Origin of the sequence: Pantoea sp. JV6, from assembly GCF_025910055.1 — a bacterium.
GTDB lineage: Bacteria > Pseudomonadota > Gammaproteobacteria > Enterobacterales > Enterobacteriaceae > Pantoea > Pantoea agglomerans.
The window spans coordinates 1-114073 of the sequence record NZ_JAPCIM010000014.1; the positions used below are offsets into that span (position 1 = coordinate 1).

Annotated in this window: 106 protein-coding genes and 1 riboswitch (1 of these 107 cut by a window edge); of the genes, 42 read left to right on the forward strand and 64 right to left on the reverse strand. The window is 56.2% G+C overall.

Going from position 1 to position 114073, the window contains the following annotated elements:
• Positions 1-70 precede the first annotated feature (70 nt).
• The 3 genes from OK412_RS16150 to OK412_RS16160 all read right to left on the reverse strand — a co-directional run bounded on the left by OK412_RS16150 (position 71) and on the right by OK412_RS16160 (position 3344).
• Positions 71-1240, reverse strand: a complete 1170-nt coding sequence (locus tag OK412_RS16150; protein ID WP_264353358.1) for a Gfo/Idh/MocA family protein — start codon at positions 1238-1240, stop codon at positions 71-73.
• Positions 1241-1250: 10 nt separating this feature from the next.
• Complete coding sequence (locus OK412_RS16155) at positions 1251-2168, reverse strand: sugar phosphate isomerase/epimerase (RefSeq protein WP_264353359.1); 918 nt, start codon at positions 2166-2168, stop codon at positions 1251-1253.
• A 150-nt stretch (positions 2169-2318) separates the two neighbouring features.
• Entirely contained in the window at positions 2319-3344 is a 1026-nt protein-coding gene (locus OK412_RS16160) for a LacI family DNA-binding transcriptional regulator (RefSeq protein WP_010672023.1), read from the reverse strand.
• Between the two features lie 330 nt (positions 3345-3674).
• On the opposite strand from OK412_RS16160, the gene OK412_RS16165 reads away from it, so the two are divergent.
• From OK412_RS16165 to OK412_RS16180, 4 genes are all read left to right on the forward strand, one after another.
• Entirely contained in the window at positions 3675-4718 is a 1044-nt protein-coding gene (locus tag OK412_RS16165) for a Gfo/Idh/MocA family protein (RefSeq protein WP_250488966.1), read from the forward strand.
• An 18-nt stretch (positions 4719-4736) separates the two neighbouring features.
• Positions 4737-5615, forward strand: a complete 879-nt coding sequence (locus OK412_RS16170) for a sugar phosphate isomerase/epimerase family protein (RefSeq protein ID WP_010252025.1) — start codon at positions 4737-4739, stop codon at positions 5613-5615.
• A gap of 218 nt (positions 5616-5833) precedes the next feature.
• Entirely contained in the window at positions 5834-6697 is an 864-nt protein-coding gene (gene yghU, locus OK412_RS16175) for a glutathione-dependent disulfide-bond oxidoreductase (RefSeq protein ID WP_010252027.1), read from the forward strand.
• Positions 6698-6707: 10 nt separating this feature from the next.
• Positions 6708-7001: a DUF1330 domain-containing protein gene (locus OK412_RS16180; protein WP_010252030.1), complete on the forward strand. Its 294-nt coding sequence runs from the start codon at positions 6708-6710 to the stop codon at positions 6999-7001.
• Between the two features lie 30 nt (positions 7002-7031).
• On the opposite strand, the gene OK412_RS16185 is transcribed toward OK412_RS16180, so the two are convergent.
• Positions 7032-8126, reverse strand: a complete 1095-nt coding sequence (locus OK412_RS16185; protein WP_264353360.1) for a YncE family protein — start codon at positions 8124-8126, stop codon at positions 7032-7034.
• A gap of 201 nt (positions 8127-8327) precedes the next feature.
• Complete coding sequence (locus OK412_RS16190; RefSeq protein WP_264353361.1) at positions 8328-9266, reverse strand: LysR family transcriptional regulator; 939 nt, start codon at positions 9264-9266, stop codon at positions 8328-8330.
• A gap of 64 nt (positions 9267-9330) precedes the next feature.
• Here OK412_RS16190 and OK412_RS16195 point away from each other — a divergent pair, with 64 nt between their 5' ends.
• On the forward strand, positions 9331-10401 hold the full coding sequence (locus OK412_RS16195; protein WP_033787519.1) for a tartrate dehydrogenase: 1071 nt from the start codon (positions 9331-9333) through the stop codon (positions 10399-10401).
• 1 nt (position 10402) lies between these two features.
• On the opposite strand, the gene OK412_RS16200 is transcribed toward OK412_RS16195, so the two are convergent.
• The 4 genes from OK412_RS16200 to OK412_RS16215 form a co-directional block, all read right to left on the reverse strand.
• Complete coding sequence (locus tag OK412_RS16200) at positions 10403-11734, reverse strand: glycoside hydrolase family 28 protein (protein ID WP_061703665.1); 1332 nt, start codon at positions 11732-11734, stop codon at positions 10403-10405.
• Positions 11735-11837: 103 nt separating this feature from the next.
• On the reverse strand, positions 11838-12653 hold the full coding sequence (locus OK412_RS16205; RefSeq protein ID WP_264353362.1) for a carbohydrate ABC transporter permease: 816 nt from the start codon (positions 12651-12653) through the stop codon (positions 11838-11840).
• Positions 12653-13525, reverse strand: coding sequence for a carbohydrate ABC transporter permease (locus OK412_RS16210; RefSeq protein ID WP_264353363.1), 873 nt, complete (start codon positions 13523-13525; stop codon positions 12653-12655). Before OK412_RS16210 ends, OK412_RS16205 begins: the two co-directional genes overlap by 1 nt.
• A gap of 57 nt (positions 13526-13582) precedes the next feature.
• Entirely contained in the window at positions 13583-14914 is a 1332-nt protein-coding gene (locus OK412_RS16215; RefSeq protein WP_010252044.1) for an extracellular solute-binding protein, read from the reverse strand.
• Positions 14915-15464: 550 nt separating this feature from the next.
• Here OK412_RS16215 and OK412_RS16220 point away from each other — a divergent pair.
• Both OK412_RS16220 and OK412_RS16225 read left to right on the forward strand, forming a co-directional pair.
• Positions 15465-16064: a GNAT family N-acetyltransferase gene (locus tag OK412_RS16220; RefSeq protein WP_022625246.1), complete on the forward strand. Its 600-nt coding sequence runs from the start codon at positions 15465-15467 to the stop codon at positions 16062-16064.
• A gap of 12 nt (positions 16065-16076) precedes the next feature.
• Complete coding sequence (locus OK412_RS16225; RefSeq protein ID WP_033787522.1) at positions 16077-17168, forward strand: ABC transporter ATP-binding protein; 1092 nt, start codon at positions 16077-16079, stop codon at positions 17166-17168.
• A gap of 57 nt (positions 17169-17225) precedes the next feature.
• Here OK412_RS16225 and OK412_RS16230 read toward each other — a convergent pair whose 3' ends face one another.
• Positions 17226-18344: an ROK family transcriptional regulator gene (locus tag OK412_RS16230; protein ID WP_022625245.1), complete on the reverse strand. Its 1119-nt coding sequence runs from the start codon at positions 18342-18344 to the stop codon at positions 17226-17228.
• A 40-nt stretch (positions 18345-18384) separates the two neighbouring features.
• The gene (locus OK412_RS16235; protein WP_033759586.1) at positions 18385-19269 is read right to left on the reverse strand and encodes a BadF/BadG/BcrA/BcrD ATPase family protein; all 885 of its coding nucleotides are present in this window, start codon (positions 19267-19269) and stop codon (positions 18385-18387) included.
• 270 nt (positions 19270-19539) lie between these two features.
• On the opposite strand from OK412_RS16235, the gene OK412_RS16240 reads away from it, so the two are divergent.
• Together OK412_RS16240 and OK412_RS16245 are read left to right on the forward strand one after the other, a co-directional pair.
• A complete protein-coding gene (locus OK412_RS16240; protein ID WP_010252054.1) occupies positions 19540-20697 on the forward strand; it encodes a Gfo/Idh/MocA family protein in 1158 nt (385 codons plus the stop codon).
• A 215-nt stretch (positions 20698-20912) separates the two neighbouring features.
• Positions 20913-21122 (forward strand): hypothetical protein, encoded by a 210-nt coding sequence (locus OK412_RS16245; RefSeq protein ID WP_124889615.1) that lies wholly within the window; start codon positions 20913-20915, stop codon positions 21120-21122.
• Between the two features lie 315 nt (positions 21123-21437).
• Here OK412_RS16245 and OK412_RS16250 read toward each other — a convergent pair whose 3' ends face one another.
• The gene (locus tag OK412_RS16250; RefSeq protein ID WP_010252060.1) at positions 21438-22679 is read right to left on the reverse strand and encodes an MFS transporter; all 1242 of its coding nucleotides are present in this window, start codon (positions 22677-22679) and stop codon (positions 21438-21440) included.
• 400 nt (positions 22680-23079) lie between these two features.
• Between OK412_RS16250 and OK412_RS16255 the strand changes: the two genes are divergently transcribed.
• Positions 23080-23679: a hypothetical protein gene (locus OK412_RS16255; RefSeq protein WP_029519503.1), complete on the forward strand. Its 600-nt coding sequence runs from the start codon at positions 23080-23082 to the stop codon at positions 23677-23679.
• Between the two features lie 275 nt (positions 23680-23954).
• The gene (locus OK412_RS16260; RefSeq protein WP_010252065.1) at positions 23955-26345 is read left to right on the forward strand and encodes a glucose/quinate/shikimate family membrane-bound PQQ-dependent dehydrogenase; all 2391 of its coding nucleotides are present in this window, start codon (positions 23955-23957) and stop codon (positions 26343-26345) included.
• 55 nt (positions 26346-26400) lie between these two features.
• On the opposite strand, the gene OK412_RS16265 is transcribed toward OK412_RS16260, so the two are convergent.
• From OK412_RS16265 to OK412_RS16280, 4 genes are all read right to left on the reverse strand, one after another.
• Positions 26401-27606, reverse strand: a complete 1206-nt coding sequence (locus OK412_RS16265) for an MFS transporter (RefSeq protein WP_010252067.1) — start codon at positions 27604-27606, stop codon at positions 26401-26403.
• Positions 27607-27716: 110 nt separating this feature from the next.
• Positions 27717-28613, reverse strand: a complete 897-nt coding sequence (locus tag OK412_RS16270) for a LysR family transcriptional regulator (RefSeq protein WP_010252069.1) — start codon at positions 28611-28613, stop codon at positions 27717-27719.
• Positions 28614-28783: 170 nt separating this feature from the next.
• Complete coding sequence (locus OK412_RS16275; RefSeq protein WP_009092546.1) at positions 28784-29152, reverse strand: helix-turn-helix domain-containing protein; 369 nt, start codon at positions 29150-29152, stop codon at positions 28784-28786.
• Positions 29153-29393: 241 nt separating this feature from the next.
• The gene (locus OK412_RS16280; RefSeq protein ID WP_010252074.1) at positions 29394-29660 is read right to left on the reverse strand and encodes a hypothetical protein; all 267 of its coding nucleotides are present in this window, start codon (positions 29658-29660) and stop codon (positions 29394-29396) included.
• A gap of 671 nt (positions 29661-30331) precedes the next feature.
• Between OK412_RS16280 and OK412_RS16285 the strand changes: the two genes are divergently transcribed.
• The 3 genes from OK412_RS16285 to OK412_RS16295 all read left to right on the forward strand — a co-directional run bounded on the left by OK412_RS16285 (position 30332) and on the right by OK412_RS16295 (position 33489).
• Complete coding sequence (locus OK412_RS16285) at positions 30332-30991, forward strand: response regulator (protein ID WP_010252086.1); 660 nt, start codon at positions 30332-30334, stop codon at positions 30989-30991.
• Positions 30988-32343, forward strand: coding sequence for a sensor histidine kinase (locus tag OK412_RS16290; RefSeq protein WP_022625242.1), 1356 nt, complete (start codon positions 30988-30990; stop codon positions 32341-32343). Before OK412_RS16285 ends, OK412_RS16290 begins: the two co-directional genes overlap by 4 nt.
• A gap of 279 nt (positions 32344-32622) precedes the next feature.
• Positions 32623-33489 (forward strand): nucleoside-specific channel-forming protein Tsx, encoded by an 867-nt coding sequence (locus tag OK412_RS16295; protein ID WP_052271192.1) that lies wholly within the window; start codon positions 32623-32625, stop codon positions 33487-33489.
• 96 nt (positions 33490-33585) lie between these two features.
• Here the strand turns inward: OK412_RS16295 and yjdN are convergent, their stop codons facing one another.
• Together yjdN and OK412_RS16305 are read right to left on the reverse strand one after the other, a co-directional pair.
• Positions 33586-34023 carry a VOC family metalloprotein YjdN gene (gene yjdN / locus OK412_RS16300; protein ID WP_022625240.1) on the reverse strand — a complete coding sequence of 146 codons (438 nt, stop codon included), beginning with the start codon at positions 34021-34023 and terminating at the stop codon, positions 33586-33588.
• 75 nt (positions 34024-34098) lie between these two features.
• Complete coding sequence (locus OK412_RS16305; protein WP_010672035.1) at positions 34099-34995, reverse strand: LysR family transcriptional regulator; 897 nt, start codon at positions 34993-34995, stop codon at positions 34099-34101.
• A 114-nt stretch (positions 34996-35109) separates the two neighbouring features.
• On the opposite strand from OK412_RS16305, the gene OK412_RS16310 reads away from it, so the two are divergent.
• The 3 genes from OK412_RS16310 to abgT all read left to right on the forward strand — a co-directional run bounded on the left by OK412_RS16310 (position 35110) and on the right by abgT (position 39541).
• Positions 35110-36423, forward strand: coding sequence for an amidohydrolase (locus OK412_RS16310; RefSeq protein WP_033787530.1), 1314 nt, complete (start codon positions 35110-35112; stop codon positions 36421-36423).
• Entirely contained in the window at positions 36420-37862 is a 1443-nt protein-coding gene (locus OK412_RS16315; protein WP_264353364.1) for a M20 family metallopeptidase, read from the forward strand. The genes OK412_RS16310 and OK412_RS16315 overlap by 4 nt, the downstream gene beginning before the upstream one ends.
• Before the next feature lie 161 nt (positions 37863-38023).
• Positions 38024-39541, forward strand: coding sequence for a p-aminobenzoyl-glutamate transporter (gene abgT, locus OK412_RS16320; RefSeq protein ID WP_010672038.1), 1518 nt, complete (start codon positions 38024-38026; stop codon positions 39539-39541).
• 76 nt (positions 39542-39617) lie between these two features.
• Here abgT and nadS read toward each other — a convergent pair whose 3' ends face one another.
• Both nadS and OK412_RS16330 read right to left on the reverse strand, forming a co-directional pair.
• The gene (nadS, locus tag OK412_RS16325) at positions 39618-39902 is read right to left on the reverse strand and encodes a NadS family protein (protein ID WP_122459456.1); all 285 of its coding nucleotides are present in this window, start codon (positions 39900-39902) and stop codon (positions 39618-39620) included.
• A 34-nt stretch (positions 39903-39936) separates the two neighbouring features.
• Entirely contained in the window at positions 39937-40236 is a 300-nt protein-coding gene (locus OK412_RS16330; RefSeq protein ID WP_264353365.1) for a type II toxin-antitoxin system RelE/ParE family toxin, read from the reverse strand.
• Between the two features lie 374 nt (positions 40237-40610).
• Here OK412_RS16330 and OK412_RS16335 point away from each other — a divergent pair, with 374 nt between their 5' ends.
• A complete protein-coding gene (locus OK412_RS16335) occupies positions 40611-42020 on the forward strand; it encodes an MFS transporter (protein WP_061061385.1) in 1410 nt (469 codons plus the stop codon).
• Positions 42021-42066: 46 nt separating this feature from the next.
• Here the strand turns inward: OK412_RS16335 and OK412_RS16340 are convergent, their stop codons facing one another.
• Genes OK412_RS16340 through OK412_RS16350 form a run of 3 tightly spaced genes read right to left on the reverse strand, consistent with a single transcriptional unit; the run spans position 42067 to position 45909 of the window.
• Positions 42067-43377, reverse strand: coding sequence for a c-type cytochrome (locus tag OK412_RS16340; RefSeq protein ID WP_033780611.1), 1311 nt, complete (start codon positions 43375-43377; stop codon positions 42067-42069).
• Positions 43378-43387: 10 nt separating this feature from the next.
• Positions 43388-45172 (reverse strand): GMC family oxidoreductase, encoded by a 1785-nt coding sequence (locus OK412_RS16345; protein WP_010672042.1) that lies wholly within the window; start codon positions 45170-45172, stop codon positions 43388-43390.
• Positions 45173-45174: 2 nt separating this feature from the next.
• Positions 45175-45909 (reverse strand): gluconate 2-dehydrogenase subunit 3 family protein, encoded by a 735-nt coding sequence (locus tag OK412_RS16350; protein WP_010672043.1) that lies wholly within the window; start codon positions 45907-45909, stop codon positions 45175-45177.
• Between the two features lie 276 nt (positions 45910-46185).
• On the opposite strand from OK412_RS16350, the gene sbmA reads away from it, so the two are divergent.
• Entirely contained in the window at positions 46186-47430 is a 1245-nt protein-coding gene (sbmA, locus tag OK412_RS16355; protein WP_264353366.1) for a peptide antibiotic transporter SbmA, read from the forward strand.
• Positions 47431-47477: 47 nt separating this feature from the next.
• On the opposite strand, the gene OK412_RS16360 is transcribed toward sbmA, so the two are convergent.
• The 5 genes from OK412_RS16360 to OK412_RS16380 all read right to left on the reverse strand — a co-directional run bounded on the left by OK412_RS16360 (position 47478) and on the right by OK412_RS16380 (position 51198).
• Positions 47478-47777, reverse strand: coding sequence for a helix-turn-helix domain-containing protein (locus tag OK412_RS16360; RefSeq protein WP_064690602.1), 300 nt, complete (start codon positions 47775-47777; stop codon positions 47478-47480).
• The gene (locus OK412_RS16365) at positions 47770-48123 is read right to left on the reverse strand and encodes a type II toxin-antitoxin system RelE/ParE family toxin (protein ID WP_022625232.1); all 354 of its coding nucleotides are present in this window, start codon (positions 48121-48123) and stop codon (positions 47770-47772) included. Before OK412_RS16365 ends, OK412_RS16360 begins: the two co-directional genes overlap by 8 nt.
• Positions 48124-48333: 210 nt before the next feature.
• The gene (locus OK412_RS16370; RefSeq protein ID WP_010672046.1) at positions 48334-49386 is read right to left on the reverse strand and encodes a YncE family protein; all 1053 of its coding nucleotides are present in this window, start codon (positions 49384-49386) and stop codon (positions 48334-48336) included.
• 202 nt (positions 49387-49588) lie between these two features.
• Positions 49589-49798 carry a DUF1471 domain-containing protein gene (locus OK412_RS16375; protein ID WP_009092571.1) on the reverse strand — a complete coding sequence of 70 codons (210 nt, stop codon included), beginning with the start codon at positions 49796-49798 and terminating at the stop codon, positions 49589-49591.
• Between the two features lie 212 nt (positions 49799-50010).
• The gene (locus tag OK412_RS16380; protein WP_010252123.1) at positions 50011-51198 is read right to left on the reverse strand and encodes an MFS transporter; all 1188 of its coding nucleotides are present in this window, start codon (positions 51196-51198) and stop codon (positions 50011-50013) included.
• A 105-nt stretch (positions 51199-51303) separates the two neighbouring features.
• Between OK412_RS16380 and OK412_RS16385 the strand changes: the two genes are divergently transcribed.
• Positions 51304-52269, forward strand: coding sequence for an AraC family transcriptional regulator (locus OK412_RS16385; protein WP_010252125.1), 966 nt, complete (start codon positions 51304-51306; stop codon positions 52267-52269).
• 22 nt (positions 52270-52291) lie between these two features.
• Here OK412_RS16385 and OK412_RS16390 read toward each other — a convergent pair whose 3' ends face one another.
• From OK412_RS16390 to murQ, 3 genes are all read right to left on the reverse strand, one after another.
• Positions 52292-53836 (reverse strand): PAS domain-containing methyl-accepting chemotaxis protein, encoded by a 1545-nt coding sequence (locus OK412_RS16390; protein WP_010252127.1) that lies wholly within the window; start codon positions 53834-53836, stop codon positions 52292-52294.
• Positions 53837-54064: 228 nt separating this feature from the next.
• Positions 54065-55519 carry a PTS N-acetylmuramic acid transporter subunit IIBC gene (gene murP, locus OK412_RS16395; protein ID WP_264353367.1) on the reverse strand — a complete coding sequence of 485 codons (1455 nt, stop codon included), beginning with the start codon at positions 55517-55519 and terminating at the stop codon, positions 54065-54067.
• On the reverse strand, positions 55519-56430 hold the full coding sequence (gene murQ / locus OK412_RS16400) for an N-acetylmuramic acid 6-phosphate etherase (protein ID WP_264353368.1): 912 nt from the start codon (positions 56428-56430) through the stop codon (positions 55519-55521). The genes murP and murQ overlap by 1 nt, the downstream gene beginning before the upstream one ends.
• A gap of 637 nt (positions 56431-57067) precedes the next feature.
• Between murQ and OK412_RS16405 the strand changes: the two genes are divergently transcribed.
• Complete coding sequence (locus OK412_RS16405) at positions 57068-57772, forward strand: hypothetical protein (RefSeq protein WP_033759543.1); 705 nt, start codon at positions 57068-57070, stop codon at positions 57770-57772.
• Positions 57769-58191, forward strand: a complete 423-nt coding sequence (locus OK412_RS16410) for a hypothetical protein (protein WP_050679826.1) — start codon at positions 57769-57771, stop codon at positions 58189-58191. The genes OK412_RS16405 and OK412_RS16410 overlap by 4 nt, the downstream gene beginning before the upstream one ends.
• A 102-nt stretch (positions 58192-58293) precedes the next feature.
• Here the strand turns inward: OK412_RS16410 and gltP are convergent, their stop codons facing one another.
• A complete protein-coding gene (gene gltP, locus OK412_RS16415) occupies positions 58294-59595 on the reverse strand; it encodes a glutamate/aspartate:proton symporter GltP (protein ID WP_010252141.1) in 1302 nt (433 codons plus the stop codon).
• 584 nt (positions 59596-60179) lie between these two features.
• Between gltP and acs the strand changes: the two genes are divergently transcribed.
• The 3 genes from acs (at position 60180) to OK412_RS16430 (ending at position 64257) form a co-directional block, all read left to right on the forward strand.
• Positions 60180-62135, forward strand: coding sequence for an acetate--CoA ligase (gene acs, locus OK412_RS16420; protein ID WP_010252142.1), 1956 nt, complete (start codon positions 60180-60182; stop codon positions 62133-62135).
• 140 nt (positions 62136-62275) lie between these two features.
• Positions 62276-62605: a DUF485 domain-containing protein gene (locus OK412_RS16425; RefSeq protein ID WP_010252143.1), complete on the forward strand. Its 330-nt coding sequence runs from the start codon at positions 62276-62278 to the stop codon at positions 62603-62605.
• Positions 62602-64257 carry a cation acetate symporter gene (locus OK412_RS16430; RefSeq protein ID WP_033769450.1) on the forward strand — a complete coding sequence of 552 codons (1656 nt, stop codon included), beginning with the start codon at positions 62602-62604 and terminating at the stop codon, positions 64255-64257. The genes OK412_RS16425 and OK412_RS16430 overlap by 4 nt, the downstream gene beginning before the upstream one ends.
• A gap of 82 nt (positions 64258-64339) precedes the next feature.
• Here the strand turns inward: OK412_RS16430 and OK412_RS16435 are convergent, their stop codons facing one another.
• From OK412_RS16435 to OK412_RS16445, 3 genes are all read right to left on the reverse strand, one after another.
• On the reverse strand, positions 64340-64885 hold the full coding sequence (locus tag OK412_RS16435; RefSeq protein ID WP_010252147.1) for a YfaZ family outer membrane protein: 546 nt from the start codon (positions 64883-64885) through the stop codon (positions 64340-64342).
• A gap of 136 nt (positions 64886-65021) precedes the next feature.
• The gene (locus tag OK412_RS16440; RefSeq protein WP_010252149.1) at positions 65022-65717 is read right to left on the reverse strand and encodes an LrgB family protein; all 696 of its coding nucleotides are present in this window, start codon (positions 65715-65717) and stop codon (positions 65022-65024) included.
• Positions 65710-66135, reverse strand: coding sequence for a CidA/LrgA family protein (locus tag OK412_RS16445; protein ID WP_010672051.1), 426 nt, complete (start codon positions 66133-66135; stop codon positions 65710-65712). The genes OK412_RS16440 and OK412_RS16445 overlap by 8 nt, the downstream gene beginning before the upstream one ends.
• Positions 66136-66238: 103 nt before the next feature.
• Here OK412_RS16445 and OK412_RS16450 point away from each other — a divergent pair, with 103 nt between their 5' ends.
• A complete protein-coding gene (locus OK412_RS16450; protein ID WP_010252153.1) occupies positions 66239-67141 on the forward strand; it encodes a LysR family transcriptional regulator in 903 nt (300 codons plus the stop codon).
• Positions 67142-67185: 44 nt separating this feature from the next.
• Here the strand turns inward: OK412_RS16450 and OK412_RS16455 are convergent, their stop codons facing one another.
• The 4 genes from OK412_RS16455 to soxR all read right to left on the reverse strand — a co-directional run bounded on the left by OK412_RS16455 (position 67186) and on the right by soxR (position 71879).
• Complete coding sequence (locus OK412_RS16455; RefSeq protein WP_010252155.1) at positions 67186-68835, reverse strand: Na+/H+ antiporter; 1650 nt, start codon at positions 68833-68835, stop codon at positions 67186-67188.
• Between the two features lie 145 nt (positions 68836-68980).
• On the reverse strand, positions 68981-70330 hold the full coding sequence (locus OK412_RS16460; RefSeq protein WP_022625223.1) for an NCS2 family permease: 1350 nt from the start codon (positions 70328-70330) through the stop codon (positions 68981-68983).
• 358 nt (positions 70331-70688) lie between these two features.
• On the reverse strand, positions 70689-71354 hold the full coding sequence (locus tag OK412_RS16465; RefSeq protein WP_264353373.1) for a glutathione S-transferase family protein: 666 nt from the start codon (positions 71352-71354) through the stop codon (positions 70689-70691).
• Positions 71355-71393: 39 nt separating this feature from the next.
• Positions 71394-71879 carry a redox-sensitive transcriptional activator SoxR gene (gene soxR, locus OK412_RS16470; RefSeq protein ID WP_010252161.1) on the reverse strand — a complete coding sequence of 162 codons (486 nt, stop codon included), beginning with the start codon at positions 71877-71879 and terminating at the stop codon, positions 71394-71396.
• A 100-nt stretch (positions 71880-71979) separates the two neighbouring features.
• On the opposite strand from soxR, the gene soxS reads away from it, so the two are divergent.
• Positions 71980-72405: a superoxide response transcriptional regulator SoxS gene (gene soxS / locus OK412_RS16475; protein WP_010252163.1), complete on the forward strand. Its 426-nt coding sequence runs from the start codon at positions 71980-71982 to the stop codon at positions 72403-72405.
• Positions 72406-72655: 250 nt separating this feature from the next.
• Positions 72656-72937 carry a YjcB family protein gene (locus OK412_RS16480; RefSeq protein WP_010252166.1) on the forward strand — a complete coding sequence of 94 codons (282 nt, stop codon included), beginning with the start codon at positions 72656-72658 and terminating at the stop codon, positions 72935-72937.
• A gap of 54 nt (positions 72938-72991) precedes the next feature.
• On the opposite strand, the gene OK412_RS16485 is transcribed toward OK412_RS16480, so the two are convergent.
• Both OK412_RS16485 and OK412_RS16490 read right to left on the reverse strand, forming a co-directional pair.
• Positions 72992-73942: an ATP-grasp fold amidoligase family protein gene (locus OK412_RS16485; protein ID WP_010252168.1), complete on the reverse strand. Its 951-nt coding sequence runs from the start codon at positions 73940-73942 to the stop codon at positions 72992-72994.
• Positions 73943-73950: 8 nt separating this feature from the next.
• Positions 73951-75207, reverse strand: a complete 1257-nt coding sequence (locus tag OK412_RS16490) for an oligosaccharide flippase family protein (protein ID WP_010252170.1) — start codon at positions 75205-75207, stop codon at positions 73951-73953.
• Between the two features lie 525 nt (positions 75208-75732).
• Here OK412_RS16490 and OK412_RS16495 point away from each other — a divergent pair.
• Positions 75733-76128 carry a transposase gene (locus OK412_RS16495; RefSeq protein WP_003855733.1) on the forward strand — a complete coding sequence of 132 codons (396 nt, stop codon included), beginning with the start codon at positions 75733-75735 and terminating at the stop codon, positions 76126-76128.
• Positions 76129-77052: 924 nt separating this feature from the next.
• Here the strand turns inward: OK412_RS16495 and OK412_RS16500 are convergent.
• Positions 77053-78012: a DMT family transporter gene (locus OK412_RS16500; protein WP_033769445.1), complete on the reverse strand. Its 960-nt coding sequence runs from the start codon at positions 78010-78012 to the stop codon at positions 77053-77055.
• A gap of 77 nt (positions 78013-78089) precedes the next feature.
• On the reverse strand, positions 78090-78917 hold the full coding sequence (locus OK412_RS16505) for an AraC family transcriptional regulator (protein WP_010252176.1): 828 nt from the start codon (positions 78915-78917) through the stop codon (positions 78090-78092).
• 120 nt (positions 78918-79037) lie between these two features.
• Here OK412_RS16505 and OK412_RS16510 point away from each other — a divergent pair, with 120 nt between their 5' ends.
• The gene (locus OK412_RS16510; protein WP_033770839.1) at positions 79038-79559 is read left to right on the forward strand and encodes an isochorismatase family protein; all 522 of its coding nucleotides are present in this window, start codon (positions 79038-79040) and stop codon (positions 79557-79559) included.
• 70 nt (positions 79560-79629) lie between these two features.
• Here OK412_RS16510 and ssb1 read toward each other — a convergent pair whose 3' ends face one another.
• Positions 79630-80193: a single-stranded DNA-binding protein SSB1 gene (gene ssb1 / locus OK412_RS16515; protein WP_010252180.1), complete on the reverse strand. Its 564-nt coding sequence runs from the start codon at positions 80191-80193 to the stop codon at positions 79630-79632.
• Between the two features lie 224 nt (positions 80194-80417).
• Between ssb1 and uvrA the strand changes: the two genes are divergently transcribed.
• A complete protein-coding gene (gene uvrA, locus OK412_RS16520) occupies positions 80418-83246 on the forward strand; it encodes an excinuclease ABC subunit UvrA (protein ID WP_010252182.1) in 2829 nt (942 codons plus the stop codon).
• A gap of 233 nt (positions 83247-83479) precedes the next feature.
• The gene (locus OK412_RS16525) at positions 83480-84544 is read left to right on the forward strand and encodes an NAD(P)-dependent alcohol dehydrogenase (RefSeq protein WP_010252184.1); all 1065 of its coding nucleotides are present in this window, start codon (positions 83480-83482) and stop codon (positions 84542-84544) included.
• Positions 84545-84596: 52 nt separating this feature from the next.
• Here OK412_RS16525 and OK412_RS16530 read toward each other — a convergent pair whose 3' ends face one another.
• The 6 genes from OK412_RS16530 to dnaB form a co-directional block, all read right to left on the reverse strand.
• Positions 84597-84920 carry an MmcQ/YjbR family DNA-binding protein gene (locus OK412_RS16530; RefSeq protein WP_010252186.1) on the reverse strand — a complete coding sequence of 108 codons (324 nt, stop codon included), beginning with the start codon at positions 84918-84920 and terminating at the stop codon, positions 84597-84599.
• Positions 84920-85339, reverse strand: a complete 420-nt coding sequence (locus OK412_RS16535) for a secondary thiamine-phosphate synthase enzyme YjbQ (RefSeq protein WP_010252188.1) — start codon at positions 85337-85339, stop codon at positions 84920-84922. Before OK412_RS16535 ends, OK412_RS16530 begins: the two co-directional genes overlap by 1 nt.
• Positions 85340-85460: 121 nt before the next feature.
• Positions 85461-86654 carry an aromatic amino acid transaminase gene (locus tag OK412_RS16540; protein WP_264353374.1) on the reverse strand — a complete coding sequence of 398 codons (1194 nt, stop codon included), beginning with the start codon at positions 86652-86654 and terminating at the stop codon, positions 85461-85463.
• A 40-nt stretch (positions 86655-86694) separates the two neighbouring features.
• Positions 86695-87309, reverse strand: a complete 615-nt coding sequence (locus OK412_RS16545; RefSeq protein WP_003855751.1) for a YitT family protein — start codon at positions 87307-87309, stop codon at positions 86695-86697.
• Between the two features lie 240 nt (positions 87310-87549).
• A complete protein-coding gene (locus tag OK412_RS16550) occupies positions 87550-88029 on the reverse strand; it encodes an Lrp/AsnC family transcriptional regulator (protein ID WP_010252196.1) in 480 nt (159 codons plus the stop codon).
• A gap of 129 nt (positions 88030-88158) precedes the next feature.
• Positions 88159-89565 carry a replicative DNA helicase gene (gene dnaB / locus OK412_RS16555; RefSeq protein WP_010252197.1) on the reverse strand — a complete coding sequence of 469 codons (1407 nt, stop codon included), beginning with the start codon at positions 89563-89565 and terminating at the stop codon, positions 88159-88161.
• 96 nt (positions 89566-89661) lie between these two features.
• Between dnaB and OK412_RS16560 the strand changes: the two genes are divergently transcribed.
• Complete coding sequence (locus OK412_RS16560; RefSeq protein ID WP_033770836.1) at positions 89662-90645, forward strand: quinone oxidoreductase; 984 nt, start codon at positions 89662-89664, stop codon at positions 90643-90645.
• A 210-nt stretch (positions 90646-90855) separates the two neighbouring features.
• Here OK412_RS16560 and pspG read toward each other — a convergent pair whose 3' ends face one another.
• From pspG to OK412_RS16575, 3 genes are all read right to left on the reverse strand, one after another.
• Complete coding sequence (pspG, locus tag OK412_RS16565) at positions 90856-91122, reverse strand: envelope stress response protein PspG (protein ID WP_010252199.1); 267 nt, start codon at positions 91120-91122, stop codon at positions 90856-90858.
• A 179-nt stretch (positions 91123-91301) separates the two neighbouring features.
• Positions 91302-92294 carry a tRNA dihydrouridine(20/20a) synthase DusA gene (dusA, locus tag OK412_RS16570; protein ID WP_264353369.1) on the reverse strand — a complete coding sequence of 331 codons (993 nt, stop codon included), beginning with the start codon at positions 92292-92294 and terminating at the stop codon, positions 91302-91304.
• Between the two features lie 107 nt (positions 92295-92401).
• Positions 92402-93652 carry a conjugal transfer protein TraF gene (locus tag OK412_RS16575; protein WP_187505741.1) on the reverse strand — a complete coding sequence of 417 codons (1251 nt, stop codon included), beginning with the start codon at positions 93650-93652 and terminating at the stop codon, positions 92402-92404.
• Between the two features lie 450 nt (positions 93653-94102).
• Here OK412_RS16575 and zur point away from each other — a divergent pair, with 450 nt between their 5' ends.
• Positions 94103-94624, forward strand: a complete 522-nt coding sequence (gene zur / locus OK412_RS16580; RefSeq protein WP_010252202.1) for a zinc uptake transcriptional repressor Zur — start codon at positions 94103-94105, stop codon at positions 94622-94624.
• A gap of 73 nt (positions 94625-94697) precedes the next feature.
• On the opposite strand, the gene OK412_RS16585 is transcribed toward zur, so the two are convergent.
• From OK412_RS16585 to OK412_RS16600, 4 genes are all read right to left on the reverse strand, one after another.
• Positions 94698-94910, reverse strand: a complete 213-nt coding sequence (locus tag OK412_RS16585) for a CsbD family protein (RefSeq protein ID WP_010672212.1) — start codon at positions 94908-94910, stop codon at positions 94698-94700.
• A gap of 167 nt (positions 94911-95077) precedes the next feature.
• Complete coding sequence (gene dinF, locus OK412_RS16590) at positions 95078-96400, reverse strand: MATE family efflux transporter DinF (RefSeq protein WP_187492510.1); 1323 nt, start codon at positions 96398-96400, stop codon at positions 95078-95080.
• A gap of 100 nt (positions 96401-96500) precedes the next feature.
• Positions 96501-97115: a transcriptional repressor LexA gene (lexA, locus tag OK412_RS16595; protein WP_010252231.1), complete on the reverse strand. Its 615-nt coding sequence runs from the start codon at positions 97113-97115 to the stop codon at positions 96501-96503.
• 105 nt (positions 97116-97220) lie between these two features.
• A complete protein-coding gene (locus OK412_RS16600) occupies positions 97221-97589 on the reverse strand; it encodes a diacylglycerol kinase (RefSeq protein ID WP_010252234.1) in 369 nt (122 codons plus the stop codon).
• A gap of 128 nt (positions 97590-97717) precedes the next feature.
• On the opposite strand from OK412_RS16600, the gene plsB reads away from it, so the two are divergent.
• Entirely contained in the window at positions 97718-100141 is a 2424-nt protein-coding gene (plsB, locus tag OK412_RS16605) for a glycerol-3-phosphate 1-O-acyltransferase PlsB (RefSeq protein ID WP_031591803.1), read from the forward strand.
• Positions 100142-100204: 63 nt separating this feature from the next.
• On the opposite strand, the gene ubiA is transcribed toward plsB, so the two are convergent.
• The 4 genes from ubiA to OK412_RS16625 all read right to left on the reverse strand — a co-directional run bounded on the left by ubiA (position 100205) and on the right by OK412_RS16625 (position 102888).
• Positions 100205-101089 carry a 4-hydroxybenzoate octaprenyltransferase gene (gene ubiA / locus OK412_RS16610; protein ID WP_022625214.1) on the reverse strand — a complete coding sequence of 295 codons (885 nt, stop codon included), beginning with the start codon at positions 101087-101089 and terminating at the stop codon, positions 100205-100207.
• A gap of 10 nt (positions 101090-101099) precedes the next feature.
• Positions 101100-101612: a chorismate lyase gene (ubiC, locus tag OK412_RS16615; protein ID WP_010252243.1), complete on the reverse strand. Its 513-nt coding sequence runs from the start codon at positions 101610-101612 to the stop codon at positions 101100-101102.
• Between the two features lie 86 nt (positions 101613-101698).
• Complete coding sequence (gene psiE / locus OK412_RS16620) at positions 101699-102109, reverse strand: phosphate-starvation-inducible protein PsiE (protein WP_031591808.1); 411 nt, start codon at positions 102107-102109, stop codon at positions 101699-101701.
• Between the two features lie 71 nt (positions 102110-102180).
• Positions 102181-102888: a UTRA domain-containing protein gene (locus tag OK412_RS16625; protein WP_264353371.1), complete on the reverse strand. Its 708-nt coding sequence runs from the start codon at positions 102886-102888 to the stop codon at positions 102181-102183.
• 206 nt (positions 102889-103094) lie between these two features.
• On the opposite strand from OK412_RS16625, the gene OK412_RS16630 reads away from it, so the two are divergent.
• The 6 genes from OK412_RS16630 (at position 103095) to OK412_RS16655 (ending at position 109357) form a co-directional block, all read left to right on the forward strand.
• Positions 103095-104156 carry an ABC transporter substrate-binding protein gene (locus OK412_RS16630; RefSeq protein ID WP_010252250.1) on the forward strand — a complete coding sequence of 354 codons (1062 nt, stop codon included), beginning with the start codon at positions 103095-103097 and terminating at the stop codon, positions 104154-104156.
• A 20-nt stretch (positions 104157-104176) separates the two neighbouring features.
• Positions 104177-104989 (forward strand): alkaline phosphatase family protein, encoded by an 813-nt coding sequence (locus tag OK412_RS16635; RefSeq protein ID WP_045140868.1) that lies wholly within the window; start codon positions 104177-104179, stop codon positions 104987-104989.
• Positions 104986-105831 carry an ABC transporter permease gene (locus OK412_RS16640; RefSeq protein WP_010252254.1) on the forward strand — a complete coding sequence of 282 codons (846 nt, stop codon included), beginning with the start codon at positions 104986-104988 and terminating at the stop codon, positions 105829-105831. Before OK412_RS16635 ends, OK412_RS16640 begins: the two co-directional genes overlap by 4 nt.
• Before the next feature lie 11 nt (positions 105832-105842).
• On the forward strand, positions 105843-106628 hold the full coding sequence (locus OK412_RS16645) for an ABC transporter permease (protein ID WP_010672205.1): 786 nt from the start codon (positions 105843-105845) through the stop codon (positions 106626-106628).
• Positions 106629-106630: 2 nt separating this feature from the next.
• Positions 106631-107623, forward strand: a complete 993-nt coding sequence (locus tag OK412_RS16650) for an ABC transporter ATP-binding protein (RefSeq protein WP_010252646.1) — start codon at positions 106631-106633, stop codon at positions 107621-107623.
• A gap of 108 nt (positions 107624-107731) precedes the next feature.
• Entirely contained in the window at positions 107732-109357 is a 1626-nt protein-coding gene (locus OK412_RS16655; protein WP_010672204.1) for a Na/Pi cotransporter family protein, read from the forward strand.
• Positions 109358-109452: 95 nt separating this feature from the next.
• On the opposite strand, the gene panS is transcribed toward OK412_RS16655, so the two are convergent.
• The 3 genes from panS to lysC form a co-directional block, all read right to left on the reverse strand.
• Positions 109453-110370 carry a ketopantoate/pantoate/pantothenate transporter PanS gene (panS, locus tag OK412_RS16660; RefSeq protein WP_022625209.1) on the reverse strand — a complete coding sequence of 306 codons (918 nt, stop codon included), beginning with the start codon at positions 110368-110370 and terminating at the stop codon, positions 109453-109455.
• Between the two features lie 183 nt (positions 110371-110553).
• Positions 110554-111246 (reverse strand): aquaporin Z, encoded by a 693-nt coding sequence (gene aqpZ, locus OK412_RS16665; RefSeq protein ID WP_010672203.1) that lies wholly within the window; start codon positions 111244-111246, stop codon positions 110554-110556.
• A gap of 240 nt (positions 111247-111486) precedes the next feature.
• On the reverse strand, positions 111487-112839 hold the full coding sequence (gene lysC / locus OK412_RS16670; protein ID WP_022625207.1) for a lysine-sensitive aspartokinase 3: 1353 nt from the start codon (positions 112837-112839) through the stop codon (positions 111487-111489).
• Positions 112840-112952: 113 nt separating this feature from the next.
• A riboswitch (Lysine riboswitch) is annotated at positions 112953-113145 on the reverse strand.
• A 391-nt stretch (positions 113146-113536) separates the two neighbouring features.
• Here lysC and pgi point away from each other — a divergent pair.
• Positions 113537-114073: the 5' portion of a glucose-6-phosphate isomerase gene (gene pgi, locus OK412_RS16675; protein WP_022625205.1), read on the forward strand. Its footprint extends 1110 nt past the window's final position; 537 of the gene's 1647 nt are visible here — the first part of the coding sequence; it begins with the start codon at positions 113537-113539; its stop codon lies off the right edge, out of view.

Consider the following 114073-nt stretch of genomic DNA (forward strand, 5'->3'; position numbering starts at 1 on the left):
TGCTTTTGTGGAGCGAACCCGTTATCGAAGGTTCGATACACTCGCCACATCCTGTGGCTCGCCCTCTGCTTCAGCACGCCACCCACACTGCACCGGCATCCGCCGATTTCACGCACTGCGCGACCCAGCGCACGCCCATTAATCCGGCATGCACGTCGGGATACCAGAAATCCTGCAGGAAGTCGGTGTCACGGCGATCGGTGGCATCCATCGCCAGTGCGAAGCGACGATAAAGATTGGACCAGGCTTCAAATAACCCCTCGGTATGCCCTCCGCCAATGCGGTCCTCTTCCAGCGCGCGCGGATTAAGATAGCCCATGCCGCGCTCCAGAATGCGCACTGGCTCGCCCTGCACTTCATAGCGCAACTGGTTCGGCTGCTCATCCCACCACTCCAGACTGGCTTTCGATCCGACGACCCGAATCTTCTGCCCGTGCATCGATCCGGCATTCACCGCCGACGCCCATAACGTGCCGACCGCGCCGTTGTCATACTCCATCATCACAAAGGCGTTATCCTCAAGCGGCGCACGCGACGCGACAAAGCTCTGACGCGAACAGAGCAGACGTGTCACTTTCAGCTGTGGCAACATCGTTTCTGCGATAAACAACGGATGCGTCGCCAGGTCGCCTAACACGTAACTCGGGCCGACAAAGCGCGGATCGACCCGCCAGCGGGTGCTTTCACTCTGCAACTCCACCGCCTCATTATGGAAGCCGTGGGCAAACTGCATGTTAACGATGCGGATCTCACCCAGAGCCCCTTCAGCGATCATCTCCCTGGCCTGATGAACCAGCTGATGCCCGGCGTAACCGTAGGTGACGCCAACAACCTTCTGCTTCTCCCGGCTCAGCTGCTCCAGCTCATCCGCCTCTTCGACCGTAAAACAGAGGGGCTTCTCGCACACCACATGCAGCCCGGCATTAAGCGCCGCGCGGCAAATGGCGAAATGAGTATTATTAGGCGTGGCGACAGACACCGCCTCAATGCCATCTTCACGCGCGGCTTCCCCGGCGAACAGGCTGGCATAATCGGGATAACAGCGCTCCGGTGCCACACCCAGCGCCTGACCAAACTCACGCCCGCGTGCGGCATCAATATCAAACGCCCCCGCCAGCAGCACAAAGTTTCCGTCACGCTGTGCCGCAGAGCGATGGATATAGCCAATCTGGCTGGTGCCGCCGCCGCCGATCATGCCCCAGCGCAGCGAGCGATTAGCCGCTTTTTTACCGTTAATCATGCTGTTGTCCTCAGAATCCTGTTGATCGGAGATAGTCCAGGCTGGCTTTAACATCCCGCAGACTGGTGTCGGCATGGCGCGGATCACGCTCCTGTTCGATGGTGATCCAGCCCTGATAGTTACGCTCAGTCAGCAGCGTGCGCACCGCCGGATAGTCAATTGCGCCCTGCCCCAGCGGACACATCACCCCCTGCGCGCAGGCAGTGAAAAAGTCGAGTCCGTGAGAGAGGGCGTCTCGCCAGACCCGCTGGTTAACGTCTTTGAAGTGGAGGTAATCGATGCTGCTCCAGTACTGTTGCAGCGAAGCGACCGGATCCATCCCGGCGTAATAGAGATGGCCGGTATCCAGGCATAAACCAGCCACCTGATGCGGAATATCACTGACCAGCCGCGCAAGCTCATCGGCAAACTCAATGCAGCCGCCCGCATGCGGATGGATCACCGGTCGCACGCCATACTCCTGCCAGGCAATCTCACTGAGAATGGTGATGTGTCGCATCATGCGCTGCCAGTCGTCAGCGGAGAGCCGTGGCGCTTTTTCTGACTGACCGGCATATTTCGCCCGCTCCGGATTCCCGAAGTCGATGATCACCAGATAAGGCGCGCTGGCGCCGGGCGTTCTGGCGGCGGCTGGTACGCTGGCCAGCGTACGGCACAGGTTGTGGGTCAGCGTCACCAGTTCAGGGAAATGCGCTTCACTGACCAAATCATCAAAAATCGTACCCGCCACCAGCGAAAGCTGATGCGCATTAAGCTGCCGGGTCAGTTCGGCTGCATCCGCTGGCAGATAGCCCCAAGGGCCAAGTTCGATACTGGGATAGCCAGCCAGAGCGGCTTCAGTCAGGACTTTCTGCCACGGCGGCAGCCAGGGATTAGCGGGATCGTCCACGCCCCAGCTACAGGGCGCATTAGCAATGTGAAAGGTCATGATATCTGCCTGTGCAGTGAGAACTGCTGGCAGTATCAAATGAAAATTTCATCTCAGACAACAATGAAAGTTTCATTTTTTGATAGAGATCGCGTTTAAATATTTCTTTATATGATAGCTTTCTATCAAATGTCCGCTAACCTGCTCTTTCTACAGGTTTTCACGCGTCACGATTTCAAAGGGTACGGTCACCTGCGCAAAATGGTCGCGCTGTTCCATCCGGCTGTTGAGGCAGGTGGCGATCACCGCCGCAGCCATGGCATCAATACGATGGCGCAACATCAGCGTAATGGTGCCATCAATCAGCGCCAGCTCATCGCCGGGCAGCGGACCGTGGCACAGCAGATCGATCTGTCTGCGCCCGCTGTCACGCAGCGCCCGCACCACACCCTCGATGCCGCCGCATGGCGCATAAATCATCACCAGATCATCATGGGTGTCCAGCAACTGCCGGGTCGCCTGATAGCCCCCTTCACCCGACTCATGCGTTTTTAACGGTTCCAGTACCCGCTGACTGATGCCTGACTCGCGCAGGTAGGAGCGGAAACTGATCTCGCTGCTCTCCTGGCAGGTAAAGCGGTGATCGCCCAGCAGCACCCCAACGCATCCCGGCTGACGCAGCAGATGCTGTGCCATCCAGGCCGCCGTACGTCCCGCTTTCTGATTATCAATGCCGATAAACCCCGCATGCTCACAGGGCGAGAAATCAGAAAACAGCGCGTAAACCCGTACGCCCAGTCGTGACACATCCTGAATCGCGTGACGAATCAGCGGATGATCCAGCGCCACCAGCGCAATCACATCACTGCGCTGTGCCAGCAGACGCAGCGAGTGCGCCACCGCCTCCACTTCATGAATATCATGCCAGCAGAATTCAGGTTCGCTGCCCTGTGGCTGCTGCGCCTTCAGCTGCTGTTTCAGCACCTCGCCTAGCTGCTGATAAAACGAATAACGGGCAGGCAGCAGGATAAAGCTCACGCGAACTGTTGCCGCAGCGAGCGGCGATGTTGTCCGGATGTGTGCCTGCGTCAGGTGATAGCCCAGCTCGCGGGCCGCAGCCAGCACTTTCTGCTCGGTCACGCTGCGCACCGGCGCGCGTCCATTCAGCACCCGATCCACGGTGGCCACGCCCACGCCCGCCGCCTGCGCAATAGCGGTCATCGTCACTTTTGACATCATCCTTCTCCCTGCTTCTGCTCTCTGTAGCGCTGGCTGACGGCTACGCCTATATATTCTGTTGTCTGAGACATCAACACTCTATCGCGGCACAGCCATTTCCTCTCATTTATTTGATAGAAAGTCAGCGTTAATCTTGATCGTCCTCGCAAAATGAAACATTCATTTCTTTCTGCATTCTCTTTAAAACGCCCATTTGCTAAAACGGATAAAAATCCTGCGCCGATCGGGTTGATGGGATCACATCATTAAAAGGTTAGAGCGACGACGGCGGGCTTTCTATAGTGGAGCCCTGAGCAGCACCTGCCTGCACGTATAAAAGGAAAAGTTATGTTCCCTTCAACGCTTCCGGTTCCACGCCTGACCGCGGCCAGCCAGGTACCACAGTTGCGCTGGGGCATTATCGGGCCGGGCTGGATCGCCGACCATTTTGCCCATGCACTGCGCCAGCATACCCATCAGCAGCTCACGGCGGTGGCTGCGCGTGACCCGGCAAAAGCGCAGGCCTTTGCCGACAAATGGTCAATCAGCCATGCCACGGGCAGTATCGACGTGCTGCTGGCGCGGGAGGATGTTGATGCGGTCTATATCGCTACGCCCCACAACCACCATTTTCCCGATGGTCTGCGCGCCATTGCCGCCGGAAAGCATCTGCTGATTGAAAAGCCGCTGGCGCTGAATGCTCAGCAGGCGACACAGCTTAAACAGGCCGCCGCTGCCGCGAACCTGCTCTGTATGGAGGCGATGTGGTGCAACTTCACACCGAAATATGACGTTATCCGTCAGCTGCTTGTGGATGGCGTGCTCGGCGATGTTCACACCCTGATTGCCGATCATGGCGAGTTTTTCACCCCGGACCACCGCATCTTCAACGCCGATCTGGCGGGCGGCCCGATGCTGGATCTGGGCAGCTATCTGGTGGCGCTTAGCGTGTTTGTTGGCGGCGGTGCGCCTGACACGATCGTCGCCCGGGGCCAGCCCGTCCCGGATGGGCGTGTAAACGGTCAGACGTCGATGCTGTTTACCCATCAGCACGGCATGCATTCGGTGCTGAATACCACCCTGTTCAGCAACACGCCAGGCGGCGCGGTGATCGCCGGACGCGAGGCCACGCTGGAACTGGCGGGCCAGTTCTATGCGCCCGGTAACTTCACCCTGACCTCCAGCGATCGGCGTCATCGCCTGCAGTGGCAGGAGCCTGCCAGCCGCTATGAACAGCTCTGTCATGAAATTAACCATTTCGCCTGGTGTATCGGTCAGAACCGGATCGATTCACCCATCCATTCGCTTGACCAGGCGATTACCACCCTGGCCGCGATGGACAACGTCAGGCAGCAGATTGGCGTGACCTTCAATGAAGAACAGCAACCTTAATGTGCCCGGAGCAGAAAGATGAAAATCGCTTTTGATGTGGATGTGATTAAAGATTTAGGCATCACCCGTATGGTTCATCAGGTGGCCGACTGGGGATACAAATATATCGAACAGTCGCCGCATCCGCAGATCAACCCGTTTTATAAGCATCCTAAAGCCAGCCGTGAAATCATCACCGAGTATAAGAATGCGTTAAACGCCACCGGGCTGGAGATCTCCTCGTTTATCGTGGTCTATCGCTGGTCCGGCCCGGATGAGCTGCGTCGTCAGGCGGCGGTGAAGAACTGGAAGCGGATGATCGAGATCGCGGTTGAGATGGGTGTGCAGGTGATCAACACCGAACTCTCCGGCACGCCTAACGAGCCGGAAATCTGTGAAGAGATGTTCTATCGCTCCATGGAAGAGCTGCTGCCAATCATCGAACGTGAAGGCATCCGCGTCGAAATCCAGGCCCATCCGTGGGATTTCTGCGAAGAGAACAACGAAACTGTGGATATCGTGAAGTCGTTCCGCAGCGATAATGTGAAGTATATCTACAGCGCGCCACACACTTTCTTTTATGACAAAGGCAAAGGTGATGTGAAACCGATGCTGGAGTATGCCGGTGACGATCTGTCACACATGCTGATCGCCGACACCATGAACCATACAAAACACTGTCGCTACATCGTTAACCCGCCAGGGGTGGATGCCACCATTCACCAGCATGTCGGCGTGGGCGAAGGCGAAGTGGACTTCGACACCCTGTTTAAAACGCTGCGCGACACCGGCTTTGCCACCCGCAGTTATAAAGTCGGCGGTGAACCGATCATCGCGGCGTCTCTGTTTGGCTACCCGGAAAAGATGAAGGTTCAGGCGGTAGAAACCCGCGAACTGATTGAGCGTGAACTGCTGTAACCCTGCCTGCCGTGCAGTCGCTGCTGACTGCACGGCCACCTCCGCTCAGGATAACGAACCACCTGCCTGACACACTTTTATTCACTTTTCTCCAGTGCCGCTGCCCGCCTGACATCAGCCCCCTGCAGCACGGCCTTGCGCAGCCAGCAGAGTTAAACCCCCTTCGCAGCACCTGCTACACTCCAGACCAATACCACACCATAAGGCGAACTTTCATTATGTCGGAAAATGCATATCAGCCCGCAAAAGTCTGGACCTGGGACCCTGAAGCCAAAGGTAACGGCGCTAAAACTAATCGTCCGTTCGCTGGTCCCACCCATGAAAAAGCGTTGCCGGTCGGCAAGCATCCTTTACAGCTCTATTCGCTTGGCACGCCTAACGGCCAGAAGGTGACCATCCTGCTGGAAGAGCTGCTGGCGCTTAACGTCAACGATGCGGAATATGATGCCTGGCTGATCCGTATCGGCGAAGGCGATCAGTTCTCCAGCGGTTTTGTCGACGTAAACCCGAACTCGAAAATCCCGGCGCTGAGCGACCACTCGGCAACGCCGCCGATTCGGGTATTTGAATCGGGCAACATCCTGCTCTATCTGGCGGAGAAGTATGGCTACTTCCTGCCGAAAGATATCGCTGGCCGCACCGAAACCCTGAACTGGCTCTTCTGGTTACAGGGCTCAGCGCCTTACCTGGGCGGTGGTTTCGGTCATTTCTATCACTACGCGCCAGAAAAAATTGAGTACGCCATTAACCGCTTCACGCTGGAAGCGAAGCGTCAGCTCGACGTGCTGGATCGTCAGCTGGCAGATAACCGCTATCTGGCCGGTGATGACTACACCATCGCTGATATCGCCACCTGGCCGTGGTACGGCAACATGGTGCTGAATGATCAGTATGGCGGTGCCGAATTCCTGGATGTGCAGTCCTATAAAAATGTAGTGCGCTGGGCGAAAGAGATCGCGCTGCGACCTGCTGTAATTCGTGGCCGTAAGGTCAATCGTGTCATGGGCGACCCGGCCGATCAGCTGCACGAGCGTCATGATGCCGCTGACTTCGATACCAAAACCCAGGATAAAAAAGCTTAAGGAGAGACCTGTGAGTGCATATGTTGTATTTATTCGTGATAACACCCTGAACCAGGACGAAATGGCGATCTATGCCGAGAAAGCGGGCGAGGCTCGCGGCGATCATCAGATCAATCCTCTCGCCTTTTATGGCGAACTTGAAACGCTGGAAGGGCAGGAAGCGGAAGGCGTGGTGATTCTGGAATTCGCGAGCCGCGAAGCCGCACATGCCTGGTATGACAGCCCGGAATATCAGGCTGCCAAAGCGCACCGTCTGAAAGGCGCGAACTATCGCGTGGTGCTGGTAGAAGGTGTGGCTAAGTAAAGATGCAGGCGGCAGCGATGCCGCCTTTTCTTATTGCAGTGTGATACGCGCCACGCCATCCAGCCCCTGACTGCTGTGATCGTCATTGAAGCCCTGCTTCAGGGTGACGAACAGGGTCTGCCCGTCCGGTGAGACCAGCAGACTGTTGGGGTGGCTATTAAATGACCAGCTGTTTTTCACCTCATAGGTGGTGCCATCCAGCTGCAGCACCTTCTTCGATTCGCGCTGGCTGATATAAATCTCATTGCGCTTGCCATTAAACTTAATCCCCAGTGAGTCGCCCAGATTCAGACGCTTAATGACCTTGCCGCTGCGCTCATCAAACACCAGCGTATTTTTCGCTTTTGAATTATCCGTAACAAACAGGCGACCGGTTGCCGGATCCTCGGCCATATTCAGGAACAGATACTCCTGCCCGTCACCCGCCGTCAGGCGCTGCTCGATTTTGTTATTGCGCGGATTGATCACCAGGATTTCCCCGCTGCCGTTCGCCGCATAAATCCGGTCGCTGACCGGCGAGAAGATGATGCCTGTGACCCACTTCCCGGCATTTTTTATCCGGGTTTTCAGCGTCAGGGTTTTGGCATCAACCACCCAGATCACGCCCGGATCGCCCACGCCGCCGACATAGAGCAGCCCGTCATGCAGAAAGATTTCACGCGTGCCATAGGGCATGCCTTTCTCGTTTTTCTCGTCAAACATCAGGCGCTTCAGCACCTTACCGTTATCAGGATCGATCTTAGAGATACCGCCATCCAGCGTGTTGGTGGCGTAGAGTGCGCTGCCGTCAGGCGCGCTGATCAGACCAAAGTTTTTCAGGTCGAAGTGTCCCGCGCCGGTGCTCTGCAGCGTGGAAGCATCAAGACGGTAGATCATGCCGCCGCTGATATCTTTAAATCCCTGCGCGCTGGCGACATAGAGGGCATTTTTTGCTGGCAGATAGGCCATCTCATACAAACCTTCACCCAGCTCGCGCTGAATCAGGTTATCCGGGCTGGAGGGCTGCATCACCACCGGCGCGCTGACATCCACTTTTTTCGCCGGCATCTGGCACGCCGTCAGGCTGAAGGTGGTCACCATCGCCAGTGTAAGTGCCGCTGTACGCGGACTGAACAACGCTTTCATACTTAACTCCCCTATCTGCCTGCTGCTCCCGGCTGGCCACAACGCAGAGGACAGGCTGGAAATAAAAAGAATAAGAATCATACGCAGCCGCTAAAACGCTGTAAACGCAGCGGCACGCTGACGCAACCGAATCAGCTTAATGCGGTATGTTTATTGTCCGCAGGCGTCTGGCCGCGCCAGAAACTGCCTTTAAAAGCCTGGCTAATCAACCGATTGCAGATTGCTCTGCAGAAACGCCACAAATGCGGTAATACGCGCCGGAAGCTGACGCTGCGCCTGCCAGACCGCAAAAATATCGCCATCCGGTGCCTGCCAGTCGGGTAACACCGGCAGCAGTTCGCCCGTCGCCAGACTGTGCTGCGCGTCCCACCAGGAACGCAGCAAGATGCCATGCCCATCCATCGCCAGTCGCATCGCCACTTCGCCATCGTTGGTGATAAGACTGCCGCGCACTTTCTGAGTGATGCTCTGTTCGCCGCTGGTCAGTCGCCACAGGGTAAAATCGCTGTCGTGCTGGCGCAGTAAAATGCAGTTGTGTTGTGCCAGATCGCGCACTGTCTCCGGCAGACCGTGCCGGGCGGCATAGGCGGGTGAGCAGCAGAGAATGCGCGGATTGGTACGCAGTTTGCGCGCCACCAGCCGTGAGTCGGGCGGTTCCCCGACGCGGATATCAATATCCATGTGGGCATCAAGAAAATTAAGTGGCTGGCTGCTGAGCTGCAGCGACAGCGAGAGTTCCGGGTGCAGCGCGGCAAAAGCCGAGACGCAGGGCGCAATATGCCGACGGCCAAAGCCAAATGAGGCGTTGATGTTAAGTGTGCCGCGCAGCTGGGCGGTCTCGCCGCTGACCGCCTCTTCCAGCGCCGCCAGCTGATCCAGCAACGGACGCGCACCCGCCAGATATCGGCGCCCTTCCGGCGTCAGCTCCAGTCGTCGCGTGGTGCGGCGCAGGAGTTGCACACCAAGCCGCTGTTCCAGCTGGCTCAGACGTTTGCTGACCGCCGCCAGCGACAATCCCAGTTCGCGCGCCGCCGCAGTCAGGCTATCCAGCGCAGCCAGGCGAACAAAGAAGGCTAAATCATCGGTGGAGGTGCGGGATTCTCTACTTTTATTCAACACTGGATTGCCTTTCAGGCTCATTATTTCCCCGGAAGCGACAGTTATACTGCGTACACAATTCGAACATCAACCGGAAAGGTACCCTGTGACTGACAAAATTCACTCTGTTGCCGTGATCCCTGGCGACGGCATCGGCAAAGAAGTGATGCCGGAAGGCGTCCGTGTAATGAATGCGGCCGCAGAGAAATTTAACATTCCGCTGCGCTGGGAGTGGTTCGATTACGCCAGTGCCGACTACTGGCAGCAGCATGGCAAAATGTTGCCTGACGACTGGTTTCCACAGCTGAAAGCCTTTGATGCGATCTATTTTGGCGCAGTCGGCTGGCCCGATGTGGTGCCCGACCACGTTTCACTGTGGGGCTCGCTGCTGCAGTTCCGCCGGGAGTTCGATCAATATGTGAATCTGCGTCCGGTGCGACTGATGCCAGGCGTCAAAGCGCCGCTGGCGAACCGTCAGCCCGGCGATATCGACTTCTATGTGGTACGCGAAAACACGGAGGGTGAATACTCCAGCGTCGGCGGCACCATGTTCCCCGGCACCGAACGTGAAGTGGTGATTCAGGAGACGGTGATGACGCGCACCGGCGTCGATCGCATCCTGAAGTTTGCCTATCAGCTGGCGCAGAGTCGGCCGAAGAAACACCTGACCTCCGCCACCAAATCGAACGGCATTGCCATCACCATGCCCTACTGGGATAGCCGCGTTGAAGCCATGGCCGGTCAGTTCCCCGATGTTCGCGTCGATAAGTATCACATCGATATTCTCACCGCTAACTTCGTGCTGCATCCGGACTGGTTTGATGTGGTGGTCGCCAGCAATCTGTTTGGCGATATCCTCTCCGATCTCGGCCCGGCCTGTACCGGCACTATCGGCATCGCCCCTTCGGCCAATATCAACCCGGAAGGCCTGTTCCCCAGCCTGTTTGAACCGGTTCACGGTTCTGCGCCCGATATCGCCGGTAAAGGTGTCGCCAATCCCATCGGACAGATCTGGTGTGGCGCGATGATGCTGGAGCACCTCGGCTACAAAGCGGCAGGTGATGCGGTGTTAGACGCGATTGAACGCACGCTGGCAGCGGGTGAGCACCTGACGCGCGATCTCGGCGGCAGCGCCAGCACCGAACAGCTCGGTATGGCCATCGCCGCCGCGCTGTGATTTAGTCCGGCAACTGCACCACGCACTCGGGGTGCCAGCCTGGCGGTAACGGTTCCGGCCGTATTATCGCCAGGCTGTGCAGTTGCAGGTTCTCCACCCCGCGTGCGAACAGGCCCGGCAGCCCGCCGGGATAGCGCTCTACGCCAAAAGCTTCGCCGGTTTTCGGGTCAAGTTTGTAGGCGTTATCCAGCCCCATGCCGGTCGGGGAGTCCGGGTTACAGGGCGGCCGTACGTCATAGTGTCCCTGTGCAACCGGTGCCACGGTCTGCCGCATCTGCAGCTGGCTGATGACCACATCGCGTATCCAGCCCGGTTCTGCCGCATGCAGGTTAATCGCCCCTTCCGCCACGCCCGTAACGTTACTGAACTGCACCTGCTCTACGATGCCTGGCGTAATGGCGGGATCGCGACTGCGCACCGAAATATGCAGCGGATCGGCTTTTCCCCAGTGACAGGGCGGCGCATGGTGACAGGCAAAAGTCAGATTACTGAACAGCAGACGCCGCATCGCGCCACCGTCACGCGACAGAATGCCGATGCCACGGTTGGAATCAAAAATGGTGCAGCCGGTCACCGTGACATCTTCCACATCATCCCAGGTTTCAGTGCCGATTTTAAAGGCGCAGCTGTAGCTACGCAGCAGGCAGTTGGTGATCATAATCTGCCGCGCCGGACGCCGCAGCGCGGCCGGTTTATGGGTGGTTTTGATGCAGATGGCATCATCGGCGGCACTGAGATAGCTGTTGCTGACAAACACCGCTTCGCAGCTGTCGATATCGAGCGCATCGGTATTCGGCATGGTCATGGCATTGTCGATGGTGAGGTGGTCGATATGCACATGGCGACAGCTCACCAGATGCACCGTCCACATCGGCGCCTGCACGATGGTAAAGGCGGTCAGCGTTACCTGCTCGCAATCTTCAAACACAATGATCCGCGGCCGGTCCGCACGCGGCAGGCGATAGCCCTGCTCGTCACGCTCAGCGGCAAACCAGGCTTCACCGTCACCGTCTATACGGCCGGTGCCGCTGATGGTGATATTGCGCTGGCCCAGCGCATAGAGCAGCACATTGTGGGACTTCTCAGCACAGCTCAGCGCCTGTACCGCCTGGTAATCAGCCAGCCGCTGACTGGCGATCAGCACCGCGCCCGCTTCAAGATGGAGTTCAAAATCAGAGGGCAGATTCAGGCAGCCGCTGCGATAACGCCCGGCAGGCAGGGTCAGACGGCCACCGCCCGCCGCCGCAATCTGATCCATAGCGCGTTGCAGCACGGCCGTGTCCGGGGTTTCGCCATCGGCGACAGGGTGAAAATCAGCAAGGGAAAGGTGCATCATGCGTCTCCCGCAGGATTGAGGAGGAGGAATTGCAGCACGATACGGCGCGGCAAACCTTTGTCTGGCCGCCAGTGCGCCGTTTCGTGCGGGCTATCACAGATTACTTCACGGCCCCTTCGGTGACGCCGCTGATGAACTTGCGCTGGAAAATCAGGAACACCACGATCAGCGGCATAATCACAATCATCGCGCCCGCCATCAGCACCGGAATGTCGATGGTGTTTTTGTTCTGGAAAAACATCATGCCAATTGGCAGTGTGCGTAACTCATCCTTGTTGACCAGAATCAGCGGGATCAGGAACTCATTCCAGGTCCAGATAAACAGCAGCAGCCCCAGCGTTGAGAGGGTCGGCCAGATAGCGGGCACCAGAATGCCCCACAGAATTTTGACCCGCGATGCCCCATCCATTACCGCCGCTTCCACCAGTTCTTTCGGCACCTGCTGGAAAGCACTGGCGATCATCAGCGTAGTAAAGGGCAGCGACAGGGCGATTTGCGGCAGGATCAGCGCCAGATAGGTGTTGGTCAGCCCCATCCAGCGCAGCTCGTGATAGAGCGGAATGATAAAGGCTTCACTCGGCAACACCATCCCCAGCGCCAGCATCGCTCCGATGACTTTTTTACCAGGGATTTTCAGCCACGCGAAACCGAACCCGGCCAGAATGCCCAGCAGCACGCTGAACAGCACCACCGGAATCACCACCAGCACCGAATTGAGAAAGTAGACGTTGAAGTGTCCCTGTTGCCACGCGGTCAGGTAGTTTTTGAAATTCAGCGAGGCGGGCAGCGTGAAGACCCCCTGAAACAGCTCCATCTGGGTTTTGAACGACGTCATCAGCGCCATCAGGAACGGCAGAATCGTCATCAGCGCCACGATCCAGATCAGCGTGCGTGAAATCACCGGCGTGCTTCGCATCAGTAACGCTCCTTTAAGGCCACATGGATCAGATAGTTAATCCCTAAAACAATGACCATGCTGAACACCGCCACCGACGAGGCGTAGCCAAAGTAGTGCAGATCAAAGCCCTGCTTATACATAAAGATGTTGGTCACCATGGTGGAGGTGCCCGGGCCGCCCTGCGTCATCACATAGACCAGGTCAAAGGCTTTCAGGCTGGCGATCACCGTCAGCAGCAGGGCAATCCGCAGCTCGGGTCGCAGGCCTGGCAGCGTAATGCGCATAAACTTCTGGCGACGCGACGAGCCATCGAGATCGGCCGCTTCCAGCAGTGAGGGATCCATGCGCTGCAGGCCCGCCATAAACAGCACCAGACAAAAGCCGAAGAAGTACCAGGTGGCGACCAGACCCACGGCGGGCAGCGCCCAGGTAAAATCACCCAGCCAGGAGAGTGCCAGCTGGGGCAATCCTATTGCGCGTAATATCTGGTCGATCGGACCAAACGCCGGGTTATAGAGCCAGCGCCACACCACGCCCAGCACCGCCATCGGCATGATGTAGGGCAGGAAAAAGAGAATGCGCAGCACGCTGCGTTCGCTGTTGTTGCGCGTGTCATACAGAAAGCTGCAGAGCAGCAGGCCGACGCCAATCGGCAACAGGGTATAGAACAGCATCAGGATGGCGTTATTGCCCAGTGCAATCCAGAACACCGGATCGCTGAACATCCGCAGATAGTTGCTGACGCCGCTAAACACCGGCAGCGAGGTGCCGTCCCATTCGGTAAAACTGATGCCCAGCGAGGCCAGTAGCGGGAACAGCAGAAACACCGCATAGACCAGCACCGCAGGCAGAACATAGAGAAAATTACGCCAGCCACTTAAATTCAACATAACTCTACTCGTGGTTCAGAACGAGGCTCAGGCCCGGCTGTTCGCCGGGCCTCCGGCTTAATGCTTCAGTGTTTTCAGGTAACGCTGATAGTTGTTATCAAAATTAACTACCATCTGATCGGGTGTCTGACGGCCTGCCAGCAGCAGTTGAACGTTCTGATTCAGCTCGGCGTTCATGGTGGGTGTCGCCCAGTCCACGTAGTGACCTAAACCGTCGTAATCATTGAGCGTCAGCCAGACCTGATACGCCTCGGCCAGTAGCGGATTGTCCGCTGGCATTTTCGCCGCTTTGTTGGTGCTGGCAGGCAGGAAGCCCACCTTCAGCCAGCGGTTCGCCATGGCATCAGAGACCATATAGTTGATGAACTTCGCCGCACCTTCCTGCTGGTCTTTGCCTTTGGCAGTGCTGGTGATGGAGAACGCCAGATCGGTACCGCCCACCATCAGCGGTTGCTTCACGCCTTCACCGGCAGGCATCGCGGCAAAGTGAATATCTTTGTTGTCTTTAAACTGGCCGAGATACCAGGTGCCGCTGACCAGGAACGCAGCCTGGCCGTTCTGGAACAGCGTCGCCGCATCGTCGTGACCGATGCCCTGGAAGCCAGGGAAGAAGTACCCTTTGTCGGTCCAGCTCTTCATCATAGAGGCGGCATTGACCAGCTTGCTGTCTTTGAAGGTGCCGCCCACATCGTAAATCAGATTATCCAGCGTCTTGCGGTCGTGGCTCTCAATCTGCGCCTGCCACAGCGTGCTGAGCAGCTGCTGGCCCATGTTGCCATCCAGCAGACCGAGCATCATCGGTGCGGTGCCCTGCTGCTTCAGTTTCGCCATCGCGCTTTCCAGCTCAGCCAGCGTTTTCGGCACGGCAATGCCCGCTTTATCCAGCAGCGCTTTGTTGTAATAGAGCCCGACCATCTCGCCCAGGCTGGCGACGCCGTAGAGTTTGCCGCTGCCGAACTCGCCGCTGTCTGACCAGCGGTTACGTTTCAGAATCGAGTCCGGGAAGCGTGTGGTCCAGCCGTTGCTGGCGGCGTAGCTGTCGAGCGGCAGCAGCAGCTTATCTTTAACCAGCGAGCCCATATCACCGCCGCCCTGGTTGACCTGAGCGATCTGCGGGCCATCACCGGCGGTCAGCGCCAGCTTCAGGGGAATACGGGTATCTTCAAAGGAGTGAACCGAGCGGTTAATCACAATGCCGGGATTCTGCTGGGAAAACTCTTTAATCCCTTCATCCACCGCGGCAGTCTGCTCCGGGTAGTTGTAGATATCCCACTCATTCAGGGTAACGGCGGCGTGGGCGGCATGCGAGACGCTGCCCGCCAGCAGGCCCGCTGCCAGCAGCCGACCCACATTGCGAATTCGGAACGAACGAACGGAGGAAACAGACATTATGCTCACCTTCTTCAGACCAGGATCGGCATCCTTTCATCTCACCGCCTGACATCCTGCAGGCTGCAGCCGCACACAAACGCACTCACTCATACTTACTTTAATAAAAAAATAAAGTCAAACAGCCTGCGCGGGGAATTGCAACGCTGTGAGCACGCGCAAATAAACAGCGACATGGCGTGAAATTCAGCACACTGCGCTGGCATTTACGCGATTAACCGTGGCGGTGCGTCGCCAGCTACTTTTTCTGCAGCAGGAGATGCCAGTGCAATCATTGCAAAATAACGTCCTGATAAAACATACGAAAATCCTATCACGCTCACACTTTTCCCCTTTCACTGGCCGTGAATCTGCTGCCAGCCGCCACGATCCGGGCGTGTTGGCGATCACAGTTGTGCATCCCGATGCCGGTAAACATTGCCGAAGCGCCCGTGTTAGTGAGATAAGGTAATTATTCTATCTTGAAAACTAAGTCCACTTTCATTAACGTAACTTTTATCTGCGGATCTGTTCAATCCCTGACCGATTCATTCACTCACGAGAATTCACCATGGCGAATCAAGGTGTCATTCGTCCGGCCACCCCGGCGGACTACCCGGCGCTCTACCGCATCTGCCTGGAAACAGCCGATGCAGGTGGCGATGCCCGCGCGCTCTATTCCGATCCTGACTATCCCGGCCAGCGTTTTGCTGTGCCTTATGCGCGTTTCGCGCCTGACTTTGCTTTTGTGCTGGAGCGGGACGGTGAGGTGCAGGGTTATGTGGTCGCCGCGCCCGATACCCGCGCGTTTGAAGCGCAGCTACAGACCGAATGGTGGCCGCAGCTGCAGGAGAAATATCGTGATCGCAGCGCCAGCGCGCCGCTCGACAGCAAAGTGCTCGACGCAATACGCCATCCTGACCAGGCCGCTGACACGCTGGTGACGCAGTGGCCCGCTCATCTGCATATCAACCTGCTGCCGGCGGCACAGAAAGGCGGCTGGGGTCGCCGGATGATTGAGCATGAGCTGGCGGCGCTGCGCGCTGCCGGTGTCAGCGGTGTCCATCTTGGCGTCAGCCTGCAGAATGAGCAGGTCTGTGCCTTTTATCAGCGCATGGGGTTCACCCCAATCCTGCGCAGCAATGCCATCTACATGGGCCAGTTACTCTGAGTGAGGTAGCCGATGACCAGCCTGCGCTTGCAGAATGTGAAGAAGTCTTATGAACACGTTAATGTCATTCATGGCATCGATCTGACGATCAACAGCGGCGAATTTGTGGTGTTTGTCGGGCCATCCGGCTGCGGCAAATCGACGCTGCTGCGGATGATCGCCGGGCTGGAGGAGATCAGCAGCGGTCAGTTGCTGATTGAGGAGCAGGACATGACGCAGCAGCCCGCCACCGAGCGCGGCATTGCTATGGTGTTTCAGTCTTATGCGCTCTACCCCAACATGACGGTGCGCGGCAACCTGGCCTATCCGCTGGAGGTAATGAAGAAGTCTAAGGCGGAGATCAATGAGGCGATTGCCCGGACGGCCGCCCGCCTGCATCTCACCGAACTGCTCGACCGCCTGCCGCGCGCGCTCTCTGGCGGACAGCGGCAGCGCGTGGCGATTGGCCGGGCAATTATCCGTCATCCGCGTATCTTCCTGTTCGATGAGCCGCTCTCTAACCTCGATGCCGAGCTGCGTTTGCAGATGCGGATTGAGATTGCGCGGCTGCACGCCTCGCTCGGCAATACCATGATTTATGTCACCCACGATCAGCTGGAAGCGATGACGCTGGCTGACCGCATCGTCGTGCTGCGTCAGGGCCGCATTGAGCAGGTCGGCGCACCGCTGACGCTCTATCACGACCCGGATAACCTGTTTGTCGCCGGCTTTATCGGCTCGCCAAAAATGAACTTCCTGCGGGCGGAAATCAGCGCCACGGGCAAGGGTGAAGTGCAGCTGCGGGTGCCGGAACTGAAGATTGAGGGGCTGGTGCTGAAAATCGCCGCCGACTGCCGCGAGGGGCAAACCGTGACGCTGGGAATTCGTCCCGAGCATTTCCAGCCTGCCGCGCAGACGCCGGAGGCATTGCGCTTTCACGGCGAGCTGGCCTATGGCGAAATGCTGGGCCACACCAACTACCTCTACCTGGATATCGGGCGTGAAGAGATGCTGGTGGTGGAAGAGCGCGAAGCAACCACGCGCGATCTGGGAACGCAGGTTGAACTGGGCTTTTCTGCTGCGCACTGCCTGCTGTTTGATGAACAGGGGATGCGCCTGCGCTAAGGGAAGCGCGGAAACAAAAACGGGCGCCGTGGCGCCCGTTTTTATTGGAGGGATAACTCAGGTGACCGGCTCTTCATCGGCCTGCGCCGCCAGCAGATCAAGCAGCCGGTTGACGGCAAAACCCGCCGCGCCCAGCGCCCACATGCGGTTCGATTCAGTCAGGAACTGCAGCGGCGTCATGTGCGGCGTCAGTTTAAGCCGGTAGGCCTGGAAGCTCTGGGTAATGTGATCGAGCAGAATGCGTGACGCCATGTGCGGCTCCATCGCCAGATAAACCACATCCGGATCGTAAGCCACCGACAGGTTCGCCAGTGAAATTCCCAGCTCGCGTCCTGCCTCTTCCAGCACCGCCAGCACCTCGGGCGTTGGCCGCTGATCCAGCGCCTGCAACGTGAGGCCTTCCACCGGCTCCTGGTCAGCAAGCCGTTGCAGAATGGCGCGCGATGAGGCGACATCTTCCAGCAGACGCAGTGAGCCGTCGCCCACCAGCCCGTTGCCAATCTCTCCCGCCTTGCCGTGACGACCGCGGTAGAGCTGACGATTCAGAATGATGCCCGCCCCGATCCCTTTGCCATAGGTGGCGATCACCGCCGACTGCGCGTTGCCGAGCTGACCAAATACCAGCGCCGCCATTGCCATGGCGTTGGCGTCATTCTCGATAAACACCGGCAGCGAGAAACGCTCTTCCAGCAGGCGCGCAATCGGGACGTTGTCCCAGTCGAGCACTTTGGAGCGGATACAGTAGCCGTTTTCGGCATCGACCAATCCCGACAAGGCCAGGCCAATGGCGCCCACCCGCTTCTCCTCAACGCCGCGCAGGAATTTCGCCAGTGCATCGCCGAGCTGGCGCGGTGTCAGCGTGCCTTTCGGCATCTGCTGTTCGCCCAGCAGATTGCCGCTGAGATCGGTCATGACGATCAGGTTGCGTTCTGCATTGAGCTGAATGCCAATCACGCTGGCGCGATCGGGATTGAGCCCAAGCAGCGTTTTTGGCCGCCCCATCGACACGCGACGCAGCCCCAGCTCCTGCACGATTTCCTGCGCCAGCAGGCGATTAGTCGCCTGCGACACGGTCGACATGCTCAGTCCGCTACGAACTTTCAGGTCTGACTGGCTGATCGGCGCATTTTCAACAATCAACCGCAGAATGCGCGCGGTTACGTTGGGAGCGGTCATAAATTCCTCGGGTTATCTGGCTGAGGATGCTCAGCCAGCTTCAGATCGGTAATCGGGCAGGCGTCAGCTGCTGCGCCAGTATCAGCGCCCCGCTCAGGGCATCGCCCTGCGGCGTCACCAGCCGGGCCTGAATATCGTCATCCAGCCAGCGCTGAATCGGCGTGGCCAGTCCCCCCATCAGCGCCACGGGTCCGCTGCTCAGGGCAGTCAGACGGCGGACCATCAGGCCGATATCGGCTGCGGTCTGATGCAGCAGATCCTGTGCATGACCATCGCCCGCGTCGGCGGCCGCAAAAATCTGTGGCACCACGCGGGCCCAGTCTGCAGGCGTCGCTGAGCGCGTCCAGAGCAGCATGGTTTCCGGACTGTGGTCGAACTGCGCCATCAGCTGCCGGGTAAGAGCGCTCTGGGTAATAATCGCTTCATGGGCCAGCAGCGCCAGCCGCAGCGCACGACGGCCCAGCTCAGCGCCCGATCCCTGGTCAGACAAGGCAAAGCCCCAGCCGCCAAGCAGCGTAAACTGTTCGCCATCCCACGCGGCTCCCTGACTGCCGGTGCCGATAATAAAGACGGCGCCAGGTGCGCCGCCATGGGCGCCCGCACAGGCGATCTCCACATCGCTGACCACCTGTAACGCCGCGCAGGCAGGTTGCCAGCTGGCGAGCCGCGCCTGTACCGAGGTGACGTTCGCACCGGCTAATCCGGCCACCAGCGCGGTTTGCGTCAGCGCCTCCGGGGCTAATCCCGCCTGTGACAATACCCGTTCGATCAGCTGCCCGACGCAGGTCAGTGCCGCGTCATAGTCTGACCAGACGTTGGCAGGCCCGCCGGTGGCTTCCGCCAGGATGCGACCCTGCAGGTCGGTTAACCGCGCGCGACACTGTGTACCGCCGCCATCAATGCCCAGAAGATAGTGTGGTTGCACGCGCTTCCTTCCCTGATTAAGGGTTATAGCCATAATGAGCGAACGATAGGATAAAAAAACTTAAATCGCAATAACAAATAAATATAGCAAAATCATATCTGAATTTTCTTGTTATTTTACATCGTCATAACAAAAACCCCCTCGCAAAATGCGCAGTGCGTTATTGACATTAGTTTTTCTGTCGTAATAAGTTGGTGGTCAGATTATCAACAGGCGCGCCCGATCACAGGCGGGCTATGCATCATGCGATTTCAGGAGCAGGGGTTTAACATGAAAGTAGGCATTATCGGTCTCGGCTTTCGACTGTCCCACGTGATCAAAGAGTTCAGCAAAGCCGACGACGCCTTCTCGGTAGTGGGTTATTACGATCCGGCACCCGCCGGACTGCCTAATCTGCACAGCTTTGGTATCGCGCCCGGCCAGGCCTTTGCGTCAATCGATGCTCTGCTGGAACATGGCGGAATGGATGTCGTGCTGGTTGGCTCTCCCAACTTTCTGCATCTGGAGCATGTGGGTCAGGCGCTGGCAGCGGGTTACACGGTGTTTACCGAAAAGCCGGTGGTGATCAATGAAGAGCAGACCATGGAGATGGCGAAGCTGGTGCGTCAGTATGGCGAAGCGCGCATTCTGGTCGGCCTGGTACTGCGCTATTCCCCGCTCTATCACGATCTGCTGGCGGCACGCGATGCGGGTCAGTTGGGTGAGATCACCTCGATTGAGGCGACAGAACATATCAAGCCTTATCACGGCGCATTCTTTCAGCGCGACTGGCGCCGTCTGGAGAAATATGCCGGTCCGTACATTCTGGAAAAATGCTGTCACGACATCGATCTCTATCAGGGGCTGTTGCAGGAGCGCCCGATCCGCGTCGCCAGCTTTGGTGGCCGGAAATCCTTTACTCCCGCTCATGCGCCGCAGGGAGCTATCACCGCTGACTCAGAACTTTATCACGTGAAGCCCAGCGGCTGGTCGAGCACCGATGCGGTGTTCGACAGCGATGCCGATATTGTCGACTACCAGACAGCCCTGATTGAGTACGAAGGCGGCGCGACGCTGGCCTTCCACGCCAATCTGAATGTGCCGGATGAGTTCCGCCGTTTCTGTGTCATGGGCACCGACGGCATGGCGGAAGGCGACTTCGTGCGCAACTACTTCCGCGTACACAACGCACGCAGCGGCGAGAAAGAGGTCGATACCGCCTACAGTGGCAATGCGTATGATGGCCATTACGGCGCAGATGCGTTGATGGCTGAAGAGATCGTTAAACATATTAAACAGGGAACACCGCTGAAAGTTTCAGTAGTGGACGCGCTGGAAGCGGGCCTCACGGCAATTAAAATCGATGAGGCTCGTAAAACCCGCAGCGTAGTGGACATGCGTGAAAGCTGGCTAACATTTGACGCCAACCTGGGAAAAACCGGGGCCTGATGGCCCCAGCCTGCGGGTCGGCCTCCCCCTCTGACCCCAGGATTTTAATGGCAGTATGACTGGTAACTTCCTGTACTGGCCTTCGGGCCAGTGACAATATTGAGGTTGAGCTGGCTCGGGAAACCGTTGCCAGCGACAACTCAACCGCACCCTCTCCAGCCCTCTTCTCCGAAGGCATATTTGATTAAATGGCCCCCTGCTGGAGGCAGCGCTTAATGAAGGTTTTTTTCATTCCGGGCGCAGACCGAGGGGCGCTGGCAGTGAAGATACTCATACAGCAGCAGCATTCCTACCGGGTTATCCTCCAGATTTTCGAAATCAACGTGAGTTTTTTCCAGAAGATATTTTCTCAGGGCGCTAACCGGGATGTTTTTATGGGAAGCCAGCGCCCGGCACAGCTGCGCCACGATCTCGCACTTTACTGAATACGGCACATCAGGATTATAAATTTCCGGAATGGAGTGAGTCTGATTCATAACGGTACCCTCTATAAGCGCTTAAGCTGACTGAGGAGGCCACAGGCCTGCCGATGAGAGATAAGTTATAGCAAGGAACGCGTTTTCGTGTAAATCAGGAACGTTTTGAAAGGCGTCACGGAGCTTTGCGTTCGTCCGGTTTGCGTCTCAGTCAGAGGCAACTTACATACTCACAGCGAATGGATGGCGCTTTTGCGCAAGGCATAGGCTCCCTGAGATTGCACTCAATTCTACAACCGCATCTGCCTCACCAACCTCGGTTGTTCAAACCGGATCCACCTCATTCTCCAGCTTCTGACGCCGTCGCAGATGCGGAAACAACTTCATCCACAGCGCCACCACCACCAGCGTACCGATGCCGCCAATCGCCGCCGCCGGTGCCGCACCCATCCAGGCCGCCAGCAACCCCGACTCAAACTCGCCCAGCTGATTCGACGTATTAATGAAAATCGCGTTAACCGCATTCACCCGACCACGCATGGTATCCGGCGTATCCAGCTGCACCAGCGCGCCCCGGATCACCATACTCACCATATCAAAGCCACCCAGCGCACAGAGCGCCACCAGCGACAGCCATAACTGCGTGGAAAGCGCGAACACCAGCGTGGCAACGCCAAAGCCCGCCACCGAGCCAAACATAATCATCCCGACATGCTTCTCCAGCTTGTGACGGCTCAGCCAGATGCCCACCAGCAATGCTCCCACCGACGGTGCGCCGCGCAACATCCCCAACCCCCAGGGCCCGGTATGCAGAATATCTTTGGCAAAAATCGGCAGCAGCGCCGTTGCACCGCCCAAAAGCACCGCAAACAGATCGAGCGAAATTACCCCAAGTACATCTTTGCGCTCACGGATAAAGTGAATCCCGGCAAACAGATTCTTCATATTCATCGGCAGACGAGCCTGCACCGGGCGTTCATAACGCAACAGACTCACCAGCGTCAGCGAAACCAGATAAAATAGCCCGGAAACGCCATACACCACATGCGGCCCGGCGACATAAAGCAGCCCGCCAATCGTCGGCCCGACGATAACCGCTGCCTGACCGCCCACGGAGTTCATCGCCATCGCACGCGCCAGAATCGAAGGCGGCACCAGCGACGGCAGCATTGAAGACATCGCAGGCCACTCCAGCGCTTTCGCCACCGCAATCATAAACACCAGCCCCCACAACGCGGTCTTATCGGGGGTATGGAATAAGGTAAGCACCACTAATGCCAGCAGTGCGGCAAATTCCACCAGCTGACCCAACAGCACGATCCGCCGCCGGTCATATTGATCCGCCAGATGACCCGCTGGCAGCGCCAGCAACACCGACGGCAGAAACTGCATTAAGCCAATCATCCCTAACGCCATCGCGCTGTTGGTCAGCGCATAGATCTGCCAGCTGATTGCGACCGAGAACATCTGAAAACCAAATGATGAACAGGTACGCGCCACCCAGAAGGCGACAAATGTCCGATGTCGCCACAGCGACTCTTCCGCCGCCGATGCCATAAATCCCATGTCTTATCCCAAATCAGGTGAGGAAACCCGCGTCGTTGCGCGGTGTTATTGGTGTGGTGATTGTCGGCTTCACGATAGCAGACCGGATGCGAGCAGAAGGCCTGCGGCTCCAGCGCTGCCTCCCTGTGCGATAAGCAGCGTCCCTGTCCGGCCGAGGCGCGTCAGACCCCTCATGATTATTACCAGCCTATTGGTCCCGACTATTGAATATATTCCAGCACATCATCAGACGCCAAAGGAATTATCGTTTCTTTGCTAACAGGTTTATTTACTTTCTCCGGCAACAAAAGGATGATTTGGATTAAGCATGTGATCTATATTTATTCACGCGTTTAGAAAAATGCGACTTTTTATATGCTTAATTAACAAAAAATCCTTTCTATTGAATTTCATAGAGATAATGAAAAACAGTTTATATAACCCCTATGTTACTGAACCAATCCATCACGTTAAGCGTAATGTCACTGGCATTTGCTATAGCGTGCCTTATCTTCAGCAAAACCAGGATAGCGGAAATATACTTAATACAAACAACATTATTTCATTACACAATCAAATTGCTACTGAAGCAGCATTAATGGTTGTGCCGGTGGAAGATATTCGATTACGGGGAATGATCGCGGTTCCGGATGCCTATACGCATTTACAAAATGCGCGTGTCCGGATTGGCATTAATTATTCCAGTCTGGCAGCACATAGTACGTCACTGCTTGAATTAACAAAGAAATTTGATTTCTGGCTTTATGATTTTGCGCCACCGGGTGCAGACTGGCGACTACTGGAATCATTTCCTTTTTCAGGGATTGTTTTAACCGAATCTTTCTTTAATGATAATTATGAGAAGTTTACCTTTCCCTTTTTTATGGCGACGTTTCGTGAAAAAGGGGCAGAGGTAATCGTACGAAGTCATACGCCGCCCTTAACCGCTGAGCAGTTTGCTGAGATAAATATCAGCGGCTGGCAACAGCAACGCTCGGACGGCGATCTTATTAGCTGCTGATTCACAAATCCTGCCTTCCGGCGTTAAGGGCACACGGCGGTGCGCTTAACGTCCTTTAATCCCCCATAAAATGTCGTTTTATTCCAGTTGTTAAGCGGTTTAAGCCAAAAAAATCAAACCTCGATCTGATTTTGCTATAACATTTAACACAAAGGGATCGTCTGTCTTAACGGAAGAGATACTTCAGAACACCCTAATCATTTGTACTTGATAACTGGAAACAGCCTATCTGGTTGTTTTCGTGTGTTTTATGGCAACGAAACGAGGTCGATATTATGGGGAAAAACTCCTCATCTTTTGGCGTAATTCGTTTCCTGACGGTGCTGTTCGCAGTGCTGACGGGCGCGTTTATGCTGATTGGCGGTGGCTGGTTAGCCGCCATTGGTGGTTCCTGGTATTACGTTTTTGGCGGTGTGGTGATGCTTATCACCGCTTATCTGCTTTCCCGTCGTAAAAGCACTGCGCTGGTTCTCTATGCGCTGCTGCTGATCGGCACCCTGATCTGGGGTGTATGGGAAGTGGGCACCGACTTCTGGGCACTGGCACCACGCACCGATGTGCTGGTGATCTTCGGTGTCTGGCTGATCCTGCCGTTTGTTTATCGCAGCTTCAACGCGGGCAGCAAAGCCGCGCTGGGTACCATGGCTGTGGCGCTGATTGCCAGTGCCATTGTGCTGGCCTATGCGGTATTCAACGATCCGCAGGTCATCAACGGGTCAGTACCAGAAACCGCTGACAACGCCCCGCAGGCTGCGCCGCTGAGCAACATCCCGGACGCTGACTGGCCCGCTTATGCGCGCGATCAGCAGGGAACCCGTTTCTCTCCGCTGAAGCAGATTAATCACCAGAACGTGAAAGAGTTGCAGGTTGCCTGGCAGTTCCAGACTGGCGACATGAAAACCCCTAACGATCCGGGTGAAATTACCGACGAAGTTACGCCGATTAAAATCCGCGACACGCTTTATCTCTGTTCGCCACACCAGATCCTGTTTGCACTGGATGCGGCCACCGGTAAGCAGAAGTGGAAATTTGATCCGGGCATGAAGGTCAACCCGACCTTCCAGCACGTGACCTGTCGCGGTGTTTCTTACCATGAAGTGCCGGCAGCCGCCGATGCAGCGAACACTCAGCCTGCGCTGTGTTCACGTCGTATCTATCTGCCGGTCAACGATGGTCGTCTGTTTGCACTGGACGCAGAGACCGGCGAACGCTGCCCGGCATTTGGCGTCAACGGCGAGCTGGATCTGCAACACAAACAGCCTGTCACCACTGCGGGTCAGTATGAGCCGACCTCACCGCCGGTGATTACTAACACCACCATCGTGATGGCGGGTGCGGTTACCGATAACTACTCAACCCGCGAGCCGTCAGGCGTGATTCGTGGCTTTGATGTGAATACCGGCAAACTGCTGTGGGTGTTTGATCCAGGCGCAAAAGATCCTAATGCCATTCCGGCTGATGAACACACCTTCACCATGAACTCTCCGAACTCATGGGCACCGGCAGTTTACGATCCGAAACTGGATACCGTTTACCTGCCGATGGGCGTGAGCACACCGGATATCTGGGGCGGTAACCGCACACCAGAGCAGGAGCGTTATGCAAGCAGCGTGCTGGCCCTGAACGCCACCACCGGTAAGCTGGTCTGGTCTTATCAGACTGTGCATCACGATCTGTGGGATATGGATCTGCCGTCGCAGCCTACGCTGGCTGACATCACCGATAAAGATGGCAACACCGTACCGGTTGTCTACGCGCCAGCGAAAACCGGCAACATCTTTGTACTGGATCGCCGTACCGGCAAGCCAGTCGTGCCTGCGCCAGAAACGCCAGTGCCACAGGGTGCTGCTAAAGGCGATCACGTTGCCGCCACTCAGCCCTACTCTGAGCTGACCTTCCGTCCGAAACAGAATCTCACGGACAAGGATATGTGGGGCGCAACGATGTTTGACCAACTGGTGTGCCGCGTGATCTTCAAGCGCCTGCGCTATGAAGGTCCGTTCACCCCGCCATCTGAGCAGGGTACGCTGGTGTTCCCGGGTAACCTCGGTATGTTCGAATGGGGCGGCATCGCAGTTGATCCTCATCGTCAGATCGCGATTGCTAACCCAATGGCGCTGCCGTTTGTCTCTAAGCTGATTCCACGTGGCCCAGGCAACCCGATTGAGCCGCCGAAAGGCGCTGAAGGTGGTTCAGGTACTGAAACCGGTATTCAGCCTCAGTATGGCGTGCCGTATGGCGTCGAGCTGAACCCGTTCCTGTCACCGTTTGGTCTGCCATGCAAACAGCCTGCCTGGGGTTACATCTCCGCGGTGGATCTGAAGACCAACAACGTGGTGTGGAAACAGCGTATCGGTACCGTTCGCGATAGCGCACCGGTTCCGCTGCCGTTCAAAATGGGTATGCCGATGCTGGGTGGTCCTATCACCACCGCAGGTAAGGTGTTCTTCATTGGTGCGACCGCAGATAACTACCTGCGTGCTTTCAGCACTGATACCGGCGAACTGTTATGGCAGGCACGTCTGCCAGCAGGCGGCCAGGCGACACCAATGACCTATGAAGTGGATGGCAAGCAGTACGTTGTCATCGCGGCAGGGGGTCACGGCTCGTTTGGTACCAGGCTGGGCGATTATGTCATTGCCTACGCGCTGCCAGACCAGAAGTAATTCACGCAGCTGTGAATAAACTAAGGCGGACTCCGGTCCGCCTTTTTTGATCGCACTACTTTTTCATGCCACGCCAGTTGAGCCAGGCGCAAAACAGCATCACCACGCAGGTTGCCAGAAACACCGGCCGCATCCCGAATGCACCGCCCACCAGCCCACCGAACAGCGGCCCGCTGACCTGGCCGATATATTGTGCCGATGTCGAATATCCCAGCATCCGCCCAACCTGTGAGCCCGGCACGTTATGACGAATAATCGCCGTGATGCACGGCATCAACCCGCCCAGCGCCATTCCCATCAGAAAACGCAGCAGCACCAGTTGCCAGGCCGCCGTGATAAATGCCTGGGGAATCAGCAGCAGCCCGCTAACGACTAAACCGCCGGTCAGCACCCGCCAGTGCCCTACCCGATCGGCCAGCCGACCCAGTCGTGGTGCCGCCAGGACCGTGCCCAGCGCCGCCGCGGACATCACCAGTCCGGCTATCAGGGTGATCTGGTGGTCGCCCTGCACAAACTCGCCTACGTAAAGCGTAATAATCGGCTCAATCGACATGCTGGCGAAGATCAGCAACATGCCAGAGAGCCACATCAGCCGTATCAGGCTGTGATTAACCGGCCCGGCTTCAGGATGCGGTTGCTGGCTGGCGCGCGATGTAGCGGGAGCACGTGGCTGCTCTTTGAGTAAAAAGGTGGTGGCGAGGAAGGCGAGAAAAATCACGGCACCGGTCAACCAGAAAGTCTGACGAATCCCGATCAGTGGCGGTAACACACCGCCCAGCAGCGGCCCGACCACGTTGCCGGCCATAATGCCGGAGGACAACACCCCCAGCGCCCAGCCGGTCTGCGCTTTCGGCGTTTGCGCCGCCACCAGAATGGTCGAGCCCGACGCGTAGCCGCCCAGCAGCCCCGCCAGCAGGCGCAGCGCCACCAGTTGCCACGGCGCGGTCGCCATGCCAATCAGCGACATCGCAATCGCCATCCCGAGACTGGCCCGAATCAGCATCAGCTTACGACCATAGCGGTCAGCCAGCCTGCCCCACAACGGCGCCGTCAGTGCGGCGCTGAAAAAGGTCGCGCCGTAGGCAAGGCCGGACCAGCGGGCGATAGCGGCAGGCTGCTCAACGCCGAGTTGCTGAACATAGAGCGGCAGGAACGGCAGCAGCAGCGTCATCGCCACGATAGTGGTAAAAGAGCCGACGACGCAGACCCCTAAGTTACGTCGCCAGTGCTGAAACTCTGCAGTTTCGGGTGACTGTTGCATGATGATATCCGGTGAGTAATCAGGGATACAGGCTAACCGGCGTAGCGGAGTAACAACAGTCGCGGCGGGATAGTTACTCTGTGGCGCTGATTGTTGTCAGTAGGCAACAATCAGCCTGTATTCAGCGCCGCAACCAGGGCATCGCACAGCAGCGTCACGGGCGACGCCGGTTCAGGCGTGTCGTGCAGCAGCAGATAACTTTGCAGACGATCCATCTGCCACTCCGGCAGCAGTTGCTGAATATCACCGCGCGCCATCGCCTCCTGGGCCATGTAGGAGGGCAGATAGGCGATGCCGCTCCCCGCCAGTGCCGCATTGAGCAGCGCCATACTGTTATTGGCGCGAAAACGGCTGCGTACATCCAGTGCCAGCCGCTGTTTATCACGGCGGAACGGCAGTGCGGCGGTGTGCGCCGGACCATGAAACAGCAGCAGGTCGTGGCGTGGCAGCATCTCAGGATGTGTGATAGCGGGCCGCTGCGCCAGGTAGGCGGGCGCGGCATAGAGCCCCCACTCGATTTCGCTCAGTACCCGAAAATTGCCCTGCTGTGGCGATCGGGATCGGATCACAATCGCCAGATCCGCCTGATCATCCAGCCGATCGTGACTGCGATCGGTCAGATCAAGATCGACATTGATATGCAGATGCCGACGCAGAAAGCGATTAAGGACAGGGACTACGCACTGGCAGCCGAACGTAACGGGTGCCTGCAGCCTGACATGGCCGGCGGGCTGCTGATGCACCTGCTGCACAAAGGCTTCGGCGCGCTGCACTTCGGCCAGCATCCGCACACAGTAGGGATAGTACGCCTGGCCCAGCTCGGTCAGCGCCAGCCGCCGGGTGGTGCGTTGCAGCAGCCGGATACCGAGCCGCAGCTCCAGACGGGCGATCTCCCGGCTGACATGGGATTTGGACAAGCCGAGTGCGCGTGCCGCCTCACTGAAACTCTGTAATTCCACAACCCGTGCAAATACCAACATGGCGGTTAAATTCGCGCCGTTTTCCATGTTTCCCGACTCCGACAGTAAAGGGATGCTGGCAACAAACTAACACGTTCGGGCGGGGTCACTGTGGCTGATGGGTAAAAAAAGGCGAGGCGAAGAACACGTGGAGAGAAGCGCAAAGCGCGGGCCGACCTTCCCGTCCGCAGGCTGTGACGGGAAGGTCTTATCAGGCATCAGCTGGCCATCGCCAGAGGGAATAGCAGCCGATCCGGCTCGACGCGACGCTGACGGCGCAACTGGCCAGGCGTCACCATAAAGTAGTTTTTAAACGTGCGGGTATAGGCCTGCTGGGTATCAAAGCCATAGTTCATCGCCACCTGCAGTATCGCTTCGTTGCTGCTCAGCAACGTGAGCGCAGACTCGGTTAAACGGCGCTGACGGATATATTCTGCCAGTGAAAAGCCGGTATGCTGGCGAAACAGCCGTTGCAGATGCCAGCGCGAATAGCCCGAGCGGCGCGCCACCTCATCCAGATGCAGATCGTGTCCTAAGTTGTTCTCAATCCAGTCCAGCAAACTCCGAATAAACTCGCGCTGATTCATGGTTCCTCCTGTTGATGCTGATGTGCAGTGGAGCCACTCTACCCGCTAAAATTTATCCCTTAATTAGCAGAAAATTAGCGCAGAATTAGCAACGGCGGAAACGGAGGCGGGATCGCGCGGCCAGCGGGGCTTTAGTGTGAAAGTTCGTGAAGAGATTGCTGCTGAAAAAAGGCAGAAGATAAAAACGCTGAGTCAGACAAATTTATTTCTGCATCATAAGTGACGGGGGCATTCAGCCCTGTCAGGCGTCAACATGTTTGAGATATCGCTGATATTCCTGAGCCAGAAAATCAACGCCTTCCTTTCGGGTGACATAATCAACATCAATTGAGGTTATGGATGTTACATCAGGCTGATCAGGATAAAGATGCAGGTAGGTCAGATACCAGTACATAACAGCCTGACCGCCTACAGTAATAACCGGTGACGGAAGTTGTCCGGCGTTATCAATAAGATAACGGTTAAGTTTAAGGATCTGTTCTTCTGGAGGAATAGCGTGCAATGTCATAAAAAAAGCCCACCTGTATGATGAGATTATTTTACTACCTGGCTGATTTCAGCACGGCGTGACATCAGAAAAATGCGAGGCTGCGTCCACTTTTTGCAGGCACAATACCCTGAGGACGTTTTTCAAGCACGCGGCCTGGAGCCTGACCATTTCGGACGGCTTCAACACGCTCCTGATACTCGCGCTGATGTCTGATTTTTGCTTCCTGGGCTGACATACTATTCACCGCTGAAATGTCTGGCATTACTCTGTTGCTCAAATATACGTCACCCCATTTACGCTTGCAATCGCTGGCATCTCAATGGATATGGATGGGGACATCAGGCCACCTGACTCCTCCATAAAATACCGGTGACGGCGGTCCGCGAAATAATTCGTGCTGTGGCAAGGCGGCAACTGCGTGAGTCCCCAGGAGCTGACATCAGTCAGTGACTGGGATGAGCAAAAGCAGCCAACGCCGCCACAGTGCGAAGTATGACGGCAGTAGTCCGCCAAAATAATTCATGCTGTGGCAAGGCGGCAACTGCGTGAGTCCCCAGGAGCTGACATCAGTCAGTGACTGGGGTGAGCAAAAGCAGCCAACGCCGCTACAGCGCGAAGTATGACGGCGGATAATTCTGGCCTAACAATTGGTGAGTAAACTCCCCTCATCTTTCTGAAGGAGATCAGCCATGCGCGTGTTACTGGTTGAAGACGATGAAATGATCGGCGCGAACCTGCAGCAGGCACTGGAGGGCGCGGGCTGGTCGGTGGACTGGGTGCGTGATGGCATCTATGCCCAGAATGCCTGGAGCGAAGGCGGCTACAGCTGCGTGCTGCTCGATCTCGGCTTACCGCGCGATGATGGCCTGCAGGTACTGCGCCGGGCGCGCGGGCGCGGCGACGCCACGCCGGTGCTGATTCTTACCGCACGCGACACGGTGGCGCAGCGGATTCAGGGACTCGACAGCGGCGCTGACGACTACCTGCTTAAACCGTTCGATTTACAGGAAGTCATGGCCCGGATGCGCGCGATTACCCGACGTAGTCACGGCGCAGCAGACTCGGTGCTGGGCAGCGGCGATGTACAGCTGGATATGATGACCCGCGAAGTGCTCTACAAAGGACAGCGAGAGCAGCTTACGGCGCGCGAATATGCCCTGCTCTACGCCCTGCTGGAGCGGCCAGGCGCTATTCTGTCGCGCGAGCAGCTGGAAAATCGCATCTATGGCTGGGGCGATGAAGTCAGCAGCAACGCGGTGGATGTCCTGATCCACGGGATGCGCCGCAAGCTGGATAACGACGTGATCCGCAATGTGCGCGGGCTGGGCTGGCGGGTACCGGCAATATGAAACCCTTCACCTTTATGCGTTCATTACGCAACAAATTACTCTCTACGCTGCTGATTATTCATCTGCTGATGATCGGTGGCGTCACCTGGTATTTCTTCAGCTGCTATGGCGATATGGTTGGCACCATGAAGGACGATCAGCTGGCAAAAATCGCTGATGCCTGGTCCACTAATAAACAGATGCCCGCCCTGATGCCGATGCTTATTGCGCCTGACAAGGCGAAGAGCGCCTTTGTGGTGCAACTGTGGGACGATCGGGGTCAGTTACGGGCCAGCTCATGGCCGGAGCTGCAGGCTCCGCTGCAAAATCAACGGGGCTATCGCGACGTGCATGTGGGTCAGTGCGACGACTGCGAATGGCGCATCTATACCCGGCCCGGCTTACCTGGCAGCGAGATCAAAACCATCCAGGTGATGCACAACCTCAGCTACATGAAGGCATTGATGGTCAAACGGGCGCTGTCAGCGATCATTCCGTTGATCCTGATGATGCCGCTTTCACTGCTGGTGATCTGGCTGGTGGTGCGCAAGATCACCCGGGATCTGCAGGTCGCTTCGCGTCAGATTGCCGCGCAGGAGACGCATCATCCGCACAATGTCTCACCCGAAGGCTTGCCGGATGAGATCCTGCCGCTGGTGGCCGCCTACAACTCGCTGCTGAGTAAGCTGCGTGAGGCCTGGTCGTCGCAGCGTCAGTTCCTGGAAGATGCGGCGCATGAACTGCGAACGCCGGTAACGGCGGTGACCTTGCAGCTGGAAAATCTGCGTCAGCATATCCAGCCGGGCGAAGCGAGCCGGCAGTTCAGCCAGCTGGAAGCGGGCGTCACACGCACCCGTCATCTGGTCACGCAGTTACTCAATGTCTCGCGTCAGGATGACCAGAGCGTGGTCGCCAGCGTCGAGCATATCGAACTGGACGATCTGCTGAAAGAGAGCATTGAGCAGCTGATGGTGGTGGCAGATAAACGCGGCATCGATATCGGCTTTAATGGCTCCACGCAGTATCGTTTGCAGGCCAGCCGTTCCGAGCTGCGCAGCCTGTTCGACAACCTGATTGGTAACGCCATGTTGCACACGCCGGAGGGCAGCCTGGTCGATGTGCTGCTGCATCGGGTCGCAGGTAAAACAGTGGTCGATATTGTCGATAACGGGCCAGGCATGCCGGAATCCTTTATCGAACGCGCGTTTGACCGTTTTACCCGTTCGCCTGACGTTAAAGCCCAGGGCAGCGGACTGGGATTATCCATTGTGCGCAACGTCGCACAGAAGCATCAGATTCACGTCGCCCTTTCCAATTGCATGACGCCACAGGGTGCCATTTGTGGTTTGCAGGTTCGCGTCACCCTTCCCTGATCCCGCCCGTTTGATCACGAACCAGACAACGTAAACGGTTGCCTGGTTCCGTTCGATCCTGGTTATTATTGTGAAGTGCATCACATTTTAGCTGAATTGTAATGCAACACTTTTTGACAAACGTGAGCAAAATCTATTTTCTATCGATCTGTTACAGGCACGCTACGCGGGCTGAAGAACTGGCTGTTATTTGCTGTGAAACCCTCATTCCCATCAAGGGACCGATTTCTCTCTGACTGCGTCTGCTGTGCGGCGGTCAAAAGCATGTGGCTGATAATAATGAAATTTAAAACGTTGATAGCAGGTGCCGTGCTGGCATGTTCATTGAGTGGCGCTGCACAGGCCGCTGAAAGCGATCCGCAGTATGTCTCCGACTGGTGGCATCAGAGCGTTAATGTGGTAGGCAGCTACCACACCCGTTTCGGACCGCAGTTTAACAACGACGTTTATCTGGAATATGAAGCGTTTGCGAAGAAGGACTGGTTCGATTTTTATGGCTACCTCGACCTGACCAACTTCTTCGGCGCAGGCAACAGCAACGCCAACGGCATTTTTGATCACGGTTCACCGATGTTTATGGAGATTGAGCCGCGCTTCTCTATCGACAAACTGACCGGCACCAGCCTGGCGTTTGGTCCGTTCAAAGAGTGGTATTTCGCTAACAACTACATCTACGACATGGGCCGCAACAGCGATAGCCGCCAGAACACCTGGTATATGGGTCTGGGCACCGATATCGATACGCACAGTGATGTCGGTCTGTCGCTGAACGTCTACGCCAAATATCAGTGGGAAAACTACGGTGCGGCGAATGAAAACAGCTGGGATGGCTATCGCTTCAAAGTGAAATACTTTGTGCCAATCACCACGCTGTGGGGCGGTAATCTGGGCTATGTGGGCTTCACCAACTTCGACTGGGGTTCCGATCTCCGCGATAAAGGCGGTTCATCACGCACCAGCAACTCAATCGCCTCCAGTCACATTCTGTCACTGGGTTACGATCACTGGCACTTCTCTGCGGTGGCGCGTTACTTCCACAACGGCGGACAGTGGGCGGATGGTCAGGAACAGAATTTCGGCAATGGACCGTTTGAAGTGAAATCGACTGGCTGGGGTTACTACCTGGTGGCGGGTTATAACTTCTGATTACGTGCGGCGGCCTGAATAGCGCCGCCGCGCTTTAATCCGGGCAGTTGCCATTAATTAATACGGCGCCGCAAATTGCGACGCCGACTGGCCCGATTATTCCTGCGGCTTCTCGACATTGATGCGCCACGGAATGTTGAACTTATCAATGAACATCGCGAATCCGTTCGACCAGAACGTCTCCTGCCACTCAGTTGTCACCTTGCCGCCTGCCGACAGTTTCTCAAACCAGGCTTTACCCTTTTCGACATCGTTAGTTGAGAGACTGACCGCGTAACCGGCATGCTCGGACGCTGGCGGCTGATCGGTGTTGCCATCGCTCAGCATCAGCTCACCGTCACCAATACGCAGCTGGGCATGCATGATCTTTTCTGGCGGCTGCGGCGCGGCAGACTGATCGCCGACCTGCTCACCCTGATCCGGCATATCACCGAATTTCATTTTAGAGAGCAACTCTCCCCCGGTTGCCTGCAGGTAAAAGTCGATAGCCTCTTCGCAACGGCCATAGAGAAACAGATAAGGACTGACTTGCATCGTAACCTCTATATTTGTCGGGTGGATTTTTTTCAGTACCTTAACAGTGTAGACGATCGACTTTACTCACTGATTTTACTGGCAATAACGGCGAAAGAGTTGTGCCATATAACTGCTCATTGGGGTCAGCGTCGTGTCTTTGCGCTGGATCAGATAGAAGATCGCTTTCGGCAGGGGTTCGTCGAGCGCCAGCGCCACCAGCGACCGGCCCAGAATCGGGTCGTCAATGACGTCGACCGACAGAATACTGATGAAATCGCTTTGCGCGACCAGGCTGGTGCAGGCCATAAAGGTTTCACAGGTCACCACAATTTTCGGGGCCATGCCGCGCTCGCCAAACAGATCGTGCAACAAGCGGTAGTAACTGCCTTTAGGCGTTGGCATCGTCCAGTCCGCCTGCTGTAACTCCGCCAGAGAACGCGCCTTTTCCAGCGGATGGCCTTTGCGCACCACCACCTTGTACTCGCGCTCCATCATCCGCTCATACATCAGCTCCTGATCGAGATGGCTCTGATCGTAGGTATTAATGGTGAAATCGAGCGCCCCCTGGCGCAGTTCATGCACCATCGACACCAGCTGGCCTTCGACGATGCGCACCTTCACCAGCGGGTATTCGCGATGAAACTGATTAATCACCTGCGGCATAATGGTGCGCGCCACGCTGCCACCAACGCCGATATTCACCTGACCGCCACCCAGTCCCAGCCGCTGCTGGATATCCTCTTCGGCGACCCGCAGTTCTGCCAGCACCAGGCTGGCATGCCGAAAAAAGTTATCACCGATATCGGTTAACACCACGCCCTGCTGACGACGGATAAACAGCTTTGCCCCCAGCTCGCGCTCCAGTTCCTGAATCGCTTTGGTTAACGCCGGTTGTGACAGCCCGGAAAGACGGCTTGCCGCCCGGATACTGCCCTGTCGCGCCACGTCAACGAAGGCGCGCAGCTGATGGAGCTTGAGATTGGCAGACATAATTTTTCGATAACCGTTGTTTATCAGTCACAAGATATTCGCATCTTATGCCGGTCAATACCATTGTGTAGATTCGGAACAGTGCATAAAAAATCAACACCGAGGAGAGAGCCGATGAACCCCCTTTCAGACCACGTCAGCGCCCGGCTGCCACAGCTGCAACAGTGGCGTCGCGACTTCCATCACTATGCCGAATCGGGCTGGCTGGAGTTCCGCACCGCCACCTTCGTCGCTGAAGAGCTGCATAAGCTCGGTTATCAACTGAAGCTGGGCCGTGAGGTCATCGACGCCGACGCGCGGATGGGCTTGCCCGACGAGGCAGTGCTGAAGCAGCAGGAAGCGCGCGCGCTGCAACAGGGCGCGCTGCCGCAGTGGATCAGCCACTTCTCCGGCGGATTCTGCGGCATCGTGGCAACGCTTGAGACCGGCCGTCCTGGCCCGGTGATGGGCTTCCGCGTCGATATGGATGCCCTGGATCTCAACGAGAGCCAGGCTGACGATCATCTGCCGCAGCGTGAAGGGTTCGCCTCCTGCAACGCAGGCATGATGCACGCCTGCGGACATGACGGCCACACCACCATCGGGCTGGGTCTCGCCTCGGTGCTGATGGCGATGAAAGATCAGCTCAGCGGCACGATTAAACTGATCTTCCAGCCCGCCGAAGAGGGTGTGCGCGGCGCAAAAGCGATGGTGGCGGCGGGCGTAGTCGATGACGTTGATCGCTTCACCGCGATTCATATTGGAACCGGCGTACCGGCAGGCGAAGTGGTGTGCGGCAGCGACAGCTTCCTCGCCACTACCAAGCTGGATGTTCACTTTACCGGCATCGGTGCCCATGCGGGCGGTCGTCCTGAAGAGGGCCGTAATGCCCTGCTGGCCGCCGCGCAGGCAACGCTGGCGCTGCATGGTTTAACCCAGCACAGCGGCGGCGTGGCACGGGTCAACGTGGGCGTGCTGCAGGCGGGAACCGGCCGCAACGTGGTAGCCGACTGCGCCCTGCTGAAAGTCGAAACCCGTGGCGTGACCAATCAGGTCAACGACGACATCTATCAGCAGGCGCTGCGGGTGATTGCCGGTGCGGCGGCGATGTATGGCGTTGAGCAGCGGGTCTCGCTGATGGGGGCCGCGCGCAGCTGTACCCCGACGCAGCCATGGGTTGATTTCATCCATCAGCAGGCGGACGCGCTCGGTATCTTCAACTCCGTGGTCGATCGTAAAGCGCAGGCGGCGGGTTCGGAAGATGCGACCTACATGATGGAACGGGTAAAGCAGCGCGGCGGTCAGGCCTCTTACGTCATTTTTGGCTGTGAGCTGGCGGCGGGTCACCACAATGCGAAATTCGACTTTGATGAGCGGGTGATGCCGGACGCCATCACGCTGCTGGCGACGCTGGCGCTGAACCAGGCGCAGTATGGGGGCTCACGATGATGGAAGACTTTATTGCCGACTATATCGATCGTCATCAGCTTCGTTTCAGCACGCTCAGCGACGCCATCTGGGACACACCGGAGACCCGCTTTGCCGAAACCCGCTCGTCAGCCCTGCTTTCTGATGCGCTGGCAGAAGAGGGATTCAGAGTGGAACGCGGCGTGGGTGGCATCGATACGGCGTTTATCGCCAGTGCGGGCAGCGGCAAGCCGGTGATTGCCATCCTTGGCGAGTTCGATGCGCTGGCGGGCCTGAGTCAGCAGGCGGGCTGCGCCCGGCCGCAACCGCTGGAAGCCAACGGCAACGGACACGGCTGCGGTCACAACCTGCTCGGCACGGCGGGTGTTGCGGCGGCCTGCGCCGTGAAAGCCTGGATGGAACAGCATCACACGGGTGGCACGGTGCGCTTTTACGGCTGCCCTGGCGAAGAAGGCGGTTCGGGCAAGACTTTTATGGTGCGCGAAGGGCTGTTTGACGACGTTGATGCCGCCGTGACCTGGCATCCGGAGGGGTTCAGCGGCATGTTCAATCTGCGCACCCTCGCCAATATTCAGGCGGCGTTCAGCTTCAAAGGGGTTGCGGCGCACGCGGCCAATTCTCCCCATCTGGGCCGAAGCGCCCTGGATGCCGTCACGCTGATGAATACCGGGGCCAACTTTCTGCGCGAGCATATCGTCCAGGAGGCGCGTCTGCACTACGCCATCACCAACAGCGGCGGTGTATCGCCAAACGTGGTGCAGGCGGATGCGGAGGTGCTCTACCTGATCCGCGCCCCGGAACTGCCACAGGCGCAGGCGATCTATGAACGGGTGATCAATATCGCCAGGGGTGCAGCGCTGATGACCGACACCACGCTGACCGTACGTTTTGACAAAGCCTGCTCGGATTACGTGCCGAATCGCGCGCTGGAAGCGGTCATGGAGCGTTATTTGCATCAGTTTGGTTTGCCCGACTACAGCGACGAAGAACGCGCGTTTGCGGCTGAACTGCGTGCCACGCTCACTGATGACGATCTGCGCAATGCCCGGCTCAATGCCGCCCGAACCGGTGGTGAAGCCGGTCACGCCTGGGCTGAACAACTGGGTGACAAGCTGTTTATGGATGAGGTCGCGCCCTATGCCGTCACACGTGATCTGCTTTATGGCTCCACCGACGTCGGCGATGTCAGCTGGGTGACGCCGACTGCACAGTGTTTTGCGCCCTGCTTTACCTTCGGCACGCCGCTGCACACCTGGCAACTGGTGGCGCAGGGACGCACCAGTATCGGGCATAAGGGGATGTTTCTGGCGGGCAAAGTGATGGCGGCCACGGTGCTAACGCTGTTAACGGATCGGCAGGCGCTGGCTGGCTGCCGGGCCGAGTTTGAACGGGTACGCGCCGCGCAGCCCTATCACTGCCCGATCCCGGCGGGGATCACACCAACAAAACTGGCCGAATGAGCCAACGGCCGTGTCTCTGACACGGACCACTATAAAAAAATATTGCAAACACTTCCCTGATTCAGCGGTGCCGGAACTGAACTCACCGCCTGTCGCACAACGCGACCGGCGTCAGGCCTTGCTACCGCCGATAAAAGGGATACAAGACGAGAACCAATACCATGGAAGCAACATCCGAGAACCGCAGTCCTGGCCGGCTCTTCAGCTGGATCGAGCGCGTGGGGAATAAAGTCCCCAACCCGTTTTTACTGTTTGTCTATCTGATCGTGGTGCTGATGGTGGCGACCGCCATTATCAGCGCGCTGGATCTGGCGGTGAAGAACCCGAGCAACGGCGAAATCGTGCGGGTGAATAACCTGCTGAGCGTCGCAGGCATTCAGTGGATCCTGCCAAATATCATCAAAAACTTCAGCAGCTTTACCCCGTTGGGATCGATTCTGGCGCTGGTGATTGGTGCCGGACTGGCGGAAAAGGTCGGCCTGCTGCAGTCGCTGATGGTGAAGATGGCGTCACGCGTCAGCCGCCGTTATGCCAGCTACATGGTGCTGTTTATCGCCTTTTTCAGCCATATCTCCTCGGATGCCGCGCTGGTAGTGATGCCGCCGCTGGGCGCACTGATCTTTCTGGCGGTGGGCCGTCATCCGGTGGCGGGCCTGCTGGCCGCCATTGCCGGTGTGGCCTCCGGCTTTACCGCCAACCTGCTGATTGTCACCACCGATGTGCTGCTCTCGGGCATCAGCACTGAAGCGGCTAAAGCGGTCAGCGACACGGTGCATGTCAGCGTGATCGATAACTGGTTCTTTATGGCCACGTCGGTGATTGTGCTGACGATTGTGGGCGCGCTGCTGACCGATAAATTTGTCGAGCCGCGACTGCCAAAGTGGCAGGGCAACGGCGAGAAGCTGGCGGCGCTGACGCCGCTTGAAAACCGCGGTCTGCGGGCTGCCGGGATCGCCGCGCTGCTGTTTATCGCCCTGATGGCGCTGCTGGTGGTGCCGGAAAATGCACCGCTGCGCAATCCCGCCACCGGCGCCATTATTCCCTCGCCTTTTATTCAGGGCATCGTGCCAATCATCATTCTGTTTTTCTTTGTGGTGGCGATTGCTTATGGCGTGGTCACCCGACAGATCCGCCGTCCGGATGATATCCCGCAGTTGCTGGTCGATCCGATGAAGGGCATGGCGGGTTTTATCGTGATGGTGTTTCCGCTGTCGCAGTTCGTGGCGTTCTTCAACTGGAGCAACATGGGCAAATTCATGGCGATCGGGCTGACTGATGTGCTGGAGAGCGCAGGCGTCAGCGGCGCGCCCGCTTTTCTCGGCCTGATGTTCCTGTCGGCGTTTCTCTGCATGTTTATCGCCAGCGGTTCAGCCATCTGGTCGATTCTGGCGCCGGTCTTTGTGCCGATGTTTATGCTGCTCGGCTTCCATCCCGCTTTTGCCCAGATGATTTTCCGCATCGCCGACTCCGCCGTGCTGCCACTGGCACCGATGTCGCCGTTTCTGCCGCTGTTTCTCGCCTTTTTGCAGCGTTACCAGAAAGATGCGCAGCTCGGCACCTATTACGTGCTGATCTTCCCCTATCCGCTGGTGTTCTTTATCAGCTGGATAGCGCTGCTGCTGGTGTGGTATCTGCTGGGTCTGCCGATTGGGCCGGGCGTCTGGCCGAAAATGCCTTAAAGCACAGTGCCACCGATGAATGTTTCATCGGTGGCACGTTTTATTTTTTGTTAAACGGCGTGCAGGGAACAACGGCTCAATGCGCCGCCAGCTCCTTAAAAAAATCCGGGTTTTTCTGGATAGTGGCCAGTACTTTAGCTGCCAGCCCGGTCGGGTTTCGCCGTCCGGCTTCCCAGCTCTTTATGGTATCCAGGCTGGTTCCCAATGCCGTCGCCATCTCGCTCTGTGAGACGTTAAGCTGTGCCCGGATAGCCTTCACGTCGGCAACCGCGTAACGGGTAACACGACCGGGCTCCCTGATACCGTTTTTGATCTCCACAGCTTCTTCCAGCGATGCTTTCAGCTCGTCAAAAAAACTCACGTTACACCTCATCTTTCAGTAATTATGTCAGCTTCTACAGCTCAGCTTTTTCCGCGTTCGTGAGACTCTCTTTAATACTCTTTGGGTAGGCCATCACCAGGTAGATCACCTCAGCGGTGGCCAGGAAGTAAATCACCCTTGCGCTGCCGCTTTTGCCCTGATTACCTGTCGCCATCCTGATTTTACGCAGCCCGCCGGTTTTCTGAATGAGATCGCCTTTTTCCGGTGACTCAATAAGCGCCTTCTGAAGTTCCCGGAGCTCTTCATCTGTGGCGATCTGCTTTATTTGCCGGGTAAACATCGGGGTCTCAATAAACTCAATCGCCTGACTCACTGGCTGTTCCTCCATTCCCTGGAGAGTACATAGTACACCCCAGGTATGGCTATGAGAAGAGTGAATCGGGGAGGTCAGTAGTCGAACATGCACTATTTCTGCAGCCAGCCTGGCCTGTAGCTGCGTGACCCGAAAGAGATAGCACCCGAAACCCATATGATTTTTTGGCTCCCCTGGCCGAAACTGCCGTAAAGCACAGTGCCACGGATGGCAAAACCTGCAACGTACGTTGCTAAATAGTCAGCAACGACCCTCTCGGCAACGGCGGATGAATTGACTATTCTGCTATTTCTTCGCTTGCTAACGGTTAACTATTTTAATAAGCCTCCGACCGGCTGCGAGTCGTCTCTACACTGCCTGAGGTTCACGCTGACATGACCACCTCCTCCACCAGCCTGCCACCGATGCACGCTTCATCGGCGGCCCGTAACAGCTTAGCCGCTCGGGTTGATGCGCTGCCCTCCTCCGCCGGATTGTGGCGCTTTATTACGCTGCTGGCGCTGGGCGGCTTTTTTGAGCTTTATGACCTGTTTGAAACCGGCTACATCAGTACCGGCCTGCTGTCGGCGGGCGTATTTCACACGGGTGCGGCAGGCGTGCTGGGCTTCTCCGATCAGGCGGCCTTCGCCTCAGCCACTTTTCTCGGTCTGTTTTTCGGTGCCAGCCTGCTGGCGCCCTACGCTGACCGCTTTGGTCGCCGTCTCACCTTTATGTGCGCGCTGCTGTGGTACGGACTGTTTTCGCTGCTGATGGCGTTCCAGCAGAGCGCGGAGATGATTATTCTGTTCCGCTTTCTGGTAGGGATCGGGCTGGGCGTCGAGCTGGTGACCATCGACACCTATCTGTCGGAATGGGTGCCGACCCATCTGCGCAGCCGCGCCTTTGCCTTCTCCTTTTTCGTGCAGTTTTTATCGGTGCCGGCCGTGGCGCTGATGTCGTGGTGGCTAATTCCGCAAACGCTGTTCAGCCTTGAAGGCTGGCGCTGGGTGGTCATTGCGGGCGCGGTCTGCTCGCTGGTGATCTGGCTGGTGCGCAGGAACCTGCCGGAGTCGGCGCGCTGGCTGGCGCAGCAGGGTCGTCATCAGGAGGCGCATCAGGTGCTGTCCACGATGGAGCAACGCTGCGGCATCCCGGCAGGACCCGCTTTTTCAGCCGATGACGCCGCGGCGCAGCTGCCAAAACGGGGGCGCTTCAGCGAGATCTGGTCACCCGCTTACCGCAAGCGCACCCTGATGCTGGTGGTGATGAATTTTTTCCAGGCGATCGGCTTTTTCGGCTTTGGTAACTGGCTGCCTGCGCTGCTGTCAGGCCGCGGTGCCACGGTGACGCACAGTTTGCTTTATGCCTTCTTCATCACGCTGGCCTATCCGCTGGGATCGCTGATCTGTAGCCGCTACGCCGATAAGCTGGAAAATAAGTGGCAGATTGTCCTGTCGTCGCTGATGACGGTGGTGTTCGGCACGCTGTTCGCCTTCCAGACGCAGCCGGTATTGCTGATTCTCTGCGGCTTCCTGATCACCTGGTCCAACGCCTGGCTGACCTTCAGCTTCCACGCCTATCAGACCGAGATTTTCCCGACCCATATTCGTGCGCGGGCGGTCGGCTTCTGCTACTCCTTCAGTCGCCTCTCTACGGTATTCAGCAGTATTTTGATTGGGGTGATCCTGCAGTATGCCGGTACGCCAGGTGTGATTACCTTTATCGTGCTGAGCATGGTGATGGTGATGCTGTCGGTAGGGATTTACGGGCCGAAAACGCGCGGTATCGATCTGGAGAATATCTAAAAGAAAAGGCCGTCATCCTGATGATGACGGCCTTTTTTACTGCCGATTATTTGCCTTCCAGTACCCGGATATCTGCACTGCCCAGCCGATCTTTCTCATCTTTACGCAGCTCAGCGACCTGTTTCGCGCTGACCGGCTCCGACGCCTTGTTGCCCCAGCTGTTACGCACGAAGTTCACCACGTCCGCCACCTGCTGATCGTCAAGACGCCAGCCAAATGCTGGCATGGTAATCGTCGACGGCGCGCCATTAACGCCAGGCAACTGTCCGCCCACCAGCACGATATGGATCAGTGAGGTCGGATCGTCCGCCAGTACTACCGGATTACCGCGCAGGGCCGGATAGAAACGTTTGTAGCCGCTGCCATCGGTTTTATGGCACGCCGCACAGCTGTCGACGTAGGTGGCTGCACCCGTCGCACTGTCGTCACCTTTCCACAACGCTTTGGCCGTGGCGTCATCGACGCTGAAGGCTGCCTGATGGGGATCTTTCGCGCCCAGCGACTTCAGATAGCGCGCAATCGCCGTGATATCGGACTCGCTCAGGTGCTGCAGGCTGTGTTCCACCACGTCGGTCATGCCACCAAAAGCGGCGGTCTGATCGTTGCGGCCATAACGCAGGAACTGACGCAGGTCCTCTTCGCTCCAGCGACCCAGTCCATCGCGGTTGTCGCCACGCAGATTGCTGGCGGTCCAGCCATCAATCGGTGCGCTGCTGCCCGCCAGATAGTCGCTGCCCTCATTGTTGGTCAGCGCCTTCTCCTGCATCGTGATGCTGCGCGGCGTGTGACAGGCCCCGCAGTGACCCAGTCCTTCTACCAGATAGCGACCACGTGCCAGCACCGGATCTTCCTGGGCTGCAGGCTGGAACGCTTTCACGTCGGGCGCAAAAATCCCGCGCCAGATCGCCAGCGGCCAGCGCATCGACAACGGCCAGGGAATGTCGCTCTCCCGGTTTGGCTGCCCGACCGGCGCGACGCCATGCATGAAGTAGGCGTAAAGCGCCTTCATGTCTTCATCGCTGACCACTGCATAAGAGGGATATGGCATCGCCGGATAGAGCGTATCGCCATTTTTCGCCACGCCCTGACGCACCGCTTTCTGGAAGTCGTCGTAGCTGTATTCGCCAATGCCAGTCGCGGGATCGGGCGTAATGTTGGTGGAGTAGATGGTGCCAATCGGTGTTGCCATCGGCAGCCCACCGGCAAAGGCCGCGCCGCCTTTGCTGGTGTGGCAGGCCACACAGTCACCGGCTCGCGCCAGATACTCACCCCGTTTAACCAGATCGTCCTGGCTGCTCTCCGCCAGGGCGGCGAACGTCAGGGAGCCAAGAATCAGAGCCAGAATGCCATTTTTCATCGCCATGTCCTTATGCCTGCACCAGTGGGCCTGGGTTTTTCAGGTAGTGTTCGCGAATCGCTTTAGCTGACCAGTAGGTCAGCGCCGCCACCATGCCGGTCGGGTTGTAGCCCAGTCCCTGCGGGAAAGCCGATGCGCCCGGTACAAACACATTCGGCACATCCCAGCTTTGCAGATAACGGTTAACCGCACTGGTTTTTGGATCGTCGCCCATGATCGCCCCGCCACTGATGTGGGTAGTCTGATAAACCGTGGAGTCGAAATGGGTGCCAGGCTTTTTCGCGCCGCCGATGATCATCTTCGGATTCATCGCTTCCGCGATATTGCGCATCTTGCCGACCATGAACTGCGCCATTTTGATGTCGTTATCCTGCCAGTCAAAGGTCATGCGCAGCAGCGGCTGTCCATAGGCATCTTTGTAGTTGGGATCGAGATCAAGGTAGTTGGCGCGATAAGACTGGTGGGCGCCGTGCGCATCCATCGACAGATGATGGGTGTAGGTATCCGCCACCGCCGCTTTCCATTTGCTGCCCCAGTTGGGCGTACCCGCCGGCACCGGCAGGCCGGAGATCGGTTTGGTGCCCGCCTGGTTAACCCAGAATGGCGAACCACCAACAAAGCCCAGCGGCCCGTGGTCGAAGTTATCCGCGTTGAAATCATCAACCGCAACGCCTGCGCCACCCGCACCGATAAACGGATTCGTGGTGGTGTTCTTATCAAACAGCGCCTTCAGCGTAGAGAGGTTCTGATAGGCGAAGTTGCGACCTACGGTCCCTTCGTTGGTAATCGGGTTGTAGGGTTTGCCGATGCCCGACAGCAGCATCAGGTGAACATTGTGGAACTGGAAGGCGGAGAGGATCACCAGGTCAGCGGGCTGAATCTGCTCGCGGCCCTGCCCATCCACATAGGTCACGCCGGTCGCACGCGTTTTGTCATCGCTGAGATTGACCCGCAGCACATAAGAGTTATTGCGCAGCTCAAACTTCGGCTCCTGACGCAGCGCAGGCAGGATATTGACGTTAGGCGACGCTTTGGAATACATGTAGCAGGCGTAGCCGCTGCAGTAACCGCAGAAGTTGCACGGCCCCATCTGTGCGCCGTAGGTGTTGGTATACGGACCCGAGGTATTGGCGGACGGCAGATCGTAAGGGTGATAGCCGACCGACTCTGCCGCCTGAGCAAACAGCTGCGCCGAGTAAGTGCGCTTCTGCGCGGGCAGCGGGAAGTTATCTGAGCGATCGGGCGCAAACGGGTTGCCGCCTGTATCTTTGCCGACCACTTTGCCTTTGATACTCCAGGCGCTGCCTGAGGTGCCAAAAACTTTTTCCGCTTTGTCGAAGAACGGCTCCAGCTCATCGTAGCTGACGCCAAAATCCTGAATCGTCATGCCTTCCGGAATGAAGTTCTTGCCGTAGCGCTCTTCGTAATGGCTGCGCATCCGCAACTCAACCGGATCGACACGGAAATGGACGCCGGACCAGTGAAGACCCGCGCCACCGGTGCCGGTGCCAGGCAGAAACGCCGCCAGCTGACGATAGGGCACTGCGGTCTGCGACGCATCATGACGAATGGTCACGGTGCTTTTGGAGAGATCCTGGAAAAGCTTTTTGCGGACGTTATAGGTCAGCTCATCAATGGACTGCGGATAGGAGCCATCGGGATAGGTATCACGATGCGGTCCGCGCTCCAGCGCCAGCACGTTCAGGCCCGCTTCGGTCAGCTCTTTCGCCATAATGGCACCCGCCCAGCCGAAGCCGACAATCACCGCATCCACTTTTTTCATTTCGTTTGCCATGCTTAGCTTCTCTCCCCGCGAATCGACACTGACGGGAACGGATAACGTTCGCCGCGCTCTACCCAGTCCATAAAGTCGGCGCGTGCGCCAGGGAAGTTAATCAGCTTCCAGCCGACCATGCCCTGATTCCCGCCGTGTATAGGATCGCTGAAGAAGCCTTCGCGGGTATTCTGCAACAGGAAGCTAAAGAAGACTTTTGCTGGCAGCTGGCTGAATTCAGCACTGCCATTTTCCATCGCCTGCAGTAAGGCATCCTGCTGCTCGCCACTGAGCTGGGCGAACACCTTGCCGTGCTGCTTTTTGCTGTAATTATCGGCATCGGCCAGACCGAGGCGGTAGATCTGCTGTGGCACCAGCGGCAGCTGATAGCCCAGCTCTTTCGGCAGGTCGGGGTTAAACGGCCCCTGCATATACCAGTTCGACCCCGTGGCATACGGCGTATTCATCTGACGATCGATAAACTCAGGCACGCCCGCTTCCAGCGCACCAGGCCCGCGTTCATCGCTGGGGATAAGCCGTGCCACGGCGGCGGTAATAAAAGCAAACTCTTCGGCGGTGAACCAGTTCGGCTGGTAGTCGCGCGCCTGCTGTGGCGTGGCCGGGGTTTCAGCCGCCTGTGTGGCCAGCGGCAGGGAGAGTGCACCCATCGCTGTGGAACCTACCGCCATTGCAGGCGCCAGGGTGATTGTCTTCAGCAAAAAATCCCTGCGTGAATGACCCTTTTTTTGTTCTGACATGACATTGCCTCATTCCCGCGCTGACCGGCGGTATGAAAAAAATAGGTGGTTGCGTTGTAATGGTTTTTATCAGCAGATACAGGCCAGGAGCCTGTTTGTTACCGGTAACAAACAACCTATTGTAACACTGCCATTCACAAAGATTTAGTTCCAGGAAACAAAACCGCACAATTTCATTAACATCTATCCCCCTCCTGTCATTAGCAGAAACAACAGACTACAGACAGCGACCCGTCAAAAACGTTATAACAGGCAACACACAACAGCGGAGTGCCTATGTTTAAGTCTTTTTTTCCGCGGCCAGCGCTGTTTTTCAGCTCTGCGGCTGTCTGGAGCTTAGTAGCGATTTTTGCCTGGTTCGGCTTTGCCAGCGATTTACCTGCTCATTTTTGGCCTGCTTTTCAGGCTGCGATAAAGCAGCCTTTGCCCACGACAGTGATGCGCTTCATTGCACCAGGTGAGTTATGGTTTTATGCCTATTACTGGATAATGGTTGCCCTGTTCGCACTTGCCTGGCGAGTGATTGATAACCACCCCTGGCAGCGTTGGTCAGTGTGGGGCTCTGCGCTAATTATTTTTGTTACCTGGTTTGGGGTTCAGGTCGGCGTAGCAATTAACGCCTGGTATCAACCCTTTTACGACTTGATACAAAAGGCAATAACAAAAGCCGGTTCTGTATCAATTAGCCAGCTCTATTCTGAAATTGTGGGCGTAGCAGGCATTGTTATGGTTGCTGTGACTATTGGCGTAATAAATGCCTTTTTTATTAGCCACTGGGTATTCCGCTGGCGTACCGCGATGAATAATTATTATATGCACCACTGGCAGCGATTACGTCATACTGAAGGCGCAGCGCAGCGTGTGCAGGAAGATACGATGCGCTTTGCTCTCACACTGGAGGGATGGGGAGTCAGTTTCATACAGGCTATCATGACGCTCATCGCTTTTTTGCCAGTACTGGTTCAGCTGTCACACCATGTAAAAAGCGTACCGATTCTTGGCGCCATACCTTATGCATTGGTCATTGCCGCCGTTGTCTGGTCTGTACTGGGAACAGGACTGTTAGCAGTAGTCGGATTAAAATTACCAGGCCTGGAGTTTCGTAACCAGCGAGTAGAAGCAGCTTATCGTAAAGAACTGGTTTACGGCGAAGACAATGCTGACCGCGCTACACCGCCGACGGTAAGAGTGCTTTTTGACAACGTCAGACTGAATTACTTTCGTCTCTATTTTCATTATCTGTACTTCAATATCGCCAGAATGTTCTATTTACAGATAGATAATCTCTTTGGCCTGGTCATGTTGTTCCCATCAATCGCCGCAGGAACGATAACACTGGGTCTGCTCAATCAAATTAGCAACGTGTTCGATCAGGTTCGCGGTTCTTTCCAGTATCTGATCACCTCGTGGTCAACGCTGGTTGAACTGATGTCGATTTACAAGCGTCTGCGCAGCTTTGAGCAGATTCTGGATGATGTTCCGCACGATGAGATGATGCGCGAAGCGTCGGAAGAGGTGTAACGGGTTGGAAAGAGAGAAGCCACGATAATGTGGCTTCTCTCTTCTAATCACAAATCAAAAGCTATTCTTTTGCCTGTCGGCAATTTGACATCGATACTTATCTCGCCTCCCAGAGCCGTAACGTAACGCTTCAGCGTAGAAAGGCGGGGATCATTATCAGCCTGTTCCATTCTGGCGATAGTTGGCTGTTTCACACCCATTGCGTACGCCATCTCTGTCTGTGACAGGTTAAGTTCTTCGCGCAACATGTGTAGCGCGATAACCTGCCGCATTGCATCGACTTTTTTGGCAATGCGTTCGCGACTCTCCGGACTTTGATTTGCCATCAGCTCTTTTAAATTAGCCATTATCCCCTCCATTCAAATATTTGCGGAATTCAGCATCTGCCAATTTGATCATGTCTTTATAGAATTTCTTTTCCTTAACCCCGGTTTTATCGCCTGCACACAACACAATGCCGCGGCGAGAAGGATCAAAAGCAAAGAAGGCCCGTATCGGTTTGCCTTGATGCTGCACTCTTAATTCTTTCATATTCGGAAAATCAGAGCCGTCTACGGTATCAGCAAACGGCCTCGCTAAATGCGGCCCATACTCAGACAGGATAACTATCGCGGCGAGCATATCCTCCTTCAGTTCCTCACTCTGAGCCTTAAACCACTCATCAAATCTTTTGGTTGTATCCACATCCCACATCGCAACATCCTTATAGCGAATAAGCTATAAATGATGCTATAGCCTGTTCGCTATAAAGGCAAGTGTCTCGCGGGCCGCCAGGGCAAAAGGATATCCCAGACTACAAAACGGCTTTGAAAATAAAAAAAGCCACTCGTCAGAGTGGCTTTCTCGTTTACAAAGACCGGATGTAAAACAGCTTCAACACAGCAGTGCCCGGGACGTCACGCCTTACAGTGCAATACGCATCACGCTGTCAGGATTTTTTGGCGGCGCCTTACGCGAGCCAGGCTGCTTCACGCTGACATAAAGCACCTTGCCGTCTGCCGAGAGTGCCAGACTGTTAGGCAATGCCGGGGTTTTCACCGTGCGCTTCACCTTATAGCTGCTGGCGTCGATGATGCTGACTTCACCCGCTTTGCGATGAGTAACATAAAGCTCATCGCGATCACCATTAAACAGCACCGCCAGCGATTCCGGCACATCAATCCGCTGAATCACCTGCTGATTACGCAGATCAACCACCAGCACCTGCGCCTGCTTTGAATCTGTCAGGAAGGCGCGCTGACCGCGCGTATCCAGAGCGATGTTCAGGAAGAAGTGCTCTTTATCTCCGTCAATCTTCTGCTTTTTCTCAATGGCATTGGTGCGCGCATTGATCGTCACCAGTTCACCATCACCGTTGGTGACGTAGACCTTTTGCGCGTCTGAATCTACCGCCAGGCCGGTGCCCATTTTACCGGTATTCGGGATGGTACTGACAAGTTTCAGCGTGCTGCCATCCACCACCCAGACCACGCTTTGCGGTCCCAGGCCGGTGATATAAACCCGGTTAGTTTTAGCATCAACCGCCACCTGACGCGGCTGCAATGGGCGCACGGTCTCACTGCGCTTACGGCTATCCAGCACCAGCGTGTTGAGCACTTTGCCGCTGCTGGCGTCAATGGCCGTAACCGAGCCGTTTACGGTGTTGCCGATGTAGAGCACGTTGGTTTGCGGGTTGATCGCCGCGCCGAACGATTTCAGCTCCGTGTTGATCGACTGCTGTACCGCCAGCGTAGCCGGGTCGAGACGGAAAACTGTGCCGCCGTCACCGCTGCTGTTCTGCGCTGTCGCCACGAACAGCGCGTTATCTTTCGGGCTGACTGCCAGTTCATAGACGCCTTTACCCACAGCCTGATTGAGATCTTCAGCCTGCACCGCCAGCCATCCTGAGGCAGAGAACAGGGCCGTAGCCAGTAACAGCGGACGCAGGGTCCGGCACGTATTGGTAATCGCTTTCATAACTTCTCCATAGTTAATCCACTGCAGACGCAGTGAAAAGAAAGCCCGACATTGCAACCAGAAACAGCTGACCAGCAGTCAGATGCAGAATTGTTTTTGAGAATAATAATTATTTCGGGGGGAAAGGAACAGGATTATTAGCGGATAAACGCCGCCAGGACGCCCAAAGGCGTCCTGTCAGCACAAGAGGGTAAAACTTAACTTATTTCAGCAGCTCAGCGGTCATGTGAACGCCGTTGTTGGTGTAAGCTTCAGTGATTTTATATGAAGCACCAGCTTCCTGAGCCTGCGCAGCGATTTTCGCTTCAGCACCATCCAGCGTAGAGTCGATGGCGGTCACAGATTGGGCGAAGCTGGCGAATGGCAGAACAGAAAGCGCGATAACAGCTGCAAAAGTTTTGATAGATTTCATGGTCAATTCCTCGGTTAATTTTTATCAGGTAAGGCTTGCTGCCTTGTTGATAGATATATTAGTCCGGAAGTTGATCAGTAAAAAGCGGAGGGTTTTGCTTAACTCGTTCAGTAAAATTGATGATAAAAAGCACATTTCGCACAGTTATCACTCAAAAGGTTAATTATCTACGCCCATTAAAAAAGGCAGCATATATTGCTGCCCTTGAGAATTTAACCGTGATGCCGTACCCGGGTGAAGATGGTCAGCGCGGCCAGCAGCATCAGCACTCCGCTGGCAACGAACACACCGCCTGCGCCGCGCAGGTCAAACATCCAGCCGCCCGCCGCCGCGCCGACAGTAATCGCCAGCTGGATGGTGGCAACCAGTAAACCGCCGCCCGACTCCGCATCATCCGGCACCGCGCGCGAAATCCAGGTTGACCAGCCGGTTGGCATCGAACCAAACGCCATACCCCAGATCGCCACGCCTGCGCCTACCATCCAGCTGACATCGCCAAAGCTCACCAGCAGCAGCGCGGTGACACTCATCAACAGCGCCATGCCACTCAGGGTCAGTGATACGCTGCGGGTGACCAGGAAACCGGCCAGCGAGGTGCCAAAGAAGTTCGCCACACCAAAGGCCAGCAGCACCAGCGACAGCTGATTGAGGTTGAGCTGCGCAACGCTTTCCAGAAATGGACGCAGATAGGTAAAGAAGGCGAAGTGACCGGTAAACATCATGATTACCGCCAGCATTCCCCAGCGCATCACACCAATACGCAGCAGCGCCAGCACCCCGCCGTTGCGGGCTTTGTTCTCTGCCGGCATGGCGGGCAGGGTAAAGAACTGCCACAGCAGCGCCACCGCACCCAGTCCGGCAGTCAGCATAAAGATGTTGCGCCAGCCCACCAGTCCGCCGAGATAGCTGCCCAGTGGCGTAGCGATAATCGTCGCCAGCGAGATACCGCTGAAGACGATAGAGAGCGCACGCGGCACCTGATCGGTGGGAACCAGGCGCATGGTGATGGCGGTTGAGAGTGTCCAGAAGCCGCCAATGGCCATACCCAGCAGCACCCGCGCCAGCAGGATCACCGTCAGGTCAGCCGCAAACGCCACCATCAGTGCCGACGCGATCAGCAACAGCGAAAACACCAGCATGACGATGCGGCGGTCGATGCGCCGCGTGACGCTGCCGGTGACCAGACTGGTAAACAGCGCCACCAGCGCGGTGATGGTGACGGTCTGTCCCGCCTGGCCTTCGGATACGCCGAGGCTGTGGGCCATCGGCGTCAGCAGACTCACGGGTAAAAATTCGGCGGTGATGAGGCTGAACACCCCAAATGCCATAGCAAATACCGCGCCCCACGCGGGACGGGTCGGCGAGGAAACCTCATCAGCCACTTCGGTTGTCAGACTCATGCTGCTTCTCCGGAAGATAAAAAAAGTGAGTGTGAGCATAGAGCGACGCGTCAGGACGATCTATGATGCTTACACCTTCATTTTTGATAATTCGTCTGGAATCACATGAGCCACTATGGAGATCTGACCAGTGAGCTGCTGATGGGGATGCGCCTCTATGGCGTGAACTATCAGCGTATCGCAGTGAGCGCGCCGTTCGGGCTGCGTTATGAGCACGCGCCGGGCCGGGCGCAGTTCCACTTTGTCGGACGCGGCTCACTGATGGTGCGCAGCGCCTCCGGCGAGGTTTTTCAGCTCAACAGCGGCGATGCGCTGCTGGTGCCGCACGGCAAACCCCACAGCCTGATCTCCAGTGAGGAGGCGAGCTGCCAGTGTATTAAGAACATGGCGAGCAAGCCGCTCTGCGACAGCGTCTGCGCCATTGCAGCCCCGGAAGATGCCTGTGATGACGAGCACAGTGTGCTGCTGTTCAGCGCCTGCATGGCGTTTGAGCTCGGCGGCATGCAGCCGCTGATCAACACCATGCCCGATGTGATGCTGGTGAGTACTCTGCTGTCGCAATACCCGGAGATTCAGCCGATTCTGGCGGCGATGGAGCGGGAGTCGCTCACCCGCCAGGCGGGATTCGCCGGGATACTGTCGCGTCTGGCAGACGTGGTTGCCGCGCTGATTGTGCGCGGCTGGGTAGAGAACGGCTGCGGCGAGCGCAGTGGGCTGGTGCAGGCGATGCGCGATCCACGTCTGAGTCAGGCGATTGCTGCGATGCATCGGGAGCCAGGCGAAAACTGGACGGTGGCGCGGCTGGCCAGCGTGGCAGGCTGTTCGCGCTCAGTGTTTGCCGGACGGTTTCTCAATGCCACCGGCATGACGCCGCTGCGCTATCTGACGGAGTTGCGGATGCGGCTGGCGGTGCAACGGATTGTGAACAACGGTGAAGCGGTGGAAGCCGTGGCTTATCATCTCGGCTACGGCTCGATTGCGGCATTCAGTCGCGCCTTTAAACGGATTGTCGGTCAGTCACCAGGCGCACTGCGTGCCGGACGCGACGGCACGCAGGCGCTGGCCTCTTAACCGGGCCGCTGAATCTCTTCTCTTAACGAAAGACGCTGATCGCTTCGACCAGACGGTTAGCCTGATGGGTCATGCGACCTGAAGCCTCGGCGCTTTCTGTCACGCGGGCGGCATTCTGGTGGGTGATATCATCAAGATCTTCCACCGCTGAACTGACTTCGCTGAGCGCGGTCGCCTGTTCGGCCGTGGCGGCGCTGATCTGGGCGATCAGTGCGGTGACATTCTGCACCTGCGACACGATATCCTGCATCGTGCGGCCTGCCGCGCTGGCGTGCTCATTGCCCGAGTTGACCCGGCTGGCGCTGGTTTCAACCAGCATTTTGATTTCGCTCGCGGCTTTGGCGCTGCGCTGCGCCAGGCTGCGCACTTCTCCGGCGACCACCGCAAAGCCTTTGCCCTGCTCACCGGCCCGCGCCGCTTCCACGGCGGCGTTCAGTGCCAGGATATTGGTCTGGAACGCAATCCCGTCGATAACGCTGGTAATATTGGCAATCCGCTTTGAACTGTCAGCAATTTCGCCCATCATGCCCATCATTTCGGTCATCACCTCGCCGCCTTTGCTGGCAGCGTGGCTGGTGCCGGCTGAGAGGGTATTCGCCTCATGCGCAGTTTCAGTGTTGCTCTTCACCGTGGCGGTCATTTCGTTCATGGTGGCCGCAGTCTGCTGCACGTTGGCAGCCGCCTGTTCGGTACGGCGGCTGAGTTCGTTGTTGCTGCGGGCGATGGCGTCGCTGGCGCTCAGCACGTTGATCGCCTGGCCGCTGACATCATCCACCAGCCAGCGGAACATCAATCCGAGCTGACCGATGGCGCGCAGCGTCACACCCACCTCATCAACGCGGTCCATCTGCTCCACTTTATGGCTGGCACCGGTTGCCACGCTCAGCGCCTGTTTGCACATCCGCTCGATAGGGCGTGAAATCTGCTGCTCCAGCCACAGGCTGCAGAGCAGAAGCAGCGCAGCCATTCCCGCGGTAAAGCCTGCCAGTGCCGCGGGCGTCATGCCCAGCGCCCAGACGCCTGCCACCGAGAGGGGCAGCAACGTCAGCAGCGTTGTGCGGATCCGCCAGCGAAGGGGCAGCGTCTTCAGGATTGAGGCGGGACGACGCCAGCCGCTGCGAACCAGCAGGCCTTTGTGAAAACGTCGCCCTCTGGCGCGGCCTTCACGAAAATCCTGATAGAGCACCTCAGTCTGACGCACTTCCTCTGCCGTGGGTTTGGTGCGCACCGACATGTAGCCCTGCACTTTACCGTCGCGTACTACCGGAATGGCGTTGGCCCGCACCCAGTAGTGATCGCCATTTTTACGGCGGTTCTTGACCAGTGCCGTCCAGGGTTCACCCTGTTTCAGCGTCGCCCACATGTCGGCAAACGCTTCTGATGGCATATCGGGGTGACGCACCATGTTATGCGGCTGGCCGTTAATCTCGTCGGCGGTGAAGCCGCTCGCCTCAATAAACGCGTCGTTAGCGTAGGTGATGTGGCTGTTAAGATCGGTGGTCGACATCAGTGTCGCATTATCGTCGAACAGATATTCACGCTGAGAGACAGGCTGGTTGTTACGCATCAAAAGTCCTTGGAGACCCGACGTCCTGCACGCGACGGTCTGAGTGTCGGCATGAAAACTGTGGGCTGAGAGATAACGATTACCTTTTTTTATGTTTTCGGCATGCTTCTGCCTACTCTTTAGCGTTTAAGTTAAATTAGTGGCAATAATAAAGCCGCTTTGTAGCGGCTTTCACATTTTTGGTTGATTATCCATCCGTTAGCCGGACTGGAGAATTCCGGCAGCGGGTCAGCTGAGGTCGACATTACGGGTGCCAAACCACCAGGTGAGCAGGAATCCGCCGATCCAGGCCACCATCAGCCCGGCCAGATAGACCGCCATGCCAGCGAAGATCCCCTGGCTGGAGGTCATCAGTGGCAGCGTGACCAGGCCGGAGGGTCCGAATACCGTGTTCATCCCGACCGGCAAACCCAGCCACGCCACCAGCCCGATAAAGAACCCGCCCAGCGCACCACCGCCGCAGGCGGTGATAAAGGGCTTGAGGCGCGGCAAAGTGACGCCGTAGATCAGCGGTTCACCGACGCCAAGCAGCCCCGGCACGATAGCGCCTTTGATCTGCGCCCGCAGCAGCGCCCCTTTTTCTGCTTTGCACCACAATGCCAGTGATGCGCCGACCTGGCCTGCTCCCGCCATCGCCAGAATCGGGAAGAGCGAGTTAAAACCCTGGGTTTCCATCAGCGCAAAGTAGACCGGAATAAAGCCCTGATGGATGCCGAACATCACCGCGATCAGGAACAGCCCGGCCAGCAGCGCACAGCCAAAGGGATTGTTATTGAGATGGATAAACAGCCACGACATCCCTTTAAACAGTTCGCCGCCCAGCGGCATGATCAACAGATAGGTGATGGCGCCGGTAATCAACAGCGTAAACAGCGAGGTGAGGATCATATCGAGATTGTCGGGAATGATTTTGCGCAGCTGTTTTTCAATCCACGCCCCGATAATCGCCGCCATCAGCACGCCAATAATGTTGCCGCGCGGGTCGATCGCCAGGCCAAAGAAGTTTTCCATGCCGCTGTAGTAGCCGGTGGTGGCCGTGGGCACATAGCCGAGCACAAACAGCGAGGCGATGATTGCGCCATTGACGCCGCTGCCGCCAAACGCTTTTTGCGCGTTGTAGCCAATCAGGATGCTGAGAAAAGTGAACAGCCCTTTACCGAAGACTTTCATGTACGCCACGGTATGCAGCAGCCAGGGCGCGTGGTCACCGGGTGCAGTGAGGTGGAGACTCTGTTCAATCAGCGTGGCAAATCCCAGCAGCAGCCCCGCGCCGATAAAGCCCGGAATCAGCGGAGTGAAGATGGTGGCGAAGCGCGACAGGAACTGATGCACGCCGCTGGTCTGTTTCGCCTTTAGCTGCTGCTTCTGCTGCTTCGCCAGCACGCGAAGTTCCGCTGTTTCGCCCTGCGGTGCCAGCGCGGTATCACCCTGAGCCAGCAGGTTCTGCATCCCCTCGGCGGCGGTTTGCGCCTTGCCAGGCCCCAGCACAATCTGCAACTGTGCCTCGCTGTCGATAACGCCTAAGACACCCGGCAGGCTTTTTAACCGTGCCAGATCACTCTCTCCCGGCTGATTGAGCGTCAGGCGGAGCCGCGTCATGCAGTGACCACAGGCCGCGATATTTTGCGCGCCACCGACCGCCTGCAGGATGTCGCGCAACAGTGCCGCGGTGATTCTGGCCATTAGCGTGCTCCCGCTGCCTGTAAAGCCTGACGGATAAAGCCGTGATGCTGACTGAGCAGCGCTTTCGCCTCATCGGCAGCCAGGTCAGCCAGCACCATCAGAATGGCGGTTTTGCAGTGTCCGCCACAGGCGGTGAGCGCGGCGCTGGCCGTCGCCTCATCACAGTCAGTGGCCTGCATGACGATGTTAACCTGACGCTGCACCAGTTTCTGATTGGTGGCTTCCACATCGACCATCAGGTTGCCGTACACTTTTCCGCTGCGGATCATCGACCCGGTAGTGAGCATGTTGAGCACCAGTTTTTGTGCCGTGCCCGCTTTCATACGGGAAGACCCGGTGACCACTTCGGGGCCGACCACCGGCGTGAGCGCAATCGCGGCAACCTGCGACATGGCGCTGCCTGGATTACAGGTGAGCGATACAGTGGTTGCGCCAAGTTCGTTCGCGTATGCCAGCGCGCCCAGTACGTAGGGTGTGCGACCGCTGGCGGCGATGCCAACCAGCACATCGTGGCGGCTGAAGTGGATATCTTTCAGATCCTGCGCGCCCTGCTCCCGGTTGTCTTCCGCGTTTTCTACCGCCTGGAGTATGGCGGTATGACCTCCTGCAATCAGGCCGACCACCTGCTCGCGGGGTGTGCCAAAGGTAGGTGGGCATTCGCTGGCATCCAGTATGCCCAGCCGACCGGAGGTGCCTGCGCCGCAATAGATCAGTCGTCCACCGGCCTGGAATGCGGCGCAGATGGCGTCAACGGCGGCGGCAATCTGCGGCACGATGGCCTCAACCGCCAGCGCCACCTTTTTATCTTCATCATTGATGACGCGAAGCATCGCTTCGGTGGAGAGTTCGTCAATATTCTGGCTGGCCAGGTTGCGGCCTTCGGTGATCATCTGGCTGAGATCGAGTTTCATGGCGGGCTCCGCAAAGGAATAAATTATTCAAATTACTAACTATCATAACGAATGATTAATTCATTGGGTGAGATCTTTTTTCGATGGATGTGGGGTGAGTCATGTTGCGGGGGATCAGGTTGAGTGAGTGATGTTGGGCATTGGGAGCTTAATCGCTCCGCATTCCGGCCTGGGTGCGGTGCATGTGAGAGGAATCGCTGGGAGACTGGCGCAGGTCAGAATAGGTTCACCTGATCGTAAAGACGCATTCGTCATCCATGACGCTCGGCCCACGCGATTATGCACCTCATCCATGAGGTGCGCCCGTTGCCGGGCCAACGCTCTGCGTTGTTCAAAAACGCTCCCGGCGTTTTTGTCCATGGCGTGGGACGCTTTACTCTTCAGGTGAACCTTTTCTTCTATTGGAATTTTTGTAGCTGCGGTAAAGAGTGCAGTGGTTGGATCATTTTGGACATGTTTAAAGCGTTGTAATGTAGTGGCGGAGTGAATGTGCCTTTCTAAAACAAAAGAGAGAAAACCAGAGGAGCAGATGACTTTAAGTGAACAGTCTGAGGCTACCTGAGTTGGTACTTCGCTGAGATGTTATGAGAAATAAGGACATAGTGACTTTACACAGGACGAAACAGGAATATTCAGGATGAGTAAACGAAACGACATTATTGATGGTAGAGATGCCAGCACAGCCAGATTCGGGATAGTTTACACGGAAGTGCTTGGCTGGGTGGATTTGGGACACGCCCAGGGGACAGACATTCGAGAGCTTTTTAGATCAATGACGCAGGGTGAATCATTGGGTAAAGAATTTTATGATGTCAGATATTCACAGGGCATGACATCACCCTTTCGATTACTCCGATCGGGTAAGGTGATGACCTGGCGAATCCGGCGTGGGCGACCTTACTGGGAGCAGAAAAGCATTGCCCTAGCGATGATGATGAATATGGCTCGCAAGTTTGAGGCATTTCAGGGTTCGTTTCCCAATAATCTGGTGACTGACAGCGGTTTTAGTGGTGAAGACTTGGTTTCAGATCTGTTGGGTTTTTACCGCGTGGTGTCGGTTCAAAACCCCTTCAAGATGCTCCGTCCGGTAAGTAAAGAAGAAGCCCTTAAACGCTGGGACTATTACGGTAAAACTGGCAACTGGAAAAATGAGACTTTTCAGCCTCTGCTATTTCCCGACCCAGAAAGATTCCCGCACTTACGTCCCCGTAAAGCTTTGTTACCGCAGTTCATGCGGACGGTGGTCCCCTATAATGATTTTCTTTCCGGGAACGTTATCCTGCCGCAGCATGACGGGACGTTTGTCATATTTGGTACCAACAACGCCAGGATGGGATTATGAGGAAAGCTATCGTCATTCTAATTGGTACGGTTGTCATCGCTGCTCTTGCGATAGTGGCTGGCTGGCCATATGTGAGAATGGAGTTTGCCAGCAGCGCATATTATACCGAGCAGGATAAGCGGTCGTATGAATATTACACGCCTGAATTGTTGAAAAAAATACCCAGAATATCAGACGATTATAAATTTGAATTCGGGAGAATAACAGGCACCGAAGCTAACGTCTTTACCGTAAAATTTTATGGTGTTACTGAAACTCATAGTATCAGGAATTACTTAAAATCAGAGGGGTATGAGCTCCAGACATCTTGTGATGTTGAAGCCGAGTGCTGGGAAAGTCGAGCGACCACCGATAAAGTCACAGTCGGAAACATTCATTCTCAAAAAGGCGTGTTTGTGCAGATATATCGGCGTTTATAAGGCACAGGAGCTGTCGTTCATATCCTGGCTGGCCGGGTTACGCCCCTTAAAACAAAAAAAGGCCCAACTTTCGTTGAGCCCATTCTTACGTTAATGCCGTGTTCAGCTTGCGGTCTGTGTCCGCAGCTCCAGCTCATACTCTTTCGCCTTTTCGACGTCGAACTGGTTTTCCCAGCGGGCAATCACCAGCACCGCCAGCGCATTACCGACCACGTTCAGCGCGGTACGCGCCATATCCATGATGCGATCAACACCGGCGATAAACGCCAGACCTTCCAGAGGAATGCCGACGCTGCCCAGCGTGGCCAGCAGCACCACGAAGGAGACGCCTGGCACGCCAGCGATACCTTTAGAGGTCACCATCAGCGTTATTACCAGCACAATCTCGTCGGTCAGCGACAGGTCAATGCCATACAGCTGCGCAATAAAGATCGCTGCGATACTCTGATAAAGCGTTGAACCATCCAGATTAAACGAGTAACCGGTCGGCACCACGAAGCTGGTGATCGCTTTCGGCGCCCCGTAGGCTTCCATCTTCTCCATGATACGCGGCAGCACCGTTTCCGAGCTGGAAGTAGAGTAAGAGAGAATCAGCTCATCCTTCAGGATACGCATCAGCGTGGTAATCCGCAGCTTACAGAAGCGCGCCACTCCGCCCAGCACCACAAAGGCGAAGAACAGAATTGCCGCGTAAACCAGCAGCACCAGCTTGGCCAGTGGCCAGAGCGAGGCAAAGCCGAAGTTAGCAATCGTCACCGCAATCAACGCAAACACACCCACCGGGGCATAGCGCATGATCATGTGCGTCACTTTAAACATCGCTTCAGAAATGCCACGGAACAGGTTCACCAGCGGATCGCGCTGTTCTGACGGCAGTGACGACAGGCCTAAGCCAAACAGCACCGAGAAAAAGATAATCGGCAGCATGTCGCCCTTCGCCATTGAGGCGAAAATATTCTGCGGGATCAGCGACAGAATGGTGGTCACCAGGCTGTGCGGACCGCCCTGTACCTCTGCCGTTGTCGCTTCATATTTAGAGATGTCCACCGTTGCCAGCGTTGACATATCAATGCCGGTGCCGGGTTGAAATACGTTGGCCAGCGTAATACCGACCACAATGGCAATGGTGGTGATCACTTCAAAGTAGAGAATCGTTTTGACGCCGATGCGTCCCAGCTTCTTTGCATCACCCACGCCAGCGATGCCGACAATCAGGGATGAAATCACAATCGGTACCACAATCATCTTGATAAGATGAATAAAGATATCGCCTGCCGGGCTGAGAATGTTGGTGACTAACCATTCACGATTGTCTGGCTGATTATGCAACACAGCACCCACAACGATGCCAAGCACCAGGGCTGTCAGAATCTGCCAGGCCAGGCTGATTTTAAAACCTTTCATAACGTGTAATTTCCTCAGTCAAAACCCGTTTCTCTCTACTGCGAAGGTGCAGAAGACAATACACACAGGGAGTGAGCAAAAAGCCCGGTAAATTAGAGGGTGTCTTGAAACAGCGCCTCGTATGAAAATCTGATGATTCCCATACCCATTTTCAGACGCGGTCTGAGTTGATACCTGCAGAACAGGGGCGAGATAAGTACCATTTTCACTGTGGTAAATGCAACCCCTGGCGGATCCGATTAAAAGTTCACCATCTAAGCAGCATAAAGTGCTGCTGGAGCTGAAAAACCCTAACCTGCTGTTATGAAAAGTATTACTTCGATGAATTTACGCATAGCTATGCAGAAACGATTAAAAACTGATCCGGCGCGTTTGCTCGCTTTTTATTCAGGATAAAAGCGTAAAAGCGATGCCTGACTTCTCCAGCGCCGCCAGAGCGTTAACCTGATAGATCAGAAAGGCTTAACGCTTCTCGGGGGGATGTGTATCACGTGATCTGTGGCGCAAAAAAGAAACAAAGCTTTGGTGCGGGCTTTAATTAACCATTGATTGACATATCATTAACATCTTCAAGGAGATCCGCCATGAGCCAAATACACAAACATCCCGTTCCAGAGAATATTGCAGCAAACACCCTGATTACTGCAGAACAGTATCAGGCGATGTATCAGCAATCTGTCGACGATCCAGACAGTTTCTGGGGCGAACAGGGCAAAATCCTTGACTGGATCAAGCCTTACAGCAAAGTGAAAAACTGCTCGTTTGCTCCAGGTAACATTAACATTCGCTGGTACGAAGATGGCACGCTCAACCTGGCGGCAAACTGCCTTGACCGTCATTTAGCCACGCGCGGCGATCACCCGGCGATTATCTGGGAAGGCGACGACGCCAGCGAAAGCAAAACCCTGACTTTCCGCCAGCTGCATGCCGAAGTCTGTCGCTTCGCCAACGTGCTGGAACTGCTGGAAGTGAAAAAAGGCGACGTGGTGGCAATCTATATGCCGATGGTGCCGGAAGCCGCAGTAGCGATGCTGGCCTGTGCGCGTATCGGTGCCGTTCACTCGGTGATCTTTGGCGGTTTCTCACCAGAGGCGGTCGCGGGCCGCATCGTCGATTCCAGCGCCTCGCTGGTAATCACAGCCGATGAAGGGATCCGCGCCGGTCGCAGCATTCCGCTGAAGAAAAATGTCGATGACGCGTTAAAAAATCCTAATGTCACCAGCGTGAAAAACGTGGTGGTGTTCCAGCGCACTGGTAAAGATGTGGGCTGGGTTGAAGGCCGCGATCAGTGGTGGCACGACCTGATGCTGAACGCGAGCACCAATCACGCTGCCGCAGAAGTCGGCGCGGAAGATCCGCTGTTTATCCTTTATACCTCCGGTTCAACCGGCAAACCCAAAGGCGTGTTGCACTCCACCGGCGGGTATCTGGTCTATGCCGCGACCACCTTTAAGTTCGTCTTTGATTACCATCAGGATGATATCTACTGGTGCACCGCTGATGTTGGCTGGGTGACGGGCCACAGCTATCTGGTTTATGGCCCGCTGGCCTGTGGCGCCACCACACTGATGTTTGAAGGGGTGCCGAACTGGCCAACGCCGAGCCGTATGGCAGAAGTGGTCGATAAACATAAAGTCACGCTGCTCTACACCGCGCCCACTGCCATCCGTGCGCTGATGGCGGAAGGTGATAAGGCGATTGCCGGCACCGACCGCAGCAGCCTGCGCATTATGGGATCGGTCGGTGAGCCAATTAACCCGGAAGCCTGGGAGTGGTACTACAAGAAAATCGGCAACAGCCGCTGCCCGATTGTTGATACCTGGTGGCAGACCGAAACCGGCGGCTTCATGATCACGCCGCTGCCGGGTGCGACCGAGCTGAAAGCGGGTTCCGCCACCCGACCGTTCTTTGGCGTGCAGCCCGCGCTGGTGGATAACGAAGGTCAGCCCCAGGAAGGCGCCTGTGAAGGCAATCTGGTGATCACCGAGTCGTGGCCGGGTCAGGCGCGTACCCTCTATGGCGATCACGACCGTTTCGAGCAGACCTACTTCTCTACCTTTAAAAATGTCTACTTCAGTGGTGATGGTGCCCGTCGTGATGAGGATGGCTACTACTGGATCACCGGACGCGTCGATGACGTGCTCAATGTTTCAGGTCACCGACTCGGCACCGCCGAAATTGAATCGGCGCTGGTCTCGCACCCTAAAATTGCCGAAGCGGCGGTAGTGGGGATTCCGCACAGCATCAAAGGCCAGGCGATCTATGCCTATATCACGCTGAATCATGGCGAAGAGCCGTCGCCGGAGTTGTACACCGAAGTGCGCCAGTGGGTCCGTAAAGAGATTGGCCCGATAGCCACACCGGATGTGCTGCACTGGACCGACTCACTGCCGAAAACCCGCTCCGGCAAAATCATGCGGCGTATTCTGCGCAAAATTGCCACCGGGGATACCAGTAATCTTGGTGATACTTCTACGCTCGCCGATCCTGGCGTAGTAGAAAAACTGCTTGAGGAGAAACAGTCGATCAAAATGCCTTAAGCGCACGCTGTCCGGCGGGAAGATCGCTTCCCGCCACACCCGCCCTACGCAGTCTGTTTCGGTAGTCACAAATATTATAACCAGCTGAATCCGCGCCCTGTCGCGAGGTTCTCGCCTGCAAGCCCTCTGGAGAAAATGTGATGAATGACGCCCTTTCGAATCAGGATGCCATCAATCAACAGATTGAGCGTAATCCCCTTTTTCATGAATTAGTCCGTAAGCGCCAGGCGTTCGCGACGCTGCTGTCGCTGATCATGCTGGTGCTCTATGTCGGCTTTATCCTGCTGATCGCATTTGCCCCCGGCTGGCTCGGTACGCCGCTGCATGCTGGCACCAACGTCACGCGCGGTATCCCGATTGGGGTCGGGCTGATTGTGATGTCGTTTGTGCTGACCGGCGTCTATGTCTGGCGTGCCAACGGTGAGTTTGACCGTTTAACGAAAGCGATCCTCAGCGAGGTGAAATCATGACTCGTCTCACCTTATGGCTGCTGGCCTTAATGCTGCCGTTTTCAGCACTGGCTGCCGATGCGATAACCGGTGCCGTGCAGCGCCAGGCGACCAACTACCAGGCGATTATCATGTTTACGATTTTCGTCGGGGCCACGCTGGGAATTACTTACTGGGCCTCAAAGCGCACCCGATCACGTAATGACTACTACACCGCGGGCGGCAATATCACTGGCTTCCAGAATGGCCTGGCGATGGCGGGTGACTTCATGTCGGCCGCCTCGTTCCTGGGCATTTCGGCGCTGGTTTACACCTCTGGTTATGACGGGCTGATCTACTCGCTCGGCTTCCTGGTCGGCTGGCCGATGATTCTGTTTTTAATCGCTGAGCGACTGCGTAACCTGGGTCGCTACACGTTTGCCGATGTCGCCTCATATCGTCTGAAGCAGATGCCGATCCGCACCCTGTCAGCCTGCGGCTCGCTGGTGGTCGTGGCGCTCTACCTGATCGCGCAGATGGTCGGGGCCGGTAAACTGATCCAGCTGCTGTTTGGCCTTAACTACCATGTTGCGGTAGTCCTGGTCGGCATTCTGATGGTGATGTATGTGCTGTTTGGCGGCATGCTGGCCACCACCTGGGTGCAGATCATCAAAGCCGTGCTGCTGCTGTTTGGCGCCACCTTCATGGCGGTCATGGTAATGAAGGCGACCGGTTTCAGTTTTAATACGCTGTTCACCGAAGCGATGGCGGTCCATCCAAAAGGCATCGCGATTATGCAGCCTGGCGGACTGGTCAAAGATCCTATCTCCGCGCTGTCGCTGGGGCTGGGGCTGATGTTTGGTACGGCCGGATTGCCGCATATCCTGATGCGCTTCTTTACCGTAGCGGATGCTAAAGAGGCACGTAAAAGCGTCTTCTGGGCCACCGGCTTTATGGGTTACTTCTACTTCCTGACCTTTATTATCGGCTTCGGTGCCATCCTGCTGGTGGGCGCTAATCCGGCCTTTAAAGATGCCAGCGGCGCGCTGATTGGCGGCACCAATATGGCGGCAGTGCATCTGGCGAACGCCGTGGGCGGCAGCACCTTCCTGGGCTTTATCTCTGCGGTTGCCTTCGCCACGATTCTGGCCGTTGTCGCAGGCTTAACCCTGGCAGGTGCGTCGGCGGTGTCTCACGACCTCTACGCCAGCGTGTATCGTAAAGGTCAGGCGAGCGAGAGAGATGAGCTGCGGGTTTCAAAAATTACCGTGCTGGCGCTGGGCGTGGTGGCGATTGCGCTGGGTATTCTGTTTGAGAAACAGAACATCGCCTTTATGGTCGGGCTGGCCTTCTCGATTGCGGCCAGCTGTAACTTCCCGATCATCCTGCTGTCGATGTACTGGTCAAAACTCACGACGCGCGGCGCGATGGTGGGCGGCTGGCTCGGTCTGCTGACCGCCGTTATCCTGATGATCCTCGGCCCGACGGTGTGGGTACAGGTGCTGGGCAACGCGAAGGCGATTTTCCCCTATGAGTATCCGGCGCTGTTCTCCATGGCGGTGGCTTTTGTGGGCATCTGGCTCTTCTCGATTACCGACCATTCGCAACAGGGCGCAGAAGAACGTTCACGCTTCCGTGCACAGTTTATCCGCTCGCAGACCGGCACCGGCATCGAACAGGGCAAAGCGCACTGATCGTGGCTTTTCGTTCATAACGAGCAGGCAATAAAAAAGGGCGGCTACCGAAGTAGTCGCCCTCTTCTTTTGCGCAGCAGAATCAGAAGCGCAGCGATGCACCCACGTACGGGCCATCGACCAGCACGTTATCTTTGCGTCCATCTTTGTTGTTCAGTTCGATGTACTGATAACCCACACGCAGGTTAAGCAGTGAAACCGGCGTGAAGCTCAGGCCGCCACCGGCTTCCTGATAGCTGTCGAGCTGATCGGTGAAAGACTCTGGCGCGTAATAATATTCGCCATACAGGCCCCACATGCTGTTGAAGCTGTAGTGTGCTGCACCACCCAGCGCCACCGCAAATCCATCTTTTCCATCTTCAGGATGGGTGAAGATCGCTTTTGCGGTCGGCGCCAGACGCAGCGGCCCGAAATCAACGTTGTAACCCAGACCGGCACCGTAGGTGCTGCCGTCATGGTCGCTACGCAGCCAGTTACCTTTCAGAAACAGACCGGGTGTTGTGGTGCCCAGACCCACATTCAGGTTGGTGTTGTGTTCGCTGACATCAACACTGCCTTCAATCGCCTGAGCGGCACCGCTCATTAAAACCAGCCCGAGGGCGCTCCCGGCAACAAGTTGCTTAAACATGATTCCACTCCGTGAAAGGACAATTAATTCGGCCGCAAGGTTAACAGCCTGAAATGGGGAGACAACAAAATCTGGAAAACTTTACGTAAAAATACGTGTCTCAGCGCAGACCAGCGTCTGTGCGACGGAGTGTAGCCTATATTGTCCACATCAGGTGCCCAATCAGCGGGGCCAGCACCACGGTCACCACGCCAGAGAGCATCATCACCAGGCTGGCGACCACGCCCTCCTGCTCGCCAATCTGATAGGCGCGTGCCGTGCCGGCACCGTGTGACGCCGCACCGAATCCCGCGCCTTTCGCCACGCCCTGCTTAATGGCGAGCCGCAGAAACAGCACGTCGCCGATTGCCATGCCAAACACGCCTGTAATTACCACGAACAGCGCCACCAGATCGGGCTGCCCGCCAATCGGACCCGCCGCAGCCAGCGCAAACGGCGTGGTGATAGAGCGCACGGCCAGGCTGCGCTGAATCGACTCCGGCAGGGTTAACAGCCGCGCCAGCCAGACGGAACTGCAGACGGCGACCAGCGTCGCGGTCACTACGCCCGCGCTCAGCGACAGCCAGTGGCGCTTAATAATCTCCACGTTCTCATAGACCGGCACGGCAAACGCCAGCGTCGCTGGCCCCAGCAGCCAGAGCAGCCAGTGGTTTTCGGCGATGTAATCCTGCCAGCTGATATGCGTCAGCAGCAGCAATGCCACCAGCACCAGCGGCGTCATCACCAGTGGCATCAGCAGCAGCGTCCGCCAGCGGCGGTAAAGCCGTTTATTCAGCGCATAAACCAGCAGCGTAACGGCTACACACAGCAGGCTGAGCAGAAAATCACGCATGCGGATCCTGCTTACGCGCGGCGCGCGCGACTTCATACTGATAAAGCCGGTCCACCACCCAGGCAGTCGAGGCCAGCACCAGCAGCGTACTGACGCCGATCACCACACAGATGCGCCAGCCATCAACCCGCAGCAGATCGCCATAGTTCACCACCGCCACCACCGCCGGAATAAAGAACAGCAGCATCTCGGCCAGCAGCCAGCGTGATCCGGCTTTCACCCAGTTCAGCGGCACAATCCGCGTCACGATTAACGCCAGCAGCAGCAGCATCCCGACGATATTGGCGGGCAGCGGCAGATGCAGCCAGCTTACCAGCCGGTCGCAGGCGATAAACAGGCCGATATAGAAACCCAGCTGGAGCGGCAGGCTGAGCCATTGCACTGCGCGGTTGCTGCGTAAAGTGAGCGCTAACGCCATCACCTTGTCTCCCCGATTAAATTGATGTCACCAGTATAAATCGTCAACAGAAGGTGAAAAAAATGAATTAAAATTATCGAAATCATGCCTGAAAGGAATAGTTATGGATGTCCGCGCCCTGCGTTACTTTACTGAAGTCGTACGCCAGCAAAGCTTTACCCGTGCGGCGCAGAAGCTGTTTGTGACACAACCGACCATCAGCAAAATGCTGCGCCAGCTGGAGGAGGAGCTGGGCTGCACGCTGATCCTGCGCGATGGTCGTCGTCTGCACCTCACCGACAGCGGCCAGGCGGTCTATCAGCGCGGCCTGGCGATCCTGCAGGAGTTTCATCAGCTGGAAGCGGAGATTGGTGACATTAACCAGCTCAAAACCGGTGAGCTGCGACTGGGTATTCCGCCGATGGTCGGTATGCAGATTGCCGGTTCGATTTCCGCGTTTCGCCGCCGCTATCCCGGTGTGAAGCTGAAAATCTCTGAGTTCGGCGGTCTGACCGTCCAGCAGGCGGTGCTGGCGGGCAGTCTGGATATCGCCCTGACCGCGCTACCGGTCGATGCCGAGCTGCCGCTGAACACCCTGCCCCTGATGCATCATCCGCTCTGCGTACTGCTGCCGCGTCGCCCGGAGTGGCTCAGCCGCCAGCAGATTGGACTGGCAGAACTGGCAGAGCATCCACTGCTGATTTTTAATGAGGAGTTCTCGCTGAATCGTCAGCTGATGCAGGCGTTTCAGCGGCTCAACCTGACGCCAACGGTGGCGGTTCGCAGCGGACAGTGGGATTTTCTGGCGGCGATGGTGCAGGCGGAGATGGGGCTGGCGATTCTGCCGGAGCCGATCTGTCAGCGGCTGGATAAGCAGTCGCTGCTGTGGCTGCCGCTGGAATCGGAGCTGAAGTGGAGTCTGGGATTGATCTGGCGGGAAGGGAGTTATCTGTCGCGCAGTGCGCAGGCGTGGATAGCCTGTTGTCGCGAGCATTGGCCGGATGAGCCGCCGCGCCTGTCGGTGTGAAAGGCTGGCACGCCGCATTAACGCGCAGGCGTGCCAGTCAGGACTTACTCCTCTTTTTCGATCAGCAGCGCTTCCAGCAGATCCAGGTCGTGCAGTAACTTCTGCATCGTCTCATTGGAGATTTGCTGGGTGGCGCGCAGATGATAGACCTCAGCACGTTCGGCACGCAGTCCGGTCAGGCGGAAGCGACGCTCCAGGTTCTCGGCGAACAGCGCGTGTTCAAGGTCATTCTTCCCTTCAGCGCGACGACGTAAGTTGCCAATCACCCGCAGACTCACCTCTTTAAGCAGCTCCGGGTCGATGTTCTCTTCCGACTCATTCTCCAGCCGCTCTTCCATCTTGTGCAGGCTCTCAATGGCTGCGCCTGCCATTACCGCTCGCGCATTCTGCAACTCGCGACGGTGTGCGCCTTTATCAATGGTATCAATGCCGCGCAGCAGAATCGGCAGAATCACTACCCCTACCAACAGCGAGAAGAGAATCACGCCGGTGGCGATAAAGACCAGTTCATAACGCGCCGGGAAAGGCTCGCCGTTGGTCAGGAACAGCGGAATCGACAGGACACCGGCCAGGGTAATCGCGCCGCGCACACCCGCAAAGGAGGCGATCAGCAGTTCACGCAACGAGTAGTTGGAGAACTCCAGCGGCTTCTTCTTCAGCAGGCGTTTGCTGAAGCGCTGCATAATCCATAGCCAGCCAAAACGCACGATCATCAGCGCGGCATAGACCAGCCCGATATCGGCAAACAGCATCCAGAGTTCGACGTTTGGATCGGCCTGCGCCTGATCGACAGAGGTCTGCAGAATATCCGGCAACTGCAGGCCCAGCATCAGGAAGACCATGCCGTTAAAGACGAACTCCAGCATCTGCCAGACGCTGTTGGCACGCAGGCGCATCGCCAGCGGTGCCTGACGAATAATACCGGAACGGGTGATGGTCATACCGGCAGCCACGGCCGCCAGGATGCCTGAGACACCCAGATGTTCAGCAATCAGGTAAGAAGCGAACGGCAGCAGCAGCAGCAGCACGGTCTGGGTAGCCGGATCGTCACCGCTCCAGCGGCTGAGCAGGCGCAGTGACTTACCGTAGAGCCAGCAGATCGCGACACCCGCAATCAGACCACCCACCGCCACTTTCAGGAACTCAACGCTGGCACCGCCCCAGGTAAACACCATGGTGCCCATGGCAACTGCCACGGCAAATTTCAGCGATACCAGGCCCGAAGCGTCATTCATCAGGGCTTCGCCCTGCACGATCGACATAATCTTCTTGGGAATACGGCCTTCACCGACAATGCCTGAGAGCGCCACGGCATCGGTCGGTGACAGCACCGCCGCCAGCGCAAAGGCAGGGATCAGCGGGATACCTGGTACCAGCCAGTAGATCAGATAGCCGATGCCGATCACGGTAATCAGGACCAGCGCCAGTGCTAAGCCAATTATCTCGCGACCATGATGCAGGAACTCACTGATCGGCGTCTTCCAGCCATCCGCGAACAGCAGCGGCGGAATGAAGAGCACCAGAAACAGCTCCGGATCAAAGTCGACATGCAGACCAAAAGTTGGCCAGGCCAGCATCGCACCCACGGCGATCTGAACCAGCGGCAACGGGATCTGAAAAGGGAGGATACGAGCCGCGACGCCAGAGAGCGACACGACCAGCGTCATGATGAGAATTGTAAAAAAGATTTCCATGCTTTCCTTAGGCGTCGTTTCTTTCAATCATTGGTTAAGCGCTAAAGTGTAAAACAAACTGCGGTGAAGATTGTCAGCTACGCGTGCGCCGGGCGGGAAAATAGTGAAAAATTCCGGACGTGCAGCCGCACGCCCGGTTGTACAGTCAGATCGCCCAGCCACCGGCGTAAAACGCCACCAGCGCGATAGCAATAATGACGGTGCCGACGTTGAGCTTACGCCATTCCCCCGCGAAGAGACGCCCCACGACCAGGCTGGCGAAGCCGATCATAATACCGGTGACGATGTTACAGGTGAGCACGATAATCACCGCCGTTAACAGGCCCGACATCGCATCGACAAAATCATTGAAGTCGACTTTCGCCACATTACTGAGCATCAGCAGACCCACATACATTAATGCAGGCGCGGTGGCGTAAGCCGGCACCAGATACGCCAGCGGTGACATAAACAGAATGGCAAGGAACAGCAGGCCGACCACAATCGCGGTAAGACCGGTTTTACCCCCCGCCGCCGTTCCTGCCGCCGATTCGATATAAACCGCAGCCGGTGACGCGCCCACCAGACCCGCGAACAGGCTGCTGACGGAGTCGCTAGTCAGCGCACGACCACCATTGATAATCTGGCCCTGTTTATCCAGCAGATTTGCCTGACCCGCGACCGCGCGAATGGTGCCGGTCGCGTCAAAGACCGCCGTCATCACCAGTGCCAGCACGCTTGGCAGCACGACCGGCTGCATCGCACCCATAATGTCGAGGCTGAACAGCAGCGACTCACCGCTGGCATCACGCAGGCTCGGCAGCGCAAACAATCCTTTGTAGCTCACCGCCGGATCGAAAATCAGCCCCAGCAGCGAAATGGCGATAATTGTCATGAGAATACCGCCGGGCATCCGGCGCTTCTCCAGTCCAATAATTGCTGCCAGTCCCAGCAGCGTCATCATTACCGGAAAAGTGGTGAAGTGCCCCAGCGCCACTGGCAGGCCCGGAGCCGGGTTTTTCACTACCAGGCCTACACCGTCAGCCGCAATCAGCAGCAAAAACAGGCCAATTCCGACGCCGGTGCCGTGCGCCACGCCCATCGGCAGGTTACGCAGGATCCAGGCTCGAATGCCGGTCACTGAGATCAGGGTAAACAGCAGGCCCATCAGGAACACCGCGCCCAGCGCTACCGGCACGCTGATGTGCTGGCCCAGCACGAGGCTGAAAGCGGTAAAGGCGGTTAAGGAGATTGCACAGCCAATCGCCATCGGCAGATTGGCCCACAGTCCCATGATGATGGAACCAAAGCTGGCAACCAGGCAGGTGGCGACAAACACGGCAGTGGGGGGAAAACCGGCCTTGCCCAGCATCCCCGGCACCACGATGACGGAGTAGACCATCGCCAGGAAGGTGGTAAGTCCGGCCAGAATTTCCTGGCGCACGCTGCTGCCGCGCGCCGAGATCGAGAACCAGGCGTCCAGTTTTCCACTGGCCGGGCGTGATTCAGTTGACATAGTTGAGCCTCAAAAATTTTTGTTGTGTGGATCGCTCTGCGACCATCGCTGTCCCTGGAATAAGCGGGTAGACGGCGTCACTGTCGGGTTTTACCCGGCAGGCAAACGTTTACCTTGCCGCAGATAGTTGGCCGCCAGAAGCGGCCAGATAAAAAGGCATGCGATTATCCGGCGTTTAGCGGCACATTTTCAACTGTCAGAGGGAGATTCTTCAGCATAAAGATCAGGCTTAAGTCGCCAGCAGCCACGTGGCCCAGGCCGACGTCAAACGCTGACGCCCTGAAGTTAACGCGATTTTCAGGGGGATGCGCACTGGCGCAGCCGTGGTGAGACACGACCCGCCAGTGGAAGAGGGGAATTAACCTGGCAGCGAAAGCTCGCCGCCCTGATCGATCGCGCGCTGCCAGGCGGCACGCTGTTGCACAGTCTGCAGCCATTTCTGGCTGGCGGGCATCTGCTCCAGTCCGGCACGTCGCGCAAGCGCCAGCAGCGGAAAGCTCATCTGGATATCAGCGATACTGAAGCGCTGACCGGCGAACCAGGGATTTGCAGCCAGATGCTGTTCGATCATCTGCATGTGTGGCTTAAGCTGTTTATCCAGGAACGCCTTCTGCACGCCTTTACCGAATGCCGCCCCGACCGGGCGCAGCAGCCACGGCACCGGTGCTTTACCCATCTGACCGAAGATCAGCTTCATCACCAGCAGCGGCATCAGCGAGCCTTCGGCATAGTGCAGCCAGTAGCGGCACTGCAGCCGCGACGTCTCATCACTCACTTTGAGCCGGAACTCGTGATCATATTTCTCTTCAAGGTATTCGAGAATGGCACCTGACTCTGCCACTACCTGGTTCCCGTCGGTAATCACCGGTGATTTTCCCAGTGGATGCACTTTTTTCAGCGCCTCCGGGGCCAGCATGGTCGGTTCGCGTTGATAGCGTTTAATCTGGTACGGCACTTCCAGCTCTTCCAGCAGCCACAGCACCCGATGCGAGCGCGATTTCTCAAGATGGTGAACGGTGATCATCATGATTCCCTGTGTTTTGACCTTCACCAAGTATAGACGTCACTCCACATCCGGATGTTTATCATCCTGTTCCGGGTCAAGCAGCACCGCACCTGAACCCTGCTGACCCAGCCGGTCGCCGGGATTGCGCAGCGGGCAGTCGCGCATCGACAAACAGCCGCAGCCGATACAGCCATCCAGGTCATTACGCAGGCGGGTCAGGGTTTCAATGCGCTTATCCAGCTCTTCGCGCCAGTGCTGCGTCAGCGCATCCCACTCCGGTGTCGACATGCGCTTGTCAGGCGGAATGTGATCCAGGCTGTCACTGACTGTTGCCAGCGGAATGCCGATACGCTGCGCAATCTTGATAATCGCGACGCGTCGCAGCACGTCACGGCTGTATCGCCGCTGATTGCCGCTGTTGCGGGTGCTGAAAATAAGTCCTTTTGTCTCATAAAAGTGCAGCGCCGAAACCGCCACACCGCTGCGGCGCGCTACTTCACCCGGTGTTAAGACCGGTTTCGGATAGTTGCGTTCTTTTTTCATCAGGCTCTTTACCTCAAGTTAACTTGAGGAATTATACTCGCTCTCCATCAAAACCACTAAACTCCCATTACCGCTTATTAAGCACCAGAAGGATGAGACCATGATGCAAGAAGAGATCATTCATTCCCTGACGCACTGGATTGACCAGAACCTGGATAAGAGCCTGTCGATCGATGAGGTTGCCGCAAAATCGGGCTATTCGAAATGGCATCTGCAGCGTATGTTCCGTTCGGTAACGAAACAGACACTGGGTGGCTATATTCGCGAGCGCCGTCTGACGCTGGCAGCGGAAGCGCTGTCACAGACACAGCGGCCGGTTTTTGATATCGCGATGCAGTATGGCTATGACTCGCAGCAGACCTTCTCCCGCGTGTTTCGTCGTCAGTTTTCACAGACGCCTACCGCTTACCGCCATACCATGCGCCGCCAGGCGATTCAGCGCCCTCGCCTGCTGAGTTTTGGCTGCAATGACGGTATCAGTAGCTTCACCCAGCGCACGACCGGCGAGTGCTGTCCGGTTCGTTGACCCCTCAGATGCGCCCGGGCGCATCTGACTGATTTCCCCGCCGTTCTTCTGCTACTGCACACTATTCCCTCACGCCGCTACCATACCAGAGTCAAATTTTGTTCAAAATTTAAAATCGGGTGATATAATGTGACCCAAGTCACACTTTGAACCTGGGTTGACGGCGAAAAAGCACCCCCTGACACACTTTTCCGCCGCCGGTGATGTCCGCAGATTGTCAGGAATACTTACTGATATTGAGGTCCGGCCGATGGCTACGTTAACCGCCAGTTTACTTGTTATGCGTTGGGAATTGCTGAGCGCAATCATGATGTTTTTTGCCAGCACCCTGAAAACCAAACTTCGTCAGGATAGCCGTCACGTGATGGCATTTATGTGTGGCGGGATTGGTTTAGGCATGACCTGCTGGTTTGTTACCGGTCTGATGGGCATTACCCTGAGCATGGATAACGTGCATAACTTTCTGGAAATCTCAAAGCATGCCTTTATCGATGTGATGAGCCAGGCGCCTGCTGACTGGCCGATGCCCTGATTTTTGCGCATAAAAAACCCCGCTTAGCGGGGTTTTTTATATTGCTGTGTGTGCTTAAATTTTCTTCAACATGGCAGGGATATTAACATCCTGCACTGTAACGCCCGGGCTCTGCGTTCCGCGGCGGTCCTGAATCCACATATCTCCCATCATCTGATTTAAACCACGATCTAATCCGGTGACCAGTCCTGCACCTGGGGTGAAGGTCAGTTCGCCAAAGTAGATCCGCTCGTCATGGATATACCAGTCCACACGCACGTAGTCGAAATCACTGGCCAGCTTCTTGCTCAGTTCGAGCGCATGTTCCAGTGACGGCATAATCGGTGAGACATCCAGACCGGTATCGCGAATCTTGTGATAGGCCTCATTGAGGTTATTCACGTAGAAATTCATCGACAGCAGCGGCTGGCAGCGGTTGTAGATCACCTGCAGCACATATTCGAACTTGCCATCACGCTTGTTGAACATATGAAACTTGTAATCAATGGGCGCGCTTTTGCCATCACCAATGTACTTCTCAACCAGGATACGTGGCTTGATGTAGCGATAGTGAATCTCACGCGCTTCGTTGGCGAAGTCGGTCTTCAGCCAGCGATAGCAGTCATGAATGATCTGCTGCTTGCGCAGTGCGTCCGGCTCCTCCAGCAGAATCTCTACCATGTTGGAGGCGTGGTTCGGCTTGATCACCGTCCCCTTCCAGCAGGGTAAGCTGTTCAGCGTGGTCGGGTCAGTGGTTTCGTGTACCAGCGGGATCAGGTATTCATTACCGATTTTTTCAGCAATGAATTCGCGCACCGAGTACTTATCTGACAGACGACCATAGCTTTGGTAATCGCCGAAGATAAACTTACGGTACAACACCTTCTCGTTGAACACTTTTGGCTGACGCAGATTGGGCAGCTTTCTGAACTTATGGAAGTAGTAGATGCGGTCCTGATAAGCCCAGGGCATCTTCTTAATAAAATACTGCACACTTCTTCTGAGTTCTTCTTTCAACTTGAGCATATCTGACCTCATTTGTATGTTTTGTAGTTGAGTGAGGAAACCTGAATCTTTTGAATGACGCCGTTTTTAAAGAAGTAATTCATTACGGTCAGGGACAAAAGTTCTGAAAGGAAAACGCTCCACGCGGCCCCCATGATGCCGTGACCCTGGATCAACCACCAGGAGAGCGGCAAACTGATGACCATCAGGCAGATGATTTTCCTCAGCAAGTAGTTAAATCCTCCCTCTTTGACCATGTAGCGATACGCTACGGTCCCCATTGCCGAAAAGCTGGTCGCTATCGACAGCAACGTAATGAGACTTCCTGACTGTGTGAATTCCGGGCCGTACAACGCAATGATGATCCGCTCGCCATAAAGCGAAATGATCAGCAGCATCAGCAATGAAACCGCCATAACATAGCCATTGAGCCGCGCAGCCAGCTTAATGGCGACCTCGCCGCGCTCCCTGAAGATTTCAGTGAAGCAGGAGGTGATGAGCGCCACCGGGATAAAAATCCATGAGGCGGAAATGGTATTCGCCGCCGCAAACAGCCCGAGGTCACGCGCGGGTGCCGTGCCTGCCAGGAACATCTGCGCCGCTTTTACCTGCACAGAGATAAAGATGCTGGAGATCGCCAGCGGCAGACCGGCATACATCAGATAACGCAGATAGGCCGTGCGCTTTTCGCGCGGTGGCATCTGATCCTGATGATCCTGATAGAAGTTGTGACGCTTAATCAGGTAAGGCACCAGAGTCACTGCGACAATCGACAGCGTCAGCCAGAGCGGATTAAGACGCAGCCAGGCGACGGTGAAGCTGATGCCGAAACTCAGCAGCATGCCCACGGCGTTGGCGATGGTGTTAAGACGCGAGGCAAGACGCGCGTTGTTATAAACGCTGAAGGTGTCCTGGGTGACAAAAACCGAGGCAACAAATGAGGCCAGTGCAAACGCCAGGAAATTTTCCTGCATGTTGTACCAGACCCAGATTAAGACTGGCACCGAAGTGACCAGCAACAGCACCATTCTCATCGTGCGGGCGATGGTCATCAGGCGCAGGCCTTTTGACGCATTTTTGCTGACGCGTTTAAACAGAATGGTTTCGGTGCCAAAGATTGCAACGGTTTGCACCATCGCAAATAGTGAAGTAGAAAACGCCATCTGGCCAAACACCGTTGGGCCAAAGGATTTCGCCACGTAAGACGTCACAAAAATGACGCCAAAAACGGAGATGATCTTCTCAGACATCATCCAGGCGGCATTAGACATTACGCTCAATTTCATCGACTCTTCCTTAGTATTACTCAACTACAACCGCTTCGGTACAACATCCCTGTAACGAATTAATAAGCGCTCAGTGGGCCTGGCGAAAATGTAAGACTTCAGACCAAGCTGGTCCGAAAATTGAGATGTAAATCATGATCCGGAGTGTTAATTCAGGATAATTCTTATTATAAATGGCGCGAATCACTTCAGATGGAAACGATTTCAGGCTGAAAATAAAACAACCTTTAAGAGCCCTTCCCGCCATATTAATCAAGTCGGTCAGGCTAAATATCCAATGTACGTAGAATTTTTTCGTATTTTGGATGCGATGAATTTATAACAAAAATCCCCCTCCAGGAAGGCACGCCCACCGGATAAGAATAAAATAAGATTTATCCCATGATGATATTTATTCTAAATATCTTAATTTAGGCTTCGCAATTCAATTCGCGCACTTTAATACTGCCTTAATAGAATCTTACAGTGCCAGAAATTATTAAAGTCATTCTCATCCATTAATCGATAAGAAAGGTAAGAGCATTTATGAGAAAGTCACGATACAGCGAAGATCAAATCACAAATGCCATTAAAGCTTCTGAATCGGGCGTGAAAGTCAGAGAGATTTGTGAAGAGTTAGGCATCTCTGAAGCCACGTTCTACAGCTGGAAGAAGAAGTTTTCTGGGTTGTCTTCGGAAGAAGGCAGAAAAATCAAAGAGCTGGAAGAAAAACTGCAGAACATCACGCGTGAACTGCAGACGCTCAACTCGGACAAAGAGATGCTGCAGAGCGTTCTGAAGCACTTCTTTACCACTAATGAAAAACGTCAGGCTGTGGATTTCCTGCAGGCCACCTTTGACATTGGCACCCGTCGCAGCTGCCGCTTATTAGATATCAGTCGCAGCGTATACCATTATCCGTCAGGCACGGAGAACCGCTAAACCCCAATGCTACCGCGCTTTTTAGACTTAACGCTGAGATTTGTTCTTACCAGAAGAGATGAAGATCATTTAACAGGACAATTGCGGCACCCTTTTCCGCTCCATTTATAACTAATGAATGGCTTCACGGCTAAGCTTCTTTTTTTGCGGTAAAATTGATTCACAACAGCAAACGTCTCGCATTCTACGGCTACTCTTCCCTTCCCAATCTCGTTTACGCGGGATTGGGCCCTCCCTTTCTTACGTAAGCCCAGCTAATCGTCGGAACTAAATCGTCTCAATTTCATTAAGCCAATTTAAACATCGCGCAAAAAACAATCACCGTATATTTGAGTTAATGCTGGACCTGACTCAAATTTTTGCGGCTGCGTTTAATTCCGGGGAATGGGTTAATGGCATATACTTTCTCCAGGATTAATCCAGGATAAATAGTTTATTGCTCCTTATCACTAACGTTATGTGTCTATCTTTTCGCTCTCTTCATTGCGCATCATTGATGCCAGAGATTAATCTTTAATTATTAACGCAGCGGCGGAGTTTTCTTACTCATTCATCACTGAGTGAAGTTAATAGTGGTTTTCAGCCTCCCTTTCTCAGGACCATACCGCAATAAAAAGCCGCTGATAAAAGCATAACGTCCATAATGCTGCGCGATTTTTCCTGATTAATGACCGATATCTGAACAGTTCCTCCCTGGCAACGCTAAACATGGCTATGTTCAGGAGACCATCAGTCCCGTTTTTTCACTGACAAACAGGGGATGAGAGAGGCTTTCGGGGGTTAAGGTACGATTACGCAGAGGCATGAAATCGATTTCGCGGCACAAATCTGTCGCAGAGCGGGCAAATCGGGGTAGGGTTTAATCTTAAAAAGCCGCGCGGCGTGTTATCCGCGCGGCAGAGGTCTTTTGGCGATCTTCGCGGTTTACTCTTTAATCGCGACGACGAGAGGCTGCGGTTTAATGCGCATTGCCCACAGGACACCAGCCATCAGACAAATAATCCCCGTCACGGTGAGCAGGGGTGGCCAGCTTTGATACCAGAGAAAAGTCCACAACAGGCCGAAAAGGATCTCAAAAACAATCAGTGGCCCCATCAGTACGGTGGGAAGACGCTGGCTGGCAGCGTTCCAGCATAAGGTCCCGAGCCAGGAACAGAGCAGACCAATCGCCAGCATCAGGGAGATAAACACTGCAGGACGCGGCCCAAACGGCAGCGCAAAAGCCGGCTGTTGCCAGGCAAGCTGCGCGCTGACCAGCGCGTACATGATTAGCGCCATCGGCAGCGTCACGACCCCCTGCGCTGTTGCCCAGGTCGAGGGCCGCAGTTCGGGATGGGTACGCAGCCAGCGGGCATTGCGCAGCGGATACCAGGTCCAGCAGACCACGGCCAGCAGCGCCAGCGCGATACCGGTCAGATAACGGCTGAGATCAAGCGTGTGGCCCTGACTCTGTAGCTCCGCCGCATTCACGCAGAGTAATCCGGCTGCCATCATGACCAGTGCCGGAAACAGCCGCCGCCACGGCAGGCGTCCTTCAAGATGGCCGTAACAGAGATTGGCCGTCACAGCGATCACCACCGGCAGCGTGCCGATAATCATGGTGGAGACCGGCCCGCCAGTGCGCTGAATGGCGTTCGCCAGAAACGCATAGTAGAAGAGGTTTCCCACCAGCGAGAGCTTTACCGCCTCACGCCAGTCGGCCCGGGCCAGCTTGCGCAGGCGATGACGACCGTGCCAGGCCAGCGGCAGCGCAATCAGCCCAAACGCCACATAACGTCCCGCCGATTGCAGCGCGCCAGGATAGTCAGGCACCAGCAGCGGCCCGACAAAGATCAGCCCCCACAGCAGTCCGGCGGTGACGGCAAACATGACACCAGCAAACATAATTTCTTCCTTATATAGCTTTTTCGTTCAGTGTGGCGGGTTCGGGCGGGGAATGCTTGTAGCAGATTGCGGTGGTATCAGGGCTGGCGCACCTGCTTTTGATAGCGGCCCGGCGTGATGCCATAACGGTTTGCAAAGGCGCGGGTCAGATGGGCCTGATCGGTTAATCCCACCGCCGCCGCAACGCTGGCAGCCGCTTCACCCTGTGCCAGCCTTTGCTTGGCGTCGTAAAGCCGGAAAGCCATCAGCATCTGATGCGGCGTAACGTGATAGTGCTGACGAAAGGCGCGTAAGAAGTGCCACGGCGAAAGCGAGGCCAGCGCCGCCAGCTCATCCAGCCGCACCGGTTCTGCGAGGTTCGCGCGCAGAAAGTCTCTTACCTGATCAAAACGATGCCGTGCATCCGGTCTGCCCTGTGAGGACATGCGTGCCAGCGGACGAATCTGCAACAGCAGTTCAGCCAGCAGGCTCTGGCGCGCCAGTGGTGATTCCGCCTGCCAGAGTGTCGCCAGCGTGCGGGAGAGCGGCCGCGCCACGCGCGGATCGGTCAACAGCGCCTCGTTGAACCACCAGCCGCGATCGCCGGTCAGTTCATCCATCAGCTGCGGCTGAATGTAGATCATCTGGTAGCGCCAGCCCTCTTCACACGCTGACTCACCGGTATGCAGCTCATCCGGATTCATCATGACCAGCGAGTTCTCCGGCGCAGTATATTCGGTGCCGCGGTAGCGAAAGCGTTGCGCGCCCGCTTCAATGGTGCCGATACCAAAGGCTTCATGGGTATGGGGTTCAAATGCGTAGCGGGAGATGTGGGCCTGATAGAGTTCCACACCGGGCAGTTCGGCGAGTTGCTGAAACCGGGCGCGGTCTTTCTCACAGGGGAAACTCGCCGGAACACCTTCCACTTCTCTCTCCTTATTTAACCAGTCGGTTTAGCATGCCTGTGACAGGGGGGAAAATGCAAAAGATTGCTTTCCACAATGCCTCAGGTAACACTGTTTTTTTCAAACCAGATGGGATCAAGCATGGCACAGCGGGTAGTCGTGGTCATTGATATGCAGAATGGCGTCTTCAGCACGCCACGCTTCGACACAGCGGGAAGGATTGCACAGATTAACCGGCTGACCGAACGCGCCGATATCACAATATTTATCCAGCACCGCGAAGGCGAGATGTGCGAGGGTAATGCGGCTTTCGGGCTGCTGCCGGAAATCGCTCAGCCTGCTGGCGCACACTATGTGACTAAAACTGCCTGCGACAGCTTCTGGCACACCGACCTGGCCACGCTGTTAAAGAGGCTGGCAGTAGAGGAATTTGTGGTGTGCGGTTGTGCCACTGACTACTGCCTGGATACCACGATAAAAGTCGGTGCCAGTGCGGGCTATGCGATTACCGTTGCCGCCGATGCGCACACCACGGCAGATCGCCGCTGGGTCAGCGCCGAAGCACTGATTAACCAGCACAATGATGTGTGGGCCTCACTGCTGATCCCCGGCAACGTGCCGCGTGTGTTGAGCACGGAGGCGATTCTGGCGGAATGGTCGTAACCGCCAGCGAAAGTCGCGCATAAAAAAAGCCCGCAAAGCGGGCTTTTTTTGTACTCTCTGGCCAACGGAATCAGAACGGAATATCGTCGTCGAAATCCATTGGTGGTTCGTTGTTGTTGCTGGCCGGCGCGCTCTGTGGCTGCGGCTGCGGACGGGACTGCGCGCCACCACTGAACTGGTTATTGTTGCCCTGCGGCTGCTGCGGCTGACCCCAGCCATTGTTGTTGCCACCGCCCTGCGCGCCACCACCGGCTGGAGCGCCTGCACCGGCATTACCGCCCTGCTGACGGCCACCCAGCATCTGCATGGTACCACCAACGTTAACCACGACTTCGGTGGTGTAACGCTCCTGGCCACCCTGATCCTGCCATTTACGGGTGCGCAGCTGGCCTTCGATATAGACCTGCGATCCTTTTTTCAGGTATTCACCCGCGACTTCAGCCAGTTTGCCAAACAGCACCACACGGTGCCACTCAGTGATCTCTTTGTTTTCACCGGTCTGCTTGTCGCGCCAGCTTTCCGACGTAGCCAGCGTAATGTTGGCAACAGCGCCACCATTTGGCATATAACGTACTTCCGGATCCTGACCCAGATTCCCGACAAGAATCACTTTGTTAACGCCACGACTGGCCATGTTGCTGTCTCCCGATGAGTTAATGCATACAGTCTAATCTATCAATTCTAACACGTCCTGCGGTCTGTTTCCCACTTTCGAGCGGGGTTCCAGTTTTAATCCGCTGCGCGCCGGAGGCTAAGAGTACTGGATATTTATTCAGTCTATTTTTTGTGCCATAATGACACGTTTATTCTGGCCGTGTCGGCAAGGCGCGGTGAGTGCTGCTAATCCGGGAAAGGTGAATGGATAAGATCGAAGTTCGTGGTGCCCGCACCCATAATTTGAAAAACATCAACCTGACCATCCCACGCGACAAACTCATTGTGGTAACCGGCCTGTCAGGTTCCGGTAAATCCTCACTGGCGTTTGATACGCTGTATGCGGAAGGTCAGCGCCGCTATGTGGAGTCGCTCTCTGCGTATGCGCGCCAGTTTCTTTCGTTAATGGAGAAGCCGGACGTCGATCATATCGAAGGTTTGTCGCCCGCCATTTCCATTGAACAGAAATCCACCTCGCACAACCCACGCTCGACCGTGGGAACCATCACCGAGATCCATGATTACCTGCGTCTGCTGTTTGCCCGCGTTGGCGAACCGCGCTGCCCGGATCATGATGTGCCGCTGGCGGCGCAGACCGTCAGCCAGATGGTCGATCAGGTGCTCTCCCAGCCGGAAGGCCGTCGCCTGATGCTGCTGGCGCCGGTGGTGAAAGATCGTAAGGGTGAGCATACCAAAACGCTGGAGAATCTGGCGACCCAGGGCTATATCCGTGCGCGTATTGATGGCGAAGTGTGTGACCTCTCCGACCCGCCAAAACTCGAGCTGCAGAAGAAGCACACCATTGAAGTGGTGATTGACCGCTTTAAAGTGCGTGAAGATCTCGCGACCCGCCTGGCGGAATCGTTTGAGACCACGCTGGAGCTCTCCGGCGGGACGGCCATCGTGGCGGACATGGATGACAGCGCCGCAGAAGAGCTGCTCTTCTCGGCTAACTTCGCCTGCCCGATCTGTGGTTACAGCATGAGCGAGCTGGAGCCGCGCCTGTTCTCGTTTAACAACCCGGCGGGCGCCTGTCCGACCTGTGACGGCCTTGGCGTACAGCAATATTTTGACCCTGACCGCGTGGTGCAGAATCCTGAACTCTCGCTGGCGGGCGGTGCAATCCGCGGCTGGGATCGCCGCAATTTCTACTACTTCCAGATGCTGCGTTCGCTGGCGGAACACCTCGATTTTGATATCGAAGCGTCGTTCGGCAGCCTGCCAGAAAACGTACAGAAAGTGATTCTGTACGGATCAGGCAAAGAGAGCATCGAATTTAAGTACATCAACGATCGCGGCGACACCTCGGTGCGCCGTCATCCATTTGAAGGGGTGCTCAATAACATGGAGCGCCGCTACAAAGAGACCGAGTCCTCAGCGGTACGCGAAGAGCTGGCGAAATTTATCAGCAACCGCGCCTGTGCCAGCTGTGAAGGAACCCGTCTGCGTCGTGAAGCGCGTCATGTCTTTGTGGAGAACACCACGCTGCCGACCATCTCTGAGATGAGCATCGGCCATGCGATGTCCTTCTTTGAAAATATGAAACTCAGCGGCCAGCGTGCGCAGATCGCCGAGAAAATTTTGAAAGAGATTGGCGATCGCCTGAGCTTCCTGGTCAACGTCGGCCTGAACTATCTTTCGATGTCGCGTTCCGCCGAGACCCTGTCCGGTGGTGAAGCACAGCGTATCCGTCTGGCCAGCCAGATCGGTGCCGGTCTGGTCGGCGTGATGTATGTGCTGGATGAGCCTTCAATCGGCCTGCACCAGCGCGACAACGAACGTCTGCTTGGCACCCTGATTCATCTGCGCGACCTCGGTAACACGGTGATCGTTGTTGAGCATGATGAAGATGCGATTCGTGCCGCTGACCATGTGATCGATATCGGTCCGGGTGCGGGCGTACATGGCGGCCAGGTGGTGGCTGAAGGCACGGTTGATCAGATCATGGCGCAGGAAGCGTCACTGACCGGCCAGTTCCTGAGCGGCAAGCGTGGCATTGCAGTGCCAGAGGAGCGCGTCAAAGGCGACCCGGCCAAAGTCCTGAAGATTACTGGCGCACGCGGCAACAACCTCAAGGATGTCACGCTGACGCTGCCGGTCGGACTGTTCACCTGTATTACCGGTGTTTCCGGCTCGGGTAAATCGACCCTGATCAACGATACGCTCTTCCCGATTGCCCAGCGGGCGCTGAACGGCGCGACCATCGCCGAACCGGCACCTTACCGTGACGTGGCGGGACTGGAGCACTTCGACAAAGTAATCGACATCGACCAGAGTCCGATTGGTCGTACACCGCGCTCCAACCCGGCCACCTACACCGGCATCTTCACCCCGGTGCGTGAACTGTTTGCGGGCGTGCCGGAAGCACGTTCACGCGGCTACAATCCGGGCCGCTTCAGCTTTAACGTGCGTGGCGGACGCTGTGAAGCCTGTCAGGGCGATGGCGTGCTGAAAGTCGAAATGCACTTCCTGCCGGACATTTATGTGCCGTGCGATCAGTGCAAAGGCAAACGCTATAACCGTGAAACGCTGGAAGTGAAGTACAAAGGCAAGAGCATTCACGAAGTGCTGGAGATGACCATCGAAGAGGCACGTGAGTTCTTCGATGCGGTGCCGGCGCTGGCGCGTAAGTTGCAGACGCTGATCGATGTGGGTCTCACCTACATCCGCCTCGGTCAGTCCGCCACCACCCTTTCCGGCGGTGAAGCCCAGCGCGTGAAGCTGGCGCGTGAGCTGTCGAAGCGTGGCACCGGTCAGACACTCTACATTCTGGATGAGCCGACCACCGGCCTGCACTTTGCCGATATCCAGCAGCTGCTGGAAGTGCTGCATAAGCTGCGCGATCAGGGCAACACCATCGTGGTGATTGAGCACAACCTGGATGTGGTTAAAACTGCAGACTGGATTGTCGACCTGGGTCCGGAAGGCGGCAGCGGCGGCGGTGAAATCCTGGTGGCTGGTACGCCAGAAACCGTGGCGGAGTGTGAGAAATCACATACCGCGCGCTTCCTGAAGCCACTGTTACAGAAGTAATTCTGTCAGGCCCGCCGCGTGCGGGCCTTTTACTCTTCCCTGTCGATTCAGCCAGAAAATTGCAGAATCAGGCAAGATTCAGACATGTATAGGCATATACGCTTTTCCCCACGCTGACTATCCTTAAGCGGTTCCTCTTTGGCACGCCCCTGGCGTCGCCCTGTTTTCGCAGCACATCAACGCTGCTGCACTTCATCGAATAACACTCACGACACATCGAAACTGGAGACACCATGAATATTACGCATGCGTATGCTGCTCAGGATGCAAAATCCAAACTGGCACCGTTCGATTTTAAGCCGCGTGAGCTGCGCGCCCATGACGTTCAGCTTGAGGTGCTGTTCTGTGGCGTTTGCCACTCAGACCTGCATCAGGCCCGTAATGAGTGGAAAAACACCATTTTTCCCGTGGTTCCGGGCCATGAAATTGTCGGTCGCGTCACGGCCGTTGGCCCGCAGACGCAGAAATACAAAGTCGGCGATCTGGTCGGCGTAGGCTGCATGGTCGATTCGTGCCGCAGCTGTCCGAGCTGTCAGCAGGGTCTGGAGCAGTATTGTGAAAACGGCTTTGTTGGCACCTATAACGGTGAAGATCGTGAAACCGGCGCCATTACTTACGGCGGTTACTCAACGTCGATGGTGGTTGATGAGAGCTTTGTGCTGCGCATTCCCGAGAACCTCGAGCTGGCGGGCGTGGCACCGCTGCTGTGTGCCGGTATCACCACTTACTCGCCGCTGCGCCACTGGAATGTCGGCCCGGGCAAGAAAGTGGGTATTGTAGGCTTAGGCGGCCTGGGCCATATGGGCGTGAAAATCGCCCATGCCATGGGCGCACATGTGGTGCTGTTCACCACCTCGCCTTCCAAAATTGAAGATGGCAAACGTCTGGGTGCCGATGAAGTCGTGATCTCCAAAGATGCGGAGCAGATGGCGCAGCACGCCAACAGCTTCGACTTCATTCTGAACACTGTTGCGGCTCAGCACGATCTCAACCCCTTCATCACCCTGCTGAAGCTGGATGGCAACATGACGCTGGTGGGTGCACCGGAGCACGATCACCCGGCACCACAGGTATTTAACCTGATCTTCAAGCGTCGCAGTATCGCCGGTTCACTGATCGGCGGTATCGCAGAGACCCAGGAGATGCTCGATTTCTGTGGTGAGCACGGCATTACGTCAGACATTGAACTGATCGCGATGGACCAGATCAATGAAGCCTATGAGCGCATGCTGAAAAGCGATGTGAAATACCGCTTCGTTATCGACATCAATACCCTGCGCGAACAGCCTGCCGCGTAACACGTTGCCTCTGAAACCCTCTTGCTCAGGTAAGAGGGTTTTTTATTGCCGTTTAGCGGGCCGTTGCAACCTGCTGGAATGAGGCATCGACCAGATAGTAGATCTGCGAATCTTTCAGCGAACCGTCCAGGAATAGCGTGCTCCAGTGTGACTTGTTCAGATGCTCGCTGGGAATAATATCGCTATGCTCTTCGCGCAGTAATTCGGCCAGCGCAGGCGTCGATTTCAGCGAGACCGCTGGCCGCCCTTTCGCCTCATGTACCATCGCAAACAGCACGCCGTTGCTTTTAATCTGCGTGGCTTTCCAGTCACTGTGGACGCTCTGCTCCGCGCCCGGCTTACTCATGCAATAGGTCAGTAAGTCTGAGTTATTCATTACGATTCCCCTTGTAAAGTGGCGACAATCCGCCTGGCACCGCCCTCAATGCGATGCTCGCCCAGCCAGATACCCTGCCAGGTGCCCAGCACCAGACGTCCCCGCTGAACCGGTAATAACAACGAAACCCCTAAGATCGACGATTTGATGTGCGCCGGCATATCATCACGCCCTTCGTAGTCGTGCTGATAAGGCGCATTCTCCGGCACGTGCCGCATGAAATGCTGCTCCATGTCGCTGCGCACCGTCGGGTCGCAATTCTCATTTAAGGTTAACGACGCCGAAGTGTGCTGCAACAGCAGATGCAGCAGACCGGTTTTGATATCACGCAGTCCGGAGAGCGAGTTCACGATCTCATCGGTGACCAGATGAAACCCGCGCGGCTTCGCGCTCAGCGTAATAGTTTGTTGATGCCACATAGCTTATTCCTGAAACGGTTACCCCGTTTAAGTGTGCAGCATGTCGCCGAAAGGTAAACCCTGACCCATAAAAAAACCGCCAGAGAGCACCCTGACGGTTTTTTTTACAGCCTGGCGGCCGTTACATCACGGCGGCAAACGCTTCAGCCACCTGATGCACATTTTTGCTGTTCAGACCGGCCACACACATGCGGCCGCTGCCCACCAGATAGATGCCAAATTCGTTGCGCAGACGATCGACCTGCTGCGCACTCAGGCCGGTGTAGCTGAACATGCCACGCTGCTTCAGCAGGTAGTCGAAGTTTTTACCTGGCAGTGCAGTGCTCAGCACGTCCACCAGCGACTGACGCATGTCCAGAATGCGTAAGCGCATCGCTTCCACTTCAGCCAGCCAGCTGGCTTTCAACTCGTCATCGTTGAGTACGCGCGCGACAACCTGCGCACCGAAATTCGGCGGGCTGGAGTAGTTGCGGCGAACCGTGGCTTTTAACTGGCCCAGCACACGCGCTGACTCTTCGGCGCTGTCACAGACGATAGAGAGACCGCCTACGCGCTCGCCATAGAGCGAGAAAATTTTGGAGAAGGAGTTGCTCACCAGGGCTGGCAGACCCGCCGCCGCGACTGCACGCAGCGCATAGGCATCCTGCTGTATGCCAGCACCAAAGCCCTGATAGGCGATATCCAGGAAAGGAATCAGCTGCTGTGCTTTCAGCACCTCAACGGTCTGATCCCACTGCGCATCGGTCAGGTTAGCACCGGTCGGGTTATGACAGCAGGGATGCAGCAGCACGACGCTTTGCGCTGGCAGGGTCTTCAGGGTGCTGATAAAGGCATCAAACCGCACGCCGTGGGTCTCTGCGTCATACCAGGGATAGGTATTTACCTCAAAACCTGCACCATTAAAAATCGCGACGTGGTTTTCCCAGGTCGGATCGCTGACCCAGACCGCAGACTGCGGGAAGTAGCGCTTAAGGAAATCCGCGCCCACTTTCAGCGCGCCAGAACCGCCCAGCGTCTGAATAGAGGCGATACGGCCCGCGTTTAACACCGGATGATCGGCACCAAACAGCAGCGGTGCAATCGCACTACGGTAGCTGTTAAGTCCTTCCATTGGCAGATAGAGCGATGCCTGATGCGGCTCAGCATAGATCTGCTCTTCGGCAGCGGCTACAGCCTTCAGCTGCGGGATGATGCCCTTTTCGTCGTAATAGAGGCCGATACTCAGGTTAACTTTGTGTTCGCGTGGGTCTTGTTTGAAGGCTTCCATCAACGACAGAATCGGATCGCCAGCATAGGCATCAACGTTTTGAAACACGGTGTAGGTCTCCATGATTGGTCCAGAGGGAAGATGCGGATTAAACCCGATAGCGTCCCGGACGGTGGTTCATTGCAATAATCAGATTCAGGATCACCGCACCCGCAATCGACGCGAGCAGGATGGGGCCACTCACCACAAACAGTGACGCCAGCACGACGCAGGTATCGACGGCCATTTGCAGTTTCCCCGCGCGGATCCCAAAGCGATCCTGTAGCCACAGCGCCAGAATATTGATGCCGCCCAGGCTCGCCTTATGACGAAATAACACTATAAACCCGATTCCCATGATGACGTTACCGAACAGTGTCGCATAGAAGGGGTTAAGGTCAGAAAAGTGGACGAACAGCGGGTGCAGCTGGGTGAACAGCGACACCAGACCGACGGCGCAGAAGGTTTTCAGCGTAAATTCCCAGCCCATGCGTTTTACCGCCAGCCAGTAAAAAGGGATGTTGATCAGGAAAAACGCGCTGCCGAACGAAAGCGGCGACAGGTAGCTGATCAGAAAGGCGATGCCTGCGGTGCTGCCGGTCAGCGCTCCCGCCTGTTTCAGCATAATGACGCCGAACGAGACCATCAGGGTGCCAAGCACCATCGCCAGCGCATCTTCAATGCGCGAATGCGGGACGCGGGAGGGTTCTGCGATGTTATCCATGGGGTTTTCTCAGTGCAAATGATGCGGTTTCGATGCAAAAAACGCACCATCGCCACAGCACTGAACTGCTGTAAACCGGGTGCCAGCGATATCCCATTGATATCTAAGGCGCTTTAAAAAAGAACTTTGTGCATAAATTCCGGCAGATACCGTCAACCTATGCGTTAAAGTCCGACTCTATGCGCGCTCTTCGCATTAATTGCCGCAAGTGTGCACCAAAAGCGCACAGCGCGCACCTTTTTAGCGCGTCTTCTGCTCAGGCAGCATCATCAGCCCGTTCTCTTTCATGCGTCCCAGCACTACCGAGGTTTTCACATGGGAAACGCTCTGGTGGCCCGCGACTAACTGGCTGATTAACGCACTAAGGGAATTGAGATCGGCCACTGCCACTTTAAGCAGATAGTCCGCATCGCCGGTGGTTTTATAGGCATCCACGATCGCCTGTTCCTGCTCCACCATCCGGTGAAAGCTCTCAACATATTCTGCGGTGTGGTTAATTAAACGCACCTCAATCAATCCCACCATGCCAAGCCCGATGGCATCGGGCGACAGCCGGGCATGATAACCCAGGATCAGATTAGCCTGTTCCAGATTGATACGACGGCGGGAACATTGTGAGGCAGAAAGGCCGACCAGATCGCTGAGTTCCTGATTGGTCAGACGGCCGTTGGATTGTAATAAAGTCAGGATTTTAAGGTCGTAATCGTCTACGTGAGTCATTCCGTTTCCACAGCGTGATGGGCGTCGCTTTGTTACAGATAACCCGATAACCCGAGAGGTTGTCCAACACTATTTTGTGATGATGGGGGCTGTCATGCACAGATCGTGCATGACAGCACAAACCGGGGATTATTCGTCGTCGTATTGCGGGCCAGCGTAGTTGTCGAAGCGTGACCACTGACCGTTAAAGGTCAGGCGTACCGTACCGATCGGGCCGTTACGCTGTTTACCCAGAATGATCTCCGCGATCCCTTTAAGATCGCTGTTTTCGTGGTAAACCTCATCGCGATAGATAAACATGATCAAATCCGCATCCTGCTCGATCGAGCCCGATTCACGCAGATCCGAGTTGACCGGACGTTTATCGGCTCGCTGCTCAAGCGAGCGGTTAAGCTGCGACAGCGCCACAACCGGCACGTTCAGCTCTTTGGCCAGTGCTTTCAGCGAGCGGGAGATCTCAGCAATTTCCAGCGTACGGTTGTCCGACAGCGACGGCACGCGCATCAGCTGCAGATAGTCGATCATGATCATGCTTAATCCACCGTTTTCACGGTAGATGCGTCGGGCGCGTGAACGCACTTCGGTGGGCGTCAGGCCGGAAGAGTCATCAATGTACATGTTCTTCTTCTCCAGCAGGATGCCCATGGTGCCGGAAATACGCGCCCAGTCCTCATCATCCAGCTGCCCGGTACGGATGCGGGTCTGATCGACGCGGGAGAGTGACGCCAGCATACGCATCATGATCTGCTCGCTGGGCATCTCCAGACTGAAGATCAGCACCGGTTTTTCCTGCAGCATGGCGGCGTTTTCGCACAGGTTCATCGCAAAGGTGGTTTTACCCATCGAAGGACGTGCTGCGACAATAATCAGATCAGAACCCTGCAGGCCCGCGGTCTTTTTATTCAGATCCTGATAGCCGGTATCGACGCCGGTGACGCCATCGTGCGGTGTCTGATAGAGCGATTCGATACGCGAAACGGTCGATTCCAGAATCTGCTCGATGTTTTTCGGGCCAGCATCCTTATCCGCGCGCGCTTCCGCAATTTTAAAGACGTTCGACTCCGCGAAGTCGAGCAGCTCTTCGCTGTTACGCCCCTGCGGATCATAACCGGCATCGGCAATCTGGTTAGCGACGGCGATCATCTCACGCACCACCGCACGTTCGCGCACGATGTCAGCATAGGCGCCGATGTTCGCCGCGCTCGGGGTGTTTTTCGCCAGTTCCGCCAGATAGGCGAAGCCGCCCGCCATCTCCAGTTCGCCACGGGTTTCCAGCGATTCGGAGAGCGTAATCAGGTCAATAGGTTTGCTGTTTTCCAGCAGCCGCTGCATCTCTGAAAAAATCAGCCGATGCGAGCGGTTGAAAAAATCATTCGCGACGACGCGCTCAGAGACATTGTCCCAGCGCTCGTTATCCAGCATTAACCCACCGAGCACCGACTGCTCCGCTTCCAGCGAATGCGGGGGCATTTTCACGCCTGCGAGCTGGCGATCCTGCGTTTCGTTCGATTTGTTGGTGGGTTTATTTCCTGCCATAGTGAATGCATTACCGATCTTCTGTGGGGACGCGCAAGTATACCTTAGTTGGGGTGCGTGCCTCACCCTCATGATGAAACAATCACAGGAGTCAGAATGGCAAAGCGTATTCAGTTCAGCGCACATGGCGGCCCGGACGTTTTAGAGTGGACAGATTTTGAACCTGCTGACCCGGCCGAACATGAAGTGCAGGTAGAACATCGCGCTATCGGGATTAATTACATCGATACCTATGTTCGCAGCGGGCTTTATCCGGTCGCCGCTTTTCCCTCTGGCCTGGGTACAGAAGCCGCAGGCGTGGTGTCGCGGGTTGGACGTGGCGTGACATTATTTAAGCCCGGCGATCGCGTGGTCTACTGTCTGGCGTCGATGGGGGCCTATAGCGAAGTGCACAACGTGGCGGAAGATCGCCTGATGCATCTCCCGGAGGCGATCAGCTTTGAGCAGGGCGCAGCCAGCTACCTGAAAGGGCTGACCACACAATATCTGCTGCGCCAGACCTATAAAATCAGCGCCGGTGAGACCTTCCTGTTTCATGCCGCAGCGGGCGGCGTCGGGTTAATTGCCTGTCAGTGGGCAAAAGCGCTGGGTGCCCATTTGATTGGCACAGTCGGGTCAGCAGAAAAGGCAGCGATGGCGAAAAAGGCCGGCGCCTGGGCGACGGTTAACTACCGCGAAGAGAATATTGCGCAACGCGTCAGCGAACTGACCGACGGGAAAAAAGTGGGCGTAGTTTATGACTCAGTGGGCAAAGATACCTGGGAAGCATCGCTGGACTCATTGCGCCGTCATGGGCTGATGGTCAGTTTTGGCAATGCTTCGGGTCCGGTGACAGGGATTGATCTCGGCATTCTGAATAAGAAAGGCTCGCTGTTTGTGACCCGCCCTTCACTGTTTGGCTATATCACCAACCGCCAGGAGCTGGAAACCGCCAGTGCCGAGCTTTTCTCGCTGCTGGCGAGTGGCGCAATTAAAGTTGATGTGCCGGAGCAGCAGAAGTTTGCGCTGAAAGAGGCCAGCAAAGCGCACCAGATGCTGGAGAGCCGCGCCACGCAGGGATCCTGTCTCTTAATTCCATAGTAGTGAGCAACAAAAAGGGCCTCCCGCGGGAAGCCCTTCTCTTTTTTTATTTTTTGTTCGCGCTGGTGTAGGGACAGCGGCGATGAATTCGTGTCGAGTCGATGGCACATCGATTTGACGACAGGCATCCTGCCAGAAAACATAAGTAAAAAATATGTTTAATTGCAGATCAGCCCCGACCAATCTCTCACACTGTGATCTTCACCGCATTTAGCGCCAGCCTTTGCGGTCTAACCTGTTGATCTTACGCCGCAGCTTGCGACGTGCTCGCTCATCGCTGTCGCCAAAAAAGGCACGATGCAGCCAGACCGCAATCACCGCCAGCACCAGCCACGGCAACACTTTAATAACAATTGCAAACAGTCCACCGACAAACATCACGATGGTTGCGACCACCAGTGCCGCCAGCACGCCTAACAGCGAAACGCCGGTCAGCAACAGCATCAGGAAAAACCCTAATACGAATAAAATTTCCACGTCAGCGCTCCTTTTTGATTCCGATTGTTATAGTTATTACAAAAAACGTGCCAACAATTAACTCATTGATTTTCTGCTGATAAGAGATAAACAGAAGTGCGCCACCTGGTCAGGAAAACCATATTTTGGCGTAAAAAAAACCAGCCTTGAGGGCTGGTTTTTCAGGGTTGGACTGCGGATCAGGCTTCCTGGGGGATTTTATCCGCTACCAGCGCCAGCGCCGCCTCCAGCACACGGACATCGGCACCGGGTTTGTGGGCATTTTCACTCAGATGGCGTCGCCACTGGCGGGCGCCCGGGATCCCCTGGAACAGACCCAGCATATGGCGCGTGACATGTCCCAGATACGTCCCCTTTGCCAGTTCCGCTTCAATATAGGGATACATGGCGCGCACCACTTCAACCGGGTCCGCCGCCGGATGCTGACGACCAAACAATGTCTGATCGACCTGCGCCAGAATGCCGGGGTTTTGGTAGGCTTCACGTCCCATCATCACGCCGTCAAGGTGTTGCAGATGGGTCAGTGCCTCTTCCAGCGTTTTCACGCCGCCATTGAGGGCAATGGTCAGTTGCGGAAAATCGCGTTTCAGCTGATAGACGCGGGGATAATCCAGCGGTGGAATCTCGCGGTTCTCTTTCGGGCTGAGGCCGGAGAGCCAGGCTTTACGCGCATGAATGATAAATGTCTCACACTCACCGCGTCCCGCCACCGTGCCGATAAAATCGGTCAGGAATTCATAGCTGTCCAGCTCATCGATACCAATGCGGGTTTTCACCGTGACCGGAATTGAAACCACGTCGCGCATCGCTTTAACGGCATCTGCGACCAGATTCGCCTCGGCCATCAGGCAGGCGCCGAAACGGCCATTCTGCACCCGATCAGAGGGACAGCCGACATTAAGATTCACTTCATCGTAACCGCGCTGCTCTGCCAGCTTCGCGCACTGCGCCAGTGCCGCCGGATCGCTACCGCCAAGCTGCAACGCGACCGGATGCTCAGCCTCACTGTAAGCCAGGTAATCCCCTTTGCCATGAATGATTGCGCCCGTAGTCACCATTTCGGTGTAGAGCAGCGTGTCACCGGTCAACTGGCGATGAAAATAGCGACAGTGACGATCGGTCCAGTCGAGCATAGGGGCGATAGAGAAACGTTGCGAAGAGAAATTAGGCATGAAGCGCAGACAATCCGGTAATTAAGGGGTGATGGAATTCTGTGCAAGGATAACACAAGGGCGGGCGATAGTGCATCGCCCGCCCCCGAACAGTCTGATTAACGCGCTTAGAAGTTAAAGCCCAGCTGCATCATCGCGCCCCAGGTGTTGTTAGCACCTACAGAGCCCGCCAGATCCAGATGGACGGCTTTGTTAAACGGTGACAGACCAAAACCGGCCGTAGCGACATTTTCGTCGTTAGAACGCATGTCCGCACGATAACCTGCACGCAGCTGCAGCCAGTCAAGTACGCGGTATTCCGCGCCCACTGCCGCATACTGGCTGTTATCCTGAGTTTTGAAGCGTTTGGTTTCAGTCAGATCCACATCGCCCGTCACGGTAAACGGACCTTTATCCCAGGCCAGACCGGTGGTGACCAGCGGGCGAATCTGGTAGGTGTCGCGGAAACCATTGACCTCTTTGGTCTGCAGATCGCGTGAAACCAGGTTCTGTCCGGTTACACCCAGCGTCCAGTTTTCAGCAAAGGTGGTCGCCAGACCGGCATCAACGTTAAAGCCGGTGTCGGTGCTGCGATACTGGCTGTTATTGATGTCACTTTTGTCGTAGTTGTAAATGCTGGCGGTGTAGTTATAGAGCCAGGTTTTCTGCACTTTCGGTGTGACGCCTACCGATACTGGCTGACCAGCGATGGTGAACTCATGCGCCACCGCAACACCATAATCGGTGACCAGCGCCGCTAAGCCATTCGCGCTGGAGCGCAGGTTATTTTGATCGCCAGGACGAGGAAGCACTGTGCCGTTAGCCACACCGCGCAGATAGTCGATATCGCTCTGGACCACATTGGCACGCACGTGCGCTGAGCCATAGGCTTTGGTGATAAAGGCGAAAGGCAGCGTCTCGTTAGGGATAGTGACGGCAAGGGCAACCCCGGCGTTACCGTCCGCTTTGTTGCCGCGTAAATCATTTAGCTGGTTGGCGACATCGCCTGAGGCGGCGCGCACTTCAGGATAGCCACGCAGATAATCAGCGAAGGTTAAATTACTGAGCACGTCGCGGTAGCGATCAACGGTATCGGTGATGTCATCCACTTTGTCGATCAGATGATCTTTGTCGGTGACCTGAATACCGGCTGAAGGGAAAATAATGCTGACGCTATCGTCGGGTTTGGCACGCGTCATTAATGCCGGGTTCGCCAGCACTGCGGAGCCATAAAGAGAAGATGCTACGCCGGTGCCGCCCATGGCGTCATTACGTGCATCATACCAGGTCCCTGCCGCCATGGCGGAAGAAGAAAGGAAAAGCGCGGTCGTTACAGCTGTGTAGATTAGCGCTGAACGTTGAGCGGATTTTTTCACCATTTGCCTGCCATCACCTGAGAAATTGCCATTGAAACATTCAATGACTGAATAGTTTGTTAGCCCTATTGTGAACCCTGGCTAACGCGTTATTGCTGTGAATTCAAAGGAAACAGTGTCTTAATTCAAAGGATTGGACGTTTTCCAATCAAAAAACCGTTGTAATTGTTCAAACTGCATTGGGATATTTCAAATAATGCCAGACTTTTCTTAAGTCTTTCTGAACATTACTTCTTAACTCAGTGAGATGCAAAGCAAAATGCCAACAAATTCCGCTTCAGGTTGATTCGTAATGGATCTGATTTGTCGTCAGATTTGAGATAGAAGACAGCTTAAATTCTGAATATGCTGCTTTATCAGGCAAATGATGCTGTTTTTTCAGACGAAAACCAACCTCAGCGCCGCGAAACTATGTGTGATAAAATAACATCACTTATCCAGCGGAGAATTTTCATGACAAACATGACGTCGCAGCAAATTTTGATTCAGGCCGAAAAGATGTGCCTGCAGCGCGGTGTGCGTCTGACTTCGCAGCGTGCTGAAGTGTTGCGCCTGATGGCCGAGCAGCCTGGCTCGATCAGCGCCTACGATCTGCTGGATCAACTCCGGGTCAGCGAGCCGCAGGCCAAGCCACCCACGGTTTACCGGGCGCTCGATTTCCTGCTGGAGCAGGGTTTCATTCATCGGGTGGAATCCAACAACAGCTACGTCATGTGTCACCATTTTGAGGCACCAGCACATACATCGGTGATGCTGGTCTGTGACCGCTGTGCCGCCGTTACAGAGAAGCAGGCGCAGGGCGTAGAGAAGATTATTGCTGGTCTGGCAGGTGAAGCGCAGTTTGCATTACGCCACAGCGTGATTGAAGCGCATGGTTTATGTGAAAATTGTGCTGCGGTTGAAGCCTGTACGCACCATGAAAGCTGCGAGCATGACCATCAGGATGAGGGTAAAAAGCGGGGGAAACGCGGGTAATCGGCACATCCTTGTGCGGTTCCGGTGAGGGCCCACCGGAACGCATTCAGCTGATTATCAAGCTACTGTCTGATTACCAGCGGTGATCTTTGTTCTGACCTTCCCAGGCGGTTACTTCGCGCTCGGCTTCATCTTTCGTAGAGCCGTAACGCTCCTGGATTTTGCCGACCAGCTGATCGCGTTTACCTTCGATAACCTGCATATCATCGTCGGTCAGCTTGCCCCATTTCTCTTTCATTTTGCCTTTGAACTGCTTCCAGTTGCCGCTTGCTTCGTCTTTATTCATGGCAGACCTCCAATCCTCGGGTTTTAATGATTATCTTGCTACTTAACAAAATAACGATACAAAGCGCTGGTTAACTGCGCTGCATAGAGTTAATTGTAGTAGCCAATTTATTAACCGTGGAATAATACAGAATAATCCGTATCGGCTTGCGTGCAGCCACGGCTGACTCAGGCATCGAACCAGCTGTTCTGACGCCAGTGCTTACGCCAGATGAGCCACAGCGACAGGCCGCGCAGCGCCAGGAAAACCGTGACCGCCAGCCACAGACCATGGTTACCTAACACCGGTACGCTAAGCAGCGTCAGAAAATAGCCGGCTGCGGCTACTACCATGCTGTTACGCATCTCGCGCCCGCGCGTCGCCCCGATGAACATGCCATCCAGCAGATAACACCAGACGCCGATCAGCGGCATTATTATCTGCCAGACCAGATAGCGGTCCGCTGTCTGCTGAAGTGACTGAAGAGAGGTCAGCAGAGTAACGATCTGCGGGCCAAAAATGGCATAGATCAGCGAGAAGAACAGCGCCACCACTACCGCCTGCCGACAGGCAGAGTGCCAGACGCGCAGGAGTTTGCTGCCATCTTTTGCACCATGCGCCTCACCCGCAAAAGCTTCAACCGCATAGGCAAAGCCATCCAGCGCGTAAGCCGTAAAAGTGATGAACATCAGTAATACTGCGTTAACCGCCACCACATCCGGACCCAGCCGGGCACCCAGTACGGTCAGCGAGGCGAAACAGAGCTGCAGCATCAGAGAGCGCAGCATGATGTCCCGGTTCAGTCGCAGCAGCCGGCCGCTGTCACCGCGCCAGCTCTGCTTCAGCAGGCTAAGCGTAATTCCGCGCAGTTTTAACACCCGCCAGACCATGATGCTGCCGACACCCAGCGTAATGTATTCCGCCAGCGCCGTGGCGGTTGCCGCCCCCGCGACACCCCAGTGCAGCCCCATCACCAGCCAGAGATCGAGCACGATGTTAACCAGGTTGCCCACCACCAGCAGGATCACCGGCGCGCGAGCATACTGCACGCCCAGCAGCCAGCCCAGAATGACCAGGTTTGCCAGCGTGGCAGGCGCACTGAGCCAGCGAATCTGAATAAACAGTGCCGCCTGTTCGAGTACATCTGGATTGCCGCCAACGAGATGGGTCGACAGCTGAATAATCGGATAACGCAAAGCGATGAACAGTACGCCCGCCAGCAGCGCAATGATCAGCGGCTGAGTCAGCGCGCGTGCCAGCGCCATTTTATCGCCCGCGCCAAATGCCTGCGCCGTAAGGCCAGTGGTACTCATTCGAAGGAAAAGCAGCAGCATAAAAAGGAAGCTGGTCACTGTAGTCCCGACCGCAACCCCGCCAAGATAGACAGGGCTGTCGAGATGACCAATTACTGCAGTATCGACCACTCCCAGTAAGGGAACGGTGATATTTGAAAGGATCATCGGCAGCGCAAGCCGCCAGAGATTTTTATCGGTTGCCGTAATAAAGCGCATTCGCCGTTCCGTGCTCAGTGTCGCTGCGCAAAAGAGGCAGCGACAAAATTAGGGCAGACAGAATAGCATCAGAGAAGGCGAATGCACGCTGGCAAAAGAATCAGAGCCACTCGCCGTTGCGCACCACGCCAACTGCCAGACCTTCTATGGTCAGTGACTGCGCACGGGTATCGACAACAATCGGGTCAAAATCGCTGTTTTCCGGCAGCAGATGCACGATAGCACCCTGCTTTTTCCAGCGCTTAACGGTGACTTCATCATCAATGCGGGCAACCACAACCTGGCCGTTACGCACATCCTGGGTTTTATGCACCGCGAGCAGGTCGCCATCCATAATCCCGATATCTTTCATCGACATTCCGCTGACGCGCAGCAGGAAGTCAGCAGACGGCTTAAACAGGCCCGGATCGACCTTGTAGTGGGTTTCGATATGTTCCTGCGCCATGATCGGCTCACCGGCAGCAACCCGGCCAATCAGCGGTAGCCCTTCTGAGGCTTCTTCTTCCATTAACAGTCGAATGCCGCGCGATGCACCGGAAACGATCTCGATGACGCCTTTGCGCGCCAGCGCTTTCAGATGCTCTTCTGCCGCGTTCGGCGAACGGAAGCCCAGCTGCGCGGCGATCTCGGCACGCGTAGGCGGCATGCCCGTTGAAGAAATATGGTCGCGAATCAGGTCATAGACCTGCTGCTGCCTGCTGGTTAATGCTTTCATCCCGCCCCCTGGTTGTTTATACAGTCGCTGTGAGTATATACAGGTATTGGTGAAATGGAAACCGATTGTCAGGGAAAACGCGCCCTCAGACGCGTTATGGAAGGCTTATCGCAAATGTGTCCAGAGCAGCGCGATCCAGACGAAGAGTGCCAGTAAGATGCTGATCAGCACCGCCGCCGAGCCCATGTCTTTTGCACGGCCCGCCAGCGGATGATGCTCCTGACCGATGCGGTCGACCACTGCTTCAATGGCGCTATTGAGGATTTCAACAATGACCACCAGCACCACCGCCCCAATCATGAGGATGCGGGAGACCACATCGACATCCAGCCAGCACGCGATAACAATAGCGGCCAGCGCAGCCAGCGCTTCCTGCCGAAACGCCGCTTCATGTTGCCAGGCGGCACGCAGTCCCTGCCATGAGTAACCTGCAGCTTTTACTATTCTGATAAGTCCGGTGGCATTATTTGCCATGATGTGGGAACCCTTTCATCGGATTGACGTCAATGTCTGGGCTGCGTGCAATTGGCACCACCACAGATCTTCGCTGCGCTTTCTGGTATGCTTGCGGCGCTTTGCTAACAAGAGGCTTCATGTTGTCTATGTCAGGTTGGCGTAAACTCTATTACAAACTGCTTAATTTACCACTGTCGTTTTTGGTAAAAAGTAAGGCCATTCCGGCCGATCCCGTGTCTGAACATGGTCTGGATCCGACCCGACCTATTATGTATGTTTTGCCTTACGATTCGAAGGCCGACTTACTGACTTTACGCGCACAGTGTCTGCGGCATCATCTGCCCGACCCGCTCACTCCGCTGGAGATTGATGGTTCTCTGCTGCCGCGCCACGTCTTTATCCACAATGGCCCTCGCGTCTTCCCCTATTTTGTGCCCAGCGTTGAATCCGTGAAAATTTTTCACGATTACCTGGACCTGCATCGCAATAACCCTAAGCTGGATATTCAGATGCTGCCGGTCACGGTGATGTTTGGCCGCGCACCAGGACGTGAAGTCCAGGGCGAAGCAACGCCACACCTGCGGGTGCTGAACGGGGTGCAGAAGTTCTTTGCGGTGATCTGGCACGGGCGCGACAGTTTTGTCCGCTTCTCGCCGACTGTGTCGCTGCGCCGCATGGCAACTGAACACGGTACGGATCAGTCGATCGCCCAGAAGCTGGCTCGCGTGGCGCGCATTCATTTTGCCCGCCAGCGGCTGGCGGCGATTGGCCCGCGCTTGCCGGCGCGTCAGGATCTGTTTAATCGTCTGCTGCAATCCAAAGCGATTGAAAAAGCCGTAGAAGATGAAGCTCGCAGCAAAAAAATCTCCCATGAGAAAGCGCAGCAGAACGCCGTCGAAATGATGGAGGAGATTGCGGCAAACTTCTCCTATGAAGCCATCCGCGTAACTGACCGCGTGATGGGCTGGCTCTGGAGTCGGCTCTATCAGGGCATCAACGTCAATGGCGGCGAAAAAGTCCGCCAGCTGGCGCAGGATGGCCACGAGATTGTCTATGTGCCGTGCCATCGCAGCCACATGGATTATCTGCTGCTCTCCTATGTGCTCTATCATCAGGGTCTGGTGCCGCCGCACATCGCAGCCGGTATCAATCTCAACTTCTGGCCAGCCGGCCCGATTTTCCGTCGTCTGGGCGCTTTCTTTATTCGTCGTACCTTTAAAGGCAATAAGCTCTACGCCACGGTATTCCGCGAATATCTCGGCGAGCTGTTCACCCGCGGCTATTCGGTTGAGTACTTTGTCGAAGGAGGCCGTTCACGAACCGGTCGCCTGCTGGACCCTAAAACCGGCACCTTAGCCATGACGCTGCAGGCGATGCTGCGCGGCGGAAATCGCCCCATCACGCTGGTGCCGATTTACATCGGCTATGAGCACGTGATGGAAGTGGGCACTTACGCTAAAGAGCTGCGCGGCGCGGCGAAAGAGAAAGAGGGCTTCATGCAGATGGTGCGCGGCTTACGCAAGCTGCGCAATCTCGGTCAGGGTTACGTGAACTTTGGCGAACCCCTGCCGCTGGTCAACTATCTCAATAAGCGGGTGCCGGAATGGCGCGATGCCATCGATCCGATTGAGCCGCAGCGTCCCAGCTGGTTAACCCCAACCGTCAACGATATTGCTGCCAGCCTGATGGTGCGTATCAATGAAGCGGGCGCGGCTAACGCCATGAACCTCTGTGTCACCGCCCTGCTGGCGTCACGTCAGCGCTCACTAACCCGTGAACAGCTGATTGAACAACTGGAGTGCTACACCCAGTTGCTGCGCAACGTACCTTACTCGCCAAATGCGACCGTACCCGATCTTTCAGCGGAAGCGCTGCTGGATCACGCCATGGGTATGAATAAGTTTGAGAGTGAAAAGGACAGCATTGGCGACATCATCATTCTGCCGCGTGAGCAGGCGGTGCTGATGACCTACTATCGCAACAATATTCATCATATGCTGGTGATGCCGTCGCTGATTGCCGCCATTGTTCAGCAGCATCAAACGCTGAGCGAAGCAGAACTGCTGCGTCAGGTGAGTCTGATCTACCCGATGCTGAAGAGTGAGCTGTTCCTGCGCTGGCAGACCGATGAGCTGCCGCAACTGCTGACCGAACTGAGTCAGGAGCTGGCGCGTCAGGGCCTGATTACGCTCGAAGCTGGCGAATTGCGCTTTTCCTCAGCGCGCTATCGCACGCTGCAACTGCTGGCCGCCGGTGTGCGGGAAACACTGCAGCGCTATGCTATTACGTTCTCCATTCTCAGCGCCAAGCCGACGATTAACCGCGGTACGCTGGAAAAAGAGAGCCGGACGCTGGCACAGCGTCTGTCGGTGCTGCACGGTATCAATGCTCCGGAATTCTTCGACAAAGCGGTCTTTACCTCACTGGTTCTGACCCTCCGCGATGAAGGGTATATCAGCGACAGCGGTGATGCCGATGTTGCGCAGACTCTGGCGACCTGGCATATGCTGGCAGACCTGGTCACCAGCGATGTCCGTATGACGATTGAAACCGCTGTGGCGCACGACTGACCCCAGCGCGCATAGTAAAAAGGCGACCTCATGAGGTCGCCTTTTTTGTGCCTGAATCCCCTGTCAGAACAGCTGGCTGAACGGCGGGGTATTCATCAGTACACCGAGGAACAGCACCATCCCAACATAGTTATTATTGAGAAAAGCCTGGAAACAGGGTTGCCGCTCGCGTCCGGCGATCAGCTTCTGTTGATAAACAAACAGCGCGGCGGCCAGTAATAGCGTCCAGTAGAAGGCGCTGTTCAGATGTAGCATGAGGCCAACCAGCGCCATCAGCAGCAGCGTCGCCAGTTGCAGCAGACCAATGATTAGCTTGTCGAAACGGCCAAAGAGAATCGCGGTCGACTTCACGCCAATTTTCAGGTCATCATCCCGATCCACCATCGCATACTGAGTGTCATAGGCGACCGTCCAGCAGATGTTGGCGATGAATACCAGCCAGCAGACCAGAGGTAAGGACTCACTAACTGCGGACCATGCCATGGGAATGGCCCAGCCAAAGGCGGCACCCAGCACTACCTGCGGCAGGTGGGTATAACGCTTCATAAAGGGATAGACCCAGGCCAGCGCCAGCCCCACCACGGAGAGCATAATCGTCATCATGTTCATGGTCAGCACCAGCGCAAAAGCCGCCAGAGCCAGTATCACGAACAGCAGCTTAGCCTCTTTTGCACTCACCGCGCCGCTGGCCAGTGGCCGATGCTTCGTACGTTCGACATGACCGTCTACTTTGCGATCGGCGTAGTCATTGATCACACAACCGGCTGCACGCATCACGATGACCCCGGCAACAAACACCGCCAGCACCGGCAGCGGCGGAATCGCCATGTCAGCCAGCCATAATGCCCAGAGCGTTGGCCACATCAGCAGCAGCGTACCGATCGGCTTATCGATACGCATCAGGCGCGTGTAGGCCCGCCATTTATTTATACTTAAGCTATTTTGCACCACAGGATCCTCAGACCAGATCGCGATAGAGAGGCGATGCCGGTAAAAACAGTTCAGTCAGCAGCAGCGGTTTGCCAGAGAGACGCAGGCGTGAGCGCCGTCCCCACAATCCCTCCACCTGCCCCGGCTCAATAAAATCGCGGGTCAGCGTTGAAGAGGAGAAGAGATAGCGACCCAGCGGCCGGGTGCCCAGCTGCTGCAGCATCGCTTCTGGCCCGTTGAGGGTACTTTCCGGCACCAGCGTACGGCCAGCCAGCCAGGGCTGATCGTCGCCGAACAGCAAAACTTCGCGCAGCCAGAAGCGTTGATCGTCTGGCAACAAGCCCTTTTCATCACCCAATTCGCTGGCGTCGATAAAGCCTTCACGCAGCGGCTGAACCGTGACCCGCTGGCAATGTTGTTCAAAACGGCGCGTCATTGAATCCTCCTCCATCAGCCAGTCGAGCAATGGCGGCGCAAGGGTTGCCTGCGACGGAGAAAGCCAGTTGAGCGCACGTAATAAGCTGAGCGCGTCTTGCGACATAGCACCACTCCCAATAATTTTCAGGACGCTAGTTTAGCGCAGAGACGCGATGCGAACACCTGCCGTCATGACAGACGGCAGGGGGATTACTCGCGTTTCAGGCGGTTGCTGTTTGCCAGCCACAGGGTGACCACCAGAATCAGAATCGCCGCAGAGTAACAGAGCGTATCGAAGGGATTTTTATGGTCGACGATAATCAGGCGGATAATTGCCGTGATACCGATATAGACAAAATAGCGTAGCGGAAAGTGATATCCCGACTGAAAGTACTTAACAATCAACGCAATAAATTCGAAGTAGAGGAAATAAATGACAATTCCCTCAATCAACAGATAGGAGGATGACTGCTCGCTGGTGTTAAACAGCACGTTTGCCAGATGGATAGTTTCTTTGCCTAAAAAGACGATCAGGATGATCGCCAGACTCAGCAGACCCAGATTCAGCACCCATTGCAGTACCGTTGCAAGGTGGCGGGCCAAAGGATTTTTGTCACTCATGTTGCGCCTTAAAAAAGGAGTTGTTAGCGCGCGGTATCATGCGCGAGTGTGACGCAAATCACAATAACTCCTCAGGCCTCCACATCAACACAGAGCGCATCGTAACGCCAGTATTCACAGTCGCAATCAATCACCTCTTTTTGCTGGTTGCGATTGATGCGGGTGATCAACAAACCAGGGCTGCCCGGTGCCACATTCAGCATGGGTGCGGCGACCTCCGGCAGCGGGCCGGGCAGGATGGTAAAGCGCGCGCCGCCGTAACGAATGCCGTAGCGCTGGTCATAGAGATCGGTCAGTGAGCGGGTCAAATCTTCATCAAGCAGACCAGGGAAAAAACGCGGATTGAGGTAGTGTTCCACATAGAGCACCGCGCGCCCGTCGATGCGCCGCAGGCGGCGGATGCAGTACACCGCCGAACCGGAGGCCAGCCGCAGCGCTGTCGCCACGCTGTCGTGCGCCGCGACCTGTTCGGCGGCGATGACCTCGGTGGCCGCCTGCCGTCCCTGCTCCATTGCCATGGCATGAAAGTGGCTGTGATGCAGCGGGTTATAGATCAGCCGCGGCGGTGCGATAAACCAGCCGCGACGCAGTTCCCGGTAGATCATCCCCTGGGCTTCCAGCTTGCCCAGTGCTTCCCGCAGGGTAATCCGGGTCGTGCTGAACGCCTCGCTTAAGGCACGCTCCGCCGGCAGTCGCCCGGCGCTGAACTCTCCTGCCTGAATGCGCGTCAGCAGGATGCTGGCGATCGCATCCGCCGTTTTGAGTGCTATCGACTCCACAACAGTAGCCTCATTTTGGTGCGACTCCGCACTCTTACTGTTCAGGTAAACGCGCCTGCAACAGGCGAACAGGTCACTTCTTTCATCGCCCATCCCCCGCACAGCGCCGCCCTGTCATAAATCGTTCATATACAGGGGCTACATTGGCTCGGTTCTTGCTGGACTAGACCAGCCAGGCCCATCAACTTACACCCGGAGCAACTGAGATGAAAGCGTTTATCGCCTCTGTAGTAGCCAGTGCTGTAGTGCTCACCCTGCCCGTTGCGCAGGCCGCCGATAACGACCTTGCCGCCCTGGAAAAAGCGGCACGCAGTGAAGGCCAGGTCAACAGCGTCGGGATGCCGGATAGCTGGGCTAACTGGAAAGATACCTGGAACGACATCAGCAGCAAATATGGCCTTAAGCACAGCGATACCGATATGTCATCGGCGCAGGAGCTGGCGAAATTCGATGCAGAGAAAGAGAACGCCAGCGCTGACATCGGGGACGTGGGTGCCGCCTTTGGCCCGATCGCTGTCGCTAAAGGTGTGACCCAGCCCTATAAACCCACTCACTGGGATCAGATTCCGGCCTGGGCTAAAGATAAAGATGGCCACTGGGCGCTGGCCTATACCGGCACCATCGCCTTCCTGATCGACAAGCAGCAGGTTAAAGATATCCCCCATAGCTGGGCCGATCTGAAAAAAGGTAAGTATGTGGTTACTATCGGTGACGTCGGCGTGGCAGCTCAGGCGGCCAACGGCGTACTGGCGGCAAACTACGCCTTAGGCGGCGATGAGAAGAACCTGAAACCGGCGCTGGCTTTCTTTGCCGATCTGGCTAAACAGGGTCGTCTTGGCGTTACCGATCCGGTGATTGCCAATATCGAAAAAGGCGAAGTGCAGATGGCGGTGGTGTGGGACTTTAACGCCCTGAACTACCGGGACCAGATCGACAAAAACCGCTACGAAGTGGTTATCCCGTCTGATGGCTCCGTGACCTCCGGCTACACCACCGTCATCAACAAATATGCGAAACACCCTAACGCCGCAAAACTGACGCGCGAATATATCTTCTCAGACCAGGGACAGATCAATCTGGCGAAGGGCTATGCTCGTCCGATTCGTGCCGAGCATCTGACGCTGCCAGCGGACGTTCAGGCTCGCCTGCTGCCGCAATCTGAATATAAAAATGCCCGTCCGGTTAAGGATCAGGCTGCCTGGGATAAATCGTCGAAAATGCTGCCGCGCCTGTGGCAGGAAAACGTCATCATCAACATGCAGCAGTAATTCGCGGCAGGGAGAACGGAATGAAGACCATCCTGGTAGTGCTGGACGGCCTGAGCAATCAGGTCGCACAACATGCAATGGGTTACCTGCATGCCGAATGTTCGCAGGGCAACGGGTTTTATTACCGTATGACCTGTGAATTACCCTCGCTGTCACGCCCGCTTTATGAGTGCATTCTGACCGGTGTTCCGCCGGTCAGAAGCGGCATTATTCATAATGGCGTCAGCCGGTTAAGCCGCGAGCGTAGCATCTTTCACTTTGCGCGAGCGGCGGGACTGACGACTGCGGCGGCGGCCTACCACTGGGTGAGTGAGCTTTATAACCGAACGCCGTTCGTTCCGGCGCGCGATCGTCACACTGACGCGCCGGACCTGCCCATTCAGTATGGCCATTTTTATTCTGACGATAGCTATCCCGACTCGCATCTGTTTGAAGATGCAGAAAGCCTGCGGCTGCGTCACGATCCCGATTTTCTGCTAATCCACCCGATGAACATCGACGATGCCGGTCATAAATCGGGCCTCTCCTCACCACAGTACCGCAACCGGGCACGCATCGCAGACGGCCTGCTGTCGCAGTGGATGCCCTTGTGGCTGGCTGAGGGCTATCAGGTGATGGTGACCGCCGATCACGGCATGAATGACGATCGCTCCCACGGCGGCATTCTGCCGGAAGAGACCACGGTGCCGCTGTTTGTCTTTGGCCGGGCTTTCTCGCTGCAGCCTGACCTGGCACCGCAGCAGACCGATCTGTGCGGCACGCTGTGTGAACTACTTGAGGTGGCGCATGACAAGCCGGTCTGTCGCGGCCTGCTGGCGGAGTCGAAGAGATGAGAGGAAAAGGAGTCGCGCTGCTGCTGCTGTTACCGTTCACCCTGTTCTGGGTCGCCTTTCAGCTGGCACCGCTGTTGTGGATCGCCATTAACAGCTTCTGGAGTGAGATGAACAGCCAGTGGGGCTGGGATAACTATCAGGACATTCTCACCTCGCCCTTCTACCAGCAGGCGTTTCGTTTTTCGCTGGATATCTCACTCTGGTCAAGCGTCTACGGCTTACTGATTGCACTGGTCACCGGCTATTCACTGCATCAGCTCGGCGGCGGGCGACTGCAGCGCTTTCTCATCGCTTTTACCAATATGACCAGCAACTTTGCGGGTGTCCCGCTGGCGTTTGCCTTTGTGATTCTGCTGGGGCTGAACGGCTGCCTGACATTGCTGTTGCGCCATTATGGTCTGGTTGAGAGCTTCAGACTCTTCTCGCGCAACGGCATGGTGCTGGTCTACACCTGGTTCCAGATCCCTCTGGGCGTGCTGCTGCTCTACCCGGCGTTCGACGGGCTGAAGAAAGAGTGGCAGGAGTCCGCTGCGCTGCTGGGTGCCAGCCGCTGGCACTACTGGTGGCACATCGGCCTGCCGATTCTGTTTCCGGCGCTGCTCGGGACCTTTGTGATCCTGCTGGCAAATGCGCTGGGCGCTTACGCCACGATTTATGCCCTGACCACGGGTAATTTCAACGTGGTGCCGGTGCGCATTGCCGCGCTGGTCTCCGGCGATATCTCGCTGGATCCCAACACCGGTAGTGCGCTGGCGATGCTGCTGGTGGCGATTATGGCGCTGATCACCCTGGTGCAGCAATATCTGGTGCGCCGTAGCTATCTCAATGCGAAACAGCCATGAAAGGAGCCGCCATGTCACGTGCTGAGCACCTCTATCACCGGATAATGGTCGGGTTACTCTTTACCCTGCTGGCACTGCCTTTACTGGCCACACTGCTTTATGCACTGTCGTCCGACTGGAGTAACACCATTCTGCCACAGGGCTATAGCCTGAAGTGGTTCATCCAGCTCTGGAGCGACCCGCGATTTCTGACGGCGCTGAGCCATTCGCTGCTGATTTGCCTGGGTGCGCTGCTGTTCTCGCTGGTGCTGGTGCTGCCTGCCATGTTTGTAATCGCTTACTATTTTCCTCGACTGGATGCGGTGATGAACGTCCTGATCCTGATGCCTTTCGCCGTGCCACCGGTGGTGTCGTCAGTGGGATTACTGCAACTCTACTCTTCGTCACCGCTGATGCTGACCGGCACGCCGTGGATCTTAATCGGCTGTTATTTCACTATCGCGTTACCCTTTATCTACCGGGCGCTGGCGAACAATATGCAGGCGATCAACCTCAAAGAGCTGATTGATGCCGCGCAGTTGCTGGGTGCCAGCACCTGGCAGGCGGCGCTGTGGGTCGTGCTGCCCAACCTGCGCAAAGGGATGCTGATTGCCGTGCTGCTCTCTTTCTCCTTCCTGATTGGCGAATTTGTCTTCGCTAACCTGCTGGTCGGCAACCGCTATGAAACCCTGCAGGTTTACCTCTTCAACATGCGTAACGGCAGCGGTCACTTCACCAGCGCGCTGGTGATCTCCTACTTCTTTGTGGTGCTGCTGGTTACCTGGCTGGCCAACGCCCTGAATCCCGAACGAGGCTGAATATGAGTTACCTTGAGGTCAGAGAGCTGAACAAGTCCTATGGACCCACGCCCATTTTTGAGCAGATCGATTTCAGCGCCGCTGAAGGGGAATTTGTCACCCTGCTCGGCCCCAGCGGCTGCGGTAAATCGACGCTGCTGCGTTGTCTGGCGGGATTAACCGGCGTCGACAGCGGTGAAATCAGGCTGGAGGGCAAAGATATCGTGCCGCTGGCCCCGCAGAAGCGCGCCATCGGTATGGTGTTTCAGAGCTATGCGCTGTTTCCCAACATGACGGTAGAGAAGAACGTCGCATTTGGCCTGAAGATGCAGAAACTGCCCGAAGCGCAGATTCGCCAGCGGGTGCTGGAGGTGCTGGAGCTGGTTGAACTCAATGATTATGCACGCCGTTATCCGCACCAGTTGTCAGGCGGGCAGTGTCAGCGCGTGGCACTGGCACGTTCGCTGGTGACGCGTCCGCGTCTGCTGCTGCTGGATGAACCGCTGTCGGCGCTGGATGCGCGTATTCGCCGCCATCTGCGCGATCAAATCCGGCGCATCCAGCGCGAGCTGAATCTCACCACCCTGTTCGTCACCCACGATCAGGAGGAGGCGCTGACGCTATCCGATCGTATCGTGCTGATGAACCGGGGCAAAATCGTGCAGAATGGCGATGCCGAAGCGCTCTATACCCAACCGGTCGATCTCTTCGCCGCCGGATTTATTGGCAACTACAACCTGCTGAGCGCTGAGCAGGCGACGCGACTGACCGGTCAGCCTTTCCACAGCCAGGTGGCCATTCGCCCGGAATCAATGCTGTTCACCGCGCCGGGCCAGGGCATTCCTGCGGAAATCCTCAGCCACAGCCTGCTGGGCAACGTGATCCGCTATCGTATCCGGGCGCATGATGTGGAACTTTCGGTTGATGTGCTTAACCGATCGGCGGCGGATTTGCATCCCGCTGGCAGGAAGATTGGTCTACAATTGGAGATGTCGACTTTGCGCCAGGTGGCTTAAAACACAGGAAAAAATCACGCATAGCACGGCAATCCCCTTCACAGATTGCTCTCTTCCGTCAGGCTGGCAGTCTGTGCTTTAAGCCTGACATTCGAGGAGCGACACCACGTGTTAACCCTGCTTAATTTACTCTCTGCGGTGGCCCTGCTGGTCTGGGGCACGCATATCGTACGAACCGGCATCATGCGGGTCTACGGTGCCGATCTGCGCCGCGTCCTGAGTCGCAGCATAGAAAAAAAACCGATGGCGTTTCTGGCGGGCATTGGCGTGACCACGCTGGTGCAGAGCAGCAACGCCACCACGCTGCTGGTGACCTCTTTTGTGGCGCAGAATCTGGTCAGCCTGACGCCCGCGCTGGTGGTGATTCTTGGCGCGGATGTCGGCACCGCGATTATGGCGCGTATCCTGACATTTGATCTCTCCTGGCTCTCACCGCTGTTTATCTTCTTTGGCGTGGTGTTCTTCCTCAGCCGCAAGCAGACCCGTGCGGGTCAGTTAGGCCGGGCCAGTATCGGCCTGGGCCTGATATTGCTGGCGCTGCAGCTGATTGTCGAAGCGGCTCGCCCGATTACCCAGGCCGCCGGTGTCCAGGTGCTTTTCTCCAGCCTGACCGGCGACGTGATGCTCGATGCGCTGCTGGGGGCGGTATTTGCCATCATCAGTTACTCCAGCCTGGCCGCGGTGCTGATCACCGCGACGCTCACCGCCACCGGCGTGATTTCGTTTAAGGTGGCGCTCTGTCTGGTGATTGGTGCCAATCTCGGTAGCGGCCTGCTGGCGATGATCAACGCCAGCGGCTCGAATGCCGCGGGCAAGCGCGTGGCGCTCGGCAGCCTGCTGTTCAAGCTGATCGGCTGTGTGTTCATCCTGCCGTTTGTCGATATTGTGGCGGAGTGGCTGGATAAGCTGCCGGTCAACGATGAAGAGTTAGTGATTTTCTTCCATGTGTTTTACAACCTGATCCGCTGCGTGGCGATGGTGCCGTTTGCTGACCTGATGGCGCGCCTCTGTCGCCGTATGATCGCCGACGACGTGGATAACGCCCTGCACCTCAAGCCGAAGCACCTCGATCGCAGCGCGCTGGATACGCCGGCGCTGGCGCTGGTGAATGCCGCCCGCGAAGCGTTACGCATGGGCGACGTGCTGGAGCAGATGCTGGAGGCGTTTAATAAAGTGGTGCATGGCGAATCCCGCGAGGAACGCACGGTGCGCAGGCTGGATGATGATGTCGATGTGCTCTATACCGCCATCAAACTCTATCTGGCGCGGATGCCAAAAGAGGACCTCCCCGAAGAGGACTCTCGTCGCTGGGGCGAAATCATTGAAATGTCACTAAATCTGGAGCAGGCCGGGGACATCATCGAGCGGATGAGCGGCGATGTCGCTGACAAGTCGCTGGCAGCAGGCCGCGCGTTCTCTGCCGAGGGATTAAAAGAGCTGCAGGAGCTGCATGAGCTGCTGATCGCTAACCTCAGAATGAGTCTGTCGGTGTTTCTGTCACACGATATCACCAGCGCTAAACGTCTGCGCCGCGCTAAACATCGTTTCCGTCTGATGATCCGCCGCTACTCTCATGCGCATGTTGACCGCCTGCACCAGAAGAACGTGCAGAGTATTGAGACCAGTTCGCTGCATCTCGGTTTACTGGGCGACATGAAGCGCCTGAATTCACTGTTTTGTAGTGTGGCCTACACGGTGCTGGAACAGCCCGACGATGAACGTGACTATGAATAAAACTGAGCGGAGTGAATAACCTGCCGCGCCGGAGCGGCGATCGTCCGGCGCGGCAGCAGTGAGATGCGGCGCAGTGCAATAATGCGCCGCCACTGTTACTTCTTCTTAATCGGCTTTCCTGACCAGTAACCCGCCAGCAGTGAACCTGACAGGTTGTGCCACACCGAGAACAGCGCGCCTGGCAATGCCGCCAGCGGTGAGAAGTAGAGTTTGCCCAGCGTCGCCGCCAGACCGGAGTTTTGCATGCCGACCTCCAGCGCCAGGGTACGGCAGGTTGACTCATCGAAGCCAAACAGCTTACCGCCCCAGTAGCCGCCAAGCAGGCCAATCGCGTTATGCAGGATCACCGCCGCGATCACCATCAGACCCACCGATCCAATAAAGGCCTGACTGCCTGCCACCACCGCACTGATGATCAGCAGAATACAGACCATCGAAAACGCAGGCAGCCAGGGTTCCACCCGGCGAACCACGCTGTTCATGCTGTGATGAATGATCAGTCCCAGGGAGATTGGGATCACGACGATCTTCACGATGCTCAGCAGCATGCCAGCCACATCAACCTGAATGTGGGTATCAACATAAAAGCGGGTTAATAGCGGCGTGGCGAACACACCCACCAGCGCAGAGACTGACGAGATCGTCACCGACAGCGCCACATCCCCCTTCGCCAGATAGATCATGACGTTGCTGGCGGTGCCGCTGGCAACTGAGCCGACCAGAATCATACCGGCAGCCAGATCGGGCGGCATATGAAACAGTTTTGCCAGCCCCCAGGCGGCTAACGGCATCACCAGATAGTGCAGAAAGGTTCCGGCAATCACCGGCGCAGGTCGGGTCAGGACCCGTTTAAAATCGTCGATATTCAGGGTCACACCCATGCCGAACATAATCAGCATCAGCAGATAAGTGACCCAGGGTCCGATGCCGAGAAACGTACCTGGAGTGTAATAAGCGGCGACAGACAACAGCACGGCCCAGAGCGGGAACAGGCGGGTTAACGTGGCGAGCATAGCCAGACTTCCTTATAAGAATGTTATGTTTTATGCAGATTTGCCATAGAGAGTCATCATGCAGGAACGACTGCGGTGACGAAGGCCGGATCATAACATTTCATTATCATGGCGTAAGGCGAAGATGGGTCGAGGCGGGAAAATGCGGATCGACTGCTGCCGATCCGCTGAATATTGACGAAATTACGCTGCTTTTTCCTCTAAACCGCGATAGATCAAACCACCAATCACGGCACCGATAATCGGCATTAACCAGAACATCCACAGCTGAGAGATCGCCCAGTCACCCTGGAACAGGGCTGCCGCGGTACTGCGTGCCGGGTTAACCGAGGTATTCGTTACCGGAATGCTGATCAGGTGAATCAGGGTTAACGCCAGGCCAATCGCAATAGGTGCAAAGCCTTTCGGCGCGCGTTCGCTGGTGGCACCCATGATCACAATCAGGAAGATAGCGGTCATCACCCCTTCGGCGATCATACCTGACTGCAGGCTGAAGCCGCCCGGTGAGTGTTCACCGTAGCCATTTGCCGCAAAGCCGCTGGCCGCTGCACTGAAGTCGCCTTTACCGCTGGCGATCAGATAGAGCACTGCACCAGCGGCAATGCCGCCTGCCAGTTGCGCGATGATGTAAGGGATGGCCTGAGACGCGGGAAAACGTCCGCCTGCCACTAATCCCAGGGTCACCGCCGGGTTAAAGTGCCCGCCTGAGATGTGACCGACCGCATACGCCATGACCAGCACGCTCAGCCCGAAAGCCAGCGCCACGCCCATGAAGCCAATGCCCAGCTCCGGGAACGCAGCTGACAGCACGGCACTACCACAACCGCCGGCCACCAGCACGAAGGTACCCAGCGCCTCTGCGACTAACCTTTTCATGATATTTCCTAAATTTGGGTGAATTGATTCAGCGGCGGGATTATAAATCTGCGGAAAGGGAGCGCAATGCAGGTGCACGAAATGCGCAGAGAAAGGGATTGCCATTTGGCAATAACAGGCTGTAACTTTCTGTATTAATGGGATTTATCGGAAGTCGCGTGCCGGGGAGTAATGAGGGAGATATGAACCTTTTTTGCCGCTTTTCAGGCCGCGCTGACGCGGCCTGAATGCCACAGAAGCCTACTCGAACAGATTGCGATGCAGCGTACGTACCACGCTTTCCGCATCGTTGCCCGGCACCAGGAAGCAGAGATTGTAGCTGCTGGCACCGTAGCAAATCATCCGCAGGTTGAACGGGTCGAGCACACCAAACACCTCTTTGCCGACGCCGCACGCTTTTGACAGCTGGTTACCGATAATCGCCACCAGCGCCAGATCTTCTTCCACTTCAACCCGGCACAGCGACGAGAGTTCAGTCAGTAAAGCCTGGGTCAGCAGGCTGGCACTGGTTGAGGTCGAACCGGTGGTGTCGAGCGTCAGCGCCACGCTCACTTCAGAGGTGGTGATCAGGTCAACCGAGACGTTATGACGCGCCAGAATATTGAAGAGTTCGGCAAGGAAACCAAACGTATGCAGCATGTTAAGGCTGTGCAGCGTTAACAGCGTCTGCTTACGGCGTAGCGCAAGCGCCCGAAACAGCGGCGGGTTGCGGGTTTCATTGCAGACGCGGGTCCCACCGGCTGCCGGATCCTTGCTGGAACCGACGAATACCGGAATACCCCGGCGTACGGCGGGAAGCAGCGTCGCCGGGTGCAGCACTTTCGCACCGAACGTCGCCATTTCAGCGGCTTCTTCAAAAGTAATTTCATCAATACGCTTCGCCGTCGGCACCACGCGCGGATCGGTGGTGTAGATGCCCGGCACATCCGTCCAGATATCCACACGCGCCGCATTCAGCGCTTCGCCCAGCAGCGCGGCGGTGTAATCACTGCCGCCGCGACCCAGGGTGGTGGTGCGCCCTTCGCTTTCACTGCCGATGAACCCCTGAGTAATGACCAATGCCTGCTCAATGCGCGGCTGTAACTGCGCCGTCGCCTGCTCCGCCAGCACCTGTACATCCGGTACTGCCCGGCCAAAATGATCGTCGGTACGCATTACCTTGCGGACATCGAACCACTCCGCATTAACCTGGCGTTCACGCAGAATTTCCACAAACAGCAGTGATGACATCAGCTCACCGTGGCTGACCAGTTCATCGGTCAGGGCATTCGAGGTGGCCAGTGAGGCGGCTTCGGAAAGCATGCTGATATTGTCGATCATCCGATCGATTTCATCGCGGATCACTTCCGGACGCTGCAGGCGATCAACAATGGCGTACTGGATACGGCGGATATCATCAAGCAGCACAGCGCGCTGGGGAGCCTGCTGGCCTTCAGCCAGCGCAACCAGCAGATTAGTAATGCCCGCCGAAGCAGAGAGCACCACCAGACGCGTGCTGGCGTCCTGCAACACCACATCGGCGCTGCGGTTCATCGCTTCAAAATCGGCTACGCTGGTGCCGCCGAATTTTGCCACTATCAGTGTTTGAGACATGTAGGACCTCGTGTCAGGTTATCTTGTTCTCGCCGATGAAAGGGTCGAGAAACATTCTTTCAGCCAGGCACAAGGAAAGAGCAGAAACGGGCGGACAAGATCGGATAGACGAGTCACCCAGAAGCGCCCCACCTTGCGAAACGTCGACTGCAGACGTTTCTGGTGACAACCCAGAGGATTCAGCCCCTGTAGCCGACAGGCAGCACACCGCGTGCTGACCCACCTCGGCGTCGCTCCCCATCATGTGTTTTCACCGGATACGGTTCCTCCAACACACTGCCTGGGCGACGCGCCTCTTCTGGCTTGCGCACAGGTGCGCAAGTAGGCGCATAGATCTAGCCTTTTCTGGACCTGCTGTCAATGTCAGCGATGCCCGGAGCGCCGCATCAGAAAACAAATGACTCTGCGTCGCAGCGGCTACAGTGCTTAATGGGTTCAGCCCATGCAGCAATCCCTGATACGGCACAACGTTTTGCGCAGACTTTCGCGTCACACTTTACCGCGCGTTGCCTCTGCGGTCCGCTGGCTGTTCGCGCCAGTGAATGCTGGCGATAAACAGCGGCGTTCAGATCGCCTGTCCGGCGCGCGCTGACAAAATTTTTCCTTTCAGTTACAACTGTGGTCATACTGAAACGCTAAACGGGCATGATGTGCCTCCGATGGAATGACGGTTCTTAATATCAACAAGAGTGTTGCCATGAAAAATATCAATCCGACACAAACCGCAGCCTGGAAAGCGCTGCAACAGCATTTTGAGCAGATGAAGTCGGTAGAAATTGCCGATCTGTTCGCCCAGGATGCCGATCGTTTTGCCAAATTCTCTGCCACCTTTGATGATCAGATGCTGGTGGATTTCTCCAAAAACCGCATCACCCAGGAAACCCTCGATAAGTTACAGGCGCTGGCCAAAGAGACCGACCTGAGCGGTGCCATTAAGTCTATGTTCTCGGGTGAGAAGATTAACCGCACCGAAGATCGTGCGGTGCTGCACGTCGCGCTGCGTAACCGCAGTAACACGCCGATTCTGGTGGATGGCAAAGATGTGATGCCAGAGGTCAACGCGGTGCTGGATAAGATGAAAGGCTTCTCTGAGCGCATCATCAGCGGCGAATGGAAAGGCTATACCGGTAAAGCGATCACCGACGTGGTGAATATCGGTATCGGCGGCTCTGACCTCGGCCCGTTTATGGTGACTGAAGCGCTGCGCCCGTACAAAAACCATCTGAACATGCAT

What these genes read in the sequence shown, in the direction of transcription:
- dinF (WP_187492510.1), bottom strand. Translation starts at nt 96,400, where the DNA reads ATGCGCTTTATTACGGCAACCGATAAAAATCTCTGGCGGCTTGCGCTG.
- OK412_RS16585 (WP_010672212.1), bottom strand. Translation starts at nt 94,910, where the DNA reads ATGAATAAAGACGAAGCAAGCGGCAACTGGAAGCAGTTCAAAGGCAAA.
- OK412_RS16530 (WP_010252186.1), bottom strand. Translation starts at nt 84,920, where the DNA reads ATGAATAACTCAGACTTACTGACCTATTGCATGAGTAAGCCGGGCGCG.
- sbmA (WP_264353366.1), top strand. Translation starts at nt 46,186, where the DNA reads ATGTTTAAGTCTTTTTTTCCGCGGCCAGCGCTGTTTTTCAGCTCTGCG.
- OK412_RS16430 (WP_033769450.1), top strand. Translation starts at nt 62,602, where the DNA reads ATGACTCGTCTCACCTTATGGCTGCTGGCCTTAATGCTGCCGTTTTCA.
- OK412_RS16645 (WP_010672205.1), top strand. Translation starts at nt 105,843, where the DNA reads ATGTCACGTGCTGAGCACCTCTATCACCGGATAATGGTCGGGTTACTC.
- OK412_RS16390 (WP_010252127.1), bottom strand. Translation starts at nt 53,836, where the DNA reads ATGCGTAACAACCAGCCTGTCTCTCAGCGTGAATATCTGTTCGACGAT.
- OK412_RS16370 (WP_010672046.1), bottom strand. Translation starts at nt 49,386, where the DNA reads ATGAAAGCGATTACCAATACGTGCCGGACCCTGCGTCCGCTGTTACTG.
- OK412_RS16285 (WP_010252086.1), top strand. Translation starts at nt 30,332, where the DNA reads ATGCGCGTGTTACTGGTTGAAGACGATGAAATGATCGGCGCGAACCTG.
- murP (WP_264353367.1), bottom strand. Translation starts at nt 55,519, where the DNA reads ATGGCCAGAATCACCGCGGCACTGTTGCGCGACATCCTGCAGGCGGTC.
- OK412_RS16345 (WP_010672042.1), bottom strand. Translation starts at nt 45,172, where the DNA reads ATGGCAAACGAAATGAAAAAAGTGGATGCGGTGATTGTCGGCTTCGGC.
- OK412_RS16210 (WP_264353363.1), bottom strand. Translation starts at nt 13,525, where the DNA reads ATGTTGAATTTAAGTGGCTGGCGTAATTTTCTCTATGTTCTGCCTGCG.
- uvrA (WP_010252182.1), top strand. Translation starts at nt 80,418, where the DNA reads ATGGATAAGATCGAAGTTCGTGGTGCCCGCACCCATAATTTGAAAAAC.
- abgT (WP_010672038.1), top strand. Translation starts at nt 38,024, where the DNA reads ATGGAAGCAACATCCGAGAACCGCAGTCCTGGCCGGCTCTTCAGCTGG.
- OK412_RS16465 (WP_264353373.1), bottom strand. Translation starts at nt 71,354, where the DNA reads ATGATCACCGTTCACCATCTTGAGAAATCGCGCTCGCATCGGGTGCTG.
- OK412_RS16410 (WP_050679826.1), top strand. Translation starts at nt 57,769, where the DNA reads ATGAGGAAAGCTATCGTCATTCTAATTGGTACGGTTGTCATCGCTGCT.
- soxR (WP_010252161.1), bottom strand. Translation starts at nt 71,879, where the DNA reads ATGAAAAAAGAACGCAACTATCCGAAACCGGTCTTAACACCGGGTGAA.
- dusA (WP_264353369.1), bottom strand. Translation starts at nt 92,294, where the DNA reads ATGCCTAATTTCTCTTCGCAACGTTTCTCTATCGCCCCTATGCTCGAC.
- lexA (WP_010252231.1), bottom strand. Translation starts at nt 97,115, where the DNA reads ATGAAAGCATTAACCAGCAGGCAGCAGCAGGTCTATGACCTGATTCGC.
- OK412_RS16315 (WP_264353364.1), top strand. Translation starts at nt 36,420, where the DNA reads ATGATGGAAGACTTTATTGCCGACTATATCGATCGTCATCAGCTTCGT.
- OK412_RS16450 (WP_010252153.1), top strand. Translation starts at nt 66,239, where the DNA reads ATGGATGTCCGCGCCCTGCGTTACTTTACTGAAGTCGTACGCCAGCAA.
- OK412_RS16240 (WP_010252054.1), top strand. Translation starts at nt 19,540, where the DNA reads ATGAAAGTAGGCATTATCGGTCTCGGCTTTCGACTGTCCCACGTGATC.
- OK412_RS16200 (WP_061703665.1), bottom strand. Translation starts at nt 11,734, where the DNA reads ATGCACCTTTCCCTTGCTGATTTTCACCCTGTCGCCGATGGCGAAACC.
- OK412_RS16225 (WP_033787522.1), top strand. Translation starts at nt 16,077, where the DNA reads ATGACCAGCCTGCGCTTGCAGAATGTGAAGAAGTCTTATGAACACGTT.
- OK412_RS16630 (WP_010252250.1), top strand. Translation starts at nt 103,095, where the DNA reads ATGAAAGCGTTTATCGCCTCTGTAGTAGCCAGTGCTGTAGTGCTCACC.
- acs (WP_010252142.1), top strand. Translation starts at nt 60,180, where the DNA reads ATGAGCCAAATACACAAACATCCCGTTCCAGAGAATATTGCAGCAAAC.
- OK412_RS16500 (WP_033769445.1), bottom strand. Translation starts at nt 78,012, where the DNA reads ATGTTTGCTGGTGTCATGTTTGCCGTCACCGCCGGACTGCTGTGGGGG.
- OK412_RS16550 (WP_010252196.1), bottom strand. Translation starts at nt 88,029, where the DNA reads ATGACTCACGTAGACGATTACGACCTTAAAATCCTGACTTTATTACAA.
- OK412_RS16380 (WP_010252123.1), bottom strand. Translation starts at nt 51,198, where the DNA reads ATGAGTCTGACAACCGAAGTGGCTGATGAGGTTTCCTCGCCGACCCGT.
- OK412_RS16560 (WP_033770836.1), top strand. Translation starts at nt 89,662, where the DNA reads ATGGCAAAGCGTATTCAGTTCAGCGCACATGGCGGCCCGGACGTTTTA.
- OK412_RS16435 (WP_010252147.1), bottom strand. Translation starts at nt 64,885, where the DNA reads ATGTTTAAGCAACTTGTTGCCGGGAGCGCCCTCGGGCTGGTTTTAATG.
- OK412_RS16295 (WP_052271192.1), top strand. Translation starts at nt 32,623, where the DNA reads ATGAAATTTAAAACGTTGATAGCAGGTGCCGTGCTGGCATGTTCATTG.
- dnaB (WP_010252197.1), bottom strand. Translation starts at nt 89,565, where the DNA reads ATGGCAGGAAATAAACCCACCAACAAATCGAACGAAACGCAGGATCGC.
- OK412_RS16310 (WP_033787530.1), top strand. Translation starts at nt 35,110, where the DNA reads ATGAACCCCCTTTCAGACCACGTCAGCGCCCGGCTGCCACAGCTGCAA.
- OK412_RS16160 (WP_010672023.1), bottom strand. Translation starts at nt 3,344, where the DNA reads ATGTCAAAAGTGACGATGACCGCTATTGCGCAGGCGGCGGGCGTGGGC.
- OK412_RS16275 (WP_009092546.1), bottom strand. Translation starts at nt 29,152, where the DNA reads ATGAATCAGCGCGAGTTTATTCGGAGTTTGCTGGACTGGATTGAGAAC.
- OK412_RS16190 (WP_264353361.1), bottom strand. Translation starts at nt 9,266, where the DNA reads ATGAGCCTGAAAGGCAATCCAGTGTTGAATAAAAGTAGAGAATCCCGC.
- OK412_RS16365 (WP_022625232.1), bottom strand. Translation starts at nt 48,123, where the DNA reads ATGTGGGATGTGGATACAACCAAAAGATTTGATGAGTGGTTTAAGGCT.
- OK412_RS16640 (WP_010252254.1), top strand. Translation starts at nt 104,986, where the DNA reads ATGAGAGGAAAAGGAGTCGCGCTGCTGCTGCTGTTACCGTTCACCCTG.
- OK412_RS16600 (WP_010252234.1), bottom strand. Translation starts at nt 97,589, where the DNA reads ATGGCAAATAATGCCACCGGACTTATCAGAATAGTAAAAGCTGCAGGT.
- OK412_RS16270 (WP_010252069.1), bottom strand. Translation starts at nt 28,613, where the DNA reads ATGGAAAACGGCGCGAATTTAACCGCCATGTTGGTATTTGCACGGGTT.
- psiE (WP_031591808.1), bottom strand. Translation starts at nt 102,109, where the DNA reads ATGAGTGACAAAAATCCTTTGGCCCGCCACCTTGCAACGGTACTGCAA.
- OK412_RS16170 (WP_010252025.1), top strand. Translation starts at nt 4,737, where the DNA reads ATGAAAATCGCTTTTGATGTGGATGTGATTAAAGATTTAGGCATCACC.
- OK412_RS16485 (WP_010252168.1), bottom strand. Translation starts at nt 73,942, where the DNA reads ATGCTCAAGTTGAAAGAAGAACTCAGAAGAAGTGTGCAGTATTTTATT.
- OK412_RS16340 (WP_033780611.1), bottom strand. Translation starts at nt 43,377, where the DNA reads ATGAAAAATGGCATTCTGGCTCTGATTCTTGGCTCCCTGACGTTCGCC.
- OK412_RS16360 (WP_064690602.1), bottom strand. Translation starts at nt 47,777, where the DNA reads ATGGCTAATTTAAAAGAGCTGATGGCAAATCAAAGTCCGGAGAGTCGC.
- OK412_RS16495 (WP_003855733.1), top strand. Translation starts at nt 75,733, where the DNA reads ATGAGAAAGTCACGATACAGCGAAGATCAAATCACAAATGCCATTAAA.
- yjdN (WP_022625240.1), bottom strand. Translation starts at nt 34,023, where the DNA reads ATGCAAGTCAGTCCTTATCTGTTTCTCTATGGCCGTTGCGAAGAGGCT.
- soxS (WP_010252163.1), top strand. Translation starts at nt 71,980, where the DNA reads ATGATGCAAGAAGAGATCATTCATTCCCTGACGCACTGGATTGACCAG.
- OK412_RS16255 (WP_029519503.1), top strand. Translation starts at nt 23,080, where the DNA reads ATGAAAAACAGTTTATATAACCCCTATGTTACTGAACCAATCCATCAC.
- OK412_RS16265 (WP_010252067.1), bottom strand. Translation starts at nt 27,606, where the DNA reads ATGCAACAGTCACCCGAAACTGCAGAGTTTCAGCACTGGCGACGTAAC.
- OK412_RS16490 (WP_010252170.1), bottom strand. Translation starts at nt 75,207, where the DNA reads ATGAAATTGAGCGTAATGTCTAATGCCGCCTGGATGATGTCTGAGAAG.
- OK412_RS16525 (WP_010252184.1), top strand. Translation starts at nt 83,480, where the DNA reads ATGAATATTACGCATGCGTATGCTGCTCAGGATGCAAAATCCAAACTG.
- OK412_RS16290 (WP_022625242.1), top strand. Translation starts at nt 30,988, where the DNA reads ATGAAACCCTTCACCTTTATGCGTTCATTACGCAACAAATTACTCTCT.
- OK412_RS16335 (WP_061061385.1), top strand. Translation starts at nt 40,611, where the DNA reads ATGACCACCTCCTCCACCAGCCTGCCACCGATGCACGCTTCATCGGCG.
- OK412_RS16230 (WP_022625245.1), bottom strand. Translation starts at nt 18,344, where the DNA reads ATGACCGCTCCCAACGTAACCGCGCGCATTCTGCGGTTGATTGTTGAA.
- OK412_RS16375 (WP_009092571.1), bottom strand. Translation starts at nt 49,798, where the DNA reads ATGAAATCTATCAAAACTTTTGCAGCTGTTATCGCGCTTTCTGTTCTG.
- OK412_RS16155 (WP_264353359.1), bottom strand. Translation starts at nt 2,168, where the DNA reads ATGACCTTTCACATTGCTAATGCGCCCTGTAGCTGGGGCGTGGACGAT.
- plsB (WP_031591803.1), top strand. Translation starts at nt 97,718, where the DNA reads ATGTCAGGTTGGCGTAAACTCTATTACAAACTGCTTAATTTACCACTG.
- OK412_RS16425 (WP_010252143.1), top strand. Translation starts at nt 62,276, where the DNA reads ATGAATGACGCCCTTTCGAATCAGGATGCCATCAATCAACAGATTGAG.
- OK412_RS16245 (WP_124889615.1), top strand. Translation starts at nt 20,913, where the DNA reads ATGAAGGTTTTTTTCATTCCGGGCGCAGACCGAGGGGCGCTGGCAGTG.
- OK412_RS16220 (WP_022625246.1), top strand. Translation starts at nt 15,465, where the DNA reads ATGGCGAATCAAGGTGTCATTCGTCCGGCCACCCCGGCGGACTACCCG.
- OK412_RS16480 (WP_010252166.1), top strand. Translation starts at nt 72,656, where the DNA reads ATGGCTACGTTAACCGCCAGTTTACTTGTTATGCGTTGGGAATTGCTG.
- murQ (WP_264353368.1), bottom strand. Translation starts at nt 56,430, where the DNA reads ATGAAACTCGATCTCAGCCAGATGATCACCGAAGGCCGCAACCTGGCC.
- OK412_RS16635 (WP_045140868.1), top strand. Translation starts at nt 104,177, where the DNA reads ATGAAGACCATCCTGGTAGTGCTGGACGGCCTGAGCAATCAGGTCGCA.
- yghU (WP_010252027.1), top strand. Translation starts at nt 5,834, where the DNA reads ATGTCGGAAAATGCATATCAGCCCGCAAAAGTCTGGACCTGGGACCCT.
- OK412_RS16510 (WP_033770839.1), top strand. Translation starts at nt 79,038, where the DNA reads ATGGCACAGCGGGTAGTCGTGGTCATTGATATGCAGAATGGCGTCTTC.
- OK412_RS16455 (WP_010252155.1), bottom strand. Translation starts at nt 68,835, where the DNA reads ATGGAAATCTTTTTTACAATTCTCATCATGACGCTGGTCGTGTCGCTC.
- OK412_RS16150 (WP_264353358.1), bottom strand. Translation starts at nt 1,240, where the DNA reads ATGATTAACGGTAAAAAAGCGGCTAATCGCTCGCTGCGCTGGGGCATG.
- OK412_RS16305 (WP_010672035.1), bottom strand. Translation starts at nt 34,995, where the DNA reads ATGTCTGCCAATCTCAAGCTCCATCAGCTGCGCGCCTTCGTTGACGTG.
- OK412_RS16405 (WP_033759543.1), top strand. Translation starts at nt 57,068, where the DNA reads ATGAGTAAACGAAACGACATTATTGATGGTAGAGATGCCAGCACAGCC.
- OK412_RS16250 (WP_010252060.1), bottom strand. Translation starts at nt 22,679, where the DNA reads ATGGGATTTATGGCATCGGCGGCGGAAGAGTCGCTGTGGCGACATCGG.
- aqpZ (WP_010672203.1), bottom strand. Translation starts at nt 111,246, where the DNA reads ATGAAAAGGTTAGTCGCAGAGGCGCTGGGTACCTTCGTGCTGGTGGCC.
- OK412_RS16445 (WP_010672051.1), bottom strand. Translation starts at nt 66,135, where the DNA reads ATGGCGTTAGCGCTCACTTTACGCAGCAACCGCGCAGTGCAATGGCTC.
- panS (WP_022625209.1), bottom strand. Translation starts at nt 110,370, where the DNA reads ATGCTCGCCACGTTAACCCGCCTGTTCCCGCTCTGGGCCGTGCTGTTG.
- OK412_RS16575 (WP_187505741.1), bottom strand. Translation starts at nt 93,652, where the DNA reads ATGGTGAAAAAATCCGCTCAACGTTCAGCGCTAATCTACACAGCTGTA.
- OK412_RS16350 (WP_010672043.1), bottom strand. Translation starts at nt 45,909, where the DNA reads ATGTCAGAACAAAAAAAGGGTCATTCACGCAGGGATTTTTTGCTGAAG.
- OK412_RS16205 (WP_264353362.1), bottom strand. Translation starts at nt 12,653, where the DNA reads ATGCGAAGCACGCCGGTGATTTCACGCACGCTGATCTGGATCGTGGCG.
- OK412_RS16165 (WP_250488966.1), top strand. Translation starts at nt 3,675, where the DNA reads ATGTTCCCTTCAACGCTTCCGGTTCCACGCCTGACCGCGGCCAGCCAG.
- OK412_RS16385 (WP_010252125.1), top strand. Translation starts at nt 51,304, where the DNA reads ATGAGCCACTATGGAGATCTGACCAGTGAGCTGCTGATGGGGATGCGC.
- ubiC (WP_010252243.1), bottom strand. Translation starts at nt 101,612, where the DNA reads ATGTCGCAAGACGCGCTCAGCTTATTACGTGCGCTCAACTGGCTTTCT.
- OK412_RS16440 (WP_010252149.1), bottom strand. Translation starts at nt 65,717, where the DNA reads ATGCGTGATTTTCTGCTCAGCCTGCTGTGTGTAGCCGTTACGCTGCTG.
- OK412_RS16260 (WP_010252065.1), top strand. Translation starts at nt 23,955, where the DNA reads ATGGGGAAAAACTCCTCATCTTTTGGCGTAATTCGTTTCCTGACGGTG.
- OK412_RS16545 (WP_003855751.1), bottom strand. Translation starts at nt 87,309, where the DNA reads ATGGATAACATCGCAGAACCCTCCCGCGTCCCGCATTCGCGCATTGAA.
- OK412_RS16650 (WP_010252646.1), top strand. Translation starts at nt 106,631, where the DNA reads ATGAGTTACCTTGAGGTCAGAGAGCTGAACAAGTCCTATGGACCCACG.
- OK412_RS16215 (WP_010252044.1), bottom strand. Translation starts at nt 14,914, where the DNA reads ATGTCTGTTTCCTCCGTTCGTTCGTTCCGAATTCGCAATGTGGGTCGG.
- OK412_RS16460 (WP_022625223.1), bottom strand. Translation starts at nt 70,330, where the DNA reads ATGTCAACTGAATCACGCCCGGCCAGTGGAAAACTGGACGCCTGGTTC.
- OK412_RS16280 (WP_010252074.1), bottom strand. Translation starts at nt 29,660, where the DNA reads ATGACATTGCACGCTATTCCTCCAGAAGAACAGATCCTTAAACTTAAC.
- OK412_RS16185 (WP_264353360.1), bottom strand. Translation starts at nt 8,126, where the DNA reads ATGAAAGCGTTGTTCAGTCCGCGTACAGCGGCACTTACACTGGCGATG.
- ssb1 (WP_010252180.1), bottom strand. Translation starts at nt 80,193, where the DNA reads ATGGCCAGTCGTGGCGTTAACAAAGTGATTCTTGTCGGGAATCTGGGT.
- OK412_RS16535 (WP_010252188.1), bottom strand. Translation starts at nt 85,339, where the DNA reads ATGTGGCATCAACAAACTATTACGCTGAGCGCGAAGCCGCGCGGGTTT.
- zur (WP_010252202.1), top strand. Translation starts at nt 94,103, where the DNA reads ATGACAAACATGACGTCGCAGCAAATTTTGATTCAGGCCGAAAAGATG.
- gltP (WP_010252141.1), bottom strand. Translation starts at nt 59,595, where the DNA reads ATGAAAGGTTTTAAAATCAGCCTGGCCTGGCAGATTCTGACAGCCCTG.
- lysC (WP_022625207.1), bottom strand. Translation starts at nt 112,839, where the DNA reads ATGTCTCAAACACTGATAGTGGCAAAATTCGGCGGCACCAGCGTAGCC.